At 60.9% G+C, this 115,343-nt stretch carries 99 protein-coding genes and 4 pseudogenes; 61 read left to right on the top strand and 42 right to left on the bottom strand.

The window, feature by feature from the left end; all coding sequences use genetic code 11:
* Positions 1–288: 288 nt before the first annotated feature.
* The 4 genes from HQ843_RS19755 to HQ843_RS19740 all read right to left on the bottom strand — a co-directional run bounded on the left by HQ843_RS19755 (position 289) and on the right by HQ843_RS19740 (position 4,929).
* Positions 289–753 carry a MaoC family dehydratase gene (locus HQ843_RS19755; RefSeq protein ID WP_180901570.1) on the bottom strand — a complete coding sequence of 155 codons (465 nt, stop codon included), beginning with the start codon at positions 751–753 and terminating at the stop codon, positions 289–291.
* A 32-nt stretch (positions 754–785) separates the two neighbouring features.
* The gene (locus HQ843_RS19750; protein WP_180901571.1) at positions 786–2,714 is read right to left on the bottom strand and encodes a TRAP transporter large permease; all 1,929 of its coding nucleotides are present in this window, start codon (positions 2,712–2,714) and stop codon (positions 786–788) included.
* Positions 2,715–2,796: 82 nt separating this feature from the next.
* Complete coding sequence (locus tag HQ843_RS19745) at positions 2,797–3,816, bottom strand: TRAP transporter substrate-binding protein (RefSeq protein ID WP_180903284.1); 1,020 nt, start codon at positions 3,814–3,816, stop codon at positions 2,797–2,799.
* Positions 3,817–3,981: 165 nt separating this feature from the next.
* The gene (locus tag HQ843_RS19740; RefSeq protein ID WP_180901574.1) at positions 3,982–4,929 is read right to left on the bottom strand and encodes a LysR family transcriptional regulator; all 948 of its coding nucleotides are present in this window, start codon (positions 4,927–4,929) and stop codon (positions 3,982–3,984) included.
* 157 nt (positions 4,930–5,086) lie between these two features.
* Between HQ843_RS19740 and HQ843_RS19735 the strand changes: the two genes are divergently transcribed.
* Positions 5,087–6,208, top strand: a complete 1,122-nt coding sequence (locus HQ843_RS19735) for an amidohydrolase family protein (RefSeq protein WP_180901575.1) — start codon at positions 5,087–5,089, stop codon at positions 6,206–6,208.
* A 16-nt stretch (positions 6,209–6,224) separates the two neighbouring features.
* A complete protein-coding gene (locus HQ843_RS19730; protein WP_180901576.1) occupies positions 6,225–7,484 on the top strand; it encodes a CaiB/BaiF CoA transferase family protein in 1,260 nt (419 codons plus the stop codon).
* Between the two features lie 183 nt (positions 7,485–7,667).
* On the opposite strand, the gene HQ843_RS19725 is transcribed toward HQ843_RS19730, so the two are convergent.
* Entirely contained in the window at positions 7,668–9,254 is a 1,587-nt protein-coding gene (locus tag HQ843_RS19725) for a carboxylesterase/lipase family protein (protein WP_180901577.1), read from the bottom strand.
* Between the two features lie 383 nt (positions 9,255–9,637).
* On the opposite strand from HQ843_RS19725, the gene HQ843_RS19720 reads away from it, so the two are divergent.
* From HQ843_RS19720 to istB, 5 genes are read left to right on the top strand one after another with little or no spacing between them, the layout of a single operon-like run.
* Positions 9,638–10,624, top strand: a complete 987-nt coding sequence (locus HQ843_RS19720) for an ABC transporter substrate-binding protein (RefSeq protein ID WP_180901578.1) — start codon at positions 9,638–9,640, stop codon at positions 10,622–10,624.
* A gap of 9 nt (positions 10,625–10,633) precedes the next feature.
* Positions 10,634–11,161 carry a periplasmic substrate-binding domain-containing protein gene (locus HQ843_RS19715; protein WP_180901579.1) on the top strand — a complete coding sequence of 176 codons (528 nt, stop codon included), beginning with the start codon at positions 10,634–10,636 and terminating at the stop codon, positions 11,159–11,161.
* Positions 11,162–11,185: 24 nt separating this feature from the next.
* Positions 11,186–12,127 (top strand): ABC transporter permease, encoded by a 942-nt coding sequence (locus tag HQ843_RS19710; RefSeq protein ID WP_256432924.1) that lies wholly within the window; start codon positions 11,186–11,188, stop codon positions 12,125–12,127.
* A gap of 58 nt (positions 12,128–12,185) precedes the next feature.
* Positions 12,186–13,682, top strand: coding sequence for an IS21 family transposase (gene istA, locus HQ843_RS19705; protein ID WP_180899035.1), 1,497 nt, complete (start codon positions 12,186–12,188; stop codon positions 13,680–13,682).
* Positions 13,679–14,437 (top strand): IS21-like element helper ATPase IstB, encoded by a 759-nt coding sequence (gene istB / locus HQ843_RS19700; RefSeq protein WP_180899036.1) that lies wholly within the window; start codon positions 13,679–13,681, stop codon positions 14,435–14,437. Before istA ends, istB begins: the two co-directional genes overlap by 4 nt.
* Positions 14,438–14,787: 350 nt before the next feature.
* Here istB and HQ843_RS19695 read toward each other — a convergent pair whose 3' ends face one another.
* On the bottom strand, positions 14,788–15,699 hold the full coding sequence (locus HQ843_RS19695; protein ID WP_180901581.1) for a LysR family transcriptional regulator: 912 nt from the start codon (positions 15,697–15,699) through the stop codon (positions 14,788–14,790).
* A 195-nt stretch (positions 15,700–15,894) separates the two neighbouring features.
* Between HQ843_RS19695 and HQ843_RS19690 the strand changes: the two genes are divergently transcribed.
* Positions 15,895–16,896 carry an asparaginase gene (locus HQ843_RS19690; RefSeq protein ID WP_210275314.1) on the top strand — a complete coding sequence of 334 codons (1,002 nt, stop codon included), beginning with the start codon at positions 15,895–15,897 and terminating at the stop codon, positions 16,894–16,896.
* A gap of 175 nt (positions 16,897–17,071) precedes the next feature.
* On the opposite strand, the gene maiA is transcribed toward HQ843_RS19690, so the two are convergent.
* The 7 genes from maiA to HQ843_RS19655 form a co-directional block, all read right to left on the bottom strand.
* Positions 17,072–17,692 carry a maleylacetoacetate isomerase gene (maiA, locus tag HQ843_RS19685; RefSeq protein WP_180901583.1) on the bottom strand — a complete coding sequence of 207 codons (621 nt, stop codon included), beginning with the start codon at positions 17,690–17,692 and terminating at the stop codon, positions 17,072–17,074.
* A gap of 30 nt (positions 17,693–17,722) precedes the next feature.
* Positions 17,723–19,126 (bottom strand): FAD-binding oxidoreductase, encoded by a 1,404-nt coding sequence (locus tag HQ843_RS19680; RefSeq protein ID WP_246710168.1) that lies wholly within the window; start codon positions 19,124–19,126, stop codon positions 17,723–17,725.
* Between the two features lie 106 nt (positions 19,127–19,232).
* Positions 19,233–19,760, bottom strand: a complete 528-nt coding sequence (locus HQ843_RS19675) for a MarR family winged helix-turn-helix transcriptional regulator (RefSeq protein ID WP_180901585.1) — start codon at positions 19,758–19,760, stop codon at positions 19,233–19,235.
* 99 nt (positions 19,761–19,859) lie between these two features.
* Positions 19,860–20,210: a RidA family protein gene (locus tag HQ843_RS19670; RefSeq protein ID WP_246710167.1), complete on the bottom strand. Its 351-nt coding sequence runs from the start codon at positions 20,208–20,210 to the stop codon at positions 19,860–19,862.
* Between the two features lie 20 nt (positions 20,211–20,230).
* Positions 20,231–21,529 (bottom strand): alpha-hydroxy acid oxidase, encoded by a 1,299-nt coding sequence (locus HQ843_RS19665; protein WP_180901586.1) that lies wholly within the window; start codon positions 21,527–21,529, stop codon positions 20,231–20,233.
* Positions 21,530–21,568: 39 nt separating this feature from the next.
* Positions 21,569–22,666 (bottom strand): 4-hydroxyphenylpyruvate dioxygenase, encoded by a 1,098-nt coding sequence (hppD, locus tag HQ843_RS19660; protein ID WP_180901587.1) that lies wholly within the window; start codon positions 22,664–22,666, stop codon positions 21,569–21,571.
* A 70-nt stretch (positions 22,667–22,736) separates the two neighbouring features.
* Positions 22,737–23,600 (bottom strand): M14 family metallopeptidase, encoded by an 864-nt coding sequence (locus tag HQ843_RS19655; RefSeq protein ID WP_180901588.1) that lies wholly within the window; start codon positions 23,598–23,600, stop codon positions 22,737–22,739.
* Between the two features lie 110 nt (positions 23,601–23,710).
* On the opposite strand from HQ843_RS19655, the gene HQ843_RS19650 reads away from it, so the two are divergent.
* The 6 genes from HQ843_RS19650 (at position 23,711) to HQ843_RS19625 (ending at position 30,662) form a co-directional block, all read left to right on the top strand.
* Positions 23,711–24,724, top strand: a complete 1,014-nt coding sequence (locus HQ843_RS19650; RefSeq protein WP_180901589.1) for a TRAP transporter substrate-binding protein — start codon at positions 23,711–23,713, stop codon at positions 24,722–24,724.
* A 64-nt stretch (positions 24,725–24,788) separates the two neighbouring features.
* Positions 24,789–25,295 (top strand): TRAP transporter small permease, encoded by a 507-nt coding sequence (locus HQ843_RS19645; protein ID WP_180901590.1) that lies wholly within the window; start codon positions 24,789–24,791, stop codon positions 25,293–25,295.
* Entirely contained in the window at positions 25,292–26,584 is a 1,293-nt protein-coding gene (locus tag HQ843_RS19640; RefSeq protein WP_180901591.1) for a TRAP transporter large permease, read from the top strand. Before HQ843_RS19645 ends, HQ843_RS19640 begins: the two co-directional genes overlap by 4 nt.
* A 139-nt stretch (positions 26,585–26,723) precedes the next feature.
* Positions 26,724–28,046, top strand: a complete 1,323-nt coding sequence (gene hmgA / locus HQ843_RS19635; protein WP_210275349.1) for a homogentisate 1,2-dioxygenase — start codon at positions 26,724–26,726, stop codon at positions 28,044–28,046.
* Between the two features lie 82 nt (positions 28,047–28,128).
* On the top strand, positions 28,129–29,403 hold the full coding sequence (fahA, locus tag HQ843_RS19630; protein WP_180901593.1) for a fumarylacetoacetase: 1,275 nt from the start codon (positions 28,129–28,131) through the stop codon (positions 29,401–29,403).
* A gap of 74 nt (positions 29,404–29,477) precedes the next feature.
* On the top strand, positions 29,478–30,662 hold the full coding sequence (locus tag HQ843_RS19625) for a thiolase domain-containing protein (protein ID WP_180901594.1): 1,185 nt from the start codon (positions 29,478–29,480) through the stop codon (positions 30,660–30,662).
* A 197-nt stretch (positions 30,663–30,859) separates the two neighbouring features.
* On the opposite strand, the pseudogene HQ843_RS19620 reads toward HQ843_RS19625, so the two are convergent.
* The 3 genes and pseudogenes from HQ843_RS19620 to HQ843_RS19610 all read right to left on the bottom strand — a co-directional run.
* Positions 30,860–31,147, bottom strand: a pseudogene (locus HQ843_RS19620) (integrase core domain-containing protein); the annotation flags it as partial.
* Between the two features lie 106 nt (positions 31,148–31,253).
* Positions 31,254–31,895, bottom strand: coding sequence for a DsrE family protein (locus HQ843_RS30090; protein ID WP_180901595.1), 642 nt, complete (start codon positions 31,893–31,895; stop codon positions 31,254–31,256).
* Between the two features lie 27 nt (positions 31,896–31,922).
* Positions 31,923–32,288 (bottom strand): SHOCT domain-containing protein, encoded by a 366-nt coding sequence (locus tag HQ843_RS19610; RefSeq protein WP_180901596.1) that lies wholly within the window; start codon positions 32,286–32,288, stop codon positions 31,923–31,925.
* A gap of 204 nt (positions 32,289–32,492) precedes the next feature.
* Between HQ843_RS19610 and HQ843_RS19605 the strand changes: the two genes are divergently transcribed.
* Positions 32,493–33,110 (top strand): ArsR/SmtB family transcription factor, encoded by a 618-nt coding sequence (locus tag HQ843_RS19605; protein WP_180901597.1) that lies wholly within the window; start codon positions 32,493–32,495, stop codon positions 33,108–33,110.
* Between the two features lie 35 nt (positions 33,111–33,145).
* On the opposite strand, the gene HQ843_RS19600 is transcribed toward HQ843_RS19605, so the two are convergent.
* Positions 33,146–33,727, bottom strand: coding sequence for a Crp/Fnr family transcriptional regulator (locus HQ843_RS19600; protein WP_180901598.1), 582 nt, complete (start codon positions 33,725–33,727; stop codon positions 33,146–33,148).
* A 56-nt stretch (positions 33,728–33,783) separates the two neighbouring features.
* Between HQ843_RS19600 and HQ843_RS19595 the strand changes: the two genes are divergently transcribed.
* The 3 genes from HQ843_RS19595 (at position 33,784) to HQ843_RS19585 (ending at position 36,091) form a co-directional block, all read left to right on the top strand.
* Positions 33,784–34,365 carry a hypothetical protein gene (locus HQ843_RS19595; protein ID WP_180901599.1) on the top strand — a complete coding sequence of 194 codons (582 nt, stop codon included), beginning with the start codon at positions 33,784–33,786 and terminating at the stop codon, positions 34,363–34,365.
* Between the two features lie 100 nt (positions 34,366–34,465).
* The gene (locus HQ843_RS19590; RefSeq protein ID WP_246710166.1) at positions 34,466–35,437 is read left to right on the top strand and encodes a multicopper oxidase family protein; all 972 of its coding nucleotides are present in this window, start codon (positions 34,466–34,468) and stop codon (positions 35,435–35,437) included.
* A 105-nt stretch (positions 35,438–35,542) separates the two neighbouring features.
* The gene (locus HQ843_RS19585) at positions 35,543–36,091 is read left to right on the top strand and encodes a cytochrome b (protein WP_246710165.1); all 549 of its coding nucleotides are present in this window, start codon (positions 35,543–35,545) and stop codon (positions 36,089–36,091) included.
* A gap of 28 nt (positions 36,092–36,119) precedes the next feature.
* Here HQ843_RS19585 and HQ843_RS19580 read toward each other — a convergent pair.
* A pseudogene (locus tag HQ843_RS19580) lies at positions 36,120–36,314 on the bottom strand (YnfA family protein); the annotation flags it as partial.
* A 32-nt stretch (positions 36,315–36,346) separates the two neighbouring features.
* On the opposite strand from HQ843_RS19580, the pseudogene HQ843_RS29530 reads away from it, so the two are divergent.
* The 4 genes and pseudogenes from HQ843_RS29530 to HQ843_RS19565 all read left to right on the top strand — a co-directional run bounded on the left by HQ843_RS29530 (position 36,347) and on the right by HQ843_RS19565 (position 39,025).
* Positions 36,347–36,575: pseudogene (locus HQ843_RS29530) on the top strand (GDCCVxC domain-containing (seleno)protein).
* 298 nt (positions 36,576–36,873) lie between these two features.
* Positions 36,874–37,149, top strand: coding sequence for a metal-sensing transcriptional repressor (locus HQ843_RS19575; RefSeq protein WP_180901600.1), 276 nt, complete (start codon positions 36,874–36,876; stop codon positions 37,147–37,149).
* A 5-nt stretch (positions 37,150–37,154) separates the two neighbouring features.
* Positions 37,155–38,474, top strand: a complete 1,320-nt coding sequence (locus HQ843_RS19570) for an MFS transporter (RefSeq protein ID WP_180901601.1) — start codon at positions 37,155–37,157, stop codon at positions 38,472–38,474.
* A gap of 18 nt (positions 38,475–38,492) precedes the next feature.
* Positions 38,493–39,025 (top strand): annotated as a pseudogene (locus HQ843_RS19565) (ABC transporter permease).
* Between the two features lie 29 nt (positions 39,026–39,054).
* Here the strand turns inward: HQ843_RS19565 and HQ843_RS19560 are convergent.
* From HQ843_RS19560 to HQ843_RS19550, 3 genes are read right to left on the bottom strand one after another with little or no spacing between them, the layout of a single operon-like run.
* Positions 39,055–39,192, bottom strand: coding sequence for a hypothetical protein (locus HQ843_RS19560; protein WP_180901602.1), 138 nt, complete (start codon positions 39,190–39,192; stop codon positions 39,055–39,057).
* A gap of 9 nt (positions 39,193–39,201) precedes the next feature.
* The gene (locus tag HQ843_RS19555) at positions 39,202–41,613 is read right to left on the bottom strand and encodes an ABC transporter permease (protein WP_180901603.1); all 2,412 of its coding nucleotides are present in this window, start codon (positions 41,611–41,613) and stop codon (positions 39,202–39,204) included.
* Entirely contained in the window at positions 41,610–42,335 is a 726-nt protein-coding gene (locus HQ843_RS19550) for an ABC transporter ATP-binding protein (protein ID WP_180901604.1), read from the bottom strand. Before HQ843_RS19550 ends, HQ843_RS19555 begins: the two co-directional genes overlap by 4 nt.
* 160 nt (positions 42,336–42,495) lie before the next feature.
* Between HQ843_RS19550 and HQ843_RS19545 the strand changes: the two genes are divergently transcribed.
* Positions 42,496–43,053, top strand: a complete 558-nt coding sequence (locus tag HQ843_RS19545) for a TetR/AcrR family transcriptional regulator (protein WP_180901605.1) — start codon at positions 42,496–42,498, stop codon at positions 43,051–43,053.
* Between the two features lie 253 nt (positions 43,054–43,306).
* Here the strand turns inward: HQ843_RS19545 and HQ843_RS19540 are convergent, their stop codons facing one another.
* Entirely contained in the window at positions 43,307–43,867 is a 561-nt protein-coding gene (locus HQ843_RS19540; RefSeq protein WP_210275315.1) for a hypothetical protein, read from the bottom strand.
* Between the two features lie 131 nt (positions 43,868–43,998).
* Here HQ843_RS19540 and dusA point away from each other — a divergent pair, with 131 nt between their 5' ends.
* Positions 43,999–45,006, top strand: a complete 1,008-nt coding sequence (dusA, locus tag HQ843_RS19535) for a tRNA dihydrouridine(20/20a) synthase DusA (protein WP_256432921.1) — start codon at positions 43,999–44,001, stop codon at positions 45,004–45,006.
* Positions 45,007–45,319: 313 nt separating this feature from the next.
* Here dusA and alaS read toward each other — a convergent pair whose 3' ends face one another.
* The 3 genes from alaS to HQ843_RS19520 all read right to left on the bottom strand — a co-directional run bounded on the left by alaS (position 45,320) and on the right by HQ843_RS19520 (position 51,056).
* Positions 45,320–47,974, bottom strand: coding sequence for an alanine--tRNA ligase (gene alaS, locus HQ843_RS19530; protein WP_180901606.1), 2,655 nt, complete (start codon positions 47,972–47,974; stop codon positions 45,320–45,322).
* A gap of 136 nt (positions 47,975–48,110) precedes the next feature.
* Positions 48,111–49,208, bottom strand: a complete 1,098-nt coding sequence (gene recA, locus HQ843_RS19525) for a recombinase RecA (RefSeq protein WP_180901607.1) — start codon at positions 49,206–49,208, stop codon at positions 48,111–48,113.
* A gap of 198 nt (positions 49,209–49,406) precedes the next feature.
* Positions 49,407–51,056 carry a SulP family inorganic anion transporter gene (locus HQ843_RS19520; RefSeq protein ID WP_180901608.1) on the bottom strand — a complete coding sequence of 550 codons (1,650 nt, stop codon included), beginning with the start codon at positions 51,054–51,056 and terminating at the stop codon, positions 49,407–49,409.
* Positions 51,057–51,179: 123 nt separating this feature from the next.
* Between HQ843_RS19520 and HQ843_RS19515 the strand changes: the two genes are divergently transcribed.
* On the top strand, positions 51,180–52,034 hold the full coding sequence (locus HQ843_RS19515; RefSeq protein WP_180901609.1) for an AraC family transcriptional regulator: 855 nt from the start codon (positions 51,180–51,182) through the stop codon (positions 52,032–52,034).
* A 6-nt stretch (positions 52,035–52,040) separates the two neighbouring features.
* Here HQ843_RS19515 and HQ843_RS19510 read toward each other — a convergent pair whose 3' ends face one another.
* Positions 52,041–52,895, bottom strand: a complete 855-nt coding sequence (locus HQ843_RS19510; RefSeq protein WP_180901610.1) for a MurR/RpiR family transcriptional regulator — start codon at positions 52,893–52,895, stop codon at positions 52,041–52,043.
* A gap of 234 nt (positions 52,896–53,129) precedes the next feature.
* On the opposite strand from HQ843_RS19510, the gene murQ reads away from it, so the two are divergent.
* The 7 genes from murQ to HQ843_RS19475 are packed head-to-tail and all read left to right on the top strand — an operon-like array spanning position 53,130 to position 61,314.
* Entirely contained in the window at positions 53,130–54,062 is a 933-nt protein-coding gene (murQ, locus tag HQ843_RS19505) for an N-acetylmuramic acid 6-phosphate etherase (protein ID WP_180901611.1), read from the top strand.
* A 53-nt stretch (positions 54,063–54,115) separates the two neighbouring features.
* The gene (locus HQ843_RS19500) at positions 54,116–55,627 is read left to right on the top strand and encodes an ABC transporter substrate-binding protein (protein ID WP_180901612.1); all 1,512 of its coding nucleotides are present in this window, start codon (positions 54,116–54,118) and stop codon (positions 55,625–55,627) included.
* A 24-nt stretch (positions 55,628–55,651) separates the two neighbouring features.
* Positions 55,652–56,611, top strand: a complete 960-nt coding sequence (locus HQ843_RS19495; protein WP_180901613.1) for an ABC transporter permease — start codon at positions 55,652–55,654, stop codon at positions 56,609–56,611.
* Positions 56,611–57,450, top strand: a complete 840-nt coding sequence (locus HQ843_RS19490) for an ABC transporter permease (RefSeq protein WP_180901614.1) — start codon at positions 56,611–56,613, stop codon at positions 57,448–57,450. The genes HQ843_RS19495 and HQ843_RS19490 overlap by 1 nt, the downstream gene beginning before the upstream one ends.
* On the top strand, positions 57,447–59,183 hold the full coding sequence (locus tag HQ843_RS19485) for an ABC transporter ATP-binding protein (protein ID WP_180901615.1): 1,737 nt from the start codon (positions 57,447–57,449) through the stop codon (positions 59,181–59,183). The genes HQ843_RS19490 and HQ843_RS19485 overlap by 4 nt, the downstream gene beginning before the upstream one ends.
* Positions 59,183–60,187 carry a serine hydrolase domain-containing protein gene (locus tag HQ843_RS19480; protein ID WP_180901616.1) on the top strand — a complete coding sequence of 335 codons (1,005 nt, stop codon included), beginning with the start codon at positions 59,183–59,185 and terminating at the stop codon, positions 60,185–60,187. The genes HQ843_RS19485 and HQ843_RS19480 overlap by 1 nt, the downstream gene beginning before the upstream one ends.
* Entirely contained in the window at positions 60,187–61,314 is a 1,128-nt protein-coding gene (locus HQ843_RS19475; RefSeq protein ID WP_180901617.1) for an anhydro-N-acetylmuramic acid kinase, read from the top strand. The genes HQ843_RS19480 and HQ843_RS19475 overlap by 1 nt, the downstream gene beginning before the upstream one ends.
* An 87-nt stretch (positions 61,315–61,401) precedes the next feature.
* On the opposite strand, the gene HQ843_RS19470 is transcribed toward HQ843_RS19475, so the two are convergent.
* Together HQ843_RS19470 and HQ843_RS19465 are read right to left on the bottom strand one after the other, a co-directional pair.
* Positions 61,402–62,007: an alpha/beta hydrolase gene (locus HQ843_RS19470; RefSeq protein ID WP_180901618.1), complete on the bottom strand. Its 606-nt coding sequence runs from the start codon at positions 62,005–62,007 to the stop codon at positions 61,402–61,404.
* A 92-nt stretch (positions 62,008–62,099) separates the two neighbouring features.
* A complete protein-coding gene (locus HQ843_RS19465) occupies positions 62,100–63,032 on the bottom strand; it encodes a ring-cleaving dioxygenase (RefSeq protein WP_180901619.1) in 933 nt (310 codons plus the stop codon).
* Between the two features lie 130 nt (positions 63,033–63,162).
* Between HQ843_RS19465 and HQ843_RS19460 the strand changes: the two genes are divergently transcribed.
* The 3 genes from HQ843_RS19460 to HQ843_RS19450 all read left to right on the top strand — a co-directional run bounded on the left by HQ843_RS19460 (position 63,163) and on the right by HQ843_RS19450 (position 67,349).
* Positions 63,163–64,056 carry a LysR family transcriptional regulator gene (locus HQ843_RS19460; RefSeq protein ID WP_180901620.1) on the top strand — a complete coding sequence of 298 codons (894 nt, stop codon included), beginning with the start codon at positions 63,163–63,165 and terminating at the stop codon, positions 64,054–64,056.
* A 119-nt stretch (positions 64,057–64,175) separates the two neighbouring features.
* Entirely contained in the window at positions 64,176–65,057 is an 882-nt protein-coding gene (locus HQ843_RS19455) for a DMT family transporter (RefSeq protein ID WP_180901621.1), read from the top strand.
* Between the two features lie 96 nt (positions 65,058–65,153).
* On the top strand, positions 65,154–67,349 hold the full coding sequence (locus HQ843_RS19450) for an esterase-like activity of phytase family protein (RefSeq protein WP_180901622.1): 2,196 nt from the start codon (positions 65,154–65,156) through the stop codon (positions 67,347–67,349).
* A 294-nt stretch (positions 67,350–67,643) separates the two neighbouring features.
* Here the strand turns inward: HQ843_RS19450 and HQ843_RS19445 are convergent, their stop codons facing one another.
* Complete coding sequence (locus tag HQ843_RS19445; RefSeq protein WP_180901623.1) at positions 67,644–68,630, bottom strand: aldo/keto reductase; 987 nt, start codon at positions 68,628–68,630, stop codon at positions 67,644–67,646.
* A gap of 130 nt (positions 68,631–68,760) precedes the next feature.
* Here HQ843_RS19445 and HQ843_RS19440 point away from each other — a divergent pair, with 130 nt between their 5' ends.
* Positions 68,761–69,993 carry a metallophosphoesterase family protein gene (locus HQ843_RS19440; protein ID WP_180901624.1) on the top strand — a complete coding sequence of 411 codons (1,233 nt, stop codon included), beginning with the start codon at positions 68,761–68,763 and terminating at the stop codon, positions 69,991–69,993.
* Positions 69,994–69,996: 3 nt separating this feature from the next.
* Positions 69,997–73,431: an ATP-binding protein gene (locus HQ843_RS19435; RefSeq protein WP_180901625.1), complete on the top strand. Its 3,435-nt coding sequence runs from the start codon at positions 69,997–69,999 to the stop codon at positions 73,429–73,431.
* A gap of 2 nt (positions 73,432–73,433) precedes the next feature.
* Here HQ843_RS19435 and HQ843_RS19430 read toward each other — a convergent pair whose 3' ends face one another.
* The 4 genes from HQ843_RS19430 to HQ843_RS19415 form a co-directional block, all read right to left on the bottom strand.
* Positions 73,434–73,946 (bottom strand): MgtC/SapB family protein, encoded by a 513-nt coding sequence (locus tag HQ843_RS19430; RefSeq protein WP_180901626.1) that lies wholly within the window; start codon positions 73,944–73,946, stop codon positions 73,434–73,436.
* A gap of 2 nt (positions 73,947–73,948) precedes the next feature.
* On the bottom strand, positions 73,949–74,374 hold the full coding sequence (locus tag HQ843_RS19425) for an HIT family protein (RefSeq protein ID WP_180903282.1): 426 nt from the start codon (positions 74,372–74,374) through the stop codon (positions 73,949–73,951).
* A 3-nt stretch (positions 74,375–74,377) separates the two neighbouring features.
* Positions 74,378–75,577 carry a GNAT family N-acetyltransferase gene (locus tag HQ843_RS19420; RefSeq protein ID WP_180901627.1) on the bottom strand — a complete coding sequence of 400 codons (1,200 nt, stop codon included), beginning with the start codon at positions 75,575–75,577 and terminating at the stop codon, positions 74,378–74,380.
* Positions 75,578–75,732: 155 nt separating this feature from the next.
* Complete coding sequence (locus HQ843_RS19415) at positions 75,733–76,461, bottom strand: glycerophosphodiester phosphodiesterase family protein (protein WP_180901628.1); 729 nt, start codon at positions 76,459–76,461, stop codon at positions 75,733–75,735.
* Positions 76,462–76,644: 183 nt separating this feature from the next.
* Between HQ843_RS19415 and HQ843_RS19410 the strand changes: the two genes are divergently transcribed.
* The 14 genes from HQ843_RS19410 (at position 76,645) to lpxB (ending at position 90,989) form a co-directional block, all read left to right on the top strand.
* Positions 76,645–77,457, top strand: a complete 813-nt coding sequence (locus HQ843_RS19410) for an EipB family protein (RefSeq protein WP_180901629.1) — start codon at positions 76,645–76,647, stop codon at positions 77,455–77,457.
* A gap of 224 nt (positions 77,458–77,681) precedes the next feature.
* Complete coding sequence (gene rpsB / locus HQ843_RS19405; RefSeq protein ID WP_180901630.1) at positions 77,682–78,491, top strand: 30S ribosomal protein S2; 810 nt, start codon at positions 77,682–77,684, stop codon at positions 78,489–78,491.
* 253 nt (positions 78,492–78,744) lie between these two features.
* Positions 78,745–79,671 (top strand): translation elongation factor Ts, encoded by a 927-nt coding sequence (gene tsf, locus HQ843_RS19400; RefSeq protein WP_180901631.1) that lies wholly within the window; start codon positions 78,745–78,747, stop codon positions 79,669–79,671.
* A 119-nt stretch (positions 79,672–79,790) separates the two neighbouring features.
* Complete coding sequence (gene pyrH, locus HQ843_RS19395; protein ID WP_180901632.1) at positions 79,791–80,510, top strand: UMP kinase; 720 nt, start codon at positions 79,791–79,793, stop codon at positions 80,508–80,510.
* Between the two features lie 42 nt (positions 80,511–80,552).
* Complete coding sequence (frr, locus tag HQ843_RS19390) at positions 80,553–81,113, top strand: ribosome recycling factor (protein ID WP_180901633.1); 561 nt, start codon at positions 80,553–80,555, stop codon at positions 81,111–81,113.
* A 34-nt stretch (positions 81,114–81,147) separates the two neighbouring features.
* On the top strand, positions 81,148–81,894 hold the full coding sequence (locus HQ843_RS19385; protein WP_180901634.1) for an isoprenyl transferase: 747 nt from the start codon (positions 81,148–81,150) through the stop codon (positions 81,892–81,894).
* Positions 81,894–82,769, top strand: a complete 876-nt coding sequence (locus tag HQ843_RS19380) for a phosphatidate cytidylyltransferase (RefSeq protein WP_180901635.1) — start codon at positions 81,894–81,896, stop codon at positions 82,767–82,769. Before HQ843_RS19385 ends, HQ843_RS19380 begins: the two co-directional genes overlap by 1 nt.
* Positions 82,770–82,801: 32 nt before the next feature.
* On the top strand, positions 82,802–83,896 hold the full coding sequence (gene rseP / locus HQ843_RS19375) for an RIP metalloprotease RseP (protein WP_180903520.1): 1,095 nt from the start codon (positions 82,802–82,804) through the stop codon (positions 83,894–83,896).
* Positions 83,897–84,222: 326 nt separating this feature from the next.
* Complete coding sequence (gene bamA / locus HQ843_RS19370; protein WP_180901636.1) at positions 84,223–86,562, top strand: outer membrane protein assembly factor BamA; 2,340 nt, start codon at positions 84,223–84,225, stop codon at positions 86,560–86,562.
* A 45-nt stretch (positions 86,563–86,607) separates the two neighbouring features.
* Positions 86,608–87,660 carry a UDP-3-O-(3-hydroxymyristoyl)glucosamine N-acyltransferase gene (gene lpxD / locus HQ843_RS19365; protein WP_180901637.1) on the top strand — a complete coding sequence of 351 codons (1,053 nt, stop codon included), beginning with the start codon at positions 86,608–86,610 and terminating at the stop codon, positions 87,658–87,660.
* A 25-nt stretch (positions 87,661–87,685) separates the two neighbouring features.
* Positions 87,686–88,120: a 3-hydroxyacyl-ACP dehydratase FabZ gene (gene fabZ / locus HQ843_RS19360; protein WP_180902118.1), complete on the top strand. Its 435-nt coding sequence runs from the start codon at positions 87,686–87,688 to the stop codon at positions 88,118–88,120.
* Positions 88,117–88,947: an acyl-ACP--UDP-N-acetylglucosamine O-acyltransferase gene (gene lpxA / locus HQ843_RS19355; protein ID WP_180901638.1), complete on the top strand. Its 831-nt coding sequence runs from the start codon at positions 88,117–88,119 to the stop codon at positions 88,945–88,947. The genes fabZ and lpxA overlap by 4 nt, the downstream gene beginning before the upstream one ends.
* Positions 88,944–89,813: an LpxI family protein gene (locus HQ843_RS19350; RefSeq protein WP_180901639.1), complete on the top strand. Its 870-nt coding sequence runs from the start codon at positions 88,944–88,946 to the stop codon at positions 89,811–89,813. Before lpxA ends, HQ843_RS19350 begins: the two co-directional genes overlap by 4 nt.
* Before the next feature lie 12 nt (positions 89,814–89,825).
* Complete coding sequence (gene lpxB, locus HQ843_RS19345) at positions 89,826–90,989, top strand: lipid-A-disaccharide synthase (RefSeq protein ID WP_180901640.1); 1,164 nt, start codon at positions 89,826–89,828, stop codon at positions 90,987–90,989.
* A gap of 99 nt (positions 90,990–91,088) precedes the next feature.
* On the opposite strand, the gene gltA is transcribed toward lpxB, so the two are convergent.
* A complete protein-coding gene (gene gltA / locus HQ843_RS19340) occupies positions 91,089–92,375 on the bottom strand; it encodes a citrate synthase (RefSeq protein WP_180903280.1) in 1,287 nt (428 codons plus the stop codon).
* Positions 92,376–92,616: 241 nt separating this feature from the next.
* Here gltA and HQ843_RS19335 point away from each other — a divergent pair, with 241 nt between their 5' ends.
* The gene (locus tag HQ843_RS19335; protein WP_180903279.1) at positions 92,617–95,241 is read left to right on the top strand and encodes a ComEC/Rec2 family competence protein; all 2,625 of its coding nucleotides are present in this window, start codon (positions 92,617–92,619) and stop codon (positions 95,239–95,241) included.
* Here the strand turns inward: HQ843_RS19335 and lexA are convergent.
* Entirely contained in the window at positions 95,195–95,902 is a 708-nt protein-coding gene (gene lexA, locus HQ843_RS19330) for a transcriptional repressor LexA (RefSeq protein ID WP_180901642.1), read from the bottom strand. The two genes, HQ843_RS19335 and lexA, sit on opposite strands and share 47 nt — an antisense overlap.
* A 380-nt stretch (positions 95,903–96,282) precedes the next feature.
* Here lexA and HQ843_RS19325 point away from each other — a divergent pair, with 380 nt between their 5' ends.
* The 3 genes from HQ843_RS19325 to HQ843_RS19315 all read left to right on the top strand — a co-directional run bounded on the left by HQ843_RS19325 (position 96,283) and on the right by HQ843_RS19315 (position 99,288).
* Entirely contained in the window at positions 96,283–97,320 is a 1,038-nt protein-coding gene (locus HQ843_RS19325; protein WP_180901643.1) for a TRAP transporter substrate-binding protein, read from the top strand.
* Positions 97,321–97,482: 162 nt separating this feature from the next.
* Positions 97,483–97,998, top strand: coding sequence for a TRAP transporter small permease (locus tag HQ843_RS19320; protein WP_180901644.1), 516 nt, complete (start codon positions 97,483–97,485; stop codon positions 97,996–97,998).
* 3 nt (positions 97,999–98,001) lie between these two features.
* On the top strand, positions 98,002–99,288 hold the full coding sequence (locus HQ843_RS19315) for a TRAP transporter large permease (RefSeq protein WP_180901645.1): 1,287 nt from the start codon (positions 98,002–98,004) through the stop codon (positions 99,286–99,288).
* 89 nt (positions 99,289–99,377) lie between these two features.
* Here HQ843_RS19315 and HQ843_RS19310 read toward each other — a convergent pair whose 3' ends face one another.
* The 3 genes from HQ843_RS19310 to HQ843_RS19300 are packed head-to-tail and all read right to left on the bottom strand — an operon-like array spanning position 99,378 to position 103,020.
* Positions 99,378–101,435 (bottom strand): 3-hydroxyacyl-CoA dehydrogenase NAD-binding domain-containing protein, encoded by a 2,058-nt coding sequence (locus HQ843_RS19310; RefSeq protein ID WP_180901646.1) that lies wholly within the window; start codon positions 101,433–101,435, stop codon positions 99,378–99,380.
* A gap of 14 nt (positions 101,436–101,449) precedes the next feature.
* Complete coding sequence (locus HQ843_RS19305; protein WP_180901647.1) at positions 101,450–102,601, bottom strand: acetyl-CoA acetyltransferase; 1,152 nt, start codon at positions 102,599–102,601, stop codon at positions 101,450–101,452.
* A complete protein-coding gene (locus HQ843_RS19300) occupies positions 102,598–103,020 on the bottom strand; it encodes a Zn-ribbon domain-containing OB-fold protein (RefSeq protein ID WP_180901648.1) in 423 nt (140 codons plus the stop codon). The genes HQ843_RS19305 and HQ843_RS19300 overlap by 4 nt, the downstream gene beginning before the upstream one ends.
* 225 nt (positions 103,021–103,245) lie before the next feature.
* On the opposite strand from HQ843_RS19300, the gene HQ843_RS19295 reads away from it, so the two are divergent.
* The 4 genes from HQ843_RS19295 to HQ843_RS19280 all read left to right on the top strand — a co-directional run bounded on the left by HQ843_RS19295 (position 103,246) and on the right by HQ843_RS19280 (position 108,598).
* Complete coding sequence (locus tag HQ843_RS19295) at positions 103,246–104,037, top strand: IclR family transcriptional regulator (RefSeq protein WP_180901649.1); 792 nt, start codon at positions 103,246–103,248, stop codon at positions 104,035–104,037.
* Between the two features lie 118 nt (positions 104,038–104,155).
* Positions 104,156–106,345 carry an acetate--CoA ligase family protein gene (locus HQ843_RS19290; RefSeq protein ID WP_180901650.1) on the top strand — a complete coding sequence of 730 codons (2,190 nt, stop codon included), beginning with the start codon at positions 104,156–104,158 and terminating at the stop codon, positions 106,343–106,345.
* Complete coding sequence (locus tag HQ843_RS19285; protein ID WP_180901651.1) at positions 106,342–107,499, top strand: acyl-CoA dehydrogenase family protein; 1,158 nt, start codon at positions 106,342–106,344, stop codon at positions 107,497–107,499. Before HQ843_RS19290 ends, HQ843_RS19285 begins: the two co-directional genes overlap by 4 nt.
* 13 nt (positions 107,500–107,512) lie before the next feature.
* Positions 107,513–108,598, top strand: coding sequence for an acyl-CoA dehydrogenase family protein (locus HQ843_RS19280; RefSeq protein ID WP_180901652.1), 1,086 nt, complete (start codon positions 107,513–107,515; stop codon positions 108,596–108,598).
* Between the two features lie 79 nt (positions 108,599–108,677).
* On the opposite strand, the gene HQ843_RS19275 is transcribed toward HQ843_RS19280, so the two are convergent.
* Genes HQ843_RS19275 through HQ843_RS19265 form a run of 3 tightly spaced genes read right to left on the bottom strand, consistent with a single transcriptional unit; the run spans position 108,678 to position 111,407 of the window.
* Positions 108,678–109,439, bottom strand: coding sequence for an SDR family NAD(P)-dependent oxidoreductase (locus HQ843_RS19275; protein ID WP_180901653.1), 762 nt, complete (start codon positions 109,437–109,439; stop codon positions 108,678–108,680).
* Positions 109,436–110,386, bottom strand: a complete 951-nt coding sequence (locus HQ843_RS19270) for a 3-hydroxyacyl-CoA dehydrogenase family protein (RefSeq protein ID WP_246710163.1) — start codon at positions 110,384–110,386, stop codon at positions 109,436–109,438. Before HQ843_RS19270 ends, HQ843_RS19275 begins: the two co-directional genes overlap by 4 nt.
* 40 nt (positions 110,387–110,426) lie before the next feature.
* A complete protein-coding gene (locus HQ843_RS19265) occupies positions 110,427–111,407 on the bottom strand; it encodes a LacI family DNA-binding transcriptional regulator (RefSeq protein WP_180901654.1) in 981 nt (326 codons plus the stop codon).
* A 224-nt stretch (positions 111,408–111,631) separates the two neighbouring features.
* Here HQ843_RS19265 and HQ843_RS19260 point away from each other — a divergent pair, with 224 nt between their 5' ends.
* Complete coding sequence (locus HQ843_RS19260) at positions 111,632–113,329, top strand: thiamine pyrophosphate-binding protein (protein WP_210275316.1); 1,698 nt, start codon at positions 111,632–111,634, stop codon at positions 113,327–113,329.
* A 151-nt stretch (positions 113,330–113,480) separates the two neighbouring features.
* Complete coding sequence (locus tag HQ843_RS19255; protein WP_180901655.1) at positions 113,481–114,287, top strand: IclR family transcriptional regulator; 807 nt, start codon at positions 113,481–113,483, stop codon at positions 114,285–114,287.
* A gap of 187 nt (positions 114,288–114,474) precedes the next feature.
* Here HQ843_RS19255 and HQ843_RS19250 read toward each other — a convergent pair whose 3' ends face one another.
* The gene (locus tag HQ843_RS19250; RefSeq protein WP_180901656.1) at positions 114,475–115,317 is read right to left on the bottom strand and encodes an alpha/beta fold hydrolase; all 843 of its coding nucleotides are present in this window, start codon (positions 115,315–115,317) and stop codon (positions 114,475–114,477) included.
* Between the last annotated feature and the right edge of the window lie 26 nt (positions 115,318–115,343).

Below are 115,343 nucleotides of genomic sequence, written 5' to 3'. Positions count from 1 at the left end.
GGTTACGGGGAAACTTTTTCCGGGACCCATGGCCACTCGGCATATTTGTCGCCGGTCTGGCGGATATGCGAATAGCGCCAGTTTCTTGCAATCGCAGGTCTGACTTTCACTACGGACTGTCTTGCCGTCTTGCTTTATGCGGATTTGCGCAGTGATGGATTGGACGTAAAAGAAATTAAATCAGCTATTTACGGGGCGGCGCTTGCAGAATGTGTGCACCAAGAGAACAAACGGCATCCAGTCTTCGAATTCTTTCTTTTGCTTTAGATGCATTTGCAGGTTTGTGAGCTAGGCGCGCGCCAACAAAATCATCCACTCGGCGACAAGAGCCGGTTTTTCGTGGTTTTCGATTTCAACAGAAACTTGCAACGTCAATTTCCACTGGTCGGATGTTCGTTGCTTACATGACGCGACCCAGAACCTGCCACGTATGCGCGCACCTGCCGGCACTGGAGACAAAAAGCGAATTGAATTGAAGCCGTAGTTCAAAGACATGCTCGAACCGCCAATTTCCCCGACAGCTTCGTTGAGCATGACAGACAACATCGACATCGTAAGAAAACCATGTGCGATTGTGCCGCCCAGAGGCGTTGCATCTGCACGGGCCGGGTCGATGTGAATGAATTGGTGGTCTTCCGTCGTATCGGCGAAATCGGATATCCGCTGTTGATCCATCGTGTGCCAGTCGGACAAGCCGATTTCCTCGCTCACAAGGCTGGTCAAATGCGATAACGTTATAGGCGGCTTGATCATAGAGAGCGCTCGTTAAGATGAATTCCAAAGGCCTACATCAGGGATGGCAGAAAAAGCGCGATCTGGGGAAACAGAACGATTAGCGCTGCAAGCATCATGTACGCGAGCCAGAAGGGCAGCACGCCTCTGAAGATATCGTACATGGGGACATCTTTGGCGATCGCCGAGATCGCAAACACGTTCACTCCGATCGGCGGCGTCACAACACCCAGTTCAACCATGATCACCACGAGCACGCCGAACCAAACCGGATCAAATCCGGCACTCATTGCGATCGGGAAAAACAAGGGTACCGTCAACACTAGCGCGGGAAGAGCGTTCATGAACATGCCGATGACGAGGTAAAATATGACGATAGCAGCAACGATCTGATACTTGCCGAGGTTCAAGTCCACTACGAGGCCAGCAAGCTGCTGAGTCAGGCCGCTAATGGCTATGAACCGACTGAACACGGTCGCGAACATGAAAATGATTATGATACCAGAGGTAAGCCGAAGCGTTTGTGTGATCGAGTGCCAAAAGGCGTCTACCGTGAGACGCCGCATAAACAGAGCAATCATGATTGCTCCGGTGACGCCCAGGCCCGCTGCTTCGTTTGGTGTTACAAGGCCGGAATAAATGCCACCAAGCACCATCAGCATGAGAAGGATGATAGGCCAAGTGCTTCTGCTGGCCTCGAAACGTTCCTTCCATGTACTGACTTCGCCCCGGGGCGCCAGAGAAGGATTGAGCATGGCGCGCACAGTTATGAGCGATATCAGTATAACGGTAAAAAGTATGCCGGGCAGCAGCCCGGCGATGAAAAGCTTGCCGATGGAAACTTCTGTAACCATGCCGTAAACGATGAAGGCCAGGCTTGGTGGGATCATCACGCCGATGGTCGCGGCGCAGGCAATCGAGGCCGTGGCCAGCTTCATGTCGTACCCGTAGGATTTCATCTGCGGCAGTGCGATGGATCCCATGCTGTAGACACCTGAAAGCGTATCGCCCACGATCGAGGAGAGACCCGCGCAAGCGACTGTGCTGGCCGAAGCCAAGCCACCGGGCATATGCCCGATCCAGCGATAAGCGGCCTTGTAGAGTTCTTGTGCAAACCCGGATGCGACGACGATCAATCCCATCCAGGTGAAAAGCGGCACAACGCTCCAGGTTTGGTCACTGACCACGCTGATCGCGGTTGTGCGCAAAGTGGTCAGGCTCGCAGTCGGCATAATAAGCAGGCTTATCCCCATCAAGGAGGTGACGGCCATCGACGCGGCCACGTGCACACCCAGAAAAATCAGCACGAAACACAGGATGATACAAAAGATGGCCAGCACATCACGGGAGAGCCAATTTTGCAGGAATTCCGGCCTAAAACATGCGTATGTGATGAACGCAACCAGGGCGGTCCAGATTGCAAGCACGACTAAAGCCCGGCCATCCCGCATCTCGAAAACACGACCGACGGATTCCGAAAGATTGGACAGCAGCGCCACGCCCATTAAAAGAACAAAGAGGCCGCCGACTGCAACGAATGGCCACGTGGGGATTTCGTGCACGCCCGTGACAATGCCATTGTCTTGAAGATAATCCGCTTGGAACAACATCTGCAGGGCAGTGACGGAAATGATCATGAGGGACAGCATCAGCCCGCCGGCCAGTGTGGGGTGCCGCACCCATTCCGGCATGATGCGCAATATGAGATCTACCTGAATGTGGCTGCGCTCGATTTCGACCACAGCCACGGCGCATAGCGTGGCAAGGATGGTCATCAGACCGGTGATTTCAAGGCCGCCGGGCACGACGATTGAAAACAAATTCCGCATGACGACATCGGTCGCGGTGATGGCCGCCATGAAAATCATGGCGGTGGCGCCGATATAAATCGACACTCTGCCGGGCCAGGTAACCGCCGCCCGCAAAACGTCTGCCAACCGGAATAGGGTCAGCGCTACCGGGTTAGCTACAGAGTCTACCATCGCCGGCATTCATCTCCATGATAGATAAGGTGAGCTGCGCCAGCCGTGTTCGCTGGCGCCATCCTGGTGGGATACGCTCGATTTAGTTCTGATCGTAGAGCTTCATAAGCCAGGCGGCTTCGTCGAGAATTTTCTGTCCGGGCAGACCGGCCGCATCAGCTTTGGCGACCCATTCAGCCCAGTGGGGCTGCATCTGCGCGGTCAGAGACGCTTGGTCTTCCGAACTGAGGGAGATGATCTTCTCAGCCGGAATGCTGGAGGTGGCCGCAGCCGCACTGTTGGTGGTGTTGTAGAAAAAATACATCGGTGTCACATCGGCGAGATGCGCTTTTTCTTCGTCCGATAGTTTATCGTATGTATCCTTGTTCATCACGGTCGAGTAGGTGCCGGGGTTGAGATTCAGTAACGTGTGATATTCCGTCACTTCGTTGAGCTTGAAGTTGTTGACCCAGCCCCATGCTGCTAGCACACCGTCGATCGCCCCGCGTTGCATCGCAAGATAGGCGTCGGAACCAACCATAACTGTTGCGCTAGCACCCAATTCTTCGAGCACTTTGACGCCTGCCGCATCCTGAGCGCCGAAAACCTTGCCTTTGATGGCTGACAGCTCGCGAATTGGTTCTTTTGTGTGCAAGTGCGCGCCCATAGCCACAAAGGTGGCGAGTTCGACGACGTTGTCCTCGGGTTTGAATAAATTAGTCATTTCCGGAAATTCGTCGCGAAGTCGCCAGTAAACGGTCGTTGCAATGGTCTGGTTGGGCGAAAGGCCTGGCAGTCCAAACAACTCCATCGGCACAAATTTACCCTGAAGCACCGGGTGCCACACGAAACCTAGATCGAGCACGCCTGATCCAGTGGCCTGAAGCCAATCACCAAATGGGGTTACCGAGTTAGGGGGAAAGAACCGCACTTCGGCGCGATTGTGGGTGATCTCTTCGATCTGCTTTGCGAACCGCCGGTCCATATCATTCCAAGGCGTACCGTCTGGTGACGCAAACTGCATTTTAAGTTCGATTTCTGCGGCGACCGTCGAAATTGGAGCCTGAAGCCCGACAATAGCCGCCAATGCCAACGCACAGGCGGTGCTTTTTCTAAATTTCATTTTAATTCCTCCCGTCGTCCTCCAACGACATTACGAGAGCCTTGAGCTCCCCTGCTATTTGGCGCGTCGTAGGTTTCCAAGGTCACGCTTGTGCGCGTCCCTAAAAAACGCCTCCATGGCACAGGACATTAATCGCAGTTGACTACCCCCACATACTTATTTCTTCTAAACTAATCCATTACCGGCACTTAAAGCTGGATCGACTATGCGGCGCCATTCCTCCTCGCTTTTTTTCAGTTCCTGCAAGAAGTAACTGTAAAGTTTTTGCGCGGGACGTGACAAAGGTTGGCTGGCTAGATGAATTAAGGACACCTCAACGTGCAACACTGGAAAGGTTATGGGGTTTACGATCAATCTGCTATTGCCGATTTCCTGAAGACCGATCCAATAAGGCAGGACTGACGACCAATCAGTCTGGCTCAGGAATTCAAGCCCCGCTGACAAACTGGATATTGATATCGTCCGATCCGTGGCGATTTCGCCATGCCGAACCGCCTCCTCGATCTTCGGTCGGAGGCTGTGCATTGCCGAGGGCAGAAACATATTGAGGGGGGGCACGTCATCAAGACGCATCGGCTTCATTTGCGTGAAACCGCGTCGCGCTCCGGATATCAGAGCGATCGGAAATTTTCCGATCATCGTGTCGGTGAGGCCGATTTGGCGGGATATATACTGCCCTACGTAAAAGTCGAGATCGCCGTTCGAGGCTGCCGCCACCAGAGTATCGGCGGAGCCGCTGGCGATATTGACATCAACACGTGGAAATTCGCGCGTGAAGCGGACTAATGCCTGAGGCAGTACGGATTTTGCAAGGCCAGGTACAAAACCCGCTGAAACAGATCCGCTGAGCCCGGCATCGAAGTCCTCCATCTCGATTTCCGCTTCCGAGACCGCCTTGAGTATAGCAAGACAACGATTATAGAACCGGCGCCCGGCCGCCGTCGGAGTCACACCTCTACGCGTGCGTTCGAGCAGAGTGACCTTCAATCGTCCTTCGAGCGTGCTCATCTGTTGACTGACGCCCGACGCGGTACAATTCAGTCTAATTGCGGCGGCGCTCATCGAGCCATTTTCGCATGCCGCGACAAAGTATCGTATTTGCCTCAAATCCATTGGCTTCCCTCAGGTTTCAGTATTTCAAAAGGCTAACCTAATGAAATTTAACTACCGATTACAGCTGTATCAACATAATGTTCACCTTCAGGGAGGGGGTGCGTGAAAGTACCCATCCGGTCGCTGAGCATCCAGCAGTACGGGAGGAAACATCTGCATGACGCCGCAGCAGCGAGAGCGATGGGTCGGATTAATGGGCGCACGTACCGGGTGGTGGGAGCTTTGCGCCGAAGCCGCGCTCGAGCCGGATTGGGAAATTGTCGATCCCCATTTCCATTTCTGGATTGAACATGAAGTGGCAGACCCAGCCGATCCGACGCGGAAATTACGCACGAGCCGATATTTGGCCGATGAGTTTTTGCGCGATGTGCAGAGTGGACACAGATTGACAGACTTCGTTTATATCGAGTGTGGCTCAGGATACCAAACCGATGGGCCCGATCACTTGCGGCCGGTCGGAGAAATCAACTTCGCGCTTGAACTCGCAAAATCGCTGGGTGACGGTTCAGACAGACCGCGTCTCGGCGCAATCTCGGCCCATGCTGATCTGGCTCACGCGGAGTTGGATGCCATCTTGGATCTCTATGTCGATACCGGGGGAGGTCTCGTCAGGTCAATTCGCCATAGCGCTGCGCGGCTCGAAAACCCGGCTGCGCGTCTTCTGGCGGGCGCAGCAAGGCCTGGAATCTACGCTGACCCTGCATTTCGGCGCGGTGTCGCGCGCCTTGGTGAGCGCGGCCTGGCATTCGAAGCATTCCAGTTCCACCTTCAGCTCCATGAATTGGTTGCACTCGTCAGAGAGACGCCAGGAACCACATTTATCGTGAACCATCTGGGCACTCCAATAGGCTATGGCCGCGGTCAGGAAGCGGATGAAGCGGTCTTCGACGAATGGGCGCGCGGCATAGATGCGCTCGCAGGGTTCAACAATATAATCATGAAGCTCGGCGGTATGGCGTCTCCGGTCACCGAGTACGATGCCGCCTCGCGACCACGCCCGCCCTCGTCAGAGGAGTTTGTTCGTGAGCGAGGACGCTATTTTCTATATGCCGTGCATGCGTTGGGTGCGGAACGTTGCATGTTCGAAAGCAATTTTCCGGTCGACAGTGTGTCCCTGAGTTTCACGACATTGTGGAACGCGTACAAAATCATGGCCGGCTACTATTCCGCCCGGGAACGGCAATCATTGCTGAGCGAAACGGCCCGCCGAATTTATCAGCTCGACGCAGCCCAGGCATCGTATTTGCCGCGTCCGTCCTTTTCAGCTGCAGGCCACTAAACAGAGAAGCTTTTTCATGGATATGAAGACCACTTCCAGCTCATTGCCTGAGAGTAAAAATTTATCTCGACCATTTGAGGGAATCCGGATTATCGATACCTCTCACGTCTTGGCGGGCCCGTTTTGTAGCTATCAGCTTGCCTTGCTCGGCGCCGACGTGATCAGAATTGAGCCCCCGACTGGTGGCGACGTTTCACGCAAAATGGGCCCCAACAAGGAATTCAACGATGCGGAATTGGGTCTGGCTTTCATTTCTCAGAATGCCAACAAGCGATCGTTGGCGGTGGATCTAAAAACCGAAGAAGGCAAGCAGATACTTTGGAAACTGATCGACACAGCGGACGTGTTTGTCGAAAATTACCGGCCCGGCGCCATGGACCGGCTTGGATTTTCCGCCGATGCGGTCAAGGCCCGCAAACCCGATATCATTTATGCTTCGATGACCGGGTTCGGCCAAGAAGGCGAACTTTCAAATCGTCCTGCTTATGACCATGTCGTTCAAGCGTTTTCCGGTATGATGGCGGCTAACAAAACATTGACCGGTGAGCCTCATCGCGTCGGTTTCGCCATCATCGATTACGTCACCGGATTATTTGCGGCATTTTCCATTGCCACAGCACTTTTTCACCGGCAGCGTACGGGGCAGGGACAGCGCATCGACGTTGCAATGCTTGACGCAGCGCTGATCATAATGGGGCAACTTTTGACAGAGGTCGCGATCACCGGAGATCTCAATAGGCCCGGCGGTACAAGGGCGTTCAGCGGCAGTCCGATTTCCGGCATATTCGAAACCAGCGATGGCTTGCTGGCAACAACAGCGAACACCCAAAAACAAGCAGTCGCCATGCTGAAATCCCTTGGCCTGGATGAATTGGCCGCGGACCCCCGTTTGTCAAATTGGGGAGACTACCCGGAAATGGGCGATGAATTCGCTCCATTACTCAAAGACGCTTTCGCAACGCACCCGGCGGAGCATTGGGAGCGCATTTTGTCGGATGCGAGTGTTCCGGCGGGCCGTGTGCGAACATTGCCAGAAATTCTTCATCATCCGCACCTGCAATCCCGAGAGGTTGTCTGGCCAACCCCACCAATCGATGGCTTGAGCAAACAGGTGACTGTTCCCGGCGTTGGATTTAAAATGGCGAGCGGTGGGCCGAAGATCGACCGCGCGCCTCCCAAGCGTGGCGAACACACAGTTGAAATCCTGCAATCTATGGGATTTGCCCGCCGGGAGATCGAAGCCCTGATTTCGGACGGCATCGTTAAGTCTTCATGACCTTATTGCATCGTGCTCTCGCACTTCTGATCGCGCGCCGCAGCACGCGATTTCGGCGATTTGGTCTGTCATGGGTGGATATAACCGTTAACGTTTTGATGGACTCAAAGCGAACGCTCTAAGCTCCCACTCAATCGCGCTTCTGTTCCCTGGATCAAGCCCGGGGAGAAAAGCCGCTTCCGCTTACTCTGGAAGGGCTCTAGGAGCGGCGATTCCAAAATTCCAGTTCCAGGCAACGTTGCCGGATGCACGCCGCCGACTAACGTCGTCGTCAAGGAGCTCGAACATACCCGGCAGCAGATGCTTTCGCGCAATCGGCCGCTCTGCGAAATGCATGTAGATTCGGTCGGAGCCATAGGGCTGCCATGCAGCGTTGCCAGAGGATACAGGCTGTCCATCGGCAGCAAAACTTGTCCAGTAATCCATTAGACCTGTGCTCATCGCATCGCTTTGCGGCGTCGCAGTCATCACCGGCCATTTAGGGGGTGTTCTGTCGGATGTTCCGAACAGTAACGGCAATTCGCTGCCGTGAAAAACGTCCAGTCCGGCGGCGCGTGCCCCCGCATAGCTGTGGTCGTAGAAGTACATGTAAGCTGGAAGGCCCAGTGCAGTCTGGCTGCGCACGATCTTTTCCGTCGGCCAGCCATAAACCGCATCGCGCGCGACCTCGCGCAGTGCCTCTTTGATATCTCCTGACGGGTAAACGGCGAGATAGCGTTCGGCCAATGAGCGGTTGGCAGCGTGCATTTTCTCTTCATATGCGTGCGCCGTATCCGGCACTTCCGGAATCATAAAGGGAAAGATCGACGCCTCGTCGCGATTGAAACCTGCCATCAAGGGCACGGCCGCCTGTTCACCGCGTTCAAAGATTTCAACGAGTTGTCGCGGCAGGACATGACCATCAACTGTGCCGAGGCAGGTATAGTTTTCGTCGCGCGCAGCGAGAGCAACTGATGCCGCGTCCATTACGCGCAGTTCGTCAATATTTTTGGCGCCGAGCCTTGCGCAGAATTCCTCACCCATATCCTCAGCTGATTTCGTTCCGAAGCGGTCCTCGTTGAGATGGGGGGTTGAGAGCATGTAGCCACTTTGAACGATCGCTTTGTCGAACAAGCCTCGCGCCAAAGGAGACGCGAGCAGATACATCACACTTAACGCGCCCGCCGATTCACCCATGACCGTGATGTTCGCCGGATCACCCCCAAACGAGGAAATATTACGCTTGATCCAACGCAATGCCTCCATCTGATCAAGGAGTCCGTAGTTACCTGAAACGCCGCTTTCCGACTCCGCGCTCAATTGTGGATGAGCAAGAAAGCCCAGAATACCCAGTCGATAATTGATCGAAACCACGACAATCCCGCGCCCTGCCAACTTCTCGCCATCGTAGATTTTTTCTGAGCTCGATCCCCACACAAGACTGCCGCCATGTATCCACACAATCACTGGAGCATTTGATGCGTTTTTCGGTGCCCAAATGTTCAAGGAAAGACAGTCTTCGCACTCCCCCGGCAGCTCGCTGGCAAAAATGCTCCTTGGCCAGCGTGGCGGCTGCACCGAGGCCGGCCCGAATTGGGTTGCATCGCGAACACCTGTCCAACCCCGCACGGGAGATGGTGGACGCCAGCGCGCATTCTTTGTCGGCGGCAGCGCATAGGGAATGCCTTTGAAGATCGCGATGTCTCCTGCGGCATTCCCGCACAACGATCCGCTAGGACAGTCGGCAACAACCTTATCATTCTCATTTTGAAAATTAAAATTTTGGGTCATTCAACTGAATTCTCGACATTTTGTGCGTTTGCCAAAATTCACTGGTGAGCATGAATACGCCTAAACTTGTCCGCCCGCCTATACTTGCCTTAGCACGCCAGAGCTAAAACTGGTTATTACGTTGGCTAACAGGAACGTTTACAAAACATAAAGTGCACTAACAAGACCGTTTAGATATGCTCGCCACGAGGAGGTCTCAATTGGCCCGACTAACGCTGGCTGGCATAAGATACGAAACATGTTTTCGGCGGCAATGTTGGACTGACGTTTGTGGGTTCAATCGGTGTTGAGATGTTGGAGACATCGCGGCCGACAGATTTTTGCATATGTGGATTTGAATTCTGTGTCGGGTTGTTGCCGGCGATATTGCAGGGAGGACTGTAATGACAAATTTGATGTCAAAATTTCTTTTGCCAGCCGCAGTAGCACTGGCCCTCGGCGTAGGGGCAGTGCCCACCAACGCAGAGCCTTCGGGAGTTTTGAAATTTTCCGATCAGGTGAAACTGATCACCTATGACCCGCATAGCCACAGCGGCGGCGGAATACCTTATCTGCGGCCTGTCTACGAAACGCTGTTTGAAGTAACTGCAGAAGATAAGGTCGTGCCTTTTCTGGCCTCAAGCTACGAAGTTGATGGTCTCGATGTAACAATTAAATTGCGTAACGACGTAATGTTCAGCGACGGCGACCCCTTTAACGCTGAAGCAGTTGTCGCCAACATCAATGACACCAAGCAAAAAGGCATCAATCCTGCGGTCAAGCCGATTGCCGAAGCGACCGCAGCTGACGAGTTCACCGTCAAATTGACCTTGAGCAGCCCAGCGCCGTCGCTTCTTCGTGACTTGGCCGGCACGGGCGGCATGATGATCAGCCCAAAGGCACTTCAGGACCCAGCAATCGACCGCAATCCGGTTGGAACCGGTCCCTACGTCTACAATGTCGCCGAGTCACGTGAGGGCGAAGTGCGCGTGTATACGCCGAACCCGAAATATTATGATCAGAATGAAATTGGACTTGAACGCTTAGAAGTCTGGGAAATTCCGGATAACACCGCGCGGTTGAATGCTCTCAAGACCGGTCAGATTGACCTCGGTCTCTGGCTTGCAAATCCCCAATCGGCGATCATCGACAAAACGCCCGGTTTGAAGCTGATCAAGAACAAGTCCGGTCTAACCTATCATGTCACCATTTCGGACCGGGACGGCACAGTTATCCCCGCTTTCGCCGACAAGCGAGTTCGGCAGGCGATGAACTTCGCCATGGATAGGGAAGGTTTCTCGCAGGCGATCGATTTCGGCCTATCGGTTCCGGCATACCAGCCCTTCCCTGAAGGAAGCTGGGCCTACAATCCCAACCTGGGTGCCCCTTAGGAGTACAACGTGGGAAAAGCCAACGAACTGATGCAGGAAGCTGGTTATGAGAACGGTTTTGAGTTCGACATGCCCAGCATTCCCGTCTACCAGCCACGCTTGGAGGCGATTGCCGGGTTCCTCCGCGAGATCAATATCAAGATGAACATCGTTCCGGTCGAACCGGGCACATTGGCCCGCCGCAGTCAGACTACCGATTTCCCGGCAACCAACTTGTCCTGGGTAAGTGCAAGAGATCCGTTGTTTCTGATGTCGTTCTATGTGAACGAGGACGGTCTGTTTAATCCGTTCAAGGTAAAGCCGACCGACGAGCAATTGGCCATCGGCAAGGCAGGCACTGAATCGACGGATTTCGATGCGCGCGCTCAGCACTATTGGGAACTCGTGGAGAATATGAGCGAGGATTCATACATGATGTATATCACGTTTGCGCCTTTGCTTTTCGGGGTCAGTGACGCCATCGCCAACAACGAGACGGTTGTTTTCCGGCCGAACGAAGATTCTCCTTACCTGCGCGGACTTCGTGTCGACAACTGATCATTAATAGGGCAGGGCGGACACGTGAGCAGGTTAATTATTCAGAGACTTTTGGCACTTCTGCCTCTGATGTTTCTGGTGTCCGTCCTGTCTTTTTCCTTTACCTCGATGCTTCCCAGTGACCCCGTAGACTTGATACTCGGTGAAGAGGGGTCGATGGAACAGCGCGAGCAGATGCGCGAGCAACTTGGTCTGAACGATTTTGTCGTGACCCGCTATGTAAACTGGCTCGGCTCCGCACTCCAAGGTGATCTGGGCACATCGTTTTTCAACAGTGTGAAAGTCAGTGAAGCGGTCACACAGAGACTTCCTGTGACCTTGTCCCTCACTATTGTATCGGCGCTGATTTCGATCATCGTCGGGATTCCTGCGGGCATTGCCGCGGCGCTCAATCCGGGTTCTCTTATCGACCGCTTGGCAACTGTAGGCGCTACACTCGGTCAAGCGATTCCCAATTTCTGGTTCGGTATTCTGCTCGCCGCGGGATTCGCCGTTACGCTGCGATGGTTTCCAGCCACGGGCTTCACACCGATAAACGTGTCTCCATGGGAATGGCTACGCTCGATTACCCTTCCAGCAGTCGCCCTCGGCCTCAGCACCAGCGCAGCGCTGGCGCGTCAGGTCCGCTCGGCAATGGTCGGTGTCCTGCAAATGGACTATGTGCGGGCGGCGCGTGCGCAAGGTCTTTCTTCGCGCCGGGTCATCATCCGGCACGCTCTCAAAAATGCGCTCATTCCTGTGGTCTCGGTCTTGTCTTTCCAGATAACGATCTTGCTTGGCGGGGCGCTTATCATTGAGCAGGTCTTTGCCATCAATGGTCTGGGGTCACTCGCTATCACTGCTGTGCGCCAGCAGGATATTCCAATGATTCAAGGTATCGTCCTGGTCATGGTCGGCTTTGTTGAGAACGGCGGTGCAAAAGTCGGCCACGGAAGCGGCGGAATAATTCGTCCGCGGGCGGAGTAAAATCCGGCCACCTATTTTCCTTCTGCAATGAGCGCAGGAGGGACAGAGGATCTACACCGTGGAACTTTATCTGAAGGTTCGTCTGGCCGTCTCGGAAGGGATGAGCCGACGTCAGGCAGCCAAGCACTTCAACATATCCCGCGACAGCGTAGCGAAGATGTTGTCGTATTCGACGCCTCCTGGCTATCAGCGACAATCACCGGTCCGGCGGCCGAAGCTGGACGCGTTCGTTTCAACGATCGACCACTGGTTGGACGAAGACAGACACGTACCGCGCAAACAGCGCCATACAGCCAAGCGTGTGTTTGACCGGCTTCGTGATGAGTGCGGGTTCACCGGCGGCTATACGATTATCAAGGGCTATATCCGGGAGCGGGAACAGCGCCGTCAGGAAGTCTTCGTGCCGCTTTCTCATCCGCCCGGCCATGCGCAGGCCGATTTCGGTGAGGCGACGGTCGTGATCGGAGGTGTCGAGCAGAAAGCCCATTTCTTCGTACTCGATCTTCCGCATAGCGACGGTTGCTATGTGCGGGCTTATCCGGCGGCGGTAGCCGAGGCTTGGGTCGATGGCCACGTCCATGCGTTCGCCTTCTTCGGGGCCGTGCCTCCATCAATCGTCTATGACAATGACCGCTGCCTTGTGGCGAAGATCCTGCCTGATGGCACGCGCAAGCGGGCAACACTGTTCAGCGGGTTCCTGTCCCATTATCTGATCCGGGATCGCTATGGCCGCCCCGGAAAGGGTAATGACAAGGGGAATGTCGAGGGCCTCGTGGGCTATGCGCGGCGTAACTTCATGGTCCCCATCCCGCAGTTTCCAACGTGGGATGCGTTCAATGCCTTTCTGGAAGAACAGTGCCGCAAGCGCCAGCGCGACAGGCTGCGTGGTGAGAGCGAGATGATCGGTGAACGGCTGCAGCGTGATCTGGCTGCCATGCAGTCCTTGCCAGCCTCCCCATTTGACGCCTGCGATCAGGCCAGCGCCAGGGTCACGGCACAGTCTCTCGTTCGCTACAAGACGAACGACTATTCCGTACCCGTCGCCTACGGTCACCAGGACGTCTGGGTCCGAGGCTATGTCGACAAGGTGGTGATTGGTTGCCGCGGCGAGATCATCGCCCGCCATCCCAGGAGCTTTGATCGGGAGGATGTCATCTTCGACCCTGTGCATTACCTGCCGCTGATCGAGCAGAAGATCAATGCGCTGGATCAGGCAGCCCCTTTGCAGGGCTGGGATCTGCCGGAGGAGTTCGCGACACTGTGCCGTCTGATGGAAGGCCGCATGGCAAAGCATGGCCGGCGAGAATACGTGCAGGTTCTTCGACTGCTGGAAAGCTTCGATATGGCTGACCTGCATGCGGCGATCAAGCAAGCCATTCATCTCGGTGCGATCGGCTTCGACGCCGTCAAACATCTGATTCTTTGCCGGGTGGAGCGCCGGCCGCCGCGACTTGATCTGTCGATCTATCCCTACCTGCCGAGAGCAACCGTGGAGACGACATCGGCGAAGGCGTATATGGGCCTCCTGTCATCGGGGAAGGGAGAAGCGGCATGAGCACCGAAGCACCCGAGATCCTGCTTGCCCACGACCTCAAGAGCCTGAAGCTGCCGACCTTCCAGCGGGAGTATCAGAAACTGGCCCGGCTTTGCGCCACCGAGGGCGTTGATCATATCGGATACCTCACCCGGCTTGCCGAGCGGGAAATGATCGAACGGGATCGCCGCAAGGTCGAGCGCCGTATCAAGGCAGCCAAATTCCCGGTTGTCAAAAGCCTCGACAGTTTCGATTTTACCGCCATACCGAAGCTCAACAAGATGCAGGTGCTGGAACTGGCCCGCTGCGAATGGATCGAGCGTCGCGAGAACGTCATCGCTCTCGGCCCCAGCGGAACCGGGAAGACGCACATAGCGCTCGCCCTTGGCCTGGCCGCCTGCCAGAAGGGCCTGTCCGTTGGCTTCACCACAGCAGCTGCCATGGTCAGCGAGATGATGGAGGCCCGTGACGAGCGGCGTCTCCTACGTTTCCAGAAGCAGATGGCAGGATACAAGCTGCTGATCATCGACGAACTTGGCTTCGTGCCGTTGTCAAAGACCGGCGCGGAGCTGCTGTTCGAGTTGATCTCGCAACGCTATGAGCGGGGCGCCACCCTGATCACCAGCAATCTGCCCTTTGACGAATGGACAGAAATCCTGGGATCCGAGCGACTGACTGGCGCTCTGCTCGACCGCGTCACCCACCACGTCAACATTCTCGAAATGAATGGCGACAGCTATCGTCTCGCCCAAAGCCGCGCCAGAAAGGCTGGCTGAAACCCTTCAGAAAATCGCTACGCCGGTATGAGACCCCCGCTCGGGCTACGCCCTCCCGCGGGTCTCATACCGGCGTCCAAAGTGGCCGACTTTTGCTCCGCCCCGTGGCCGGTTTTTACGCCGCCGTTGACAGGGAAAGCCCAAACTTGAGCCTATGGCTGTAGAAAACTGGTCGGTGCCACACGTAAACACAGGATGGGACGATTAGACATTCGTTTGCGGCGCCGGGCGGAGGGCAAATCTCACTCTGAACACTCTCTCGCCACATCAGGATGCGTCACTGAACTGCCGGTTGCCACGCAGCTGGCACCGGCCCAGTTGCCAGCCATAATCCAACAAGCTCTAGACCGTCAGTACTTTTTGTTGGGCGTTCGAATGAGTCCTTTCGCTTCCAGGGTCTTGGCTTCTGACCTGAGTACGGCAATCAGTTCTTCGCTTGCGCGACTGAGAGGGCGTCCTCTCGATGTGGCGATCCACCTCGTGACACTGTAATCCGTTACTTCCGAAACATGGAGGTCCTTGGCGACATCCAAGGCTAGTGCACACGAAGGCAATATGGCACACCCATGGCCGTTTTGGACCAATTTGAGAACCGGATAAAGACTATCGATCTGAACAGGGGGTTCCATCGCGCCGTGTCCCGAAATCGACGCCTCTAATAATTTTGATCTTTTGCCCTGTGAAGAGGTAATCAAAGGGAGTCGAGTTGCTTCATCGAGTGTCAGTCTCTTGCGTATGTCTTGAGTTCCACCGGGTGCCAGCAAGAGTATTTGTTCATGGAAGAGCAATTCCAATTTCCAGTGGTCACTGCTTGGCGGTTCGGTAACCACTGCAATTTCTGAATCACCCTGGCTCACCCGGTTCAATGCATCCGGTGACAAGCCCTCCGATAACCGAAGTTGTACGTTTGGATAATTCTTCAGGAAGTGAATGGCCAAGGGCTCGAATAAGATTGTAGCCAAGCTGGATGGCGCCACCAGACTGGCGATACCGCGCAATTCCCCGTGGTGTGTTTGCAGGTCCTGGCGGACAGTAGATACGTCATCGAGTATGCGGCGAGCGCGCTCAAACAAAATTTTGCCCGCCTCAGTCAGGGCGATTCCTCTCGGAAGCCGGGTAAACAGTTCACCACCCACATCGTGCTCAAGTAACTTGATGTGTCGACTGAGCGCAGATTGAGCGATGTTTATTCGTTGCGCGGCTGCGCTAAAGCTTCCAGCTTCGGCTACGGCAAAAAAATAGCGCAATTCCTTCAGATCCACTACTTTCACCTATCGCAAAATGGTATGGTTATCTTCTTGTTTCAGCGCTTGTAGCATGGCAACTCTACCCATTATATGCAAGATGATTGCGGCTTTCGCGAATGGACTTTGTTGGAAGCGCAGACGAGGTCAGCGCTCCGTGGTAACACCCCTACCAGCGGTATTTGCTACTTTTGGCGGTTGAGGAGATACTTTTTGAAGCGGGTCGTAATTTTTGGTTTGGGCGGCACCATTGCGTCTACGGCGACCTCTTCAATCGGGGTTGTACCCCAGCTCGATGTGACAGAGATCATTGACGCAGTTCCAAGTATCGAAACTTTAGCAAAAATTGAGTGTGTTTCTTTTCGCAACTTACCTGGCGCTCACCTGTGCGTGGAAGACCTCTTTCAGCTGGCAACCGATATAGAACAGGCGCATTGCGATGGCGCAGACGGGGTTGTCGTTGTCCAGGGCACAGATACTATTGAGGAAACCGCATACGTACTGGATTTGTTGGTTGGCACAGCGGGTGCTGTTGTGGTCACCGGAGCGATGCGAAATCCGACGTTGCCGAGTGCAGACGGCCCCGCAAACTTGTTAGCGGCGGTGACGGTTGCGTCGACGGAGACTTTTGGAAATGTGGGCACTGTCGTCGTCCTGAATGACAGCGTTCATGCGGCGGCTTGGGTACGCAAAGCGCATACCGGATCTCCATCTGCATTTGCTTCGCCTATGACCGGACCAATGGGATGGATATCGGAAAAAGCGGCCTATAAGGCGTGGTCGCCGACACGTCCTGGTAATATCGCGACTGCACACCTCAACGAAAAGGCGGCGAAAGTCGCATTGCTGAACACTTGGCTGGGAGACGATGGCGGCCTGGTTAGGGCCGTCGTTGATCTTGGATTTGATGGAGTTGTTATTGCCGGGTTGGGTGGTGGCCACACCAACGTTGCAGTTGCTAGTGCGCTCGAAGAAATTGCAAAGAGCGTGCCGGTTGTCATCGTCTCAAGGGTGGGTGCGGGAGAGACTCTGAGAAACACCTATGGCTTCTTAGGGTCGGAAATGGACTTGGCATCTCGTGGTCTGGTGTCTGCGGCATCGTTGGATGGCGTGAAAGCCCGCCTCTTGCTCACTTTGCTTTTGTCCCGTAGAGACAGCGACACTGGCGCCGCCCTGAAGGATTTTCAAAGATTTTCGCAGGGGTACAGGATTTAGCGCTCCGTCGTGAACCTTCACCTCAGCAAGAAAGGTTGAGGCGAGATGTCCAATCCGTTGCTTTAACATCCGATCCGTTAAAGGTCATCATAATCGGTTGATGTTTCGACTGTGCATAGGCCCGCGATCAAGTTCGACTTTCGGAATTCCACATGTTGGCCGAAACGAGTCGGCATCAGGTTTTTCGTACGTCGTCAGGGTGCGCAGCGGAAAAGGCGGGTATGGAAGAAAGATGCGCCTCCACACGGCGAATCTTCGGCATAGCGTCCAGTGGCACGCCCCACCGGTGGGCATTGTAAAGCTGAGGCATCAGGCAAATATCTGCGAGGCTGACTTTGGTGCCGTGGCAGTAATCGCCATCGTCGAGCATTGCTTCAAATGCGGCAAGACCGGGTCCGATGAAGCTTTGCATCCAGCTTTCCATGGTGATCCCGCCGTCGGATTGCGACACGGCATGGCGGGCGGGACCCAGATTGCAGACAGGATGGATGTCCATGGCAATTGCATAGGCAAGGGTACGAATGCGGGCGCGCGCTGATGCACTGGATGATAACAGGTTGAGGCCGCGCGTTTCATCGAGATACTCGATAATTGCAAGTGATTGGGTGAAAACATTCCCGTCTATTTCAATCGCAGGTACCAGGCCTTGCGGATTGCGGGCGAGGTAAGCCGAGCCCTTCTGCTCATCGTCGACCAGATTTATCGATACGGTTTTCCATTCGAGGTTAGCCAATCCCAAGGAGATCCGCACACGATAGCTGGCTGAAGATCTCCAATAGTCATAAAGAGTGATCATCTTTAACCCTTCTTTGTTGAAGCGTCGCTGCTACAAGATGGAAACCACATAGTCGTGCGGGATGATCTTGCCGGGGTTCAGCAAGCCCTTTGGATCGAGTGCTGTCTTGAGCGCGGCCATCGCGCTCAAGGCTGGCCCGTGCTCGAGGGGCATATACTTCATCTTGCCAAGCCCGACACCATGTTCGCCAGTGCATGTGCCGCCCATGGCGATGGCGCGCTCAACCAGTCTTGCGCTGACGGTTTCCGCGCGGGCCATTTCGTCCGCATCCTCGGGGTCCAGCAACAATAAAGCGTGGAAATTTCCGTCTCCCACGTGCCCGCAGATGGGCGCAAGAATTCCCTCCTTCTCAAGGTCTTCCGCCGTCTCCTGAATACATCGTGCCAATTGCGAGATTGGTACACACACATCTGTTGGCCACGCATGTGCTCCCGGACGCAAGGCGGTTGCGGCAAAATATGCATCGTGACGCGCCGTCCAAAGCCGGTTTCGCTCCTCAGCCTGTTCAGCCGCCGTAAATTCGGTTCCGCCACAGTCCTTGCACACAGACCCGGCGATTTCAGATTGTTCGGCGATATGGGCGGGTGAGCCGTGGAACTCGAAAAAGAGGCAGGGTTGAAGCGGGTGCGAGAGGTGCGAATAGGCATTGCTGGCTTGCATCTGCACAGTATCCATCAGTTCCATCCGCGCAACTGAAAGCCCCAATTGTTTGATGCCTATGGCGGCGTCCACGGCCTGAACCAGCGAGGGAAATGGGCAGACGGCGACGCTCACCGCTTCGGGAATGCCGTAGAGTTTTACGGTCAGCTCGGTGATGACACCCAAGGTTCCTTCGGAGCCAACGAACAATCCGGTCAGGTCGTAACCTGCAGCGGATTTTTGCGCGCGGCTTCCGGTCCTTATGATGGTTCCGTTCGCAAGTACGACTTCTAGTGCCAGCACGTTGTCCCGCATCGTTCCATAGCGCACCGCGTTGGTGCCGGAAGCCCTGGTCGCCGCCATGCCACCGATCGAGGCATCCGCGCCTGGATCGATTGGGAAAAAGAGACCCGTGTCGCGCAAGGCCTGATTGAGCGCTTTTCGGGTTACGCCCGGCTCCACAACCGCAAGCATATCCTGCGGCCTGATTTCGACGAGATTGTTCATGCGTGACAGGTCTATGCAAACGCCACCTTGCGCCGCGGCGACCTGATCCTCGACCGAGGTTCCGGCACCAAATGCTATGATCGGCACATTGTGCCGATGGCACGCTTCCGTAATTCGCGAGACCTCGTTCGCCGTATCGGCAAAGGCGACGGCATCCGGCTCCATGCCACGTCGGTCTGAAACACCATGGCCATGATGCTCTCGAACTGCCGCCGAAGTGCTAAGCCTCTCGCCGAGAAGTTTGGAGAGTTCGACGACACACTTATCGAGATTAGACGGGCGCCTCATATTCTCCTCCATTGAAAATCACAAGTGGTCCGTCATTGGCAGCGAATGGTCCTGTGGTGATGACGGTGCCGTCGATGTGCGATGCCGTGACACAAGTATCCGCGCGTCACTTCTTGGGATTGTCTTCGTCCTGTTCTTTGAAAACCTCCTTGGCGACCGCGACGACCTTGCTCGTCAGATTACGCAACGTCTCGACCTCGGCGGCGCTCAACTCGGCGAGAAGCCGCCGCTCGATCTCAATCGCGTAAGGCGCGATCGTCGCATAAACTTCTGCGCCGCGCTGGCTCAGGCGCAACACCACCTTACGTCGGTCATGCGAATCGGTGCGTCGGCTGATCATCCCGATCTTGTGCAGCTGATTGATGGCACGCGTCACCTGTACCTGGTCCATGGCGGTGTGTGCGGCGACCTCTTTTGCGGAGAGCGGCGAGTGAATGGCGAGGTTCGCCATGACGCGCCATCCGGTCACCGATAGCCCAAACCGGCTATTGTAGAGTTCTTCGAGATAAAGCGAGGTCTGATTGGAAATGTATGAGAATTGATAAGGAATCCAGTCATCGAGATTAAGGATGACGGAACCTCCATGAAACACTTTTTCGGCGGGCTTTGCAGGGGAATTCTTGTCTTGCTTCACGATATTTCCAATTGTGGTCAATTAATCTTGCGTATCCATCCATATCCGGTCATCCGTCTATACACCATCCACGTGTGGTTGTGAGCATGCGATGCGCATCTACACTGCCGCCGTGACCTGGATTTCGAGCTTGAGACCGGGCATAACAAGTCGCGCACCGACAGTCGCTCTTGCAGGGGGACGGACGTCTTTCAGCCAGCCCTGCCAAAGTGTATTGAATTCAGTGAATTCGTCGAGGTCGACAAGCCATATTGAAACGTTCAGGAGTTTCGAGCGATCTGTTCCCGCTTGCTTGAGCAGATCGTCGATGCGCGCGAAAATCGCCTGTGCCTGGTCTGCGAACGGGGCGCCGCGGGCCTCCATCGCGACCTGGCCGGACAGATACGCAACGCCATTATGAATGGTGACGTCCGACATCAGAGGGTTTTCACCGATATGGGTGATGCTCACGCAAAGTACGCCTTTAAAAACTAGTCTGCCTTCAGTGGCGCGGGCGGCAACCGGGACATATCCATCAAGTGGTCGCGCGTAAGATCCGAGACCCGCGGGACGCCGAGGAGCACAAGCGCCCGTTCCACTTCCGTCTTCAACAGGTGAATGACGTGATCGACGCCCGGTCGACCGGCGGCGCCTACACCATAAAGTGTGTTGCGACCCATCAGTACGGCATTCGCTCCCAAGGCTCTGGCTTTGAGAATATCGGCGCCGCGCCGGAAGCCCCCGTCGCAGAAAATGGTCGGTGAAGGTCCGACGGCATCGCGCACCCTTTCAACAACATGCAGGGAGGACACTGCACCATCCAGCTGTCGCCCTCCGTGGTTTGACAATATGAAGCCATCAGCTCCGATCTTCACTGCCGTCCCAGCGTCTTCGGCACTCAGAACACCCTTGATGACGACCGGTCCATCCCAGAGTTCGACGAATTCCTCTACCTCGCGCCATGTCACCGAGGGGTCGAGTTGCTCGCTCATGAACACGACAAGCCCCTGCGCGTTTTGAGCAGCCTTTGCGGCCGCCTCCACCATGTTTTCAGGCTTGGGCGCGCCGTTGGCCAGCAGCCGCCCGATCCAACCAGGCCGTCTCAGTATGTCGAGTGCGCTACGCATGGTGGGACGCAAGGGCAAGGTGAAATCGTTTTTTGGATCTCGTTCGCGATTGCCCCCGGTTGCGCAATCCACGGTGATGACCAAAACTTTGTAACCGGCCTGCTTGGCGCGGCTGACAAGCTCTCGGGCAAGGCCTCTGTCCTTAAAGATGTAGAGCTGGAACCAAAGTCCCGCACCGGCATTTTCAGCGACTTCTTCAAGACGCACGCTCGAGACGGTGCTGAGGCAGAACGGAATATTGGCGGCTTTGGCGCCTTGAGCGATTAAAGTCTCAGCCTTGGGCCAGGCAAGACCAGCAAGCCCTGTAGGTCCGATGCCGAATGGCGCATCATACGTGTCGCCGAACAGTTCCACCGACATGTCGATGCGGCTGACATCCACACCCACCCTGTGTACGAAGCCCCAGTTGTCGAACTGAGAGCGGTTACGTCGGCGCGAAATTTCCTGTTCGGCGGCACCATCTATAAAGTCGAAGATCGCCCGTGGCATGGCCTTTTTGGCGCGCGCGCGCATCTTCAGCACGTTTTGCACCTTGGCAAGGCGGGGCAGGGGAAGTGCAGTTGAATTGCCAACCCGCTCCACAGGGACGCTTTGCACTTTATAGTCAAGCGAAATGGCGTCAGGGCGGAGTTCGACTTTTTCCGTCACGATGAGATACTCCATCAAAGAAATTCAAGAACCACTGTTTCAGAGCTCTGCCGACTAAGAAGCCTGTACGACCCCCCGCTTGATCTGGTCGCGCTCGATCGCTTCAAACAGCGCCTTGGCATTGTTGTTGCCAAACCCTTCATTGCCGCGCCGCTCGATGAACTCGAAAAAGATCGGCCCGATCAGGTTTTTCGAGAACAGCTGGAGCAAGATGGTCCATTCGCCGCTTTCATCACGATCTCCATCGATCAGGATTCCGTTGGATTTGAGCCGTGCAACATCTTGGCCATGGCCCGGCATGCGGCCCTCGATATCGCCATAATAGGTGTCGGGAATTTCCATCAGCGGAATACCGTTGTCAGAAATCTGTTCGATGCTTTCGTTCAGATTATTGCTGAGAAAAGCGAGATGCTGCACGCCTTCGCCTTTGTACGCGTCGATGTATTCCTGGATTTGCGACTTTTCGTCAGTTGGCTCATTCACCGGAATACAGATTCGGTTGCACGGACTTTTCATTGCGCGTGTTCTCAGACCCGTGCTCTGACCTTTGGTGTCGAGATAAAAAACTTCCCGGAAGTTGAAGGCATTCCGGTAAAAGGCGGCCCAGCGCTCCATATTGCCGGCCATCACATTGTGGGTGAGGTGATCGATGAGTTTGAAGCCGGCGCCCTCGACCTGTTTCAAGTTATCGCCTGAGAGCGGCACAAATTCTTCGGCTTTGATGCGCTCCTCGGTGTCGCGCGTCATTAAATACAAAAGGCTGTGGCCGATTCCGTCCATGGCCGGCGCTCCGATGGTCAACACGCCGCGATCGCCGTCGTAATAGACGATGCCGTTATCGGCCGCCGCGGCGCAGGACACCTTTTCGTCGGCAATCCGGAAGGAAATGGCCGAAATGCAGGGGCCGTGCAGCTTGGCGAAGTTCACGCCATAGGTCTCAGCGTCGTCATTGAGCAATACGTCCATCTCGCCCTGTCGCCACAGTTGAACCGAATGGCGGCGGTGATTGGCGATGTGCTCGAATCCGCATTTTTCCAGTAGGGTCGCGATCGGCTTGATATCCACTGCACTGAACTCGATAAAGGGAATGCCGTCGGTGCCCAACGGATTATCATACACTTTTTTCGGGTCTTTCTCGACTGGAATGCCCATAAGAATTCCTCCTGCTTTAGGGTTGGGTAATTTCGTGCTTACCTTGGTGGAAAGCACAGAATCGGTTCTGTTATCTGGTGTTACCGGTGATCGGGCGCACCAATGTGAGTGCCTCATCGCCGCGATGAATTGCAGGCCGGGTCAACAGCACGCAGCAATCTTCTTCGGCAACGAGTGGCCGGTGTCCGTCCCAGCCATACGTTTCGCCTGCATTCAAAGCGTCGAAACCATGCATGGTCCGGGCAAGTTTCAAAGGGCCCTCCTTCAACTCGATTTCACGGCTCATCTCGTAAAAGCTGACCGGGTCGTCGCCACCTTCCGCACGTACATCCGACGAATCGACCATACCGTGAACTGACAGGAAACGATGAAAGATGGCCCGCGCGATATCGGGTGCCTGCACCGCCTGATGCTGGCCGCATTCGACAACGACAATCGGTTTTTCGATCGGCAATAATTCGGTTTCGAACAACGCCACCCCGCGGTTTTTTGGCGGTGGCGCAACCACCACGCGCGGAACTACTGCGCCAAGTTTCATGGCAAGGCTCGCCGATTGTTGACGCGTTTGTGAGATAAAAAGAAACGGCGTATTCTGATCTGGCATGGAATGAATATCAAGAATAGCGTCCGCCTCCTGCAAATAGGGCAGAACGGTCTCGATACGTCGCGCCTCACCGGATCCTCCTTTAAGGGGCTTGGCCGACCAAATCCGGTTCATGTCAGTGCCAAGGTGCCGCAAGGGCCCGCGGGCTGCATCATGCGCCGCGCGGTTCATCACGATAATCCGCACGCTGCCGCAATTGAGGGCAAAGTCGCCTGCCTGCGCGGCTTCAAGCGCGGCCAGCCCACATGTCTCGTCGCCATGCATGAGAATTGTGCAGACCAGACGCGGGCCGGGATACGGAGAACCCAACTCGAAGATGTCTTGTTGCATATGACCTTCTCCCTATTGCAAAATACATTCAATAAGAAAAAATTTCATATTGCAAGTTTTTTTGTGTATGATAGGAATTGTGTGCATTAAGTTCATTCGGGAGGATAAAGATGAAAACCATTTTCACTGGCGCACTCGCTTGTGCCGCTTTGACCTTGGTCGTAATGCCGGCTCAGGCGCAGACCGTTTTGAAGTTCAATAATTTTCTGCCACCCCAGCACGGGCAGGTCGTAGACGTGTTCGAGCCATGGGCGAAAAATGTTGAAGAAGCGTCGGAAGGCCGCGTCAAAGTCGAGTTTCTGCCCTCCACAGTTGCCGCTCCGCCGCGCATGTTCGACGTTGTCGAAAGCGGCGCGGTGGACGTAGCTTGGGGCGTGCCCGCCTATACGCCGGGCCGTTTTACTCTGACAAAGGCACTTGATCTGCCATTCCTGGGTGATAATGCCGAGGCGTTGTCGCTGGCCTATTGGACGGTGCACGAGGAAATGTTCAACGCGGCCGACGAATTTAGCGGCGTGAAGGTGTTGGCCGTCTATACCACCGGCCCGGGCACCATCTACACGACCGGTGAGCCGCCGCAGTCGCTCGACGGTTTTGCAGGCAAGAAGTATCGCGCCGGAGGCAAAGCCCCACAGGAAATTGCTGAGGCATTCGGTGGTGCCGGTGTAACCTCGCCCTCGAGCGAAGCCTATGAAATGCTCTCGCGCAAAGTAGTCGACGGCGCGTTCTGGACGCACGAAGCCTATGAGTCCTACAAGCTTGGCGACGTCGTTGACGGGCAGTTCTCGGTGCCAGCCGGCCTTTATAACTCTGCCGTCTACATCATCATGAACCAAGAGAAATGGGATAGCCTGTCCCAAGAAGACAAGGATGCAGTCTGGTCTGTATCGGGTGAAGCGCTTGCGCGTCTTGGCGGTCAGGCTTGGGACGCGGCCGATGTAAGTGCCATCAAGCTGATGGAAGCTGATGGAGTAAAGCGTTTTACAGCTGACGGTGTCTTCCTCGATGAGATCCACGAACGCCTGCGGCCACTTGAAGAATCTTGGATTGCCGAAGCCGAGGCGAAAGGCGTCGATGGTCGGGCCGCACTTGATCGCATCCGCGAATTGTCGGGCGCCAAGTAACTGGCTCCATAGCAGCTTCGTGATTTCTGCGACGAAGTCGCTATGGAAAGCTTGGATATGACGAATGACTGATCAGAAAAACGCGGAACACGCGATAGCTCCACGTCCTTGGCCGATCCATTTTGCGGAACGCGTCTTTGGCGCAATCGCCATCGGCACTGTCACGGGCATCTGCTTCATCATGTGCTGGGACGTGCTGTTCCGGTACATATTGGTCCGGCCATTGGGCTGGAGCGGTGAGGTGATTCAATTCCTCATGTCCATTTTGTTCTTTGCAGCGTTACCACTCGCCACGCTCCGAGGCGATCATATCATCGTCGATGTCCTTTCTGAGCGGTTCACGGGCGTATTCAAGCAGTTTTGTCTGTTCCTCGCGGGCCTGCTTTTGACAGGCTATCTCCTGGCCATGGCTTGGTATTGCGTTGGGTTCGCACGCAAGCTCATGTCTTACGGCGACCGGACCGACCACCTGGGCTGGCCGTTGCATCTGGCCGCGTGGGCAGCGGCGATCGCTTTTGTCGCCGCTGCCATTGGCGGCATCATGCATAGCCGGAAAGATTCACGCCAATGATGATCGCAGTAATTTCATTTGCAGCCATTTTTGCGCTGCTTGCATTGGGGGTCCGCCTTGGTGTTGCGCTCGGTGCTGTTGGGTTCATTGGCCTTATTACGATCATTGGACCCAGCGCAGCCGGCTCGATGCTCGCGCAGACGGCTTTTGACACGGCCAATAGCTACACCCTCGCTGTGTTGCCGCTATTCCTGTTCATGGCCAATTTGATCGCGCGGGCGGGGATCGCATCGGCGCTTTACGATGCGTCAAATGCAGTGCTCGGACGTGTGCGTGGCGGTCTCGCAATGGCGACCGTTGCCGGCTGCGCCGGGTTCGGTACGGTCTGCGGTTCGAGCCTGGCGACGGCGGCAACCATGGGTTCGGTCGCCATGCCTGAAATGAAGCGCTTCGGTTATGATAGCGGCTTGGCAGCCGGCTCGGTGGCGGCAGGTGGCACTCTGGGCATACTAATTCCGCCCAGCATCGTGCTTGTGATCTACGGCACGATCACCGAGCAGAGCATTGGCGACTTGTTTCTCGCGGGTTTTTTGCCCGGCATACTTGGCGCAGTCCTCTATGTTATCGCCATCATGATCGCGGTGCGGCTCTATCCGCAGTTGGCTCCCTCGACCGAGGGCATGGACCTGCCTTCGCCTCTGTCTGCATTGCTCGGGGTTTGGCCGGTCATCGTTTTGTTCGGCGTGGTCATAGGTGGGATATATTTCGGTATATTCAGCGCCACCGAGGCGGCGGGAATAGGTGCGGCTGGCGCATTGTTACTCGGTGTCCTGCGCGGCAAGCTCTCCTTGGATGAGATTTTGAAAGCCGCCCTCGATGCCGCCATCATGACAGCCGTTTTGCTGTTCGTTTTGATCGGTGCGCTGCTGTTCTCCAATGTCATGATCTTTTCCGGCTTCTCGGCCATGCTGTCTGGCCTGGTGCAGTCCATCGGGGTGACGCCGATCCTGATCATTATTGCGATCGTAGCCGTGTATCTCGTGCTCGGCTGTATGTTTGACAGTCTGGCGATGATGCTCCTCACCGTGCCGTTGTTTGCACCGCTCGTGGCCGACCTGGGGTATGATCTGGTGTGGTTCGGAATCGTCGTGGTGGTCGCCATCGAATTCGGCATGGTCTCACCGCCCATCGGCATGAACCTGTTTATCATCCGTAGTCTTAATCCAGACATCGCGCTGCCGACGATCTATCGCGGCATCATTCCCTTTTTGCTGGCCGATTTCGTCCGCCTGGCGCTTCTTATTTCGATACCGGCGATTTCGCTCTTCCTGCCTTACACGATGAAATGATCATGACGTCCAAAAAACAAGGCCAACAGGCTGAGCCGATATGTTGCGCATGCAGCACAGCAACACTTTCACATCAATTCAGGAGGCACTCATGAACGTAGGCGTGGATGCAAAAGCGCCGGTGCAGGCCAACCCCACAATGCAGGGCTACGCGCCGGCCAAGGGCTATATGCCTGGATTCGGAAACGACTTTGAGACCGAGGCACTGCCGGGTGCTTTGCCGCAGGGCATGAACAGCCCGCAAAAATGCAATTACGGGCTATATGCCGAGCAACTGACGGGCACGGCATTCACCGCGCCGCGCGGCAAGAATGAGCGCACCTGGTGCTATCGTATTCGCCCATCGGTCAAGCACACGCATCGCTTCACAAAAATCAACATGCCGCATTGGAAATCGGCGCCGCATGTCGACCCGGATGTGGTGTCACTCGGCCAATATCGCTGGGATCCCGTGCCGCATACCGAGGAAGAACTGACCTTTATCACCGGCATGCGGACAATGACCACGGCTGGAGATGTGAACACCCAGATCGGTATGGCGAGCCATATCTACCTGGCGAATAAATCTATGGAGGACGACTACTTCTATTCAGCCGACAGCGAACTTCTTATCGTCCCGCAGCAGGGCGAGCTGCGTTTTTACACCGAACTGGGCATTATCGACTTGGCGCCCAAGGAGATCGTGATCATTCCGCGAGGTCTTGTCTATCGCGTAGAGGTTGTCGAGGGTCCGGCACGCGGCTTTGTGTGTGAGAACTACGGCCAGAAATTCGATCTACCAGGTCGCGGGCCGATTGGCGCCAATTGCCTCGCCAATTCGCGCGACTTCAAAACACCGGTCGCCCGGTTCGAGGACAGGGATGCCGAAAGCCGCATGACGATCAAATGGTGTGGGTCGTTTCATCAGACTACAATCGACCACTCGCCGCTCGATGTGGTGGCCTGGCATGGCAATTACGCACCGTGCAAATATGATCTCCGATCATTCAGTCCGGTTGGCGCGATCCTGTTCGACCACCCGGATCCCTCCATCTTTTGTGTGCTCACAGCCCCATCGGGCATCGAGGGGACGGCCAATATCGACTTCCTGCTCATCCGGGAGCGCTGGCTCGTTTCCGAGAACACGTTCCGTCCCGCCTGGTATCACAAGAACATCATGTCGGAGTTGTGCGGAAATATTCTCGGTGTCTATGACGCCAAGCCGCAAGGCTTCCTGCCGGGCGGCATGTCGTTGCACAACATGATGCTGCCGCACGGCCCCGACCGGGAAGCCTTCGAAAAAGGCAGTAACGAGAAGATGGAGCCGGTCTATCTCGACGATACGATGACTTTCATGTTCGAAACGCGGTTCCCTCAGCACCTGACCCAGTTCGCTGCGCAGGACGCACCTTTGCAGGACGATTACATCGATTGCTGGTCGTCGCTGGAAAAGAAGTTCGACGGCACGCCCCAGCCGAAATAGGCGGCAGTCGTTCGCCGGTCCATCGCCAGTTGTGATGGCGATGGACCTCTGACGTAAAATTGAATCTGAGACGGATGATCTAATGCCTTTGCTCAAATCCTGGGTCGAAAGCGCTAACGCGCCCAATGGCCAGTTCCCGCTGAACAATCTGCCTTACGGCGTCTTTTCGACTTCAGGTGACGCGCGCCGCTGCGGAGTAGCGATCGGCGATCAGATTCTGGACGTGACTGCGCTCGAACAAGATGCGCATTTGTCTATTAGCGATGATCCGGTGTTTGTTGCGTCGTCTTGGAATGCGTTCATGGCGCTCGGGCCCGAGGTCTGGCGCTCATTCAGAGCGCGTTTGCAGGCCATGCTCGGGACAGAGGCGTCGCAGGCCGACAGGGAAGCTTGTTCCGGCGCGCTTGTGCCTCAAGCCGATGCCACCATGCATCTGCCAGTCGAAACCCGTGGCTATGCCGACTTCTACGGGTGCAGGAACCACGCCTTCAACGTAGGCACCATGTTCCGGGGGCCCGATAACGCGCTTCCGCCAAACTATCTGCATCTGCCCATTGCCTATAGTGGAAGGGCCTCGTCGATTGTGATTTCGGGCACTGAGATCCGCAGGCCATGGGGCCAACTGAAAGCACCTGAGGAAGACGCGCCGCGCTTCGCGCCGTGCGAAAGGTTCGACTTCGAACTCGAGCTCGGTGTCATAGTCGGACAGCCCTCAGAATTTGGCAGGCCCGTTTCTGTGGCGAAAGCCGATGAGATGATTTTTGGATACGTTCTTTTGAACGACTGGTCGGCTCGCGATATTCAGACTTGGGAATACCAGCCCCTTGGTCCATTTCAGGCCAAGGCCACGGCCAACACCATAAGTCCGTGGATCGTGACCGGTTTGGCGCTCGAGCCGCTCCGCGTGTCCACGCCGGAACGTGAAAAGCCGCTTCTGCCACATCTACAAGAGCCGGGGCCTATGCTTTACGACATTGACCTTGAAGTGCTGCTCCTGCCGGACGGAGCGGATCATCCAACAACGATCACGCAGTCGAACTACAGTGAGATGTATTACTCCGCTCCACAAAACCTGGCGCATCACACTACGTCCGGTTGTCCCATTGAGGTGGGAGATATGCTTGGGTCAGGAACCATCTCCGGTACCACCAGAAAGAGCAGAGGCTCCCTGCTGGAATTGTCGTGGGGCGGTACGGAACCAGTTGAAATCGACGGCGGTATCACGCGATCATTTATCGAGGACAACGACACCATCATTATGCGCGGCTCTGCGCGGGGTGATGGCTATCTGGTTGGTTTTGGGCAATGCACCGGCAAAGTGCTAGCTGCATATGCGGATCCTTACTCTCGAGATTGAATTTCAAGTTTCGACGCGAAGAACAAGGGCGACTACGCACCGAACAATCTACGCCAACGTTGAAGAGAAAGCTGATGAGCCAGTATATTCGAACCGGTGTTTCAATCGTTGGCGCAGGCCATACAAAATTCGGCAAGGTCGATGACACCTTGGAACAGCTGATTGCTGCCGCGGCCACCGAGGCTGTCGAGGACAGCGGCATCGCTCCGGACGAAATCGACGCGGTGTTTCTGGGGCATTTCAATTCTGCACTTGTACCCGACGGCTTTGCCTCATCCCTGATATTTCAGGCCTATCCGGAGTTGCGATTCAAGCCTGCGACACGATGCGAGAACGCGTGTGCCTCCGGCGCTGCGGCGATTTATGCAGGCATAAATGCCATCCGCGCCGGAAACGCGCGAACCGTGCTGGTGGTTGGCGCCGAGAAGATGACGCACAGATCGACCCCGGATGTGACAGCGTCGCTCGCGGGTGCCGGCTACCAAAATAGCGCATTTGAATCCGGATTGAGCTTTCCTCAAATATTCGCGGTTGCTGCGGAAGCCTATCGCGAGCGGTTCGGCGACCCTCTCGAAACGATGGCGAAGATTGCAGCGAAAAACCATGAAAACGCCATGGGTAATCCGCTCGCCCACATGCACAAGGCGTTGGATTTCGACGCGTGCAACAGCATTTCGAATTCGAACCCTGTCATCGCTCCGCCGTTGCGACTGACCGATTGCTCTCCCATAACTGACGGTGCTGCTGCTTTAATCTTGACGGCTGAAGAAAATTCGCGCGCCTTTGAACGCGCAGCACACATCCGCGCGGCGATTCACATAAATGACTTTTTGCCAATGGCCTCACGAGATTTTCCCTCATTCGACGGACCTGCCATGGCTATAGCGTCTGCGCTCGACACCGCCGGGATTGGAACCAACGATCTCGATTTTGCGGAGGTCCATGACTGCTTCACCATCGCCGAACTGCTCATATACGAAGCCATGGGTCTTGCACCCAAGGGAAGGGGGGGTGATGCCTTGGCGGACGGTACAGTCTACCGCGATGGCAGATTACCGGTAAACCTTTCCGGTGGCCTGAAGGCAAAGGGGCACCCTGTCGGAGCGACCGGAGTGTCGATGCATGCATTGTCCTACCGTCAGGTTACCAACCAGGCCGGGGGCATCCAGAAGACGGGAGCGCGTCTGGGATTGGTCTTCAACATGGGCGGCGCGGTTGTGGCAAATTATGCCACCGTCATTGAGGCCGCCGGGGCTTAGATTTTCCATGAGCATCACCTACTGACGATGCACCTCTCTACTTGTATGCCGTGCTAGTCGCTTTGCGGTTTAGTCACGCACGTTACGCTGGTGACCTGAGCCCCATGTTTCCTCCAGTCTATTGGAGAATCCGTGGGTTTGATTGAAGCGCTCCCCGTTTTAGGACCACCCGGCTGGGTTTTTTCCGGGATTATTGCTCAGGCCGTCGGGGCGACGCCGTAGCAGTTTATCAGTGATATCGGCGGCTTGTTGCCGATGGCACTGTGTGGTCGAACGGTATTGTAGTCTCTACGCCAAGCTTCCAGTTCTTCGCGGGCGTCGTCAAGGCTCATGAACCAATGCGCATTCAGGCCTTCGCTGCGGAAGCTGCCGTTGAATGACTCGATATAGGCGTTATCCGTTGGCTTGCCGGGCCTTGAGACTTCAAGAATGACGTCATTGGCGTAGGCCCACAGATCGAGGTCACGGGAGATGAACTCGCTCCCGTAACACCTTCGGAATATTGCTTTGATTACGGCTTTGACCTCCTGCGGCGGCCCTACATGGCGAAGCAAGTGGTCATAGCCGAGCCTCAGTGTCTGATTCAAAAGTTCATGAGACATAGCAGTAGGTTGCGAGGCGACGGATGATGATCCGGATGCTGGCGATGTAGGCCCAGGCCGAAGAGCTTTGGATGGATTTCTCCCAGTCCTTGGCAAGGCGCCGGCATCGTCCGAGCCAGGCGAAGGTGCGCTCGACGACCCAGCGGCGTGGCAGGACTTCGAACCCTCTGGCCGTGTCGGAGCGTTTGATGATCTCGATTGTCCACGCGCCGTTCCCTTCCAGGGCAGCCAGAAGCTTTTGCCCGGCATAGCCACCATCGGCAAAAACATGATGCAGCCGGGGAAACCGATAGCGGATGGCTTTGAGGCGCGTCGCTTCCCCGAGCTCGTCCATGGTACTGCGCCTCGCGCCGTCCAAGACATCGTCGTCGGTCATGCCGCGCGTATCCATGCAGGTGCCGCAGAGCAACACGGCGCCTTTCGCGAGCACGCGTTTTAGCATGCGTTTCATGTTGCAATAGCCTTCCAGCGTCTTCTGACCTTTGCGTGCGGCAATGACGGCGTCAGCCATCAAGAAGACGGTGATCTCCGCATCCGGATCCTTCTTCAGCAGCGGGTGAGCGAGGCGAAGGCCGTTGTAGCAGCGCTCGGTGCCGTAGGGCGGGTCGTTGAGGATGAACAGCGTCTTCATGCGCGTTGTCTCCAGCATGGATGAGGGTCATACGCCGAGGATGCGGCGACGCTCCTCGAACTCCTCCTTGTCGATCTCGCCTCGAGCGAAGCGCTCCTTAAGGATATCGTGCGGTGATTGCGTTGTTGAAGGCTGATGCGGCGCGGCGGCGTGCCAGGGTCCGCCGAGCCAGCGCACGAGGAGAACCGCGATTGCGATCACCAAGGCGAGCACGAGAATCATGAAGATCGGCCCGAAGACCATTCCGTACCAGCCCCCACCCCATCCCATCATACCCGGTCCCCAACCATAGCGATCCAAATCGGGCGATGTCTGTTGCGCCCACGCGGTAGCTGGCAGAAGGGCGATCACGGCACCGGTGGCCGCTGCGGTTGATATCCGAATTCTTGTCATGTTCCTGCTCCTTTGGGTTGTACCGTCCGCTGCATGCGTACGGTCAAATGTTCGCGTCGTTTTGTTCCCTGCTGCCGATCTCGACTGGCCTGCCGTCGCAGTTCCATTGCTCCATGCCGCCACGCAGAAAGCTGGCATCGCGCCTCCCCACGCGCAAGTAGGTCGGCAGCGACCGCCGAGCGCTTGTCGGTCTCGCAGACCAGAATGACAGACCGGTCCCGAGATGCCCTGATCTCGGTCAAACGATCAGGTATCTCATCGAGCGGCAGGTTGAGTGCCGAGGCGATAGCCGAGCGCGTCGGCTTGTCGATCGCCAATGCCTCGCAGCATTTGCAGCAGTTGAGACGGGCGGGACTGGTCACATCACGCCGGGACGGCAAGTTGGTGCTCTACCGGCTAGCTGACGATGGTGTGCTCGGGCTGATGACGGCGCTTTCCGGCATTGCGGAACGCAATCTCGCCGAAGTCGACCGCATCCGACGGAGCTATTTCGATGATCGCGACAACATGGAGCCGGTCTCGCGCGAAGAGCTTCTGCAAAGAACGCGCGACGATCTAGTCACGGTGCTCGACGTTCGGCCCTCGGACGAATTTGCGGTCGGACATGTCCCCGGCGCCGTCAACATTCCGCTAAATGAACTAGAGACGCGGCTCGCTGAACTCGACCCCGATCACGAGATTGTCGCCTATTGCCGTGGTCCATGGTGCGTGCTGTCATTCGAGGCCGTTGCTGCGCTCAGGGCGCGCGGGTTCAAGGTACGGCGCCTTGAGGACGGTCTGCCGGAATGGCGGGCGGCGGGCCTGCCGGTCGAGCACCTCTGATGGCATGACCGGACCGGCCAAGCCTAGGCCGCCGACTAATATTTGAATTCCTCAGCGCGGGCATTTGTCGGAGAATGGGTGCGCCTTCGCCGTTGGCCGATCTCCCGGTAGAGGGCTTCCGGGCTGACTCCGATTTCCTGAGCCAATCGGAGCCAGTTTCCCTTTGGTGGCAGGTTCCGGTTCCATGTCACCCAGGCATCGAGGCGCTGGGAGACGGTTTTCAACGACAGTATTTCGCTGCGCAAGCGGGCCTGCTGGACTTGCCGGGCCAGCCGTGCCGTCCAGGCGTTGTGCAGGGCTGGATTGTTTTCGAGCTGCGCACGGAAATCCGATCTTGCAATCACCATTATTCGGCTTTGGACGGCCGCAACGGCGTCGCAGTGATAGCAGTCCGAAAACAGGGAAGCCTCGGCGAGAATTTCGTTCTCGTGCGCGCGCTGCAGGATCACCGGATTGCCGTTCTCCTGGTAGCGCAGAAGACGGATTTCGCCCTGCGTAACCAGAAACATCCAGCGGACCTGATCGTCGCGGTGAAACAAATACTCGCCAGCGGTCAGTTGGCGGCTCTGACCAGTGCTGAAAAGATCAGTTAGTTGTTCAAACATGATATCTATCATGTCTGAATGATGCGGTGCATGGCAAGGTCGGCCCATTGGAAAAGCGGAGTGTGCACATGAAGAACCTTGTCCTCGCGGCCGTCCTGGCGACGGTGCCCGCAGCGGCGACAGCCCAGAAAACCGAGATGATTCATCAGCCGGAAATGGCGCACGGGCCTCAAGAGGAATCCGTGGGGGCCGAAATCGCAACCATGCCGACAGAGCCGGGGCAGGGCGCCTTTGCCGCGATTCAGGAGATCGCCGGCATGCTGGCCGCTGACGAAACTACCGACTGGTCGAAGGTCGATCTCGAAGCGTTGCGGCAGCACCTGATCGACATGGACAATGTCACACTCCGCGCCAGGGTGACCTCCGCCCCCGCTGACGGCGGCATGATCTTCAGGATTAGCGGCGACGGTGAGGTCCGCGATTCCATCGTGCGCATGGTGACTGCGCACACGGCGACAATGAACGGTGTCGGCGGTTTCACCTACGAAGCCGAGGAGAGTACCAATGGCGCAACCCTGATTGCCAGGGCTGAGAACCCCGCCGACGTCGAGAAACTGAGCGGTTTGGGATTCATTGGAGTGATGACGCTTGGCGCGCACCATCAGGAACACCATATTGCTATTGCCCGTGGCGGTGGTCCACACAACTGAAGGCACCCGGCCAAGCGGGTTCTGACTACCCAGGCGATGGTCGTGCGATGCGTCAGAATGACTATCGACCGGGCGCGGTATATTCAGATATCCTGATCAAGTGGTGCTGTTCCTGCACGATTTCTCGTTCAAGTCACCCGAGGAGGTGCTGGCCGAAGTCACCGGCGGCATGCGCATGAACCATGGCGCGGCCCCTGCACAGGCAATGCCGGGCATGGGGGGCATGACAGGCATGATGGGAATCGGGGCCATGGCGACGGACCTCAACGATTTTGAGTTTGACGCCTATCTCGCCAATGACCGGACGCTCGACGATCCCGAAATCGTCCGCGTCGATAAAGGGGGACGCGTCCTTCTACGCGCGGTGAATGCGTCTTCCATGACCGTGTTGTGGGTCGATCTTGGTGCCACGCGTGGCAATCTCGTTGCGGTGGATGGCGGGCCCTGCCAGCCCTATTCAGCAACCCGTTTCGGCTTCGCACCGGGGCAATGGCTGGATATAGAGATCGATCTTCCATCCGACGGCACAGCCCTCCCTATTCTCGCACTGCGGGAAGGTACACGTGAAAGGACCGGGCTGATCCTTGCCCCGTCATCGGCCTCAATCTCCCGGGTCGCTGATCTGTCGGAGGCCGAGCGCCCGGCTTTTTCCAGAGATATGACTCAGGAAGCCTCCCTCAGTGCCGTTGCTCCATTGGCCCCCCGGCTGACCGACCGTAGGCACACGGTGATGCTCGGCGGCGCGATGATGCCCTATCTCTGGACGATCAACGGAGAGAACCGGGGAAACCACACGCCGATTCCGGCGCGGTCGGGCGAGCGGGTCGAGGTGACGCTCTACAACATGTCGATGATGGCCCACCCCATGCATCTGCACGGACATGCCTTCCAGGTGGTCGGGATCGGCATGCAGCGTATCGCCGGGGCCCTGCGCGACACGGTCCACGTGCCGCCGATGAACATGGTCACGATTGCGTTCGACGCGGGCGAGGCGGCTTCCTGGATGTTCCATTGCCACCATATGGGGCACCTTCAGACCGGCATGATGACCGAACTGGCCGTTTCAGTCTAAATTGCTCGCGAATGACAGAGCATTTGTTGGCACCCGTCATCGAATCGTATTTCGATGACGGGCGCTTGGAACGATTGAGAAGCCGGTGGCACCATTTGCTTCGCGATGAAACTCGACATTGATTGTCACGATGGAGCGAGCGACAGAATTGCCATGACATCAGCCCCCAAAGGCGACCGGGACACCACCTTATATTCCCGATTGCAGGTTGCGTTGCACTGGGTTGTCGTCCTGCTGGTCATAGAACAGTGGTACACCTCGCAGGCAATTGTGCGGACGCACAATCCGTTTCTGCGGCCGTCCGACACGGATCTCGTTTTGCACGCGATGCACAATTATGCGGGTGTGTTGCTCGGCACGCTCATGGCGGGGCGGATCGGCCTCAGATGGGTCCAGCGGCCTCAAATCCAGACGGACTCCCCGGACTGGCAGAAACGGCTTTCGCACGCGGTTCACTGGGGGCTCTACGTTTCTCTATTTGGGCAGGCTGTTACAGGCTTCACTGCTGCCTACCTCTGGCCATCGGCTGGACGGGTGCACATTCTGTTGTGGAACGTTACGCTCATTCTGGTAAGCCTTCACATCGTGGCCGCCGCCTATCACGCGGTCCGGCGCGACGGTGTTGTCAGCCGAATGATTGCGTGGCGCAGATAGAGCGAACGGTAGACGCGGTTCGCCCTTCTCACACCGATCTCGGTCCCCAGAAAATGATTGCGGCGCCGACCAGACAGACCGCAGCGCCTGTCGCGTCCCAGCGGTCGGGTCGTTGCGGTTCGACCATCCAAAGCCATAAGAGCGACGCTGCAATATAGATGCCGCCATAGGCAGCGTAGGCGCGGCCCGCGAAATCGCTGTCGATGCGTGTCAGGAGCCAAGCGGATATCCGGCAAAGCGAATTTTGTGACGATCATGACCGATGCCATCAAGACGATGTCGACTCTGACCTGTCCGGTTTGCGGGCACAGTGCGACGGAGACAATGCCGACGGACGCCTGTCGGTATTTCTATGAATGCGGGAGTTGCGGAAGCACGATCAAGCCCCGGAGCCGGAGACTGTTGCGTGTTCTGCTCCTACGGCGACGTTCCCTGTCCGCCGGTCCAAAGCGCGGAGAACGGTATGGGTGGTTGCGCCAATTGAACCTGATAGCCGCGGTCTGCAAAAGCGAGTCCCGTTGTGTTTTGTTTGCCGGCCATCCCGGCTTGAACGGTCGTGCGCCAGCGACCTAGTGGTTCGATTCCAACATTTGGTTCCCCTCGCTGCGACCTCATCAGCAAATGTTGGAATCATGGGAGCCACTAGCAAGTATATGTTTTCTAGTGGAATTTTAGAATTTGACATTTGGTGTACGAGGTCGCTGAAACGGGACTCAAATGTCAAATTCATTCCACTAGCATGGCCTTTGACTCTATCCCCCTGGGGAGGATAGAGTCAAAGCATGAAAGAAGCACTCCATTCCACTCATCCAGCCATCATCAAACGCCTCAAGCGTGCCGGCGGTCACCTGCAAAGCGTCATCGGCATGATTGAGGACGGCCGACCCTGTCTCGATCTCGCGCAGCAACTGCATGCGGTCGAAAAGGCGATTGCAGAAGCCAAGAAGACGCTGATCCGGGATCATCTCGACCATTGCCTGGGCGAGGCAGCGGAGAGTTTGCCGGAGGCGCAAAAACAGTCGATCGCCGAGTTCAAGGCGATCGCGAAGTACCTGTAGCGCCGATGCTCGATATCCTCTCGAACCGCACCTATCGGCATCTCTTCAGCGCACAAGTCATCGCCCTGATGGGTACGGGACTGGCAACGGTCGCCCTCGGGCTATTGGCTTTCGATCTGGCCGGAGCTGACGCCGGGACGGTCCTGGGCACCGCGCTTGCCATCAAGATGATCGCCTATGTCGGCGTGGCGCCGGTCGCGGCGGCCTTTGCCGAACGGCTTCCCCGGCGGGCCATGCTGGTCAGCCTCGACCTTGTGCGGGCTGGTATTGCAGTCCTGCTGCCATTCGTTTCCGAAGTCTGGCAGATCTACGTGCTGATCTTCCTGCTGCAATCGGCATCGGCGGGCTTCACCCCGACCTTCCAGGCAACGATCCCCGATGTCCTGCCCGATGAGAAGGACTATACGCGTGCCCTGTCCCTGTCGCGGCTGGCCTATGATCTCGAGAGCCTGGTGAGTCCGATGCTTGCTGCGCTCCTGCTCACGCTGGTGAGCTTCCACACCTTGTTTGCCGGCACGGTTATCGGATTCCTTGCATCTGCCGCGCTCGTTGTGTCGGTCCTTCTGCCCAGCCCGAAGCCAATCACGCCGCGCCCGATCTACGAGCGCACCACGCGCGGGGTGCGCATCTATCTCGCTACTCCGCGTCTTCGCGGCCTGCTGGCGATCAACATGGCTGTGGCTTCAGCCGGCGCGATGGTCATCGTCAACACGGTGGTCATCGTGCAGGGCGCGTTCGGGCTGTCGCAGCAATCGACGGCACTGGCGCTGACGGCTTTCGGCGGCGGGTCGATGCTTGCTGCGCTTACCCTGCCGCGTCTTCTCGAATCCGTCTCGGATCGTGCGGCGATGCTAACCGGTGTCGCGCTCATGATCGCCGGGCTCGTTGCGGGAACCATGTTGTCCGGTATCGCCATGCTTCTGCCGGTTTGGTTCGTGATCGGGATCGGCTATTCCACCGCGCAAACGCCATCGGGCCGGTTGCTGCGGCGCTCGGCGCATCCCGAGGATCGGCCCGCCTTGTTCGCCGCGCAGTTTGCCCTGTCGCATGCCTGCTGGCTCATTACCTACCCACTGGCGGGTTGGCTGGGCGCCGCGATCGGATTGAACCCGACATTCGTTGTTCTTGCGGTCATCGCTGCCACAGCTCTGGCTGCGGCCTTGTTTCTCTGGCCAGCGGGCGACCAGGAGACCATCACGCACAGGCATCCCGGGTTGCCAGACAGTGACCCGCACTGGAAGGAGGGCACACCTACCGGCGGGCATCGCCACGCCCACGCCTTCATCATCGACGATCTGCATCCGCAGTGGCCGCGCGAGCCATAAGCAGAGTGTAGGATCGTCTTGCTGCAATGGCTCATCGATATTCAACGCGACATCTATCTCACGTTTGCCGATCATATTAGGGCGTTCGCGGCTGCGGGAAGCTGGACGGCGCTCGCCACCTTCCTGCCGATGGGCATCGCGTTCGGCGCGGTCCACGCCATGACGCTCGACCACAGCAAATCCATCCTGGCGACCTATCTGGCCGGATCGTCATCGGGCATGGGCCGCAGCCTGGCGATGTCCCTAACTCTGTCTTTCGTTCATGTCGGCACGGTGGGCAGCCGCGCGCCGTTCATACGCACGAGGGCGGAGAAGGCGCGGCGGTCGGCATCAGAAGAGGCGTACCGCAAGCGGGGATCGCCTTTGCCGTCACGATGATGATCGGCGTGGCGGTGACACTCTCGGCGGTAGCCATCATCACAGTGTTTTTCCGCGTTGGACTTGTCAGGCTGCTTGCGGCGCGCCCGAGACCGATCGAAGGCGCGGCCAAAATCCTGGAAGCAGTTGCGGGATTGGTCCTCGTGGCGATTGCGTTCAACGAGATTCTTTGACGTTGCGCCACGCGAGACAAAGACATAGCTCAGCGATGTATCGATCTGATCCACGCACCCACATCGCTGTTGACGGTGAAATGCAGCGTGGCCATGGCGACGATGATTAATCCAACCGCGGTGGCTATCTTCAGCCAGGTGTTGAGGGGGTTGCGCTTTGTGGTCATGTCGGCCTCCTATTGCTGGACCAGGGTTTCTCTCACGCTGAGGCGCGAGGCGTTGAAGGCGGGGGGCAGGCCGGCCAGAAGGGCGCCGATGAGCGACACGGCGATCCACTGGCCGATGCCGGCGTAGTCGGGTGTGAAGGGCAGGGCCATGCCGAAGGTCACGCGCCCCACAATGATGTTGAGCGCGGTGCTGAGCGGGATGCTGGCAAGTATCGCGATCGGCAGGCTGATCGACGCGATCACCAGCGACTCGGTCAAGAGATTGGTGATGATCTGCCGTCTCTGGCCGCCAATGGCCCGGATGATGCCGAATTCGCGCGTGCGTTCGATCACCGAAATCCCCTGCGCCGCCGTCAGCCCGAGGAAACCCACCGCCGCCATCAGCACACCGAGCGCGAGCAGCAAGACGATAAGAATGTTGACATGTCCGGAAACCGCCGCATCCATCAGATCGCCGGTGATCACCAGTGATATTCCACCATCGGCACCCTCGATTTGCTGTCCGACGCGATCCACGACGGCTTCGACCTCGGCGGGGGAAAGTGGTGTGGTCACGACGCGTAGCGCGTTTGTGTCGCTTTCGCCGGTCATTGCCGCGACATCGGTGTCTGCCGCGAATACCAATGCAGGCGTCATATATTGACGGATGACCGCGGCGAGCGGCAATTCAAAACGCATACCGTCGAGCGACAGGCTCACCGTCTCGCCGATCGAGGGCCTGCCGAGCAACGACCATGCCCCCTGATTGACCACCATTTGACCGTCAAGACGCTCCACCGGCAGGGCACCCTCCAGAACTTGATATTGCGCCAGGTTATGTGTGCCGGGTAAGGTGTAAAGGGTCATCGACCCATGGCCGCCGTCCGGATAGGTGCGCACCAGCGCGACTCCATCCGGGCGCATTGGCGCGGCCTCGGCGCGCCGCATGGGTTGGGCGGTTACCACTTGCACATCGCTGGCGGCGATTGCGTTCAGCAGGCTGCGGTCGAGCGGGCGGGTCAGCCGGAATTCGGCATCATAGCCACGTTCGGCGGCGGCGATGTCGACCGAAGCCTGATAGGAGTTCGAAACCGTACGCGCGGTCATGTACATAGCGCCGGCGAGGGCAAGAAGCGTCACGATCATCATGGTCCTGCCCCGTCGCCGGAAGGCGCCGCGCAAAGCCAGCAATGTCTGCCCGCTTGAACCGAAAAGGCGCGCGACGAACCTGCTCAAGCTGCCACTGGCACCGGAACCCCGCCCGATCCCGAGATCGGACAAGGCCGCGACCACTGTCGTTCCGGTCGCCCGAAATATCGGCCTCAACGCAAAAAGCACCGGTATAAGCAAGCCGGTGACCAGCCATGCGGCGAACAGGGCCGGTGGCGTAGAATTATCCACGATGTCGAAATTGAGAAGGTCCGCGATAATGCCGGCCAGTCCACGGCCTAGCGCAATGCCGATCGGCAGGGCGACAATCAACGTTGCTGCACCGATGATCGCAATGCCCGTGATATAGAGTGTGCTGATCTGCGCGGTGCGCGCGCCGATGGTTTTCATGATCGCGATCTGCCGGATCTGCTGCGCCATCAGGCCCTCGACTGTGACCGACACCAGGACCGCGCTCAGCAGGAAGGCCAGAACGCCGAAGGCGAGGAATAGCCCCAGAATGCCGCGCATCTGCCCTTCATGCGGATGTAAACCGGCATTGGGGGACTGGACCAGATGGACGTTGATCCCCTCCGCCTTCAGTGCGATGGCGATTCCGGCCAGCGTCTGGTCCACAACAGTTTGGTCGAATGGATCATCGGCGACCAGTACCTTGATCATTTCGAGGGCGGGCCTGCCGCCCAGCGCGACGAAGGTCTGCTGACTGAGATAGGCGTAGACCGTCTGCTCCTGCTCGGAGGGGGCAAGGGAGGGATCGAACACCGTGCCGACGATGGGAACAGGCATAAATCCGCTTCCGGGGATCTCGATGGAAAGATTTTCACCGAGACCGATGCCGGCCAGATCGAGCGCCCTGCGCTCCAGATGGACCGCATTGGCCGGCGGTGACGCCATTTGATTTTCGACCCTCAGAGTATTGAGGCTCTGTGCCAGCGGATCGGGCGAGATGAACAGAAGCGCGCGGCCCGTCCTTCCATCGGCATAGCGGACGCGGGTCTCGACGATGGAGAGCGGTTCAGCGGCGGCGACATTGTCCATGCCGCGCACCCGCGCGACAAGGGCCTGGTCGACCTCTCCGATATCGAGAATGCCGGATGCCGGATTGGTGCCGAGATAATTGGCGCTGATCTCGCGGGTGAGGATTGCATAGGCGTTGGTGATCGCGATCGTCGTCAGAAGACCGATTGCCATTGCCGCGACCACCAGCGCCAGGCGGCCCTTGATCGAGCCGAAATCGGCGATGAGCTTTCGCCAGCGGGGTGGGATCGTCATGCGACTTCTCCCAGTTCGGATGTGATCGCGCCGTCGGCAAGTTCGATGGTCCGGGTGAAATAGCTGGTCAAATCGCGCTCATGGGTCACCATGACCACTGCCTTGCCGGCCTCGCGCTGGGCGGCGAAAAGCTCCATCACCTCGTGCGTGGTGGCGCTGTCGAGATTGCCGGTCGGCTCGTCGGCGACAATGATGCCCGGTTCGTTGGCGAGGGCGCGGGCAATGGCGGCGCGCTGCTGCTGGCCGCCCGACATGTCGAGCGGCAATTTGCCAGCCTGTTCGGCGATGCCCAGCCGTTCGAGGATTGCCATCGCCCGCTCGCGGCGCTCGCCGCGCGGAAATGCATTGCAATAATCCATGGGCAGCATGGTGTTTTCCAGCACCGTGAGCGAGGGCAGGAGCTGGAAAAACTGGAAGACGACGCCGATCTCCAGACCGCGCCAGCGCGCCAGGCCCTCCTGGCCAAGCCCGGTGATTTCCGTGCCCCCATTGGCGCTCGACCAGATTTGGCCGCTGCTCACCATGTCCAAGCCCGTCAGGAGGTTGACCAGGGTCGACTTGCCGCTGCCCGATTTGCCGACAATGGCCAGGAAGTCGCCGGCGTGAATATCGAGCGAGATGTCGTTGAGCGCCAGAAACGGACCGGAACCGGTCTCGAACGCTTTCGATACATGCCGCGCCGACAGGCGGGGGCCTTCCTGCGTGTTGCGCGAAACTTGCATTGGCGTCTCCAACTCCAGTGGCCTGATTTTCGGACATTTGTCCATTATTGATACATTGTCTATAATAAGGTAGACGCGTGCTGATCAATGCATGCACGGAGGCAGCCGGCAGGAATTGCTGGACGGTCGGAGGCCATTCCGTCCATTTGGAGACGTTTTCATGGATCGTCGTGTCAGAAGGACGCGGAGCAGGCTGGTCGAAGCCATGGTGCATTGCGCCGCAAACGGCGATTGGGACGCCGTCAGCATCCAGCAGATCTGCGACGCGGCGGACGTGGCGCGATCCACCTTCTACCTGCATTTCCAGAACAAGGCGGAACTGCTGGACTACGCTTTTGCCTCTCTCGGCGAGGAGATGCGAAACACACCGGCAAGCCGTTCGCTCGATGTAGACGGCGCGCTGGGGGTCCTGCCGGTTCTGTTCTCGTTCATGGTCGAAAAGGACCATGGGTTCCTGTTCAGTCGCAGCCGACCATCGGTTGCCACATTGCTGATCGGCTGGCGCCTGAAGGCGGTAATCACCGAAATGATCGCCGGAGAAATTGCGGAATCGGACCGGTTCCGCGCCACGCCGGCCCCTGTCATCGAATTCATCACGGCCGGCGTCTTCGCCGCCATCGACAACTGGTATCAGCGCAACGAAAAGCCATCTGTCAGTGGCGTCATCGCCGGGCTCGATGCAATGATTTTGCGACTTCTGGTACGAACAAACGGCTGAACCGCAACAAAGGAGAGGCCACCGTGTTCAGCCACAAGTCTGCCGAACGCATTAGGTTACTTCCGTCGTCCGAATGTGCGGCTTTCCAGGTGATTGTCTTAAGAGCTCCGCAACCCGTGCCGGTCATCGAAGGTACATGCGACGTGATGCTGCTCCTCTTCACTAGAAGGCCTTGATCGCTGTGGGATTCAGCAAGGCTGGCAAAGGGGCAAACTATCTAACGTTTCCGAGCGCTTCGCTCAGTTCCAGCCGGTCATTTGACACAGTTCCTTCTTGGTAGCCTGGCGGCGCTTGTCGAGATCGTCTGCCAGATCCTGTAGATGCCCATGCGACGGGCGACCACAATCGCGTCTCGCATCTCGCGGTCATCCAATCTGTAGTCCCACATCGGCCGTGCGATCGCGAAGATGGCGGCGAGGTGGCTGGCGTAGTTGTCGACCGTCTGAGGCTGACTGGTCAGCGATTGCAGGAACTCGATGATATCCTTCGACTTGATGGTGGAGCAGGGCATGTCGGCGACGGGATAGTTCTTGATCGCTCTGAGAACCTGAGCTTCCGTCCGGCCAATCTCCTTCAAGGACTCTTCGGTGTACTGGTCGATGGCTTTTGCCAGCGGCGGGTCAGCCGCCTTGTATTCGGCGATCACGCCTGGTTTCGCGAGCTCGCGCTCGCGCTTCTTGACCCACGACGTGGCGGTCGGCCGCCTGTCAAATGTTTCTGTCTCGTGATAGGTGAAACCATCACGCATGACCCGCACCCGCGCCAGATAGGAAACGCTGCCGTCCTTGCGCTTGCGCGCGGTTATGGTGCCCATGGCCAAATCCTCGTTTGGTACACGCGATTTCATTTGGTAAATTGTACCAAATCAGGGGTCAAAATTGACGAATCTGGCACATGAACGAAGGAAACGGGACAAGAGTAATTGAGAGCAGTGGAACGTAAGCAGTGAAAAAAGAAAAGAAATCGCGGATTGGCGTAGCTCGGCGCTTTGCGGTTGCACCTATGATCGACTGGACGGATCGGCATTGTCGTTTTTTTCACCGACAGTTGATGATGCGGGGGCAGGTCTATACGGAAATGATCGTGGCCGATGCGGTGCTCCATGGCGATCGCGACAGGCTGCTGGGCTTTGCGCAGTGTGAGCATCCCGTGGTGCTGCAGCTTGGCGGATCCGATCCGCAAAAACTCTCGGAGGCGGCATCGATCGGCGAGGCTTTCGGTTATGACGAGATCAACCTCAATGTCGGCTGCCCATCGGACCGCGTCCAGTCAGGCACGTTCGGCGCCTGCCTGATGCGCACGCCCGAAATCGTGGAACAGGCGGTTTCGGCGATGAAAGCGGCGGTCTCGGTTCCGGTAACGGTCAAATGCCGGATCGGCGTCGACGACCAGGATCCCCATACGGTTCTGCCGGATTTTATCGACCGGATGGTCGGGGCAGGCGCCGACGCTGTCTGGATCCATGCCCGCAAGGCATGGCTGAAGGGACTGAGCCCCAAGGAAAACCGCTCGATCCCGCCGCTCGACTATCCACTCGTTTACGCCATGAAGGAGCGCCACCCCGATTTTTTCATCGGCATCAATGGCGGCATTCTCACCATGGATGCGGCCGAGGCGCATCTTGAAAAACTCGATGGCGTGATGATCGGGCGGGCGGCCTATCAGACGCCGACGCTTCTGGCAGAGGTCGATCATCGGCTGTTCGGCGCGCCGCGCCGGCCCCTGGACTGGCAGGCGCTGCGCGACGCGATGATGGCCTATGCGGATCGCGAACTGGCCGCGGGCACGCGCCTCTCCCAGATAACGCGCCATATGATTGGCCTCTTCAACGGCTATGCCGGCGCGCGACGTTTTCGCCAGATACTGTCGACCGAGGCGACCGGACCGGAAGCGGGGCCGGAGGTGATCGCGCGGGCCTTCGACGCTGTTGCGCTGGATGAAAAAGCCGCCTGATCCAGCCGCTCAGTTTACTGACGAACCAGTTCTTCTTCACTGCGTCATCCTCCGGCTTGACCGGAGGATCCAGGGCCATACGATGCGCGCTTGCGAAAGAGTCTCGGCGCTCAAGCACTTGAGCGGACTGGATGCTCGGATCAAGTCCGAGTTGATGACACCTGTGGGAGGGCCGGCGGCGAAACGAACCTCCGTGTATGCGGGTTTGTCAGCAGTCCGAGGGCGTCACCAAGTCGCTTTTCACCCCGGCGACCGACCGGAAACAGATGCGTACTCCGGCAACGCTATGGTTTGAACAGCCCGTTCCCAGATGTCAGCCGGCAAGAGCCGCCCGCACGGCGTCGATCGTCGCTTGTGCGTTTGCGCCATCCGGGCCGCCGGCCTGGGCCATGTCGGGGCGACCGCCGCCGCCCTGGCCGCCGATGGCCGCAGAAGCCGCGCGCACCAGGTCGACCGCGGAAAACCTGTCGGTCAGGTCAGCCGTCAGCGACACCACAATGCTTGCCTTGCCGTCTTCAGCCACGGCAATGAAGACGACCGCTGTATGGTCCCTGTCGGTCTTGGCGGTGTCGGCCATGCCCTTGAGGTCTTTGGCTGCCACGCCCTGAAGCACCTTGGCGATCAGGCTGATGTCGCCGATCTTCTCGGCTTCGTCTGCCGATCCCGTGCCGCCGAGCGCGAGCTGCTTGCGCGCCTCCGTCAATTCGCGTTCCAGCCGGCGGCGTTCGTCCAGCAGCGCCTCGACACGGTTTGCGACGTCGTCCGGCTGTACCTTGAGGCTTGCCGCCAGGGCCTTCAGCTTTTCATCCTGATGGGTGAGATAGCGTCGGGCATCGATCCCGGTCAGCGCCTCGATGCGCCGCACGCCGGCGGCGACGGCGCTTTCGCCGACAATCCGGATCAGGCCGATATCACCGGTGGAGCGCACATGGGTGCCGCCGCACAGTTCCAGCGAATAGGTCTTGCCCGCCTTTTCGCCGGAGGTTGCGGTTCCCATCGAAACAACGCGGACCTCATCGCCGTATTTCTCGCCGAACAGCGCCATGGCGCCTTCCGCGATCGCATCGTCGACGCTCATCAGCCGGGTCGAGACCGGTGCGTTCTGCAACACGATCTCGTTCGCCATGTCCTCGACTTCGGAAAGTTCGGCGGCGCTCAGCGGTTTCGGGTGCGAAATGTCAAATCGCAGCCGCTCGGGCGCCACCAGCGAGCCCTTCTGGGCAACATGGTTGCCGAGCTTTTCGCGCAGCGCCTCGTGGATGAGGTGGGTGGCCGAGTGGTTGGCGCGAAGCCGCGACCGGCGGGCGTGATCTACCGCCAGCGAAACCGGCTCGCCGCGAACGATCTCGCCCCTCTCGACGGTGGCGTAGTGCGCGAACAGGCCGCGCCCCTTCTTCTGCGTGTCGCTAACGCGCAATGTCGCCTTGTCGGTCCGGATCGTGCCGGTGTCGCCCATCTGGCCGCCAGACTCCCCGTAAAACGGCGTCTGGTTGACGATCACGGCAACGCTGTCGCCCTCCCGCGCGGTCTCCACCGAAGCGCCGTCCCTGACGAGCGCCAGGGCTATACCCTCGGCCTTTTCGGTGTCGTAACCGAGAAACTCGGTCGCCTCATGCTTCTCGCCGAGTTCGAACCAGATCGTCTCGGTCGCCTTGTCGCCGGAGCCCGTCCAGTGGGCGCGGGCTTCGGCGCGCTGGCGGTGCATGGCATCCTGAAAGCCGGTGAGGTCGACATGAATGCCGCGCGCGCGCAGCGCATCCTGGGTCAGATCGAGCGGGAAGCCATAGGTATCATAGAGCTTGAAGGCGGTTTCGCCATCGAGGCGGTCACCTTTGCTGAGGTCGCGGCTGGCCTCGTCAAGCAGCGTCAGGCCGCGGTCGAGGGTCTTGCGGAACCGGGATTCCTCCAGCTTCAGCGTTTCGGAAATCAGCGCCTCGGCGCGCTGCAGCTCGGGATAGGCGCGCCCCATTTCGCCGACCAGCACCGGAAGCAGCTTGTAGATGACCGGGTCGCGGGCGCCGAGCAGCTCGGCATGGCGCATGGCGCGGCGCATGATCCGGCGCAGCACATATCCGCGGCCTTCATTCGAGGGCAGGACACCGTCGGCGATCAGGAAGGCGGAAGAGCGCAGATGATCGGCGATGACGCGGTGGCTCGCCCGGTGCTCGCCCTCGGCCTTCACGCCGGTCAGGTCCACGGAAGCGGCGATCAGGTTGCGAAACAGGTCGATATCGTAATTGTCGTGCTTGCCCTGCAACACGGCCGCGACCCGTTCCAGGCCCATGCCGGTGTCGATCGAGGGGCGCGGCAGGTTTTCGCGGCGGTCGGCGGAAATCTGCTCATACTGCATGAACACCAGGTTCCAGATCTCGATGAACCGGTCGCCATCCTCTTCCGGCGAGCCGGGCGGGCCGCCCCAGATATGATCGCCATGGTCGAAGAAGATTTCGGAGCAGGGGCCGCAGGGGCCGGTATCGCCCATCGACCAGAAATTGTCGGAGGTCGCGATCCGGATGATGCGGTCGTCGGGAAGGCCGGCGATCTTCTTCCAGAGATCAAAGGCCTCATCGTCCTCATGGTAGACGGTGACGAGCAGCTTGTCCTTGGGAAGCGCGAATTCCTGCGTGATCAGGTTCCAGGCGAGCGAGATCGCGCGCTCCTTGAAATAATCGCCGAAGGAGAAATTGCCCATCATCTCGAAGAAGGTGTGGTGGCGCGCGGTATAGCCGACATTGTCGAGGTCGTTATGCTTGCCGCCGGCCCGCACGCATTTCTGCGCGGTCGTCGCCGTGGAGTAGGGCCGCGATTCAAGCCCGGTAAAGACGTTTTTGAACGGCACCATCCCGGCATTGGTGAACATCAGGGTCGGGTCGTTATGCGGCACCAGCGGACTGGACGCGACAACCTCATGTCCGTTCTGCCTGAAGTAGTCGAGAAAGGTCGACCGGATTTCATTAACGCCATTCATGCTGCGCCACGTCCCTCTAAATTCTGGTGTGTCCGTTTCCCGGCTTTTAACGACAGCTGAAGATACTGTCCAGACAAGACAAAACAGCGGCCCCAGAAAGCCGCTGTTTAATCGAAGTCATGAAATACAACGAAACCTATTCGTCGTTTGTGCCGGTGGCATCGCCGCCATTATCCTCGGCATTTTCGTCGGCATCGAGCAGGCCTTCGGAAAGCAGGCCGGCATTCTGGCGCAAAGCAAGCTCGATTTCATCGGCTATTGCAGGGTTTTCCTTCAGGAAAGTCTTCGCGTTTTCACGCCCCTGGCCGAGGCGCTCGCTGTTATAGGAAAACCAGGAGCCGGACTTCTCTACGATGCCGGCCTTGACGCCGAGATCGACCAGTTCGCCGGTCTTGGACACGCCCTCGCCATACATGATGTCGAACTCGACCTGCTTGAAGGGCGGGGCCATCTTGTTCTTCACCACCTTCACGCGGGTCTGGTTGCCGACAACCTCGTCGCGATCCTTGACCGCGCCGATGCGGCGGATGTCGAGGCGGACGGAAGCGTAGAATTTCAGCGCGTTGCCGCCCGTCGTGGTTTCGGGCGAACCGAACATCACGCCGATCTTCATGCGGATCTGGTTGATGAAGACCACCATGCAGTTGGAACGCGAGATCGAGCCGGTGAGCTTGCGCAATGCCTGGCTCATCAGCCGCGCCTGCAGGCCGGGAAGACTGTCGCCCATCTCGCCCTCGATTTCGGCGCGCGGGGTGAGCGCGGCGACCGAGTCGATCACGATCACGTCGAGCGCGCCCGAGCGCACCAGCGTATCGGCGATTTCAAGCCCCTGCTCGCCGGTATCCGGCTGGGATATCAGCAGGTCATGCAGATCGACGCCGAGCTTGCGCGCATAGACCGGATCGAGCGCGTGCTCGGCATCGATAAAGCCGCAAATGCCGCCGCTCTTCTGCGCCTCGGCAATTACCTGCAGGGCCAGCGTGGTCTTGCCGGAGCTTTCCGGGCCGTAAATCTCGATGATGCGTCCCTTGGGCAGTCCACCGATGCCAAGCGCGATATCAAGGCCGAGCGAGCCGGTTGACACCGTTTCGATCTCGACGACGCTATCATTGGCGCCGAGCTTCATGATCGAGCCCTTGCCGAACGAGCGCTCGATCTGTGAAAGTGCCGCTTCCAGCGCCTTGCTCTTGTTCACCGATTTTTCCTCGACGAGTCGTAGTGAATTCTGTGCCATGGACCTTATCCCTTGTTGCCGCCGCCGCCTAGACGATTTGAAAACTTACATATTCGTACCCTATTTGTTCCGGTTCCGCAAGCCCCTCTCAAGGCATTGTAATGTATAGAGAAATTACAGTATGTTCTGGTTATGTATTTCCTGTTGGAACACTGCGTCCGCCCCTTCAAGGGAAGGCCGGTTTCACCGCGGGCGTCCTCAGGCCGAGGCTTCGCGCTTCGAGGCGTCGATTCGCCCGGCAGCCTCATCAAGATCCGCGCAATAGGTCACGCGCGGTTCCGCAATATCGTGGCTTTCGAGGATCGCTCGGACATTCGGCGCGGCGCCGGCCAGCAAGATCCGTACCTTGCGGTGTTCCGCCTTGCTGATCGTTCCCTCCAGCACATTGGCGGCCGAGGAATCGAGATAGGGCACGTCCGACAGGTCCAGCACGAAATTGCGCGCGCCGCCGGCAACGCGGTCGAGCACCGAGCCGACGGTGGCGGCCGCGCCGAAGAAGAACGCGCCGGAAATGCGGTAGACCACGGTATCGGGGTCGGTATTGGCGATCGGGTCTTCGGCCGTGGCGTTATAGTCGGAATAGGGGCTGACCGCGACATTCTTGCCCATGCGGTCGATGAAAAGCACCGCGCCGAGCGCGAATCCTGCGACAATGCCTTCGGTCAGATCACGGAAGACCACGAGGAGCAGCGTCACCAGCAGGATCACGGCATCGCCGCGCGAGGTGCGTAGCAGCGTTCTGATCGCCGCCTTTTCCACCATCGTCCAGGCCACAACCGCAAGCACGCCGGCAAGGGTTGCCAGCGGGATGAAGCTGGCAAGCGGTGCTGCGACAATCATGAACAGCAGCAGGAACAGCGCGTGCAGCATGCCGGAAAACGGGCTGGTCGCCCCGGCGCGCACATTGGTTGCGGTGCGGGCGATGGTGCCGGTCACGCAGATGCCGCCGAACAGGCCGGAGGCGATATTGGCCACGCCCTGGCCGACCAGTTCCATGTTGGAGCGATGCCTGCGGCCCGTCATGCCGTCGGCGACGACGGCTGAAAGCAGGGATTCGATCGAGCCCAGCAGCGCGAAGGCGAAGGCATCGGGAAGCACGGCGATGACCTTCTGGAGCGACAGGGCGGGCAGGGCCGGGGCCTGCAACCCTCGCGGCAGTCCGCCGAACTGGCTACCGATGGTTTCCACCGGCAGGTTGAGGGCGAAGGCCGCGAGACTCGCCACGGCAACCGCGATCAGCATGCCCGGCCAGCCCGGACGGAAGCGTTTTACAGCCACAATAATGGCGACAGTCAGCACCGCGATGGCAAGGGCCGCGATGTTGGTGGTCCCGACATATTGCGCCAGATAGGCGACCTTCTCGGCGAGGGGGCCGGGTTCCTTTCCGGGCAGATCGAGGCCGAAGATCGCGGAAAGCTGGCTGGCGAAGATGATGATGGCAATACCGGCGGTGAAGCCGACCGTCACCGGATAGGGTATGAAGCGGATATAGGCGCCGAGCTTCAGATAGCCGGCCGCGATCATGATCAGGCCGGAGAGAATGACGGCGATGATCAGCCCGTCAACGCCGTTGCGTTCGACCGAGGCTGCGACCAGCACGATGAACGCCCCCGCCGGGCCGCCGATCTGGTGGCGGCTGCCGCCAAGCAGCGAGACGAAGAACCCGCCGATGATCGCCGCGTAAAGCCCCCGATCTGGCGAAACGCCGCATGCGATCGCGATCGCCATCGACAGCGGCAGCGCCACGATGGCGACGGTCAATCCGGCGATGGCATCGCTTCTCAACCGGGAAAAGGAATAACCTTCGCGCAGAACGCTGACGGTCTTGGGAACGAGACGGGTTGGCATGATCATTTCACCTGAGGGCCACGGAAGGGCACACGGATAATTGCACCCGAGGAGCGATTCCGCAAGATTTGTCAATGCGGGCTGTGTTTAGAAGGAAACGTCAAACGGGCGCGAACGGTTGTGATGAAAAATACGGAGGTTTTCGGGACCTATCAGCAAAGGCTGGAGCGGGTCAGCAATTACATCAGCGCCCATCTGGACGATGAGCTCGACTATGCAAAACTCGCCGAGATCGCCTGCCTTTCGCCGTGGCACTGGCACCGGATCTACCGGGCGGTGTATGGCGAAACCATCCACGCCACGGTGAAGCGGTTGCGCCTTCACCGGGCCGCCGGCGAACTCGTCAACGGCGCGGCAGGCATAGAGAGCATTGCCAGCCGCGCCGGCTATTCGAGCGTCGCATCTTTCACACGAAGTTTCAAATCCGCTTACGGAATGGCGCCGGCGAGATATCGCAGCAGCGGGCGTCACGTTATTTTCGATAACCATGTCACCGAGGAGAATGATGCGATGTATGACGTCGAACTCAGGAAAGAGAATGCCAGAACCGTGGCCGGCGTGCCGCACACCGGCTCCTACATGGAAGTCGATAAGGCCTTTGGAGAGGCTGTCGGAAAGATGGCGGCGGCGGGCCTGTTCCGGCCGGATATGCAGATGGTCGGAATCTATTATTCGGACCCCGGGCTTGTCGCGGAGGAGGCGTTGCAGTCCTTCGCCGGCTTTGTCGTGCCTGCCGGTTTCACGCCGCCAGCGGGGCTGGAGCTGCGTGAGATCGCCGGTGGTCGCTATGCCGTGTTGCGCCATATCGGACCTTATGCGGAGCTTCACAAGGCCTATGGCTGGTTTTATGGTAGCTACCTTCCGGCTAATGGATATGAGCCGGCGGACGCGCCGCCCGCGGAAGTCTATCTCAACAATCCGCGCGAAGTGGCGCCCCAGGACCTGCTGACGGAAATCTGCATACCCATTAAAGGATAGGCGGCGTCATTTCTCGCCAAGCTTCAGCGCCGTCACCGCCTCGCCGCTGTCGGCGATGTAGTCGCCGGCATCCTGCTGGCGCTGCAGCAGCAGGATGAAGATGAAATCGGTCAGCATCAGCTGGGCATCGCGCGCGGTGATCGCCGAGGAACGCACCTTTTCCTCATCGGCGATGGTATAGAGATTGAGGTCGGCCACCCGGGCGATCGCATTCTGTTTCGGCCCAGTCAGCGAGATCACCGTCGCGGCCCGGTCGCGGGCAAGCTCGGCGATGCGCACGGTCTCGATGCTTGCGCCGGAATAGGAGAGCGCGAACAGCACGTCGCCGGGTCTTGCGGCCGACACATTGGCCATCTGCACGTGGCTGTCGGAATCATGCAGCGCATAGCGGCCGAGCTTCTGCAGCTTGTAGCAGAAATCGCGCGCCACCAGCGAGGAGGCGCCAACGCCGGCCACGTGAATGCGCCGCGCGGCGTCGGTGAACTCCAGCGCCCGGGCAATCGCGCCCTCGTCATTGGCGGCGAGCGTCTGCTGCATGGCGTGCATCTTGCTGGCAAGCAGCTTCTGCGCGATCGTTGCGTGGCTGTCGCCAAGCTCGATCGTCGAATGCAGCGCGCCTGGCGTACGCCATTCACTCGCCTTGGCCTTGCTGACGGCGAATTTCATGTCCTGATAGCCGGAAAAGCCGAGTTTCTGGGCGAATTTCACCACGCTCGACTGGCTACGTCCGGTCTTTTCGGCAAGGCTTGCCGAAGACAGCCGCAACACCTCGTCGGGATGGGCGAGGATGAAATTGCCGATCTGCCGGTCGGCGGGCGCAAGGCTTTCAAGCTGGGCTTCGATGATCTTGAGGACGGACATTGCCTGCCTTTCCGATGGGGCGATTGTCGAAGAATAATAAATTCCCGATTTTTGGAATACAATGGAATTGTTGCGAATTGGTTTCGCTCGAACAGCGCCGGTGGCAATGGAATAAATTATTCTTGAATTTATTTGACAGGTGGAATTTCCAATTATAGCCTTGGATCAAATCCGAAGGTGCGGCCGATTGGAACAGAAGCATCGGCGCGCCGCGAAGGGCAGGGGAAGCGTCTCTTGAATTTGCTGAACGGCGAGCTCGACAAACTGGTGTCCGAAGGGCGCAATCCGAAGAGCCTCGAGCTCGATCTCATGACCACGCGCGAGATCATCGAGACCATCAATGCCGAGGACGAGGCGGTGGCGGGCGCGGTCGCCCGCGAAATCCCGTCGATCACGGCGGCGGTCGAACGCATCGTCGCGGCCTTCAATAGTGGCGGGCGGCTGATCTATATCGGCGCCGGCACCAGCGGTCGCCTCGGCGTGCTCGATGCCTCCGAATGCCCGCCGACATTTTCGGTGCCGCCCGGCATGGTGCTCGGCCTGATCGCCGGCGGCAATGCAGCACTCACCACCGCCGTCGAGGGCGCGGAGGATGACCCGGCTCTGGGCGCCGCCGATCTTGAGGCCGTCGAATTGAGCGAGCGGGATGTCGTCGTCGGCATCGCCGTCAGCGGCCGCACGCCCTATGTCATTGGCGCTCTGGAATATGCGCGCGGCAAGGGCGCGGGCACGGTCGCGCTTTCGTGTAATCCGGCTTCAGCGATTGCGACGATTGCCGATATCTCGATTGCCCCGGTTGTCGGCCCCGAGGTTCTGACCGGTTCCACCCGCATGAAATCCGGAACGGCGCAGAAGCTCGTGCTCAACATGCTGAGCACGGCCAGCATGATCCGCATCGGCAAGGTCTACCAGAACCTGATGGTCGACGTGACGGTCAGCAACGCCAAGCTTTACGCCCGCGCGGTGCGCATCGTCATGGATGCCTCCGGCGTCGGCGCGGACGAGGCGGCGGCGCTGCTGGAGAAAACCGGCAACGACGTCAAGCTCGCCATCCTGCTGGCGCTGACGGATATGGAATTGCAGCAAGGCCGCGATCTTCTGGTGAGATCCGGCGGCTATCTGCGCAAGGCGATCAACCAGAAGACGGCGCCAGGCCGCGAAGACTGAAGTCGCTCCGGCCCATCTGGCCGGCAACAATCATCATCTCGAGGGACATGATCATGGGAAGAGTTCAAATCAAGACGATTGCATCCGCGGTTGCCATTGCCGCAGCGCTCACGGCCATGCCGGCCGCGGCAGCGACATTGAAAATGGCGTGGTCGCAGGACGCGACCGGCCTTGATCCGCACAAACAGACCGCATTTGCGTCGATCCGCCTGCTCGAACTCATTTACGAGCCGCTGGCGCGCACCGATGCCGAACTGAACGTGGTGCCGGCCATCGCCGTCTCCTGGGAATTTTCCGAGGACGGCAAGACGCTGACCTTCAAGCTCGATCCGAATGCCAAATTCTCCAATGGCGACAAGGTGATGCCGGCGGATGTGAAGGCTTCGTTCGAGCGTATCCTTGACGAGGCCACCAGCGCCGCCGCCCGCTCCAATTTCCTGTCGATCGAAAGCATCGATACGCCCGATGACGAAACCGTCGTCTTCAACCTGTCGCAGCCGGACGTTCCGCTGCTGACGGCGATGTCGTCGATCAATGCGGCGATCGTTCCGGCGGCGGCGATTGAGGCCGATACGCTGGGCACTCAAACCACCGGTTCCGGTCCGTTCGTGCTGAAAAGCTGGGACCCGAATTCACGCGAGGTGCTGGAAGCCAACAGCAACTGGGCCGGCGGTACGCCCGGCGTTGATGGCATCGATATCTCGGTCCTTCCCGATGAGACCGCCATTCTTGCGTCGCTGCGGACCGGCCAGGTCGATTTCGCGCTGATCAACGATCCGCTGGTCGCAACATTGGTTCCGAGCAATCCGGGACTGACGCTCGATCGCGAGCCGGTGCTGTCCTATCACGTGCTCCAGCTCAATGCCGAAGAGGGCGCGATGGCCGAACTCAAGGTCCGTCAGGCGATCTCCTGCGCCATCGACCGGCAGGATGTGCTTGATGCGGCGCTTCTCGGCGAGGGCAAGGTAACCGGCCCGTTGACCATGCCGGCCTTCGCCACCGATCCCTCCGAACTGTTCTGCTATACGCAGGATCTCGACAAGGCCAGGGCGCTGATGAAGGAAGCAGGCTTTGCGGACGGTTTCTCGGCCAAGGTGATGGCGGCGACCGGCGAACCGCCTACGGCGGCTTCCGAGGCCCAGGTCATCCAGTCGCAACTCGCCGAGATCGGCATTGATCTCGATATCGAGATGATGGAGCTGAACGTCTATATCGACCGCTGGCTGAAGGGCGATTTCGATATGGCCGTGGCGCTGAACGGCGGCCGCACCGATCCCTACACCATGTATAACCGCTACTGGACAAAGGACGGCAACCTCAACCACGTCGCCCATTATATCGACGACGAACTTGATACGTTGATGAATGAAGGTCGCGTGGAAACGGATCCGGCCAAGCGCAAGGAAATATTCGCTGAATTCTCGAAGCACATCACCGAGGTTTCGCCCTGGGTCTGGCTTTACACCGGCTACAGCTACACCGCCAGCACCGACAAGGTGAGCGGCTTCGAAGCGACGCCGACCGGCTCGCTTTATGGGCTGTCCGCCGTTACCGTCGGCGAATAAGCAAAGGCGCGAGGACAACATTCCATGAACTATCTGACCCGAAGACTGGTGACCTTTCCTCTGGTCATGCTCGGGGTGTCGGTCCTCGTGTTCATCTCGATCAGGCTGGTTCCCGGCGATGCCATCACGGCGATGCTGGGGACCGAGGCCGGGCTTCTGACCCCCAATCAGCGGGCGGCGCTTGAAAGCTATTTCGGCATGGACCGGAGCTGGTTCTCCCAGTACTGGCACTGGCTCGGCGGCGCGCTCCACGGCGATCTCGGCATTTCCGTCACCTATGGCAAGCCGGTGCTGGACGTCATCCTCAGGGTGTTTCCGCTGACGCTCGAACTGGCATTGCTGTCGATGATCGTGGCGCTTGCCATCGGGTTGCCGGCGGGCATTTACGCTGCAACCCACGCTGAAAAACCGTCCGATCTGATCGTCCGCGTGGTCGCGATGATCGGCCAGTCGACGCCGAGTTTCGTGGTCGCGCTGCTGGCGATCTACGCGCTCTCGGTCTGGTTCGGCGTGCTGCCAGCCATGGGCACCTTCACGCCGCTTTTCGTTGATCCGTTGAAGAACCTCGCCCAGATGATCCTGCCCGCGCTGACGCTTGGCTTTGCCTTCGCCGCCGCCGTCACCCGGATATCGCGCTCCGCCATGCTCGATATTCTCTCCGACGACTATGTTCGCACCGCCCGCGCCAAGGGCGTGCCGCAGCGCAAGGTGATCTGGCACCATGCCCTGCCCAATGCGCTGATCCCGGTCGTGACCGTCTCCGGCGTCGAGTTCGGCTATCTGCTGGGCGGCGCGGTGATCGTTGAACAGGTGTTCGCGCTTCCGGGTCTCGGACGCACGGTGCTGGATGCCATTCTCCAGCGTGACTATGCGCTGGTGCAGGGCAGCGTATTGTTCATCGCGCTCAACTTCATGATCGTCAATCTGCTGGTCGATCTCGCCTATGCGGCGCTCGATCCGCGTATCCGGCTGGGGGCGCAGTGATGGCTCTCATACGTTCAATCTTCTCCCATCCAAGCGGCCGCATCGGCGGCGCGATCGTCGGGTTCTATATCGTGGTGGCGATCCTCGGCTTGATCGGCGCGACACCGCACGACCCGCTGATGCAATTCCGCATCGACCGGCTGCACGCGCCATCCGCCACCTACTGGATGGGCACCGATCTGCTCGGCCGCGATGTCGCAAGCCGGCTGATGATCGGCATCGCGCAATCCTTCATCGTCTCGTTTTCCTCCGTTGCGCTCGCCACAATCGCCGGCATCGTGCTCGGTCTGGCCGCCGCCTGGTTCGGCGGCAACTGGGATGGCGCGATCATGCGGCTGATGGACGTGCTGCTCGCCTTTCCGGCGATCCTGCTGGCGCTGCTGATCATCACCATTGTCGGCCCCGGAACCTGGACCAGCGTTGTGGCGATCGCCTTCGTCTACACGCCGATCTTCACCCGCGTGGTGCGTGGCCCGGCGCTGTCGCTGAAGACCCGTGAATTCGTCGACGCCGCCCGCACTTTCGGATCGTCGCGCACCTACATCCTGTCGCGGCATATGCTGCTCAATCTGGTCGCGCCGCTCACCGTGCAGGTGACGCTGGCGTTGGCCTGGGCGCTGCTGACGGAGGCGGGGCTGTCCTTTCTCGGCCTCGGCACCCAACCGCCGCAGGCCTCCCTCGGGCTGATGCTGAGTGAGGCCCGCAACCTGATGGAGATGGCGCCCTGGCTGCTGATCTTCCCGGCGCTCGCGATCATGCTCGGCATTCTCGGCTTCAACCTTCTGGGCGATGCGCTGCGCGACATTCTCGACCCACGCTCGCGGAGGGCCGAGGCATGAGCAGGCTTCTCTCTGTCTCCGATCTCCGCGTCGGCTTCGGTAAAAAACCGGAGAAGAACGAGGTCGTGCGCGGCGTCAGCTTCGATCTCGATGCCGGCGAGACGCTCGCCATTGTCGGCGAAAGCGGCTCGGGCAAATCCGTCACCTCGCTCTGCCTCAACCGTCTGGTCGATTTCGGCGGCGGCAAGATCACCGGCGGGCGGATCGATTATACGCTGTCAGACGGCAGCACGGTCGACCTCGCGACGCTTCCCGAGAACCGCCTGACCGGCATTCGCGGCCGCGAGATCGGGATGATCTTTCAGGAGCCGATGACCTCGCTGAACCCGGTCCACACCGTTGGCGAGCAGATCGCCGAAAGCTTCCGCCTGCATCACGGCCTCACTGGAAAGCAGGCGATGAATGCGGCGCGGGAAGCCCTTGAGCGGGTTCGCATTCCCGATGCCGAACGGCGGCTGAAATACCATCCGCACCAGCTTTCCGGCGGCATGCTGCAGCGGGTGATGATCGCGATCGCGCTGTCCTGCAATCCGCGCCTGCTGATCGCCGACGAGCCGACCACGGCGCTTGACGTCACGGTGCAGGCACAGATCCTGGCACTGCTCTCCGATCTGAAGCGCGAGAGCGAGATGGGCCTGATCTTCATCACCCATGATATCGGCCTTGTCGCTGGCATCGCCGACAAGGTGATGGTGATGCAGCAGGGCGAGGTGGTGGAGCAGGGCGAAACCGACACGGTTCTCGACAACCCGCAACATGCCTACACGCAGCACCTGCTGAAGGCCGTGCCGCATTTTGCCGAGGGCCGTGCCGTGCGCAGCGATTTTGCGCGCAAACCGGATGTCTCGCCGGCGCTGAAGGTTGAAAACCTGACGGTGCGTTTCCCGGTGACTTCCGGCCTGTTCAGAAAGCAGGCGGGCGCGGTTCACGCCGTCGATGGCATCGATTTCGACCTGATGCCGGGCGAGACGCTGGGCATTGTCGGCGAAAGCGGTTCCGGCAAGTCGACCACCGCGCGGGCGATCATGGGCCTCACCAAACCGACGCGGGGCTCGTTCTCGCTGGGCGATGGCGGCAACGTCGCCGCCCATGGCGATCCGATCCAGATGGTGTTCCAGAACCCCTATGCCTCGCTCAATCCGCGTCTTCGCGTCGACAGCATCCTCGCCGAACCGGTGATCGCCACCGGCGGCCGGCTGAACGCCGATACCCGCGCCCATATGGCCGCGCTGCTGAAGCGCGTCGGCCTGCCGGAAAACGCGCTGACGCGCTATCCGCACGAATTCTCCGGCGGCCAGCGCCAGCGGCTCTGCATCGCCCGGGCGCTGATGCTGAAGCCCTCCGTCGTGGTGCTGGACGAGGCTGTCTCCGCGCTCGATGTCTCGGTGCAGGCGATGGTGCTGGAGCTTCTGACCGAGCTTCAGCGCGACATGAACCTCTCCTACGTGTTCGTCACTCACGACATGGCCGTGGTCGAGCGTATCGCTCACCGCATCGCCGTGGTCTATGCCGGCCAGATCGTCGAGATCGGCGATGCGCGGGCGGTGCTTGCAGAGCCGCGGCATTCCTATACAAAGCGGCTGATTTCGGCGGTGCCGAGCATCGACCGCCGCCGCCAGGATTACCGCGTCGACACCACCGACGTGCCGTCGCTGGTGCGCCCGGCGGGCTATGAGCCGCCGGATGCCGACTGGGTATCCTATGGCGATGATCATCTGGCGAGGGCGGAATGATGAGCGAGATCAGGTTCGACAAGGCTTTTTCGGCGCTGGAGCGATCCGTTGCCGCCGGACGGATTCCGGGCGGCGTGCTGGGATGGATCGACCTTGAGGGCAGGCGTTTGACCCGGGGCGCGGGCAGGGCCGCCATCGTGCCGGAAGAGCGTCAGATGACGATCGATACATGGTTCGATCTCGCCTCGCTCACCAAGGTGATCTTCACCACGCCGCGCATTCTGGCGCTCGCCGAGGCCGGAGAAATCGACCTCGATGCGCCGCTGACCTCCGTCATTCCCGATTTTCGGCAATACGATCCGAACTGCTGGGAGCGGCAGGTGACCTTCCGCCAGTGCCTTGGGCACCAGACGCATTTCCCCGCGGTCGAGCCGATCTACACCTATGGCGGCGACCCCGACCGGTTGAGGGCCTTCGTGCTTCAGCGGGAGTGGAGACGGGTGGAAACGCCGGTCTATTCCGATATCAACTTCATCCTGCTCGGCATCGCGCTGGAACGGCTTTCGGGCGATACGATCCGCGATCTCAAGCCCGGGCCGGGCTTTGCGTTTTCCGCCGAGCCCGCGAAGACCGTCGCGACCGAGCGGTGCACATGGCGCGGCCGGGTGATTGCGGGCGAGGTTCACGACGAGAATTGCTACGCCCTTCAGGGCTCCGGCCATGCCGGGCTATTCGGGCAGGTCGATGCCGTTTTGGGTTTCGCCCGCGATCTCCTGAAGCGCGACAACCGGGATGACGCAGCCGTCAGGCTGATGCGGGAGCCCTTGTCCGAGCGCCGCACCCATGGCTGGGAACGGCCTTATGAGGGCTGGCATGGCGGCGCGCTCTGCTCGCAGGCGACCATCGGCCATACCGGCTTCACCGGCACCTCGCTGGTGGTCGATTTCGAGCGCGGCCACGCCTGGACATTGCTGACCAATCGCGTCCACCCCAGCCGCCATGTCGACAGCGGCATCATGGCACTGCGCCGCGCTGTCAGCGATTTCATAAACGGAGCGGAATGATGGCTGAGGAATTCAAACCGGTCTGGGCGGTCGGCCTGATGACGGGCACCGTGCTCGACGGCAATATCGATGTGGCGATGCTGAAAACCGACGGGGTAAGCGTCACCGAATTCGGGGCCTACACGCTGGCGCCCTATCCGCAATCGACCCGCGACCTGCTGGAGGAAACGCTCGCCATTGCCCGCAAATGGAATTTCGAGGGCCCCGAGCCGGAAACCTTCGCGGAAGCCGAAGAGGTCCTGACCCGCGCCCAGTCCGCAGCCGTCAGGGCGCTGGTGGAAGCGGAAGGGCTGACAATGGCCGATATCGGCGTTGTCGGCTTTCATGGCCAGTCCGTGCTGCACCGCGCGCCGACCAAGGACCGGATCGGCGATACCCGCCAGCTCGGCGACGGCGCTTTGATGCACGAACTGCTCGGCTGCGAGGTCGCCTATGATTTCCGCACCGCCGATGTTCGCGCGGGCGGGCAGGGCGCGCCGCTTTCTGCGGGCTATCATCAGGCCTTGCTGCGCGGTCTCGACATGACGGGCGAGACGGCGGTGCTCAATCTCGGCGGTGTCGCCAACGTCACGTCGTGGGATGGCGGCGACCGGCTGATCGCCTTCGATACCGGTCCCGCCAACGCCCCGCTCAACGATTTCATGAAGGAAAACGGCCTCGGCGACATGGATCGCGACGGCAGGCTGGCGCTCTCCGGAACGGTTGACGAGGATCGGCTCGCGCGACTGCTCGAACATCCCTATCTTTCAGCGCCTTATCCGAAGTCCCTCGACCGTTTCGACTTCACCGCCGCCATGGCCGAAGGTCTCGATCCCGCCACGGGCGCTGCAACGCTGACCGCGTTCACCGCCTCGGCCGTCGGCAAGGCGCTCGACCTTCTGCCGGTGCGTCCGAAACGCCTGATCGTCTGCGGCGGCGGGCGGCGCAACCCGGCGATCATGGCGATGCTCGACACCCGCGCCGGCGTCGAGGCCGTGCCCGCGGAAACGGTCGGCTGGCGCGGCGATGCGATCGAGGCCGAGTGTTTCGCGTTTCTGGCGGTACGCACGCTGCGCGGTCTCCCGATCAGCTTCCCGACCACCACCGGTGTTCCCGCGCCGATGACGGGCGGCAAGGTCGCGGGCTGAGGTTTTGCCGCCAGTGCTCAGCGGAGCTCTCCACCTGCCTCATCCAGACAAGCCCTGAGAATGACGCAGAGGAGGGGGAGAGGTCTGTCAGTTTTTCAGGAATTCGGCGACGGCGTCGATTTCCTGCGGGCGGATTTCGTGGCCGCCGCCGTGGAAGAGCGACCGGACCATAGCCTTCTGTGCTTCGAAATAGCCGATCAGGGCGCGGGTTCCGGCAGGTGGGCAGATCGGGTCGCGTTCACCGGCGGTTACCAGAATATCCTTGCCCGATAGCGCCGGATTATCCTCCGGCGTCCACGGGATCAGCGGATGCATGAGCACGGCACGGTCGAAGAGATCCGGTTGTCTGAACAGCACCGAGGCGAGAATGTTGGCGCCGTTGGAATAGCCGATGCCATAGACTGTGCGGCTGGGATCGGCTTTGCGGTGCGCCGCGATGAAGCGGCGCATCTTGTCGGTGCGGCGGGCAAGATCGTCCATGTCGTAAACACCTTCGCCGGTGCGGCGGAAGAAGCGCAAAGCGCCGAATTCCGAAACGTCGCCGCGCGGCGAGACGATGGCAGCGCCCGGCAGAATCTGCTCCACGAGCGGGACGAACTGGTGTTCATTGCCGCCTGTGCCGTGAAAGCTGAAGACGAGCGGTTCTCCGGCTGTGCCGGCGCGCGTGAAAGCCTGATAGGTATCATCGGTCATGGTCTGGGTCCTCTGGCGTCAGTCGGGTCCGGCCATGCCGGACCCGGAGAAAGGGAACCGGCGCCTGTAGTCGGAGAGGCGCCGGCTGACACTCAGTCGTCGATCGGCGTCAGGATTTCTTCGATCTTGGCGCGATGCTGCTCATATTGCGGCGGCAGTTTCAGCGCTTCGCCGAGATGGGCCGTGTCCTCGTCGGCGTCAAAGCCCGGCTCGTTGGTCGCGATCTCGAACAGCACGCCGCCGGGTGTGCGGAAATAGATCGCCCAGAAATAGTTCCGGTCGATCACCGGGGTCACCTGATAGCCGGTATCCATCAGCGCCTTGCGGACGTCGAGCTGGGCGGCGCGATCCTCCACCGCAAACGCGATGTGGTGGACGGAGCCTGCGCCCTGACGGGCAGCATTCGCCGACGGCAGGGTCTGGATGTCGATAAAATCGGCGCCGTTGCCATTGCCGATCGCGAAACGGGTCCAGTCATCCTTGCTGTCGACCTTTTGATAGCCCATGAAGCCGAGCAGTTCCGCCGTCGCGCCGCTGTCAGCAAGGCGCAGGCTCGCGCCATGGAAGCCGCGGATTGCTTCCGCCTCCGCGATATCGCCTTTCAACCAGCCCGCGCGGTCGTCATTGTCAACTTCGACCAGCGCGAAGGCATCCCGATCAGGGCCTGCAAAATGAAGACGCTTTTCGCCGAAGACTTCGGTTTCGGCGATATGCCCGACGCCCATCGCGCCGAGGCGTTCCTTCCAGAAGGCGAGCGCGCCCCTGGGGACCGCAAACAGTGTTTCGCCGACCTCGCCCGTGCCGGGCCTGCCGGCGGCGATATGCGGGAAGGGGAAATAGGTCAACACCGAGCCGGGCGTGCCGACCTCGTCGCCGTAATAGAGGTGGTAGACGTCCGGGGCGTCGAAGTTCACGGTTTTCTTGACGCGGCGAAGCCCGAGGGTTCCGGTGAAGAAGTCATTGTTGGCCTGTGCATCCGCCGCCATGGAGGTGATGTGATGCAAGCCCTTGATCTGCTGTAACATCATATTGTTCCTTGCCTTACGGGGCGTGCGTTTCGCGCCTCGTTTCTGGACATAAGATGGGGCATCAGAGATGAAACGATAAGTGTAATTAAATTGACGATATTATTGCATATGACGTAATAATAACCTCATGAAGGCTTTGAACGACATCCGTGTTTTCCTGAGCGTCGCCGAACTTGGCAGTTTTGCCGCGGCGTCACGCGCGCTTGCCATGACCGCGCCAAGCGTGACGCGAGCCGTTGGTGCGCTGGAGGAGCGGCTCGGCGTGCAGCTTTTCGTGCGCACCACGCGTCAGGTGTCGCTCACCTCGGCGGGCGCGATCTATGCGGCGCGGATGCGGCCGCTGTTGAAGGCGTTCGACGATGCCAGCGAGGAGGTGCGCGAGCGGGAGGCGGCCGTCAGCGGCCACATCAGGCTGAACGCGCCGCTGTCGCTCGGCCAGCAGATATTGCCGGATGTGCTCTCCGGTTTCCGCTCGCAACATCCAGCGATCAGCCTTTCGGTGACGCTTGACGACAGTTTCGTCGATATCGTCACCGCGCCATTCGATCTGGCCATCCGGATTTCCGGACCGCCCGAGGACAAATCGACGATCTGGCGCAAATTGTGTCCGATCCGGCGGGTGCTGGTGGCCTCGCCCGGATTTCTGGCCACCAACGGAACGCCGGAAACGCCTGACGATCTTTCCGCCTGCCTGGCCTTTGATGCGGAGGCGGCGACTGAAACCTGGGAGTTGACGAGCGCCGGGAAAAGACGGCGGGTGCGGGCAGGGACGACATTTGCCGGCAATAACGGCGAGCTTCTGGCACGACTTGCCGAAAACGGCGAGGGCGTCGCGCTGCTTCCGCACTTCATCGTCGAGGACGCGCTGGGAGAGGGGCGGCTGACGCAGGTGCTTTCCGGCTGGACGCCGCCGGAACTGTGGCTGACGCTCTATTATCCGCCCTATGACCGCCTGCCGGTCCGGGTTGCCCGGTTTTCGGATTTCTTCGAAGCCTATGTCACCCGTGTCCGGCCATTGTGAAGCGCCGTCACCTCTGCTTTCGGCCCGAACGTTGAACGCGCGAACCGGCTTGCCCGCGGGAGGCAAGTTCTTTACCTGTGGCATCAGTCTGTGCTCGTGCTGAAGGGGCTGTCGCACTTATGGGTAAGGTAATCTCCCGCTCGCCTGCTTTGACCGGCGCTTTCTGGATGGTGCTCGCCGGCGTGGTTTACGCGGCCGGCAATGTGTTGATCCAGCAGGTGACGATGAATATGGGGTTTGCGGCGTCATCGGTCGCGTTCTGGCAATATGGCATCGCGCTGGTGTTTGCGGTGCCCTATCTCTGGCGCACCGGGCTTTCGGTGATGAAAACCAGCTATCCATGGCAGCATGTCTTTCGGGTGGCGCTCTCCGCGCTCGGGGTGCAGGCCTGGGCTATCGGCCTTGCCTCGGTTCCGATCGGCCAGGCGATCGCGCTGGTCATGACCTCGCCGTTCTTCATCATCGTCGGGGCAAAACTGTTTCTGGGCGAGACGGTCGGGCCGTCACGCTGGATCGCGACGGCGGTGGGGTTCACCGGCGCGCTGCTGATCCTTCAGCCCTGGTCGGAAAGCTTCACCTGGGCGGCGCTGCTGCCGGTCGCCTCGGCGCTTCTGTGGGGCGGAACCTCGCTGATCACCAAGCGGCTGACGGCGCATGAGAAGCCCGAATCGATCACCGTCTGGCTGTTGATGCTGCTGACCCCGATAAACGCACTGGTCGCCGTTGGCGGCGGCTTTGCCGTGCCCATGGGCGATGCGATCTGGATCATGCTCGCGCTCGGCCTGCTGACGGCGCTTGCGCAATATTTCCTGACGCTCGCCTATTCGAGCGCGGACGCGGCCTATGTCCAGCCCTTCGACGACCTGAAACTGCCGCTCAACGTGCTCGGCGGCTGGCTGGTTTTCGGCTATGCGCCGGATACGCTGTTCTGGCTCGGCGGCGTGATGATCCTCACCGCCTCGCTTTCAATCATGCTGATCGAGCGCCGAAGGGAGCGGTAGCAGGGGGTTGTCACCATCCTGTCATCGCCGCGTAATCCTGCTGTCACACGTCTCGCGCAGAACCCTGCTGATAACTTGACCTTGGAGGGTTTATCTATGCGATTCCGTCTCACCGGTGCGGCTCTGAGCGCCGCACTGCTGGCTTCCGCCGCGTTCCCGGCCGCCGCCGAACCCGTCTTCAACCGTATCGCGGTGTTCAACGTCGCCGGCAACCTGCCCGCCGACATGGATCCGGTGACCGAAACCTCTGCGGAAATCATCGCCGCGAGCGAGGACGGCAACACGCTGATCTATTCCGACAGCCCGCTTGGCGCCCTCGGCTTTGTCGACATCACCGATCCGAAAGCGCCGGCTGCTCTCGGGATCCTCAAGCTTGACGGCGAGCCGACCTCGGTTGCCGTTTCAGGTTCCAAGGCGCTGGTCGGCGTCAACACCTCGGAAAGCTACACCGCGCCGTCGGGTTTCATCGGCGTTGTCGATATCGCCTCGCGCACGCTTGAAAGCCAGTGCGATCTCGGCGGCCAGCCCGATTCCGTCGCCGCCTCTCCGGATGGCTCGATCGTTGCCATCGCGATCGAAAACGAACGCGACGAAGACCTGAACGACGGCGAGATCCCGCAGATGCCGGCCGGCGATCTGGTGATCATTTCGCTGAATGACGGCGTTGCCGACTGCGCCACGATCAAGCATGTCGCCATGACCGGCTTTTCCGAAATGGTTGCCCCGACGGATCCCGAGCCGGAATTCATCGATATCAACGCCGACAACGAAATCGTGCTGACGCTGCAGGAAAACAACGGCATCGCCATCATCGACGGCAATACCGGCGAGGTGAAGAACCATTTCTCCGCCGGCTCCGTCGACATCAGCGGCATCGATACCGAAAAGGATGGCCGGCTTGATTTCACCGGTTCGCTTTCCGGCGTCGCCCGCGAGCCCGACACCGTCAAATGGCTCGACAATGATCGCTTCGCCATCGCCAATGAGGGCGACTACAAGGGCGGTTCGCGCGGCTTCTCGATCTTCTCCGATTCCGGCGAACTGCTTTACGAATCCGGCGCCTCGTTCGAGCGCGCCGTTGCCTCGATCGGCCATTTCCCGGACAAGCGCGCCGGCAAGAAGGGCGTCGAGCCCGAGGGCCTGATCAAGGGAACGTTCGGCGACACCGACTATCTGTTCGTGCTGTCCGAGCGCGCCTCCGTCGTCGGCGTTTACGACGACAGCACCGCCGATGCGCCCGAACTCGTGCAGCTTCTGCCGTCCGGTCTTTCGCCGGAAAGCGGCGTTGCCATTCCCGGCCGCAATCTGCTGGTCACCGCCAACGAGACCGATCTCGGACCCGATGGCGGCGTGCGGTCGCATGTGATGCTCTATGCCTACGAGGATGCGGAGGCCAATTATCCGCAGATCGTTTCCGATCTCACCCGCGATCCGCTGATCGGCTTCGGCGCGCTTTCGGGCCTTGCCGCAGATCCTTCTGACGCCGGCAAGCTCTATGCCGTCAATGACAGCTTCTATTCCGGTCAGCCGTCGATCTTCATCATCGATGCCGCGCGGAAGCCGGCGATGATCACCGATGTCATCCGCGTCACCCGCGACGGCGCTCCGGCTGAAAAGCTCGACCTCGAAGGCGTTGCGGTTGATGGCAAGGGCGGCTTCTGGCTCGCCTCGGAAGGCAATCCCGACAAGGAGGTGCCGCATGCGGTCTACCATGTCGACGGAACCGGCGCGATCACCGAGACCATCGACCTGCCGGAGGCCCTGCTTGCGGCCCAGACCCGCTTCGGCATGGAAGGCATCACCACGGTTGGCGAAGGCGATGACCTGACGTTGTGGATGGCGGTGCAGCGCGAATGGGGCGACGACGAAAAGGGCTTCGTCAAGCTTATCGCCTACAAGCCGGCTACTCAGGAATGGGGCGCGGTGGCCTATCCGCTGGAAACCGCTGAAAAGGGCTGGGTCGGTCTGTCCGAGATCACGGCCAACGGCGACAGCGTCTATATCGTCGAACGCGACAACCAGATCGGCGACGCGGCCGGCCTGAAGAAGCTCTACAAGGTCGCCCTTGCCGACATGAAGCCTGCGCCGATCGGCTCCACGCTGCCGGTTGTCGAAAAGCAGGAAGCGGCCGATCTTCTGCCGCTGATGAAATCCGCCTCCAACGGTTTCGTCGTCGACAAGATCGAGGGCTTCACCATCGCCGCCGACGGCACGGCCTATGCCGTGACCGACAATGACGGCGTCGACGATTCCTCCGGCGAGACGCTGTTCTTCACGGTCTCGCTGAACTGATCGTTACCGATTGCAAAATGAGAGAGGCCGGGCTTTGTCGCCCGGCCTTTCTGTTTGTTGACAAGCCCGAAAGCGTTACGCCGTCGCCTCCCACTCAGCCGTCACCCCGGACTTGATCCGGGGTCCAGGGCGTTGCGACGGGCGGATCATAGAGACAAGGCGCGTCGCAAAGGGCTACTATGCGGCCCTGGATGCCGGCTCAGGGCCGGCATGACGGACGAGCTTGGGGAGGGGCTTTGTCAGCAGTCCGGGCGTCGAGCCTCGGCCTTTCGGGCTCCGGTGCGTGCCGCGCCTCTACCAGCGCTGGTGCACATGGGGCGCGATGCGGGTGCGGTAGATTTCATCCATCGCCGCCATCACCTCGGCGCCGATGACCGGCAGGTCGGACGCGGCGGCATTGGCTTTCGCCTGGTCGGCATTGCGCGCTCCGGGGATGGCGACCGTCACGGCATCGTTCATCAGGATCCAGCGCAGCGCGAACGCGGCCATGGCGGCGCCGCGCGGCACATGCTTTCGGACTTCCTCGACGGCATCGAGCGCGATCTCGAAGGGCACGCCGGCAAAGGTTTCGCCGACATCGAAGGCATCGCCATTGCGGTTGAAATTGCGGTGGTCGGCGCTGTCGAAGACGGTGTCGCGGGTGATCTTGCCCGAAAGCAGCCCGCTTGCGAGCGGCACGCGCACGATCACGGCAATGTTCCTGCGCTTTGCCTCCGGGAAGAACAGCGCGGCCGGACGCTGGCGGAAGATGTTGTAGATGATCTGGACGCTGGCGACGCCCGGAAACTCGATCGCCTTCAGCGCCTCTTCGACCTTTTCGACGCTGACGCCGTAATTGGCGATCTTGCCCTTGGCCTTCAGCGCGTCGAGCGCCTCGAACACGTCCGGACGATAAAACGCTTCGGTCGGCGGGCAGTGGAGCTGTACGAGATCCAGCCGTTCCATCTTCAGGTTTTTCAGGCTGCGGTCGACGAAGCCTTCGAGGTTTTCCAGGTTGTAACCATCGGCGGTGTGCGGATCGAGCCGGCGTCCGGCCTTGGTGGCGACGAACGGCTTCTGGCCGCCGCGATTTGCAAGCACGTCGGCGATGATTTTCTCGGAGCGGCCATCGCCGTAAACATCGGCCGTATCGATGAAATTGATGCCCGAATCGAGTGCGGCGTGAAGGGCCGCGCGGCCGTCATCTTCGCTCACCGAACCCCAGCTTCCGCCGATCTGCCAGGCGCCGAAGCCGATATTCGAAACGGGCCGTCCGGTGCGGCCGAAATTGTGATAGTGCATGATATCCTCCGGTGGTGGCCCATCCCTTGGAAAATGCGGATGGGATAAAGCGCCGGACCGGCGCTTTGGGGTTGAAGTGTCGTTGCGAACTCTTTTACCCCTTTGAGGTGAGAAGACAAATGAGGGAACCTTGACCAGCTTCCGTTTCATCCATGCCGCCGACCTGCACCTTGGAAGTCCCCTTTCAGGGTTGGCGCTGAAGGACCGGCAGATTGCCGAGCGCTTTGCCGCCGCCGGCCGCGACGCCTTCACGGCGCTGATCGATTGCGCGATCGAGCAGGCTGTCGATTTCATGGTGATTGCCGGCGACGTCTATGACGGCGCATGGCGCGACAACAGCGTCGGCCTGTTCTTCAACCGCGAGATCGCCCGGCTTTCGCGCGCCGCGATCCCGGTCTATTTCCTGCGCGGCAACCATGATGCCGAAAGCATCGTCACCCGCACGATCGCGATGCCGGACGGCGTTCACGAATTTTCGACGCGGCATCCCGAGACGTTCATCATCGAGGGGCTGAAAGTGGCGCTGCACGGCCAGGGCTTCGCCGATCGCGTGGCCGGCGATAACCTGGCGCTTGCCTATCCGCCGGCGGTCGCCGGCCATTTCAACATCGGCGTGCTGCACACATCGCTTTCGGGGCGGCCGCCGCATGCCGTCTATGCGCCGTGCACCCCGGCAGATCTCGCCTCGCGCGGCTATGATTACTGGGCGCTCGGCCATGTCCATGCCTTCGAGGAGGTCTCCGCCGATCCGCTGACGCTCTATCCCGGCAATCTCCAGGGCCGCAATATCCGCGAGACCGGTGACAAGGGCGCTGTCCTTGTGACGGTCGAGGACGGCGCGCCCCGCTATCAGCGCATCATCCTCGACCGCGCCCGTTTCGAGGCCGTTTCCGTCACGATTGAGCCCGGCATGCGCGAAAGCGATATCCTGCAGGCGGTGGAGGCAGCACTTGCCGCACTTTCGGAGGCGGCGGATGCGCGGCCGGTGGCGTTGCGGCTCACGCTTGCCGGCGCCCATGGTAATGCCCACCGGATGATTGCCGCGCATGGCGAGTGGCACGACGACCTCCAGGCCGCCTGCCAGCGGGTTCACGCCGATCTGTGGCTGGAAAAACTGGTGCTCGCGCTGGCCGCGCCCGAAGCCTCTCCCCGCCTTGCCCGGGAAAATGATCTCGACATCGAGGCCATGATCGATGCTCTCGTCGGTGATGAGGCGATCCGGACCGAAATCGAGGGGCTGATCGACGAAATCGCGGTGAAGCTTCCCGGCGGCGTCAATGCAAAGGACGAGGCGTTCTCAACATCGCGCACGGATCTGCTGGCGGATGCCCGCGCCATTCTTGCCGCCCGGCTCGAGGGCTGAACGATGCGTTTCCTGTCGCTCGATCTCATCCGCTACGGCCACTTCACCGACCGCGCCATCGCCTTCCGCCCCGACGCCGGGCTCCATGTCGTCTACGGCCCGAACGAAGCCGGAAAATCCTCGGCGCTTGCAGCCTTTTCCGATCTGCTGTTCGGGTTTCCCGACCGCAATGTCGGCTATGATTTCATGCATCCCGCGCGCGATCTGCGCCTTGGGGCCACTTTGCGCGCGCGGGAGGGGGGCGAACTCGCTTTTCGTCGGCGCAAGGGCCGGAGCAACACATTGCTCGATGCATCCACCGAGGCCGCGCTCAACGACGATGCGCTATCCGTCTTTCTCGGCAGTCTCGACCGCGCCGTTTTCGAACGCGCCTTCGGCCTTGATTCGGCAAGGCTTAGGGCCGGCGCCGACGAGATGCTGGCCGATGGCGGCGAGATCGGCCAGATGCTGTTTTCCGCGGCTTCCGGGCTGACGGGGCTACGCTCGGCGAGCGAGGCGCTGGCAACGGAAGCCGATGGCATCTACGCCCCGCGCAAATCGCAGAACCGCAGTTTCTACCAGGCGCTCGACCGTTACGACGAAGCCCGAAAGGTCGAACGCGAGCGTCAGCTCAACGCCAGCGACTGGACCGCGCTGCTGAAGGAGGAGCGCGATATCGAACAGGCTTTCGCTGTGGTCGAGGACCGGCAATCGCAGCGGGCGCGGCGGATCGGCGAGCTTGAACGGTTGCAGCGGCTGCGCGGGCTGCTGGGCGAGATCGACGGGCATGGCGCGGCACTTGCGGAATTTTCCGATATCGACGCGATTGATGACAGTATCGGCGAGGAGCTCGGTGACCTCGAGACCCGCCGCGTCCGGCTGGTTGAACAGATAGAGGCCAAGGAGGCCAGACAGACGGACGGGCGGCGGGAGCTGGAGGCGCTTGTCGTCGACGACGCGCTTATGGCACGCCGTGCCGAAATCGGCCGGTTGCAGGCAGAGAGCGGGCTTTACGAACAGGCGATCGAGATCATGCCGCGCCGGCAGCATGAATTGCGCGATACCGAGGCGAAACTTCACGACGCTGCCGTCCAGCTCGGATTTTCTTCGATCGATGTTCTGGAAAAGACTTTTCCGAACAAGCTTTTGCGGTCTGAATTTGAAGCAGTTGTGGAGCAGATGAGAGAGCAGGGCCGGACCCGCCGTGCGGCGGAAAACGCTCTCTTGGAAAACCGCGAGACGCTGGCGCGGCTGGAACAGCAACATGGCGAGGGCCACCTGCGCGATCCCGCGCCGCTACGCAAAAGCTATGAGGCGTTGCGCGACGATCTTGCCGGCATAAGAGAGGCGGAAACGCTCGAAGCGGAGATCGCCGGCAAGGAACGCGTTCTCCATGAGCAGGCCGGCAGCCTGCGTCCGGCGGTGACCGACATTCTGTTCCTCCGGGGTGGCGATCTTCCCGCCGAGGCGGCGTTGAAAGCCGCGCGTGATGATATCGCCTCGGCGAAGTCGGCGCTTGCCGATTGCGACAATGGGCTTGCGAAGATCGACGAGGAATGCAGGCGTCTGGAAGCGTTGCTGACTGAGGATCGCGAGGCCGGGCCTGTCCCGACCCGTACGGCGATCGACGCGGCCCGGGCAGAGCGCGACCGGCTGTTCGAAACGCTTTCCGGGGATGGCAGGACCGACGCTTATGCCGATGCCGTCCGCGCGGCGGACCGTCTCGCCGACAATGCGCTTGACGACGCCGAGCGGGTGGCGCGCCATGCCGACAATCTCCGCCGGCTGGAACGGGAGACCGTACAGAGGCAGCAAGGCGCGGAAAAGCGAGAGGCCGCTCTCCTGGCTGTGGCGCAGGCGCAGGCGGATTATGAGGCGCTGTTTTCAGGGCTCGACATTGCGCCCGCTGCCCCTGAGGCGATGATCGAATGGTGCCGGCGGGCGGAGGCGCTGCTTGAGGCGCGGACAGCGCTGCTTTCGCTGAAAGACAGGAAGGTGGTTCTCGACCGGAACAACGAGGCGCTGCGCGCTGCGCTGGTCAAGCTCGCTGAAAATCTCGGCACGGATACGTCGCTGCCGCTCGGCGCGCTCGCCCGCGATGTCAACACGTCGCTCGACCGTCTCGGCGAACGCTGGGCGGAAGCGCGAGAACATGCCGGCGCATTGAAGGCGGCGCGGCAGGCGATCGAGAAGGGACAGGAGCAGCTTGCGCTGTTGCAAGCCGGGGAGAAGGCCGTGGCCGCGCGGTTTGCCGCAAGTCTCGCCGGTGTCGGCCTGCCGGGCGAAACCGGCCTTGCCGGCGCGGAGGCAGCACTTGCCCTCTGGGCCGACCTGCCATCGCTTCTGGCCACGCGCACGCGGCTGGCCCGGGAGGTCGAGGCCGATGGCAAGCGGATCACGGCGTTCGAAGGCGAGGCCCGGAAACTGGCGGAAGCCGTGGCGGCGGATATCGCGGGGGAACCGGCGACGCGTATCGTCAAGGTCCTTGCCGAGCGCGCCGCCGATCACGCCGAACGCGCAGTGAAGCGGGCGACGCTCAGGGAAAGCGCCGAGCGGCTTCGTCTTGAGCTTGAAGCCGATACGCTAGAACGGGCGAGGGTGGACAGCCGGATCGCGGCCATCGCTTCGACGCTGCCGGCAGGGGTCGTAATCGATGGCCTTTCGGCGCGGCTGCGGCAGCGGGCGCTTTTGCGGCAAGCTCTGGCGGAGGCACGGCATCGGTTTTCCGGGATCGGCGACGGGGCCTCGGTGGAGGATATCCGGGCGCTGGCCGAAACGCTGGACGAGATCGACTGCCGGCAGGAGCTCGAACATCTGAAGGCCGATGCCGAGGAGGACAAGGCGGAGATCGAGGCGTTGCGGGAACGGCGCACGGCACTGCGTCACCGCAAACAGGCGCTGGAAGCGGGCGAGGGCAGCGAGACCGCCGCCTTCGATCGCGTCTCGGCCGAGGCTGAAGCGCAGGCGCTTGCCCGTCAATGGGTGGTGCTGAAGCTTGCCGGGCGTCTGCTCGACAGCGCGCTGGAGCGCTATCGCGAGGGCCGGGCCGATCCCATTCTGGCGGCTGCAGGACGGCACTTCAAAACCCTGACCCGCGACAGTTTCGAGGGACTTTCGCAGGCTTATGGCGAGCATGATGCACTGGTGCTCTCAGCCGTGCGCGCCGGCGGCGGCGAGGTGCAGGTGGAAGGGCTGAGCGACGGTACGCGCGATCAGCTCTATCTCGCGCTCAGGCTTGCCTTTCTGGAGGATTACGCCAGCCGCAACGAACCGGCGCCGCTGATCGTCGACGATATCTTCCAGACGTTCGATGACGCCCGCGGTGCCGCCGGCCTCAATGCGCTTGCCGGCCTCGCAGGGCTGCAGACCATCCTCTTCACCCATGAGACGAGCATGGTGGATATCGCCCGAAGGGAACTGGGTGAGAGTGCCGATATCATCACACTGGAGCGAAGCTGACCTTATTCTTCAGTCTCTTCGTCCAAGCCCTTGCGTTTGCTTAGATTTGTCGCGAATTCCAGACGCCTGAGCAGGAAAAGAACGATAAGGCCGAGCAGGGAGGCGAATATGCCGAGGCTCCACAGGCCGAGACCGATCGTCAGCCCGATCGCGCCGGAAAACCAGAGACCGGCTCCGGTCGTCAGACCCTTCACCGTGCCTTTCTGCATGAATACGATGCCGGCGGCCAGAAAGGCGACGCCTTCGGTGATCGATTGGACGACGCGGGTGGGATCGACCCGCAGCACGTCACGGTCGCTGCGCATGATCTCCGGCACCTCGATGGCGACAAGCACGAACAGGGCGGCGGCCATGCTGACCAGAATATGGGTTCTTAGGCCTGCCGGGTGGCGGTGGATTTCGCGCTCGAAGCCGATCAGTCCGCCGAAAATCGCCGCGCCGATCAGCCGGACGAACATCACGATATGATCGGCGGAAAACGCGTTTTGAAACTCTTCGGCCAGATATTGCGTCATGGTCAGGCTTTCAGGGCTGCCAGGATTTTTTCCGCATTGGCCTTCAGCACGGCCGTGTCCTCCATGCCGTCGCCGTGGCGCTTCATTGGCATGTTCTCGTGGCGCGGGACCACGTGGAAATGGAGGTGATAGACGGTCTGGCCTGCGGCTTGCTCGTTGAACTGGCCGATATAGACCCCATCGGCATCGAAGGCCGCCTTCACCGCGCGGGCGAGTTTCTGCACAACCGGCATCGTCTTCGCCAGCACCGCGGGATCGGCGTCGAGCAGGTTGCGCGAGGGCGCGCGCGGGATCACCAGAACATGACCCGGCGCCTGCGGCATCACGTCCATGATCGCCACGGCGTGCTCATCCTCGTACACCCGGATCGAGGGGATTTCGCCGCGCAGCAGTTTGGCGAAGATATTGTCGTTGTCGTAATCGGCCATCCTTCATTCCTCCTCGGTGCGTTCGCCGCCGGGCCTTTTGTAGGGCCCGTGATCGGCGAGAATATCATTGAAACGGGCAACGTCCTCGCGCTCATGGTCGAGAAAATCGGCAACCGCGCGTCTGAGCCCTTCATGGGCGATATAGTGCGCGGAATGGGTGGTGACAGGGAGGTAGCCGCGCGCCAGCTTGTGTTCGCCCTGGGCGCCGGCTTCGACCCGCTTCAACCCATGGGCGATCGCATAGTCGATCGCCTGGTGATAGCAGACCTCGAAATGCAGGAAGCGATGGTCCTCGATGCAGCCCCAGTGGCGTCCGTAAAGCGCGTCCGAGCCGATGAAGTTGATCGCGCCGGCGATATAGCGTCCCTCACGCTTCGCCATCACCAGCAGCACGTCCTTGGCCATGCGCTCGCCGATCAGTGAATAGAATGCGCGGGTGAGATAGGGTCGCCCCCATTTGCGGCTGCCGGTGTCGATGTAGAAGGTGAAGAACTGGTCCCAGATTTCCTCGGTCAGGTCGGAACCGGTGAGCCAGTCGATCTCGATCCCGGCTTCGAGCGCGGTCCGGCGCTCCTTCTTCAGCGCCTTGCGCTTGCGCGAGGCGAGCGTGTCGAGGAAGGCGTCGTAGCTGTCGTAACCGGGATTGACGAAATGGAACTGCTGGTCGGTGCGGTGGAGATAGCCCGCCTGCTCGAATATGCCGATTTCGCCTTCGGGAATGAAGGTGACATGGGTGGAGGATATGCCGAGCCGGTCGTTGACGGCCTGAAGCCCCTCGGCCAGCACCTTGGCGACCGTCGCATGATCGTAGCCGTCACGGACGAGCAGATGCGGCGCGGTCGCGGGCGTGAACGGCAGCGAGGCCTGGAGCTTCGGGTAGTAGCGCCCGCCCGCCCGCTCGAATGCATCGGCCCAGCCGTGATCGAAGACATATTCGCCCTGGCTGTGGTTCTTCAGGTAGCAGGACACCGCGCCGATCAGGCGTCCATCCTCGGTTTCCAGCAGTAGATGATGGCCGAGCCAGCCGGTTTCGGCCGTGGCCGAGCCCGATTGCTCCAGCGCCGACAGGTAGGCGTGAGACAGAAACGGACTGTAGAACCCGCCGCCGTCAAGCGAGGGCGTGGTCGCGGCAAGGCTGTCCCATGCCCCGCGATCGATGTTCGCGAAGCTGTTTTCAATACGGATCTGCAGGTTTTCGCTCAAGAAATCTCTCGGAATGCGGTCTTGGAACTGGAGCATCGGGCGATCAGTTGGCATCGCCCGATGCTCCGGATTCTTTGTTTTGACGCGTCGGGCGAAAAACCGGTTTCCACTTTTTCGCCCGACGCTCTGTCTGTTTTGCCGTGGCTTCGCGGATGTCAGGCGTCTGACTGCGAACTGCTCTGGCGCGGATCGAAACCCTCGAATGTCATCTGGTCGGCGTTTTGAAATGTATGCCGGCGGGCCTCTTCGTTCCGCACCGTCCAGGTGATGACCGGCACGCCCTTTTCCCGAAGTCCGGCAACGAATTCATTGGGAAGATGATCGTAATAATAGGAGACGAAATCAAGGCCGATCGCGAAGGCTTTGCGATGGGCCGCCAGTGCTTCTTCGCTTCTGCCCTCGGCCGTGAGGCCGAGAGGCCGCGAGCTACCGGCATTTTTGAGAGCGGAGAGAAGGGCGACGTCGAAGCTCATCAGCGCGACCGCGCCGTCGTAGCCCGCAAGAGCGGCGAGCGTCGCTTCGGCAAAGGCCGCCGGATCTGCGGGGCTCGCCTTCAGTTCGATCACCAGCGGCACCTTGCCGCCGCAGGCATCGAGAAGATCCGCAAGCGCCGGGATCGTGGCCGTCGTTCCTCCAACGGCAATGGACCGGGCCTCGGCGGCCGTCAGGTGTTCGATTTCGCCGTTTCGCCCGCAAAGGCGCTCAAGGTCGTCGTCGTGAAACACCATCGGAACGCCATCGGCGGACATGTGGATATCGCATTCGATCGCGAAATCCGCATCAATCGCGCGCTGAAAGGCGGGCAGGGTGTTTTCCCAGATCGCGCGGTTCATGTCGTGATAGCCGCGATGGGCGATCGGGTGGGCTGTCAGCCATGCGAGCATCAGGCGTTTTCCGGGATAGCATCGATTTCGGCGGGCGCGGCGGCTTCCGGCGGCGTGATCGAGCGCGCCTCGAGCCCTTCGGCGATGGTGTCAGACATTTTCTGCTCCAGATGTGTTCGGATGAAGATTGGCAGAGCAGGGACTTTTCTATACCATCGGCATTCAAAACCAAGGGGAATATCGATGCGGACATTGGCAGTGACCGGAATTTTCTGCACCACGCTCGCGCTGACGGCGGAGGCAGGCATGCCGCCCGCCGCCAAGGTGACGCTCGAGCCCCACCGCGCGGTCTACGATCTGTCGCTGGCCTGGGCTTCCGGCCAGTCCGGCATCGAAGGCTTGCACGGCCGTTTCGTCTATTCCTTCACCGGCACGCCCTGCGAAGGCTACGTCACGGAAATGCGGATGGTGACGGATATCGCCCGCGAGCACGGGCCGATGGTGACCGACCAGATTTCCTCATCCTTCGAGGATCTGGAAAAGGGCGCCTTCAGTTTTTCCAGCAAGATGTTTTCCGATTTCAACCTGCAATCGGAAACCGCCGGCGAAGCCAATCGCACCGATAATCGCATGATTGCGCTGAAGCTTGGCGGGCAGAGTCCGTTGGATATCGGCAAGGCTGAATTCCCGACGGAATATCTTGCCCATGTCATCGACGCGGCGGTTGCCGGCAAGCGCGTCTACGAGGCGGCCTCCTTCGACGGGTCGGGCCAGGATGTGATGCGCGCGGTCACGCTGATCGGGGATCGGGAGAAGGGCGATGGCAACGGGCCCGACGGATGGCCGATCACCACCGCCTATTTTCCGATATCATCGCATGATGGTGACCAGATGCCTGATTATACCGTTTCCATGACGCTCGCGGAAAACGGCGTCAGCCGCGATCTGCTGATGGATTTTGGCAATTTCAAAATGGCCGGCCGCCTCGACAAGCTCGAAATGCTTGATCCCGCCGATTGCGAAGACCTACCGACGACGGCCGCCTCGCGCCGCTGAGCACCGAACAGGAGAGCCTCTGGCAATCCGGATCGCAGCTTGCCGGCTGGCGCTCTAAATCGCCGCGACACTTGCATTCCGTTCGAAAACAGGCTATCGCGCCCGCATTCCACACGCAGGCCATGGGGTGTTCCGGGAGAAATCCGGTGCGCTCCGCCGGTGCCGGACAGGGTTCTGTCCGTTCTCAGGTCTGCGGAGGTTCAACCGGAAAAAGGAGACAGGCAATGGCATTGCCCGACTTTACCATGCGCCAGCTGCTTGAGGCAGGCGTCCATTTTGGTCACCAGACCCACCGCTGGAACCCGAAGATGAAGCCCTACATCTTTGGTGACCGCAACAATATCCACATCATCGACCTCGCGCAGACCGTGCCGATGCTGCAGCGCGCCCTTCAGGTCGTGTCCGATACCGTTGCCCGCAACGGTCGCGTGCTGATGGTCGGCACCAAGCGTCAGGCTTCGGAAATCGTGGCCGACAGCGCCCAGCGTTCCGCGCAGTACTACGTCAATGCGCGCTGGCTCGGCGGCATGCTGACCAACTGGCGCACGATTTCGAACTCGATCCAGCGCCTGCGCAAGCTCGACGAAATCCTTGCCAATGAAGCGCAGGGCTTCACCAAGAAGGAGCGCCTGAACCTTGATCGCGAGCGTGAAAAGCTCAACCGCGCGCTTGGCGGTATCCGCGACATGGGCGGCGTCCCGGACCTGATCGTGATCATCGACACCAACAAGGAAAAGATCGCGATCGACGAAGCCAAGCGTCTTGGCATTCCGGTCGTGGCCATCGTCGATTCGAACTGCGATCCGGATGAAGTCGACTATCCGATCCCCGGCAATGACGATGCCTCGCGCGCGATCGCGCTTTATTGCGACCTGATCTCGCGCGCCGCCATCGACGGCATCGCCCGTCAGCAGGGCGCTTCGGGCATGGATCTGGGCGCTGCCGCCGAAGCACCGGTCGAGCCGGCGCTTGAAGAGGCACCTGCCGAGGAAGCGCCCGCCGAGGAAGCGGCTGCTGAAAAGCCCGCCGAATAAGGTGGTCGGCTTCAGGTATATGGCCTGAAGCGCCGGAAGACCTGAGCATGGCGGCGTTTTCGACGCCGCCATGGAATTTCGGGAATTGAGGGATGGCCTTCAAATCGGGCCGCCCGATGCATATTTTCATAGCGCCAGCCGAAAAACGGCCTGGCCGTCAGGGGATGAGCTTCATCACCCTGTCACAGACACGGGTACACTCCCGACCGGCGCGCCCGATGGCGCTGCCCAGCGAATGGACGAGAGGCAAGTTATGAGCACGATTACGGCTGCAATGGTGAAGGAACTGCGCGAAAAGAGCGGCGCGGGCATGATGGATTGCAAGAAGGCGCTCGCCGAAACCGGCGGCGACATGGAAGCCGCCATCGACTGGCTGCGCGCCAAGGGCATCTCCAAGGCTGACAAGAAATCCGGCCGCACGGCCGCCGAAGGCCTGATCGGCATTGCCGCCGGCAATGCGGAAGCGGTCGTCGTCGAGGTCAATTCCGAGACCGACTTCGTTGCCCGCAACGACGCCTTCCAGCAGCTCGTCTCCGGCATTGCCGAAGTGGCGCTTGCCACCGATGGTTCCGTCGAGGCCGTTGCCGCCGCCACTTATCCGAAGTCCGGCAAGTCCGTCGCCGACACCATCAAGGACGCGATCGGCACGATCGGCGAGAACATGACGCTGCGTCGTTCCGTCAAGCTTTCGGTCGGCTCCGGCGTTGTCGCGACCTACATGCACAATGCCGTCGGCGATGGTCTCGGCAAGCTCGGCGTTCTGGTCGCCCTCGAATCGGATGGCGACAAGGATGCGCTGAACGCGATCGGCCGTCAGGTCGCCATGCATATCGCGGCGACCAACCCGCTTGCCGTGCGTCCCGAGGAAGTCGATGCCGATGTCGCCGCTCGCGAGCGTTCGGTGTTCCTGGAGCAGGCCAAGGAATCCGGCAAGCCCGCCGCTATCGCCGAAAAGATGGTGGAAGGCCGCATGCGCAAGTTCTTCCAGGAAGTGGCGCTGCTGTCGCAGCAGTTCGTCATCAACCCCGACCTGACCGTCGAACAGGCGGTCAAGGAAGCGGAAAAGGATGCCGGCGCGCCGATCCGGGTTGCGGCAATTGCCCGCCTGGCGCTCGGCGAAGGCGTCGAGAAGGAAGAATCCGACTTCGCGGCGGAAGTTGCCGCAACGGCCAAGGGTTGAGCCTTTCCGGCCGACTGGATCATTTCAGGATAAGCCGTTGAAATGCCGGGGGCGCCGCGTGACATTGCGGCGCCCTTCGTGTATCGGGATGGCATTGCTTTACAAGGGAGTTTGCGGCGTTGACGAAACCGATTTTCAACCGCGTTTTGCTGAAGGTTTCCGGTGAGGCGCTGATGGGCGATCAGGGCTTCGGGATCGATGTCAATGTCGCTGATCGGATCGCTTCGGATATCGCGCAGGTTCGCGCCATGGGCGTTGAAATCGGCATCGTCGTCGGTGGCGGCAATATCTTCCGCGGCGTCGCCGTGGCCTCCAAGGGCGGCGAGCGTGTCACCGGCGATCACATGGGCATGCTTGGCACCGTGATCAACGCGCTGGCGCTCGCGACCTCGCTGCGCAAGATGCAGGTCGACACCGTGGTTCTGTCGGCGATCGCGATGCCGGAAATCTGTCAGTCGTTTTCCCAGCGCGCGACCCGCATGCATATGGAAGCGGGCAGGGTGGTGATCTTCGCCGGCGGTACCGGCAATCCGTTCTTCACCACCGATTCCGCCGCAGCGCTTCGCGCCGCCGAAATCGGCGCCGAGGCGATTTTCAAGGGTACCCAGGTTGATGGCATCTATTCAGCCGATCCGAAAAAGGACCCCGATGCCACCCGCTTCGACGCATTGACCCATCGCCAGGTGCTTGAACGCGGGCTGCAAGTGATGGATGTTGCCGCTGTGGCGGTAGCCCGCGAAAACAGCATACCGATTATCGTTTTTTCGATTCACGAGCGCGGCGGTTTCGGTCAGATCATGGCCGGCGGCGGCCGCAAGACAATCGTAACTGAAGAATGATCACGTGTTGCCTTTTCGGGCATGAGTGACAGGAGACAGATAATGAGCGACCCGACCGACCTGAATGACCTGAAGCGCCGCATGGACGGCGCGATCAACGCCTATATCGGTGATATTACCTCGCTTAGAACCGGGCGGGCATCCGCCAATATTCTTGATCCGGTGCAGGTCGACGCCTATGGTTCGAAGGTGCCGCTCAATCAGGTCGCCAACATCACCGTACCTGAAGCGCGCATGCTTTCGGTCAATATCTGGGACAAGTCGATGGTGAACGCCGTTGACCGCGCGATCCGCGAGTCGCATCTCGGCCTCAATCCGATCATGGACGGCCAGACGCTGAGGATACCGCTTCCGGAACTTAACGAGGAGCGCCGTCGTTCTTTGGTCAAGGTCGCCCATGAATATGCCGAAAAGGCGAGGGTGGCGATCCGTCATGTGCGCCGGGACGGCATGGACGGTTTGAAGAAGGCGGAAAAGGACGGCGATATCAGCCAGGACGACAGCCGCTCGCTTTCCGACGACGTGCAAAAATTGACCGATGAGTCAATTTCCAGAATTGACGACTTGCTCGCAGACAAAGAAAAAGAAATCATGCAGGTTTAAATACTATTATATTTTTAGAACACCGGGCGCGCTCATGAATAAAATCGTAGACCCAGCCATTCCTCGCCACGTCGCGATTATCATGGACGGCAACGGGCGCTGGGCTCTTGGTCGCGGGCTCGGTCGGATATTCGGTCACCGCAAGGGCGTCGAGGCGGTTCGCCGCACGGTCGATGCGGCCCGCGAAAGCGGCATCAGCTATCTGACGCTGTTTGCGTTTTCCTCCGAGAACTGGAAGCGCCCTCCCGACGAAGTCGATGGCATCATGGAACTCATTTCGAGCTTCATCCATCGCGAACTCGACAATTACCATCGCCAGAACATGCGTTTCCAGGTGATCGGTGAGCGCAGCGGATTGGGGCCCAAAGTGCTGAATGCGCTTGAGGTCGCGGAGGAGCGGACCCGCAACAATACCGGTCTTCACGTGATTGTCGCGGTCAATTATGGCGCGCGCGGCGAAATAGCCGGCGCCCTTCGCGCGCTTGCCCGGCAGGTGGCGGAAGGCAAGCTCGACCCGGCCGACATCGATGAAGCGGCGATCAGCGGCAATCTCGATACCGCCGGCCTTCCGGATCCTGATCTCGTCATCCGCACCAGCGGAGAACAACGCCTTTCCAACTTCCTGCTTTGGCAGATGGCCTATTCGGAGCTGGTTTTTCTGCCGTGCAACTGGCCGGACTTTAACCGGGAGCTGTTTTTTGAAGCGCTGTCGGAATATGCCCGGAGGAACCGACGTTTCGGCGCGCTTGCCGAGCCGCAGGTGGCGTTGACGGACACCTGATGACCCATGAATTGAAGCTGCGCATTATTTCGGGAGCCGTTCTCGCGGCGGTGGTTCTGCTGATCACCTGGGTCGGCGGCGGCAGTTTCAACCTGCTTGCGGTCATCATCGGGCTTCTAGTTTTCCACGAATGGCTGGCCATGAGCCGGGCGCGCGACGGGCAGGAGGCCGCCGGCCGCTGGAGCACGCCAGTGCTTGGCGGCTGGGCGGTCATGATCGCCGTTGCCATCCTCACATTGCTCGAGCTTTTCGGGCTCGCGCTCGCGCTTTCCTGCTTCAGCGCCGCGGCTTGCTGGATCTTCGCGCGACGGACCGCCATGCCGTTCTGGTTCGCGGGCGCGCTGATCTATGCCTGCGCCAGCATGATCGCGCTTGCGGTGCTGCGCAACGGCGGCGATGCAGGGCTCTTTGCCATCATGTTTCTGTTCGCCGTGGTCTGGAGCACGGATATCATGGCCTATTTCGTCGGCCGCACCTTCAAGGGGCCGAAGCTTGCGCCATCGATATCGCCGGGGAAGACCTGGTCGGGCGCGGTCGGCGGCGCAGGTTTCGGCGTGGCCGCAGCCCTCACACTGTGCTGGGCCTATGGCGGTTCGCCGACGATCGCGATCGGCATTCTCGCGCTTTTTCTCTCCGTTTGCAGCCAGGCTGGCGATCTGTTCGAATCGGCGTTGAAACGGCGTTGCGGGGTCAAGGATTCCAGCCACCTGATTCCCGGGCATGGCGGCGTGATGGATCGCGTTGACGGCCTCGTCGCCGCTGCATTTGCGATGTATGTTGTCGTCGTTCTCGTGGCGCTTGCCGGACATGATGGCTTTGCGGGCGATATGCTGATGAACTGGAGCGGCCTTGCCGTTCCGACCGATGGAGCCTGATCGTGGAGTTTGCGTTTACCAATGCCCCGGGGATGATCGTTGCCTTTATCGTGGCGATTTCCTTCCTCGTGTTTTTTCACGAACTCGGGCACTATCTGGTCGGGCGCTGGTGCGGCATCCGTATCCTGGCGTTTTCCCTCGGCTTCGGGCCGGAAATCGTCGGGCGCACCGATCGTCACGGAACGCGCTGGAAGCTGTGCGCGATTCCCCTTGGCGGCTATGTCCGGTTTTACGGCGATGACGATGTCGCAAGCCGTCCGGATTTCAAGGGCATGGAATCGCTGCCTGAAGAGGAGCGCGCCCGCACGCTGAATGGCGCGGCGCTGTGGAAGCGCGCCGCCACGGTGGCGGCGGGTCCAATCGCGAATTTCCTGCTGGCGATCGCGATCTTTGCCGTGATCTTCATGGTTTACGGCCGCGCGGTTTCCGATCCTGTTGTCGGCGAGGTGACGCCCGACAGCCCCGCCGCGGCAGCCGGCATCGAGCCGGGCGACGTGATGGCTGCGCTCGACGGCCAGCATATCGATACTTTCGATGCGGTGGTGCGCTATATCAGCGTGCGCCCGGGCGTGCCGGTGGTATTGACCGTCGAGCGGAACGGCGAGGCGGTCGATCTGACGGTGGTGCCGGAGCGGGTGGAGACCGAGGATCGATTCGGCAACGTGATGGAGCTCGGTCGTATCGGCGTCGTGGGGACGCGCGATTCGGGCAATTTCCGTGTCGAACGCTACGGTCCGGTCGCGGCCATCGGCCAGGGCGCGCTTCAGAGCTGGCATATTGCCGTCAGCACCTATGATTATATCGCCAATGTCTTCGCCGGACGGATGAAGGCAGACCAGATCGGCGGGCCGGTGCGGGTGGCGACGATGGCGGGCCAGATGGCCTCGCTCGGTATTGTCGCCTTTGCTAATTTTGCAGCAATTCTTTCGGTTTCGGTCGGCTTGTTCAATCTGTTGCCGGTTCCCATGCTGGATGGCGGTCATCTGATGTTTTACGCGATCGAGGCGGTCCGGGGACGTCCGCTGTCACAACGGGTGCAGGAATTCGCCTTCCGGATCGGTCTCTTTCTGGTGCTGGCGCTGATGGTGTTTGCGACCTGGAACGATACGATCGGGCGTATGAGCTAGGATGAATTTAACCCTTTGACACTGTTTGCTTAACGGCTCGCGGCCTCATATCTTGCCGCGATCGGGTTCTTGTGCGAATGTGGCCTTGCCTTTGGCGTCGGAGATGATAGGAAACGCTTGAGGGAGCATTTCCGTCGTCCTGTTGAGTGTACCGTAGCATTCGGTTTACCATAAACACAAAAGAACGTGGCGATTTGGCCACGCTTGGGGCGGAAGTTGCATCTGAAGGGCGGCTTTCTATTGCGTGGGGATGCGAAGTCTTTAGAACTAAGACCTCGTTGCCGAAAACCGCTTATACCGAGCGATTATAAAGGGTAGATAGTAGCATGGCCGGTTCAGGATTTTTGAACACAGTTTCAGGTGCGGCGCTTTCGTTTGCGGTCGCCGTTTCCGGGGGAGTGGTCGCCGCCGTTGCTGTGCCTGCAGGTGCATATGCCGCTGTTGTCAGCAACATCGCGGTCAACGGGGCCGGTCAGGCCGGCTCCGAGGCGATCAAGTCGAAGCTGTCGATCAAGCCCGGTCAAAGTTTCACCGATGCCGATATCAACCAGTCGATCCGCAATCTCTACAGTTCGGGCTATTTTTCCGACGTGAAGATTTCGGTTTCCGGTTCGACGCTGGTCGTGAACGTCACTGAAAACCAGCTCATCAACCAGGTCGTGTTCAACGGCAACCGCAAGGTTTCCGACAAGAAGCTTGAAGGCGTCGTGCAGCTCCATTCGCTCGGTCCGTATAACGAGGCTCAGGCGCAGCTTGATATCCAGCATATCAAGGATGCCTACGCCTCGATCGGCCGTTCCGATGTCGAGGTCACGATCCAGACGGCGACCGTTCAGGACAATCGCATCAATGTTGCCTTTGTCGTCGATGAAGGTGGCCGCACCAAGACCAGGAAGATCAATTTCGAAGGCAATAACACCTTCGGCGACTCGCGTCTGGCATCGGTCATCCTGACAAAGCGTTCGACGCCGCTGTCGTTCCTGACGCGCAAGGATATCTACAATCCGGACAAGCTGCGGCAGGACGAGCGGCTGCTGCGTGAATTCTACAACAATCACGGCTATCCGGACTATCGCCTGCTTTCGACCGATGTCACCTATGACGAGACCGACAATTCCTATTCGATCACCTTCAATATCTCGGAGGGCGATCGTTACAAGTTCGGCGATATCGGCGTCGAGACCACGGTCGATGGCGTCGATATCTCCAACCTGAAGGGCGATATCAAGACCAGGACCGGCAAGGTTTACGATGCCGACGACATTCAGAAGACGTCGGAATCGATTGCCGCTTCGGTCTCGTCTCAGGGTTACCCCTTCGCGCAGGTCAATCCGCGCGGCAATCGCAGCTTCACCGATGATACCTTCTCGGTGAATTACGAGATCGATCAGGGCATGAAGGCGTATATCGAGCGTATCGATATCGTCGGAAACACCCGCACCCGCGACTATGTCATCCGCCGCGAATTCGATCTGTCCGAAGGTGACGCCTATAACCGCGAGATGATCGCGCGCACCAAGCGTCGCCTTGAAGCGCTCGGCTATTTCAGCACGGTCGAGATCAAGACCCTGCCGGGCAGCGCGCCCGACCGCGTCGTTCTCGAGGTCGATGTGGTGGATGAGCCCACCGGTTCGTTCTCGATCGGCGCCGGTTACGACGCTGAAGGCGATTCGCTGGTTCTGGAACTTTCGGTCGAGGAACGCAACTTCCTCGGTCGCGGCCAGTATATCCGGGCGTCCGCCGGTCTCGGCAATGACGACTCGCAGATTTACAACTTCAGCTTCACCGAACCCTTCTTCCTGGGCTATCGTCTGGCCGCCGGTTTCGATATCTATCGCGCATCGTCTTCGACGCAGGAATACTACAATTATGCCGAGACCGCGGGCACTATCCGCCTGACCGCGCCTTTGACCGACAATCTCTATTCGACGGTGAGATATAGTTACCAGCAGTTCGAATATGACGGCCGTGGCGACTGGCAGAACCTGAACAATGTTTCGCAGGTTTATCAGGACCTGATCAATGGCAGCCCGTGGGTGGTGTCGTCGCTGCAGCAGTCCTTCAACTTCTCGTCCGTCGATAACCGGCAGATGCCGCGCGAGGGCGTTCTGGCTGCCCTGAACAACACGGTAGCCGGTCTTGGCGGCGATTCGCATTACTACAAGCTGGACGGCAAGGCCCGCTGGTATCAGATGATCTCCGATCAGGCCGATATCATCGGCTCGCTGACGGCGCGCGGCGGTTTCGTGACCCCGTTCGACGACAATCTGAACGTCTTCGACCAGTTCACGATCGGCGGCCAGCAGATTCGCGGCTTCAAGCAGAACGGTATCGGTCCGCGCACCGTGGGGACCAACGACGCACTCGGTTCACAGTACTACGCCACGCTTTCGGCAGAGACCAACTTCCCGTTGCCGGGTATGCCGGAGGATATCAATCTTCGCGGCGCGGCCTATGTTGACGCCGGGTCGGCCTGGGGTAACGCCGTGGAAGTCACCGGGACTCAGATCGAGGGCACCGATTTCTCGATCCGCGCCTCGGCGGGTATTGGTCTGATCTGGAATTCGCCCTTCGGCGATCTGCGGTTCGATTATGCGATTCCGTTCGCGAAGGAAGATTTCGACGAAACCCAACGTTTCCGTTTCGGTATTGCCAACACGTTCTGATAACTGTTTCCAGAACTCAAACTTCAACTGTTCTGGAGAACGGACATGGATCAGAACCAGTTTTTCGGCGCACGGCAGGCTATCCCCTTGGGTGAGCTTGCCGGCAGCATCGGTGCCATCCTGTCGCAGGCCACGGCGGGCGATCGCTTGGTGGAGTCGATCGCGCCGATCTCCCGTGCGGGCCCGAGCGACATTTGCTACATTCAATCCAAGAGCTCGGCCGATTATCTGAAGACCTGCCGCGCCGCCGCGATCATATGTCCTAAGGCATTGACGTCGCTTCTGCCGGATGGACTGACAGCGCTTGTCTCCGACAATCCGCAGCTTGCCTTCGCCCGCGCCTCGGCGCTGCTGTATCCTGCGGCAATGCGCCCGCAATCCCTTGTCGGGGAGGGCGAGATTTCGCCACAGGCTTCGGTGGACGGGACGGCCTTGCTCGAATCGGGCGTCGAAGTGTCGCCATTCGCGGTCATCGGCGCGCGCGCGCAGATTGGCGCGGGAACCCGGATCCTGAGCGGGGCGGTCATCGGGGCCGATGTCAGGATCGGACGGAACGCGACCATCGGTGCGCATGTCAGCATCACCAATGCGTTCATAGGCAACAATGTCATCATCCATACGGGTGTGCGGATCGGGCAGGATGGCTTTGGCTATGCGGCCGGCCCCACCGGCATGGTGAAGCTGCCGCAGGTTGGCCGGGTGATCATTCAGGACGATGTCGAGATCGGCGCCAACACCACGATCGACCGCGGAGCGATGGACGATACGGTGATCGGCGAGGGTACCAAGATCGATAATCTGGTTCAGATCGGCCACAATGTGCAGATCGGCCGTCACTGCGGCATCGTCAGCCAGGTCGGGATCGCGGGCAGCGTCAAGATCGGCGATGGCGTCATGATCGGCGGGCAGGCGGGCGTCAATGGCCATCTCGATATCGGCAATGGCGTGCGGATCGCGGCCCGCAGCGGCGTTCTCGCGTCGCTGCCGGCGGGCTCGAGCGTGGGGGGCATCCCGGCAAGACCATTGCGCGCCTATCTTCGGGAACTTGCAGAATTGAACAGTCGATCTGAACCGGGGCGAGATGAGGGGGGTGGCTGAGACCGTGACTGAGACTTTGGAGCAGATGGAACTTCTGGAGATCATGAAGTTCCTCCCGCATCGCTATCCTTTTCTTCTGGTCGACCGGATAGTCGAGATCAATGGCGACGACAGCGCGGTCGGCGTCAAGAATGTGACGGCGAACGAGCCGCATTTTGTCGGCCATTTTCCGACGATGCCGATCATGCCGGGCGTTCTTCTTGTCGAGGGCATGGCCCAGACAGCCGGTGCGATCTGCGCGCGCAAGGCCAACGAGGTCGACAATCTGGTGTATTTCATGACGATCGACAACGCCCGGTTTCGCAAACCTGTGGTGCCGGGCGATCAGGTGCGCTACAAGGTCAACAAGCATAAGCAGCGTCGTCGGGTCTGGAAATTTCACTGCGAGGCGCTTGTCGACGGTCAGCTCGTCGCCGAAGCCGATATCGGCGCCATGATGGTGCGCAAGGATGAAGAATGACCAGCATTGCCAGCTCCGCCCGGATCGACCCGAAAGCGGTCGTAGAGGATGGGGCCATCATCGGTGAGAATGCCATCATAGGACCGTTGTCCTATGTCGGGCCGAATGTCGTGCTCGGCGATGGCGTCGTGCTGATGCATCACGCCAGCGTCGAGGGCGCCACCCGGCTTGGCGCCGGCTGTCAGGTATTTCCGATGGCCGTGATCGGCGGAGCGCCGCAGAGCGTACGCCACGATGCCAGCGAAACCCGGCTCGAAGTCGGGAGCCATTGTATTTTCCGCGAAGGCGTCACGATCAACACCGGTTCGTCGCATGGCGGCGGCGTGACGGTCGTCGGCGACAATAACCTGTTTCTGGCCAATTCCCATGTCGGCCATGACTGCCGGATCGGCAATGACGTCATTTTATCGAACAATGTGATGATCGGCGGCCATGCCGTGGTGCATGACCGGGTAATCCTCAGCGGCGGCGCGGCGATCCACCAGTTTGTCCAGATCGGGCGGCAGGCCTTTGTCGGCGGGCTCGCCGGCGTGGTCAATGATGTCATCCCCTACGCCATGATTGTCGATAATCCGGCGATGATGGGCGGGCTCAATGTGGTTGGCATGCAGCGCGCCGGGATCGAACGGGATGAAATTCATCTTGTCCGCAAAGCCTACAAGGCTGTGTTCTCCTCCGGTCTCGTCCTTGAAAACGCCGCGGCGGCCCGGGCGGAATTCGGCGGCAGGAGCGAAGCTGTCGATGAGATGCTCCGCTTCATACTCGAACGCGATGCCGAGCGCTCGCTGACGACGCCGGGATCCAGGCGGCGCAAGGGCGCGGCGTGAATTCGGCGGCGGTTTCCGAAAAGGAACCGATCGCGATCATCGCGGGCAACGGCCTCTTGCCTTATTATGTGGCCCTGGCGGCACGGGAAGCGGGACACGCCCCCTTCATCGTCCAACTGCGCGGACAGGCCGGTAACGACTGGTCGGGTTTCGAGCATATCGAGGCCGATCTTGGCGGTTTCCGGCCGGTCGTGACGGCGCTGCGCAAACGCCGCATCGGCAAGATCGTCCTTTCCGGCGGGGTCAATGGTCGCCCCGAACTGCTGAGCCTGCGTCCCACGCTTTCGGTTCTCACATCGATCCCGTCGATCCTCGCGAAATTGCGCAGTGGCGGGGACGACAAGGTTTTGCGCATGGTGATCGGGCTTTTCGAAAAACACGGTTTCGAGGTGGTGGCGGCGCAATCGATCGCGGGCGAGTTGCTGGCGGAGGCCGGCGCGCTCGGCCGGCACGGGCCCGATCGCCAGGCCCATGACGATATCGCGGCGGCCGCCCGCGCCGCGCGGACGATCGGCGCCATGGATATCGGGCAGGGCGCCGTCAGCGTCGGCGGCCGCGTTGTGGCGCTGGAAGGCGCGGAAGGCACCGACCAGATGCTGCAACGGGTGGCGGCGCTGCGACAGTCCAGCCGCATCAGCGCCCGGCATCGCGGCGTTCTCGTGAAAGTGTGCAAGCCGCAGCAGGATCTGCGCGCCGATCTTCCCTCGATCGGCGCAAACACGGTGCGGCTGGCGGCGGCGGCGGGGCTTGCCGGGATTGCGGTGGAGGCCGGGCGATCGCTTGTGCTTGACCGCGAGGAGACGCTGAAGGCAGCCGATGCGGCCGGGCTGTTCGTCTATGGGCTGGAGCCTGACTGCCGATCATAACAGGAGCGGGATGTGCACAAGCCATTGAAAATCGGGATTGTCGCCGGCGAGGTTTCGGGCGACCTGCTCGGCGCTGATCTGATCGCGGCGTTGAGGACGTTGCACGGCGGGCCGGTGGAGCTGGTTGGCGTCGGCGGCGACGGCCTTGCCGGGCAGGGGCTGGCGTCGCTGTTCGATTACAGCGAATTGTCGATCATGGGGTTCACCCAGGTGATCGCCCGCCTGCCGCAATTGTTGCGTCGCATCCGCCAGACCGCCGACGCTCTGATTGCGGCCCGGCCCGATATCATCGTCATCATCGACAGCCCCGATTTCACCCATCGCGTGGCAAGGCGCGTGCGCGCGGCCGCGCCCGGCATTCCGATCGTCGATTATGTCTGCCCCAGCGTGTGGGCCTGGAAGGAATACCGCGCGCGCGACATGCTGGCCTATGTCGACCACGTGCTGGCCGTACTGCCGTTCGAGCCGGCGGCAATGGAGCGGCTCGGCGGGCCGCCGACCACTTATGTCGGGCATCGGCTGAGCGAGGAGCCGGGCGTGCTTGCGGCACGGCGACAGCCGCGGCTGGAGCGGGCGCAATCGTCTGCGACCATCATGCTGCTGCCCGGTTCGCGCAAATCCGAGATCAAAGCGCTGGCGCCGCTGTTTCGCGATGTCGCGGCGGAACTTGCCGCGCGAAACGACAAATGCCGTTTTATCCTGCCGACCGTGACGCGCCGGGAGCAGCAGGTGCGCGCGGAAATCGCCGACTGGCCGGTGAAGCCCGCGCTTTTCGTCGGCGACGAGGCCAAATGGGAGGCGTTCGCGATGGCCGATGCCGCCGTTGCCGCCTCGGGCACGGTGGTGCTGGAACTGGCGCTTTCCGGCATTCCCGCGGTGTCAGCCTACAAGGCGGATTTCATCGGCCGTTTCATGCTGAAGAAGATCACCATCTGGTCGGCATCGCTGCCGAACCTGATCGCCGATGCGCCGCTGGTGCCGGAATATTTCAACGATACGATCCGCGCCGGCGCGCTGGCGCGCTGGATGGAACTGCTGACCAGGGACAGTTTGCAGAGGCGCGGCATGATCGAGGGGTTCGAGCGGGTGATGGCGCTGATGCAGACCGAAATCCCCCCCGGAAAACACGCGGCGACCATCGTTCTCGATGTGCTGGCGGAGAAAGGCGCTTCGTAGTGATCCCGCCCTCGGGCAGGTCCGGTGAGACTCTCCCCCATATACCAACAAAAAAAGGCCGGTCGCTGGACCGGCCTTTTACGTCTGAACAAGCGACAATCAACGCTTGGAAATGTCCACGAAATCGCGTTCGGGGGCGCCGGTGTAGAGCTGGCGCGGGCGGCCGATGCGCTGTTCGGGATCCTCGATCATTTCCGCCCATTGCGCGATCCAGCCGACGGTGCGCGCCAGCGCGAACAGCACTGTGAACATGGTGGTGGGGAAGCCCAGCGCCTTCAGCGTGATGCCGGAATAGAAGTCGATATTCGGATAGAGCTTCTTTTCGATGAAGTACTCGTCCGTCAGCGCGATCCTTTCCAGTTCCATCGCGACATCGAGCAGCGGATCGTCCTTGATGCCGAGTTCGCGCAACACTTCATGGCAGGTCGTCTGCATGATCTTGGCGCGCGGATCGTAGTTCTTGTAGACGCGGTGACCGAAGCCCATCAGGCGGAAGGGATCGTCGCGATCCTTGGCGCGGTTGATGAATTCCGGGATGCGATCGACGGAACCGATTTCCTGCAGCATGTTGAGCGCCGCCTCGTTGGCGCCGCCATGTGCGGGACCCCAAAGGCAGGCGATGCCGGCCGCGATGCAGGCGAACGGGTTGGCGCCCGAGGAGCCGGCAAGCCGCACGGTCGAGGTCGAGGCGTTCTGCTCATGGTCGGCGTGCAGGATGAAGATGCGGTCGAGCGCGCGCGAAAGAATCGGGTTGACCTTGTATTCCTCACAGGGCGTGGCGAAGCACATATGCAGGAAATTGGCGGCATAGCCGAGGTCGTTGCGCGGATAAACGAAGGGCTCGCCGACGTGGTATTTGTAGGCCATGGCCGCGATGGTCGGGATCTTGGCGATCATGCGGATGCTGGCGATCTCGCGCTTGTAGGGATCCGAGATGTCGATCGAGTCGTGATAGAAGGCAGACATGGCTCCAACGGCGCCGCAGATGATGGCCATGGGATGGGCATCACGGCGGAAACCGGTAAAGAGCCTCGTGAGTTGATCGTGAATCATCGTGTGATGGGTCACACGGAAGTCGAAATCCTTTTTCTGCGTGGCCGTCGGCAGTTCGCCGAAAAGCAGCAGATAGCAGACTTCGAGGAAGTCGGCGTTTTCGGCGAGTTGATCGATCGGGTAGCCGCGATGCAGCAGGATGCCGTTGTCGCCGTCGATATAGGTGATCTTGGATTTGCACGATGCCGTCGAGGTGAAACCCGGATCGTAGGTGAACATGCCCGACTGCTTGTAGAGCGAACCGATGTCGAGGACTTTAGGCCCGAACGTGCCTTCTTCCACCGACAGCTCAAGTTCCTGGCCGTCGAGTTTTAGTTTTCCAGTTTCCGTCATCCTATCCTCCAAATTTCCGGCGCGGATGCGCTGTCGAAGCCAATCGGGATTTTAATCAGCTATAGGATTGGCAGGGTGTTGCCAAGCCGACGAAGCCGCGCGGCGGGTGATGAGTAATATCTGCGTTTAGCAAGTTTTTCGGGGTTTAGAAAAGGAAAATTTTGCTTATGCGGCCAGCGCTTGCATTGCAATCGATTAGCATTGGTCACAACATGTAAAAGTTGTGGGGCGGCGATTGCGGATGCGCGGGAGCGGGGCTGGCACGAGCGAGATCGACAAGGCGGAAGCCCGGCGCGCCGGCGCCGCCCGGCTTCCCGCGCTCTTCACGCGGCGGCGTTCGACAGGTCCCGGAGACGCGGATTTCGACCGGCGCAACGCCAGCCGGGCCGGGCTGTTCAACCTTGGCGCCTTGTGGCGCGAGGAGCAGGCTTTCGGCCGGGTCTTCCTCATGGTTCCGGTGGCTCTCGCGGCCGGGATATGCTGGTGGTTTTCGCTTTCCCAAAGCCCGGCATTGCCGGGCCTTGCGCTCTATTGCGGGCTTTCGGTGGTTGCGGCCGTCTTGCTGCGAAACGGAAAGGGCTTTCCGCGGCTTGCAAGCGCGGGTCTCGCGCTTTTCCTGTGCGGCGCCATGCTTGCCGCGACAGAGACCGGCCGACGCGCCACCGTGATGCTCGATTCGCCCGTGACGACACATATCGCCGGCATTGTCGAAAGCCGCGAGCCGACGGAAACCGGCTGGCGCTATGTGGTCAAGGTGACGGCAACGGATGACCCGGTCATTCACCGCCCGCCCGAGCGCGTGACGCTTGTCGCCCGCGGCAATTTGCCGCCGGTCCCGATTGGCCACAACATTCAGGGGCTCGGACGCCTGCTGCCGCCTTCCGCGCCGGTAATGCCCGGTCTGGTTGATTTCGGGTTCCTGTCCTATTTCGATGGGGTCGGCGCGGTGGGCTTCTTCTATGGTCCGCCGAAAGATATCGGGCGCCCGCCCGCGCCGGGCCCGGTCGCGGAGGCGGCATTGGCGATCGAGCGGATTCGAGACGGCATTGCAGGGCGCATCCGGACAGTGCTTGAGGGCGATACCGGCGCTTTCGCCAATGCGATCATCACCGGCGAGCGCCGGGCGCTGAGCGATGACATGCTCGATGCGCTGCGCAATGCCGGCCTTGCCCATATCATTGCCATTTCCGGCCTTCACATGGCGCTCGCCGCCGGCATTTTCTTTTCGAGCCTCAGGCTGCTGCTGGCCATGTCGCCGCGGGCGGCCGAGGCGGTTTCGACCAAAAAGATCGCCGCCGCCGCCGCGATCGCGGCGGCCCTTTTCTATCTGCTGATTTCCGGGATGCAGGTTTCCGCCGAACGCGCCTTCATCATGCTGGCGGTGATGCTTGCGGCGGCGATCTTCGACCGCCCGGCGATCAGCCTGCGCAATGTCGCGCTGGCGGCGCTGGTGATTCTGATCGTGACCCCCGCCGAGGTGGTGGGGCCGGGCATGCAGATGTCGTTTGCCGCAACGCTTGCGCTGATTGCAGGCTATGGCGCCTGGCAGCGAAGGCCTGCGGGCGGCCTTGCCTCGCGCCGGGGCGCGCTCCGCTGGCTGTGGATCGCCTTTTCCGGGATCGTGTTGACCGCATTGATCGGGGGGCTGTCGACGACGCCGTTTGCCATCCACCATTTCTCGCGCATTGCCGGCTACGGGCTTTTGGGCAACCTGCTTGCCATGCCGGTGGTGACCTTTATTGTCATGCCCGCCGGGCTGCTGTCATTGCTTGCCATGCCGCTCAATCTTCACGCCCCGTTTCTGGCGGTCATGGGCTGGGGGCTCGATTGGGTGATGCAGGCCGCGACATGGGTCGACGGCCTCGGCGGCGCGTTCACGACAGGCCGCGCTCCAGCGGGATTTCTGCTTCTTTTCCTGGTCGGATTCCTGCCGCTTGTGCTGTTGCGCACACGGTTGCGGCTGCTTGGCGTCATACCGATGGCGCTCTCCTTCGCGCTGATTTCCTGGCCGCGCGCCCCGTTGCCGCCCCAGATCCTGGTGGCGGCCGACGGCGACCTCGTTGCGATCGTCGCCGGCGAGGTCGCCGCGCTCAACACCAAACGGCCGCCATCCTTCGTGTTCGAGCAATGGGAAACCGCACTTGCGCTATCGCAAACGGCGCCACCTGTGGAGGAAAGCACGCTGGTGTTGCAAGAGGAGGATCGCTTCGCCCGGCTGGATGCGCCGGATATGGCCCAAGCCGCCGAAACGTTACTCAAAACGATCGCCGAGGCCGAACGGAGGCCCGGCATCTTCCGATGCGAGGACGATGCATGGTGCTATGCGGTCTTTACGGGGCTTCGAATCATGACGGTCGAACGACCGGCCTTCACCGGACTTGCCTGCGATAATGCCGATATCGTCGTCAGTCGATACCGTCCCGGCTTTCAGACCTGCCGCTCCGGCGCCTATCTCATCACCCCGGCAATGCGCCGGCAGCGCGGCGCGTTTCAATTCACGCTGTCGCCGGAGGTTGCGCGCGAACGCCCGGACAGCGGCACATCAGCGTCGCCTCAAAACACAGCCTGGCACGCGGACAATGAGCCTGCGGAAGCACGTCACCGAAGCGCTGCGGCCTCCGTGACAGTCGGCGATGCCACTGCGGGGACCGCACCCCAGGCTGTCTCCAGAAAGGCCCGCCAGCCCTCGTGCGGGCCGACAAGCGTTTCGCTCAAAACCTCGGTCACAGCGCTCGATCGCCCTTGGAACAGACACCGGCTCTACGACTGGCGTTCCGGAGAATATCTGCCGGTGATCACGGTTCCGGAGACGCTTACCTTCAGTGGTAGCGGCGGATCAGACCGACCAGCTTGCCCTGAACCTTGACCTGGCTTGCGGCGAAAATGCGGGTCTCGTAAGCCGGATTGGCCGCTTCCAGCGCGATCGATGCGCCCTTGCGGCGGAACCGCTTCAGGGTCGCTTCCTCGTCATTGACGAGCGCAACGACAATATCGCCGGGGGAGGCGGTGGAGATATTGCGGATGATTACGGTATCGCCGTCGAAGATCCCGGCGTCGATCATCGAATCACCCTGAACCTCAAGCGCGTAATGTTCTCCCGCGCCAAGCATTTCCGCCGGCACTGTGATCTGATGGGTGTTTTCCTGAATGGCCGAAATCGGCACGCCGGCAGCAATCCGCCCCATGACCGGTATGCCGGTCGAGCCGCTGTCATTGTTGCCGACCGGCGCCTTGGGCTCTTCCTGTTTCTTGCCGAGGGAGCCTTCGATCACGCTTGGCGAAAAACCCCGGCGCGGCGGCTGACCCATCGTGCTGTCCGGCATGCGCAGGATTTCTAGCGCCCGGGCGCGGTTGGGAAGCCGACGGATGAAACCGCGTTCCTCCAGTGCCGTGATCAACCGGTGAATGCCCGATTTCGACGCGAGGTCGAGCGCTTCCTTCATCTCATCGAAGGAGGGCGGAATGCCCGTCTCTTTCATCCGTTCATGAATGAAAAACAGCAATTCCTGTTGTTTGCGTGTCAGCATTTCCTGCCCCTGGTCCTTCGAAACAAATCCAGAACGAATATACATGTTCCTACTGTGTTCCGCAAGTGCAACCGGAGTGGGGCAAAAATAACGGGCTCGCGCGGAAATTCGCGCCTCCTGTCGCCACACAATGCGTCCGCTCGCATGCGTTTTGCCATGGCCCCCATTTAACGAAATTCTGCTCGTCGTTCTCCCGCATCGCCTGGGGCTTTCGATATTTCTGGTGCGTGGTTTGATTGCAAGGCTGTCGACAACATAAGATTTTTAAAATAGAGTTTCAAAAGTGACCTTTTGTCCCAGGTCGCGCATGGTGGCCAAGACGCCGGGAGGGCGAAGCGGGCCGCCGCCCATCAGGAGGAAACGGGACGGGGAGGAATTACATGAAGAAATTTGCAGCACTCGCGCTCGGTGCGGCGATGACGGTTAGTGCGACGGTCAGCGCTGCCAGCGCCGAGCCGATCGTCATCAAGATCGGCCACAGTTCCGAGGCGGACCTGCATCTGCCGGGCGCCGGGCGAACGGCTTGCGTTGTCGCGATGAAGGAGTATCTCGACGTCGCTTCCGAAGGCGAGCTTGCGCTTGACGTCTATCCGGACGGAGCGCTCGGCGGCGCCCGTGCGATGGTTGAATCGGCGCAAACCGGCGTGATCCAGATGGTCGGCGCCTATACGTCGATCCTTGTGCCGTTCGTGTCGGAAATGGCCGTCACGCAGATACCATATGTTTTCCCGGACAGTCTGACGGCCTGGCAGGTCATGGATGGTCCCTTCGGCGATGCGCTTGCCGAAACCGTCCTTGAAAAGACCGGACTTCGTGTTCTGGCCTGGCCGGAAGGCGCCGGTTTCCGCAATATCTACGCGGACAAGCCGATCCACAGCGTCGCCGACATGAAGGGCATGAAGATGCGCGTGCCGGAAAATCCGGGACTGCTGGCGATGTTCCGCGCCTGGGGCGCCAATACCGTTACGATCAGCTGGAACGAACTCTACACCGCCCTGCAGTCGGGCATGGCCGCAGGCCACGATACCGAGCTCTATTCGATGTATTCGTCAAAGCTCTATGAAGTGAACCCCTATGTCACCGTGACCCGGCACAGCTACAATCTGCACCCGGTTCTCATCAACGAGGAGTTCTTCCAGTCGCTGTCGCCTGAAAACCAGACTCTGATCCTGCGGGCAGGGGACCTCTGCAATCGCGTCGGAAATGCCCAGTCCCTCCTTTCCTCGCTGGTTATCCAGAGCGCGATGGAGAAGGAAGGCGCGGTCTTCTACTACCCGACCAAGGCAGAGCTCGCCGAATTCCGCGAACTTTCCCAGAAACCCTATGTCGACATGGTTCTGAGGCAGATGGGTCCCGACGGCCAGGAATGGGTCGATCGCATTCTCGCCGCCACCAAGGAAGCTGAAACCCAGCGCTAAGCCGCGGACGCGAACGGGGCGGGCATTCGAGAACGGCTCTGGCGGACGGCTGTCCGCCGAGCATTGCTTGCTCGCCCGCTTCGTCAAGCCGGACGCATGCGAACGCGCCGCGGGGCAGGGTTCGCATGCGCGCCGGACCGTGGTGGCAGGGAGATCGTCGGAATGAAAAAGCTGCTCGTTGGATATCAGGTCCTGATGGACGGACTGGAAAAGCTGTGCATGGCGATTGCCATCACGCTGGCCGGTCTGCTGTTTCTCAGTACCGCCTATGAAATCATCGTGAACCAGCTTGTGGGGAATTCTCCGGTCTGGTCGGAGGAAATCAGCAATCTGTTCTTTGCCTGGCTTACCTTTGTCGGCGCCGGGGTCATCGCGCGTCATGGCGGCCATATCGGGGTGGAGTTTGTCTACGAACTGGTCGGGCCGTTTCTGAAGACCGTGCTCAGGGTGATCTACATGCTGCTGGCCCTCGTGGTCGTCTTCGTCATGGTCTATTTCGGCTACAAGATGGCGCTGTTCGTCGGCAAGTACCAGAAGTCGCTCTATCTCGGCATCAGCCTCTATTACTATTACCTTTCGGTTCCCGTCGGCGGCGTGCTGCTGGGATTGTTCAGTGTCGCCGCGGCGCTTCCCGATCCGAGGAAGACGGCGGCCGACGCACAAAACGTCGGAGTGTGACCCTTGATCGCGATTATTTTTGGCAGTTTCGTGCCGATGCTTCTGCTCGGCGTTCCGATTGCGATGTGTCTCGTCCTCATGACGATCTTCGTCTATGTCGACATCGGCGACCCGCGTCTGTTCCTGCAAATTCCCCAACGCATGTTCACCAGCACGGAAAACATGCTTTTGCTGGCCATCCCGTTCTTCATCATGGCCGGCGAGATCATGAACCGCGCCGGGATCACCGACAGGCTGATGACGCTGTCGTCGTCGCTGGTGGGGTGGATCCGCGGCGGCCTGGCGCATACCAATATCGTCGCCAGCATGTTTTTCGCGGGCATCACCGGATCGGCGGTTTCCGATACCGTCGCTGTCGGCAGCATCATGGTCCCGGCGATGAAAAAGAACGGCTACGGCGAGGACTACAGCGCCGCGGTGACGGCAGCGAGCTCCGTTATCGGCCCGATCATCCCGCCCAGCATTCCGATGCTGATCTATGCGTCGGTGATGAACGTGTCGGTCGCGGGCCTGTTTCTCGCCGGCATGCTGCCGGGCGTGCTGATCGCCATCGCCCTGATGATCACAGCCTATTTCTTTGCCGTCCGCAGAGGCTATGGCGAAAGAACGCCCTTCGTTGGCGTCGTCGGTCTGCTCCTGGCCCTGTTCAGGGGGATGCCGGCGCTGCTGTTGCCGGTCATCATCATGGGCGGCATTCTCGGCGGCTTCTTCAGTCCGACGCAGGCTTCGGCGGTCGCGGTGATGTACGGCCTGGCGATCGGCTTCCTGTTTTACCGCCAGCTCAAGCTTTCCGATATCGTTCCGATCCTGTCCCACACGGTCAAGACGACCGCCATGATCATGTTTCTCATGGCCTGTGCGAAATCCTTCAGCTGGCTGGTGACCTATTTCAATCTCGTTGAACACGTCACCCTGGCCTTCGTCTCGATCACGGATGACAAGCTTGTCTTCCTGCTTCTGGTCAATGTCATATTTCTGATCATCGGCATGTTTCTGGACATGGGCTTCGCGATCATCGTGCTCGGTCCGCTTCTGGCGCCAATCGCCTATAATTACGGCGTCGACCCGATCCATTTCGGCCTGATCACCTGCACCAACCTGACCATCGGTCTGGCGACGCCGCCCTTCGGGCTGGTGCTGTTTGCGGCTTCCGGGGTCTCCAACGTCTCGCTGACGAAGATCAGTCGGGCCATCCTGCCTTTCATCGCGGCGGAAATCGTGGTGCTGTTGCTGATCACCTATGTGCCCGCGCTGACGATGTTCTTCCCGCGATTGTTCGGTTACGCCTGAACCGCCAACGCCGGACGCAAACGAAACAACGGCCGCCCGGGAGAGCGGCCGTTGTGCATTGAAGCATTGTTGTCGACTGAGCCGGGCTTTCAGGCTTTGACGGCGCGTGCGCGCTCGAGAAGATGCGCGGAAGGCTTCCAGTGCGGGCCGATCTCCTTGTGGTAGCGGACGATATCGGCCGCGACGCGGTCGAGCCCCGTCTCCTGGGCGAAGAACATCGGCCCGCCGCGCGTGCGTGGAAAGCCGTAGCCGTTGACGAAGATGACGTCGAGATCGCTGACGCGCTGGGCGATGCCTTCCTCGACGATCTGGTAGCCGGTATTGACCAGCTGCCAGAGGCAGCGATGCAGGATCTCCTCGTTCGGGATTTCGCGCCGGGTGATGCCTTTCTCGCGTGAAACGGAAAGGATCAGCGCCTCGACCTCGGGATCCGGCTCGCCGCGCCGCGCGCCTTCGCGATAGGCATACCAGCCGCGTCCGGTCTTCTGGCCGAGGCGTCCTGCTTCGGCCAGACGGTCGGCCGTGGTGAAGGGATAGGGCGTTTGCGGCCCGCGCGCCTTGCGGATGTGGTAGCCGATGTCGAGGCCGGCGAGATCCATGACGGAAAGCGGGCCCATGGCAAGGCCCCAATCGGTGAAGACGGCGTCGATCTGCCAGGGCAGGGCGCCTTCCTCGATCAGGATCTGGGCCTCGCGGTTGAAATTGATGAACATGCGGTTGCCGGCAAAGCCGTCGCACACGCCCACCAGGACGGCGATCTTGCCGAGCTTCCGGCCGAGGTCCATGGCGGTGGCGACAACGTCCGGCGCGGTCTTGTCGCCGCGAACGACCTCGAGCAGCTTCATGATGTGGGCGGGGCTGAAGAAGTGCATCCCGATCACATCCTGAGGCCTGCCGGTCGCGGCGGCGATTGTGTCGACATCCAGCGTCGAGGTGTTGGTGGCAAGGATCGCGCCCGGCTTGCAGACGGCGTCGAGGCGGGCGAAGACCGCGCGCTTGACGTCCATCGTCTCGAACACGGCCTCGACCACCACATCCGCATTTGCAAGGGCCGGGAGATCGACCGCGCCGGACATCAGCTTCAGCCGGGTCTCGACCGCCTCTGCCGAAAGCCTGCCCTTGTCGCGGGCCGCCTCATAGGTGGCGCGAACGCTCGCGAGCGCCTGGTTGAGGCGGGTTTCATCCTGCTCGACAAGCGTCACCAGAATGCCGGCATTGGCGAAGCACATGGCGATGCCGCGCCCCATCGTACCGGCGCCGATTACGCCGGCCGAGGCAATCGGCCGTCTGGCGGTGTCGGCGGGCAGGTCGGTGACCTTGCGGGCCTCGCGCTCGGCGAAGAACAGGTGGCGCGCCGCCCGCGCCTCCGGCGAGACATTGAGGGCGAGGAAGGTATCGCGCTCCCACACGAGCGCCTCGTCGATCGGCGTGGAATAGGCCTTGCGCACGGCCTCGAGCGCCTTTGCCGGGGCGGGCGCGCCACGGGCGCGCTTGAGATGTCCGGCTGCCACGGCATCGAGCTCGTCAGGCGATCCGGCCATCGCAAGATCGCGGATGCGCCGGCGCGGCAACCCATCGGCGACCGCCTTTTCCACGAGGGCGAGCGCTGCCGCCTCGTCATCGGCGATCGCCTCGACGACGCCCAGCGCCAGCGCTTGCCTCGCGGTGAAGGCGTCGCCGGTCAGAATCACCTCCAGCGCCTTCGGTCCGCCGATCAGGCGCGGCAGTTTCTGCGTGCCGCCCGCGCCGGGCATGTTGCCGAGCTTGATTTCCGGGAAGGCGAATTTCGCCGCGGGCAGGGCGTAGATATAGTCGCCGCCCAGTATCAGTTCGAAACCGCCGCCGAAGGCGATGCCGTTGACGATGGCAATGACCGGCTTTTCGCCCGCTTCGAACCGGGCGATCAGTTCGGTAAGATAAGGCTGCCGCCGGCCGGTGTCGAATTCGGTGATGTCGGCGCCGGCGGAAAAGAAACGGCCGGAGCCGGTGATCACCGTGGCGAGGATGGCCGGATCGGCTTCAAAGTCGCGGTGCGCCTCGGCAATGGCAACGCGCAGGCCGTGCCCGAGCGCATTCACGGGCGGGCGCTGCATGCGGATGATGCCGATCTGCCCGCGTGTTTCCCGTTCGATCAGAGGTTCTGTCATGTTCCGTCCCTTCCTCAAAGTGTGGCTTCTGTGCCCAGAACGGCTGTTGCCTGATGCGACAGCGTGATCCCGTTTCCATGGCAGAGCGCCGTTTCAGCGCCCGCCACCTGACGGTCTCCCGCCGCCCCGCGCAGCTGGCGCGTGGCCTCGATCAGCGTGAACACGCCGTACATGCCCGGATGGCAGAAGGACAGGCCGCCGCCATTGGTGTTGACCGGCAGAGATCCACCGGGGGCGATGCGTCCGCCGGAGACGAAGGCGCCGCCTTCGCCCTTACGGCAGAAACCGAGATCCTCCAGAAACAGGATCACGTTGATGGTGAAGGCGTCGTAGAGCTGGAGGACACCAATGTCGGACGGCGACAGTCCGGCCATGGCGAAGGCGCGCGCGCCGGAATCCTTCGCCGCCGTCACCGTCAGATCCGGCATTTCGGAAACCGCGCGGTTGTAGGAGGCCACGCCGCCGCCGAGGAAATAGGCGGGTTTGTGCCTGAGATCGCGGGCGCGGTCGGCGCGCGTCATCACCACGGCTCCGGCGCCGTCGGTCAGCAGGCAGCAGTCGCGCAGCGAAAGCGGCTCCATCACCATGCGCGAGGACAGGACGTCCTCAACGCAAAGCGGTCCGCGCTCGAAGGCATCGGGGTTCATCCGCGCCCAGCCGCGCGCGGCCACCGCCACCTCGGCAAGTTGTTCGCGGGTCGTGCCGTATTGCGCCATGTGCCGGGCCGCGGCCATGGCATAGGCGGTCATCGGATAGCGCGGCCCGTGGGGGATTTCGTAGGTTGGCTGTTCGAGCGCCGGCACCATGCGGCCGGAGCCGGAGCGGATGGTCGCGCCGTAGCAGATCAGCGCGACATCGCACAGACCCGCCTCAAGCGCCATGGTCGCCGACAGGGCGTGGGCGACGAAGCTGGAGCCGCCGGTATTGGTGCCGTCGATCCAGCGCGGCCTGAGCCCCAGATATTCGATGGTCGAGATTGCCGGGAAGGTGTGGCTCATATTGGCCGTGAACAGGCCATCGACATCGCTCAGTTTCAGCCCGGCGTCCTCGAGCGCCTCATGCACGGCGAGCGCCTGAATATCCATGGCGGTATAACCGGTGGCCTCGCCGAGACCGGCTGTTCCAACGCCGACGATCGCGGCCGCGCCTCTCAGGGAATGGCTCATGCCGCTGTTCCCTCTGACGGTTTCTCCTCTGCCGGATCGAACACGACCACATGCTTGCCGGCCTCGCCGGTGATCCTGGCGCTGACGCGCATTCCGATGGCGATCGCGTCCGGATCGGTGTCGGGAAGGCGGCTCATCATGCGCGGCCCCTCGTCGAGATCGACCAGCACAAGCGCATGGCGGGCGGGACGGTCGTCGCCGGGCTTCGGGCGGTTGTGGAGCACGGTGCGCGCATAGACTGTCCCGAGGCCCGAGGCCGGGCGCCACGCGAGGTTCAGCGAACCGCAATGGGGGCAGATGATGCGCGGCATGAAAATGGCGCTGTCGCAGTCCGCGCAGGTCTGCAGCCACAGCCGGCCATCGGCGACATGGGTCTGGAAGGCCCGGTCGGGACCTCCCTCCGGTAAAAGATCTGTCATGTTTTCCTCCCTCAGGAAACAGCCGGCGCCGGTGTTGCGCCACCTTTCATTCCGCAATCGATATTCGACATAGAATCTCACCATTGTCCGCATTGCAGACATTTATTTCGAAAAATGTTAACAAGCTTTGGCTGGCATGACAATATGGGCTCGTGGCTGGGGCGCTTGTCTGTTGGCGGCGACGGCCCTATCAAGGGGCACAGGGCAAGGTTGGAGACCAGGGCGATGAACGAAGCAGACATTTCGGGGGATCGGCAATTCGTCACCTCGCTGGCGCGCGGGCTTCAGGTGATTACGGCCTTCCGGCCCGAGGATCGCGCGCTCAGCAATCAGCAGCTTGCGGACCGTACCGGCCTGCCGCGCCCGACCGTGGCCCGTTTCACGCATACGCTGCGCAAGCTTGGCTATCTTGCCCACCATGCGCGTTCCGGCTGCCATAGCCTGACGCCGCGCGTCGCCGAGCTCAGCCAGACGGCTTTTGCCGGCGCCGGCCTTCTCGCGCTCGCCCGCCCGGCCATGGAGGCGCTTTCGGAGCTTGGGCCCGTTTCCGTGGCGCTCGGCGTGCCGAGCGGCAAGGGTATCCGCTATCTCGACATGGTCCGGCGGCCCGAGGCGATCGTGCTCAATCTGGAGGTTGGCGCACTGGTTCCGGTCATGCAGACAGCGATTGGCCGGGCCTGGCTTTCGAGCCTTTCGGAAGCGCGGCGGGCCGAGGCGCTCAAGGCCATTGCCGCGGCCGATCCGGCGCTTTGCGCGGCGCAGGCGCCGCAGCTCGAGCGCGAGGTGGAGCGATACCGGGAAAAAGGCTTTGCGGTGTCTTGCGGCGGCTGGTGGCCCGAACTCAACGCGGTCGCCACGACGATCCGCGCGGTCGATGACGGGGATCCGCTGCTGCTGTCCATTTCGGGTTTGTCCTCGGTGGTAACGCCCGAGCGGCTGGAGGCCGAATACGCCGTAGCGCTGATGAGTTCGGCCAGGATGCTGCAGAGCCAGATGCGCCGCCTCTATCCTGATTGATGGTGTGTGGGCGAATTTGAATACTTGTCCGCTATGCGATCCATGATTTTAAAAAATCTTGACCGCGTCTGAACTTTCCAGGATACTCCCGCCCAGGAGACAGAAAGGGAGGAACGGGATGTCGGCGAATGCTGCAACCGTCGTGTCCGCAGCGCCGGATACATCCGCGAATGCGGAAATTTTCGATCGGCTTTCGGGGCTGATGAACCCGAAAAGCGTCGCGGTGGTCGGCGCCAGCACCAGGACGGACGGGTGGAGCGGCATGGCCATTCCGGTGCTGCGCAGGCTTGGCTTCACCGGCAAGCTCTATCCGGTCAATCCGAAATATGACGAGTTGAACGATCTGCCTTGCTATCCCTCGGTCTCGGCGATCCCGGAGCCGGTCGATACGGTGCTGATCTTCGTGCCGCAGAAGGCGCTTCCGGACGTTCTGGAGGATTGCGGCAGGAAAGGCGTCTCCGGCGCGGTCATTCTTGCCTCCGGCTTTTCCGAGACTGGCGAGGAGGGCAGGGCGCTGGAAGAAAGGCTGCGCGAGATCGCCAATCGCCACGGCATCGCCATCTGCGGGCCGAACTGCCTCGGCCTCGCCAATCTGGCGAGCGGCTTCATGGGTTTGACGGCGGCGACCTTCCCGGATGACATGTCGGCCGGCCATACCGCGCTCGTCTCGCAGAGCGGCCAGCTTCTGATGGTGCTGCTTTCGCGCGCGCATGATCAGGGCGTGCACATGCGCTACCTCGTCTCCACCGGCAACGAACTGAATGTCGAGGCGGCCGACTATGCCGCTTTCGCGCTTGGCGATCCGGAGATTTCCTCGGTCTGCATGGCGCTTGAGGGCCTGCGCTCGCCGGAACGGTTCCTGGAACTGGCGGCGCGCGCCCGCGCGGCGGAAAAGCCGCTGATCGTGCTGAAGCTCGGGCGCAGCAAACGCGCGGCGCGCACCGCCCTTGCCCATACCGGCAAGATGGCAGGCGCCTTCCGCACCTATGAGGCGGTGTTCCGCCAGAACAACATCGTCTCCGTCGATGATCCGCTGGAACTGATCGACGTCGCGGCCCTGTTCGAAAAATGCCCGGCCCCGCGCGGCGAACGCATCTCGGTCGTCACATTTTCCGGCGGCTGGAGCGGGGTCATGGCCGACCAGTGCGAGGCGCTGGGCCTGCCGATGGCCGATTTCACGGAAAAGACGGTGGAGACGCTGAAGCCGCTGCTCGATTTCACGCCGCCGGTGAACCCGCTCGACCTTTCCGGCAATGTCAACAACCACCCCGAGCGATGGGGCGCCAGCCTCAATGCTGTGCTCGCCGACGACAATACCGACATCATGGTGGTGTTCATTCATCAGGTGCGTGAAAGCTGGCGCGGCCGGCTGATCGGCCCGGTGCTGGAGCTTGCGAAGACCGCGGACAAGCCGATCATCGTCGTCTACGACGGCGGCAAGATCGTCGAGGCGGGTTTCGAGGAACTGGCCCGGGATCGCAGCCTTCCGGTCTATCGCGGCAGCCAGCAGATGCTGAAAGCGCTGAAGCGGTTCCTGGACTATCACCGGCGCAAGGCCGAAACCGGCGCTGAAATCGCCGCGCCCGCGGCCCCCGCAGGCGCGCGCGCCGCCGTGGACGCGCTTCTCGCCGCCGGCGGGCGCAGTCTTTCTGAATATGACGCCAAAGAGGCGCTTCGCAGCTATGGCCTGCCGATGATCGGCGAGCGGCTGGTGCATTCGGCCGATGACGCCGTGGCCGCCGCCGCCGAGATCGGTTACCCGGTCGTGTTGAAGGGGCTGGCCGACGGCATGGAACACAAGACCGAAGCCGGCCTCGTGCATCTTCGCCTCGGCGATGATCGGGCCGTTCGCGACGCCTTCGATGATCTCGCCGCCAGGCTTTCCGGCCACACGCTGAACGGCCGGCCCGCGCCCTGCCTCATCCAGAAAATGGTCAAGGGCGGCGTCGAGGTCATTCTCGGCATGCAGAACGATCCCGATTTCGGCCCGATGATTCTCGTCGGCGTCGGCGGCGTGATGACCGAGCTTCTCGACGACGTGGCGCTCCGCCGGGCGCCGCTGAGCCGCAGGGATGTGGCCGGGATGATCGACGAGACGCGACTCGGCCGGCTTCTCGAAGGGTTCCGGGGCGCGCCCCGCGCCGATCGGGCCGCGCTGGAGGAGGCGATCCTGAAGCTCTCCGCCCTTGCCGTGGCCCATTCGGGTTCCATCGAGGGCATCGACATCAACCCGATGCTGGTCCTGCCCGAAGGCGAGGGCTGCGTCGCCGTCGACGCGCTTATCGTCAAGCCGGAGGCCCGCGCATGACCGATCTTCTGAATGCCCCGGAAGACATGGCCTTCCGCGAGGAAATCCGCGCCTTCGTCGCTGCCGAACTCGATCCGCGGACCCGCGCGAAGGTTTCGCGTGGCGCGCCGCTCGGCCGTGACGCGATCCTCGGCTGGCATCGCAGCCTTTATCGCAAGGGCTGGGCAGCACCCTCCTGGCCCGTCGAGCACGGCGGGCCGGTCTGGACGGCGCGCCAGCGCCTTGTGGCCGACGAGGAGCTTTTCCGTCTGCACACGCCGCCGCTGCCCGGTTTTGGCCTGAAGATGATCGGGCCGGTGCTGATCCGGTTCGGCAATGACGCGCAGCGCAGGCGCTTCCTGCCCGGCATCCTGTCCGGCGACGACTGGTGGTGCCAGGGGTTCAGCGAGCCGGGCGCGGGCTCGGACCTTGCCTCGCTGCGCACCCGCGCCGTGAAGACCGAGGGCGGCTGGCTGGTGTCCGGTTCCAAGACATGGACCACCTATGCCCAGTACGCCAACTGGATCTTCTGCCTGGTGCGCACCGACCCTGCGGTCAAGAAGCAGGAAGGCATCTCGATGATGCTCATCGACATGGCTTCTCCCGGCCTTTCCCGCCGGCCGATCCGGCTGATGGACGGGACCGAGGAAGTCAACGAGATCTTTCTCGACAACGTCTTCGTGCCCGACGATCTGGTCGTGGGCGAACTCAACAAGGGCTGGACCTACGCCAAGGCGCTTCTGGAGCACGAGCGGCTCGGCATCGGCGGTATCGGCCGCTCGAAGCATCTTCTGGAGCGCGTACGCGAGATGGCCGAAGCGGCGGGACTTGCCGGCGACCCGGAGATCGTCGCGCGGCTTGCCGGGTTCGAGATCGATATCATGGCGGTCGAGGCGACGACCTTGCGTCTTCTCGCCGCCGCCGAAGCCGGCAGGACGCTCGGCGCCGAAACCTCTCTCCTCAAGGTGCGCGGAACCGAGGTGCAGCAGGGGCTGACGGAACTGATGCTGGATATCGCCGGCCCTGCGGCGCTTCCCGACCGGGCAAGCGATCCGGCCGAAGACCCCTTCGCCAACGCCGCCTACCAGTTCCTCAACTGGCGCAAACTGTCGATCTATGGCGGCAGCAACGAGATCCAGCGCAGCATTCTGGCCAGCCAGGTTCTGGGACTTTGAAAGGGTGAGCAACATGATACGTTTCGAACCGCCCTCCGGGGAGGCGCTCCTGCTCAGGGACACCGCCGAGCGCTTCGTGGCCGACAATTACGCGCTTGAACAGCGCGCGGCCGCCCTTTCCGATGCGCCGGACCAACTGCCGCGACATTTCGCGGAAATGGCCGAACTCGGCTGGCTTGCAGCACCCGTTCCGGAGGACGCCGGCGGTCTTGGGCTTTCTCCGGTGCAGATCGTGCCGCTGATGGAGGCGCTGGGCGCGGGCCTCGTTCTCGAACCCGTGGGGCCCGTGGCGCTCGGCACGGCGGCGACGCTTGCGCGCGCGCTTCCCGAAAGCGTTGCGGAGGTGGCACTTGCGCCCATTCTTTCCGGCGCGCGCATCGAACTCATCGCCGATGGGGGAGAGGGGCGGCCGCTCGCGGCGCGCCGGGATGGCGAGACGATCGTTCTTTCGGGAACCGTTCCGGCCCTTGTGGGCGCTGCCGCGGCTGCCGCCTTCTGGGTTGTCGCGGAAATGGACGGCGACCGGCTTCTCCTGCGCGTTCCGGCAGGCGCGGCGCAGGTGACGCCGTGCCGGCTGGTCGACGGACAGGCGGCGGCGCGGGTCTGTTTCGACGGCGTCAGCCGCCCGGCCGCCGATATGATCGCTGATTGCGGCGCGGCGCTCGATTTTGGCGCGGATCTCGCCATGATCGGCGTGCTTGCCGAAAGCTGTGGCGTGATCGACGCGCTCTATCGGGCAACGCTCGACTATGTGAAGCTGCGCGAACAGTTCGGCCGCCCCATCGGCAAGTTCCAGGCGGTGCAGCACAGGATGGCCGACATGTTCATCGCGCGCGAGGAGGCGCGATCGATGGTGCTGCTGGCGGCCGAGGCGATGGAGAGCGCCGACGCCCTGTTTCGCGCGCGTCTTGTCTCTGCGGCGCGGGTGAAGATCGCCGATGCCGCGCGCGCCGTTTTGCGCGATGCGGTCCAGTTGCATGGCGGCATGGGCGTGACCGATGAGCTCAATGTCGGCCATCTGGTGAAGCGCCTTCTGGTGCTGAACCAGACCGGCGGCAACCGGGCGGCGCATCTGAAGAGGTTCGCCGAAGCGGCCTGATCGCGCCGGGACGGCGGATCGCATCGTATCGCTTTGAAATCTTGAGCGATGGGCGCCCCGCCGGGACGCCCGCATGCTTTCAGAGCGTCATGCCGCCGTCGACCACCAGAACATGGCCGGTGACCATGCTCGCCCCGGCGCAGAGATAAAGCACGGCCTCGGCGATATCCTCGGGCTCGGAGCGGCGCTTGAGCACCGCGAGATCGCGTGCCCATTGCTTGCGCTCCTCCGGCCAGTTGTCGGTCCATGGCGTTCGCGTCTGGCCCGGGGCGACGGCGTTGACGCGCACCTGCGGGGCAAGACCGCGCGCGAGGCTTCGGGTAAGACTGACAAGGGCCGACTTGCTGGCCGCATAGGCAATCGAACTGCCCTGCTGGCCGATGCCGGCGATCGAGGTCATGTTCACGATCGCACCCCGGCTTTGCTTCAGCGCATCGGCTGCGGCATGGGCGCAGCGGAACGCTCCGATCAGGTTGGTGTTGAGCAGGAGCTGCCAGAACTCCTCCGTCATCCTGTCGAGTTCGGACGGCTGGATCTTGTCCTGCGTGCCCGAGGTTCCGGCATTGTTGACCAGATAATCGAGCCCGCCCATCGCTTCGACGGCCCGTTGCGCCATGGCCTCGGCATTGCCGGGTATGGAGATGTTGCCGGGGGCGGCGATGACGTCCAGTCCGCGCGCCGCAAGCTCCGCCACGCGCGCGGGTCCGGCGGGGTCGTCTTCCAGATGGTTCAGCGCCACCTTCGCCCCCATCTCCGCCAGCATCGTCGTGGTTGCAAGCCCGATACCGGACGCGCCGCCGGTCACCAGCGCGCGCTTGCCCGAAAGATCAGCCGTGATCATTCATCCTCTCCCATCAGGTTCTGAAGCTCGGTTTTCAGCTGCAGCAGGCGCAGGTCGCGCCGGTGCAGCAATTCGTCGACGGGCGTGCCGTCATAGTCATAGAAGCCGGCGCCGGCGAAAACGCCGGTGCGGCCCGCCGCGATCAACCGGTCGAGAACCGGGCTTTCGCCGGTGTTTTCCGGCGGTTGGTAGGTGCGGCCGGCAAGTCCGTTGCGCACCATTTCGAGCCCGGTATAGTCCATCTTTCGCATGTGACCGAGCACGGCGAGGCGATGGACCAGTCCGTGGCGGATCGAAAAATCGATATCGGCGGCGCTCGCCCAGCCTTCGTCGATCATGCGCAGGCATTCGAGGTTCAGCGCCGCCTGCAGCCGGTTGGCGATGTAGCCGGGAACCAGCCGGTCGAACACCAGCGGCGCCTTGCCGAAGCCCTGATAGAGCTGGCGAAGCGTCTCGATCGTCTCCGGCGCGGTCGAGGGACCGGGCGCAAGGTCGACGAGGTCGACGATATAGGGCGGCGTGTACCAGTGGGCGATCGCCGCGCGCGACTGGCGCGCCTCCGGGACGAGCGGGAAGACGTCGAGATAGGACGTGTTCGAGGCGATGATCGCCGATGGCGGGGCGTGCCGGTCGATGTCAGTGAACACCGCGCGTTTGATTTCCGCCTTCTCGACGACGGCCTCGACCACGAGATCGACCCCGGAAACGGCCTCGGCCAATGTGTCGGCCGGAACGATGCGCCGGCCGGCGGCTTGCGCGTCTTCCGCCGTCACGGCGCCGGCCTCAACGAGCGTGGCAGAGGCGGCAGTGATCAGCGTCGGCGCGCGTTCGAGCACGGCCGGCGCCGCATCATGCAGGAAAACGCGGCAACCGCCCAGCGCATGAACCAGCGCCAGCGCGTGGCCCATGGTTCCCGCGCCGATCACGGCGACGGATGTAATGGTCATTGGGCTCCTCCTCCCGTTCAACGACAGTTTCGGTCTGTGTTCAGGCCGTGCTCCTCACGACGAGTTCGACGCCGAGATCCAGGTTTTCGCCGCCGGCCTCGGGATTGGCGAGACGTTCGAGAATGTGGCGCGCCACCGCCGCCCCGATCTTTTCGTGCGGCGGGCGGATGGTCGAAAGCGGCGGATTGGTGTGGGCGGCGATGTCGAGATCGCCATAGCCGAGAAGTGCGAGATCGGCTGGAATAGAAAGCCCCATCCGCGCGGCCTCGAACATCGCGCCGACCGCCAGCATATCGCCGGAAAAGGCGATCGCAGTCGTTTCGGGGCCTTGTTCCAGAACCGATTTCAGCGCCGCGCCGCCTTCGCCAAGGTCGCGGCTCACGACCGCCATCAGCCTGGCGTCGTGGCCGGTTTCCTGCCGGAATGCTTCCAGAAAGCCCTCGGCGCGGGCACGGGCGCGCGGGTCGGTGTCGAGCGTCGCACCGACATAGGCAACGTGTTCATGGCCGTTTTCGGCGAAATAGCGTCCGGCGAGACGCCCGGCCTCGCGATTGCTGAAGCCGATGCCGCTGTCGAGCGGGCGCTCGTCATAATCCCACATCTCGATCACCGGGCAGGGGGCCGATGACAGAAGCTTGACCGCGCCGCGCGTATGGTCGCGGCCGGTCACCACCAGGGCCGCCGGATTCCAGCCCGCAAAGGCGTTGATGATGCGCTCCTCGCGGGCGGCGTCATAGCCGTGTTGGCCGATCATCAGCTGATAGCCCTCGGCCTCGAGGATGGCCGACATGCGTTCGAGCGTCACGGCGAAAAAGGCGTTGGTGAGGCTCGGCACGATCACGCCTACCAGCGGGGTGCGCGTGCCGGCCAGGCTGCCGGCAATGGGGTTCGGCGCGTAACCGAGGCGCCGGGCGGCTTCCAGAACCTGGGCAAGACGCTTCTTCGAAACGGTGTCAGGCGATTTCAGCGCGCGCGAAACCGTGGCCGGCGACACGCCGGCGACGCGAGCGACCTCCTCCATTCTCACCCGCCGGCCTGCCGGCTGCAGCTCCTCTTTCCGCGCCACGTCTCGTGCTCTCTTATGTTTCTCCGTCCTCATCCTAGCGCTGGTTTTTTCGAATGCAAACGAATTCAAAAATTATTGAAATACTATTTCAAAAATGAAAATAGACATTGATTTTAGATCGGTAGTCGGGAATCCTTGCGATTTGAAAGCGCTTTCAAAAAATGGGAGGGAAGCAAATCATGACAGAGGAAAAAACGACTTCGATGAAGGGCGCGCGCTATCTCGCGGAAGCCTTCAAGGCGCTCGGCGTCAGCCACGTGTTCTTCATGGACGCAATCCTGCGGCCGACGCTGGTCGAGATGGAGGAACTCGGCATCACGCGCATATTGGCGCATTCGGAAAAATCGGCGGCCTACATGGCCGACGGTTATGCGCGGGTGAGCAACCGGGTGGGCGTGTGCATGGCGCAGTCGGTCGGCGCGGCAAATCTGGCGGCGGGGCTTCAGGACGCCTTCCTGCATCGCGCGCCGGTGGTGGCGCTGACCGGGCGCAAGGAACCGATGCTGCGCTATCGCAACGCCTATCAGGAAGTGGCGCACACGCCTTTCTTCTCATCGGTCACCAAGGCCAGCATGGATATCGCCGAGGCGCGGGAACTGCCGCATCTTCTGGCGCAGGCCTTCCGCATGGCGACCGACGGATCGCCCCGCCCGGTGCATCTGGACCTGAACGGGCTTGGCGGCGAGATCTTGGAAAAGGGCGATGTCCCGTCACCGACCTTTCCCGATGCCGCGCTTGGATGTTTGCCCGTTCATCGCCCCGTCGCGCCGAAACCGATGATCGAGGCCGCCGCGGCGCGGCTTTGCGTAGCCGAGCGTCCCGTCATGGTGGTCGGCGCCGGCGCGATCCAGGCCGGCGCGCATGCTGAAATCCTGGCCTTCGCGGAGCGCTGCGCCATTCCCGTCGCCACCTCGCTCGGCGGCCGCACCATCGTTCCCACGACCCACAAACTGCATATCGGCACGGTTGGAACCTATTCGGCTCCGACCGGCAATCAGCTCGTCTACGAGGCCGATCTCGTCATCTATATCGGTTGCCATGCCGGGGACCAGCCGACCAATAATTATACCGTGCCCCGACAGGGCGGCGCGATCATCCAGATCGATCTCGACGGGCAGGAGATCGGCCGCAACTATCCGGGCGTGACCGGCGTCTGGGGTTGCCCGCGCCAGGCGGTTGCCGATCTCGACGCGGCCGTGTCTCCAAAGGAAAGCTGGAAGACCTTCGCCACCCATGCGGCCCGTCGGATCGCGCTGTGGCGGGGCGAGATGGAGCCGCATCTCTCCTCTGACGCGACCCCCTTGAGGGTGGAACGGCTTTGCCGCGAAATTTCCGACGCGCTGCCGGAAAATGCCGTGCTGGTGGCCGATACCGGCTATTCCGGCATCTGGACGGCGACCATGCTGGACCTGCCGCACAAGGGCCAGAGTTATCTGCGGGCCGCGGGTTCGCTCGGCTGGGCCTTTCCCGCCGCGCTCGGCGCCCAGTGCGGCGCGCCCGACCGCCCGGTTGTGTGTTTCTCCGGCGACGGGGCGTTCTACTATCATCTGAGCGAGCTGGAGACCCAGAGCCGCTGGAACATACCGGTGGTGACTGTGATCAACAACAATTCCGGCTTCGGCCAGGGAACGCCGAAGGTCGCCTCCTTCTATGCCGGGCGAAGCGGTGGTTCCCCGGAAGAGATCAACCGGTTCGGCCCGACGGATTTCCGCGCCGTGGCGAAGGATTTCGGCGTTGACGGCTACCGGGTGGAGCGGCCGGAGGACCTCGGACCGGTGCTGAAGGCGGCGATCGCCGCGCGCCGGCCGGCGCTGATCGATGTCGTCACCGACATCCATCCCCGGGCGCCGGAAGCCTGGTCGCCGCCCTCGGCCTGAGGGCGCAAAACGGGCGGTATCGCGCGGCGGAGGAGGCCGCCGCGCGAGCCTTGCCTGTTCTTGCCCGGCTTGACGTTTGCATTTGGGTTTCCTTGTGGATATGTCTCACAGACAAAATGACTGTCCGATCGTCTCCCGAATGGAAACCGCCTTGGTCAGAAGAAAAGAAGCGCCGCCCCCTTCAAGCGGCAAAAAAGACTACAGGATCAACTCCGGCCTCGCACGCGGACTGGCCGTCCTGAAGGCGTTCGGTCCCGACAACCGGCCGATCGGCAACGCCGAGATCGCCGGGCGCGTCGGCCTGTCCAAGGCGACGGTCTCGCGGCTGACCTTCACGCTTACGGAATTGGGCTATCTCAACCATGACGAGGAGACCGGGCGTTATTCGCTGGGCCCCGCGGTGTTGACGCTCGGCTATGACGTGATGGCGCAGATGGAGATCCGCGACATCGCGCGGCCCTACATGCAGTCGCTTGCCGAATACGCCAATGCCAGCGTCTATCTCGGCACCCTTGACGGAAACGAGATCATCTATGTCGAGGCCTGCCGCACCAAGGCCTCGATGGCAATTCGCCTCGGGGTCGGTTCGCGCATTCCCATGGTTTCCACCGGCATGGGCCGCGCCTTTCTCGCTGCCCTGCCGGAAAAGGAACGGGAGGCGTGCCTGAGCGCTGCGGCAAAACAGTTCGGCGAGGGTTGGCCGGAGATGGAGGTCAAGACGCGTGCGGCGATCGCCTATGCCGAGCGCAACGGCTTCGCGCTGAGCAATGGCGACTGGATCGCCGAGGCGAATTCCGCCGGCGCGGTGATCCGAAGGCCGGATGGCTATCCCGTCTATTGCGTCAATGTCGGCGGCCTGCGCTCCCTTTTCACCACGGAGAGGCTGGAACAGGAACTCGCGCCGCGCCTGCTTGAGGTCACGCAGAAGATCGAGCATATCGCGCGGGGAATGCTTTAGCTGCTTAGCTCTCCGCGAAGATTGCGTCGCGCAGGATCGAACGCTTTGAGCAGGGCAGGTGCGCTGCGATGGCGGACCGTTCCTTGCGGCCCGGGAACAGTCCCCGACAGACAAATGCGGTGCTTGTGAAAAGCGAACCCGCATCAGGCCATCAGACGATCCCGGGATGCTCGTTGTCCTACTGGGGCTATTGCTTGACGATGCCGTCCGCCCAATCGGCGATGGCGTCCGCCGTTTCGACGGGTTTTGCGGCAGGCAAAGCGTGGCTGGCGCCGTCGATCACCATAACCGTGACGCGGTCGGCGCCCAACTCGTCGCGTACCTCGTTGCGCGATACCGCGGGGCGGAACGGGTCGGAGCCCGCCTGCAGGTCGAGGATCGGCGCGGCGCCGCCCGACCAGTAGCTGTCGCGCTCGGTCTGCTTGCGCGCGGCGCGCTGGCTCCGGGTGACGTCCTGATGCCAGCCCTCCAGCCACGGCTCGGCGGTTTCCTCGTCGGTGAAGAAGGCCAGCATCAGCCCCTGCATCTTCTGATCGCGGGTCGAATCCGGGTCGTTGATCATGGTGATCGCGTCCGACAGTTCCGGCGGCCAGGACTTTGCGCCGCCCGCCAGCAGAACGACGCCGCTGACCATGTCGGGGTGATCCGAGGCCACGGTCTTGGCGATCCATTGGCCATAGGCATGGCCTGCGACGATGGCTGGTCCGCCCTCCTGTTCGATCACGGCTGCGAAATCGTCGCCGAAATCGTGAAAGCTGACGTCATCCATCTTGCCCGTGCTCTGGCCGATGCCGCGCGGTTCGGGCAGCACGACCTTGTAGCCGCGTTCGGCCAGCCGGTCGGCCAGCGGCGCGAACTCGGACGATCCGCGCCCTGTCGAGGCGATCATCACCACCAGCGGCCCATCGCCTCTGACCGAGTATCCCACCTGATTATCGCCGTTCATTGCGGTTTTCTCTTGTGCCTCGGCGGCCATGACGGCTCCTGTCAGGGCAAGGCTCAGCCCCATCGCTGCGATTACTGTTTTCATGTTTTCTCCTCCCATGGTTCTTGTCG

This window comes from Martelella sp. NC20, from assembly GCF_013459645.1.
Taxonomy (GTDB): Bacteria; Pseudomonadota; Alphaproteobacteria; order Rhizobiales; family Rhizobiaceae; genus Martelella.
This window is presented reverse-complemented; position numbering and strand designations above follow the sequence as displayed.

Excerpts from the sequence above, each read along its gene's own strand:
- HQ843_RS19485 (WP_180901615.1), top strand. The coding sequence starts at position 57,447 with ATGAGCAGGCTTCTCTCTGTCTCCGATCTCCGCGTCGGCTTCGGTAAA.
- HQ843_RS19410 (WP_180901629.1), top strand. The coding sequence starts at position 76,645 with ATGCGGACATTGGCAGTGACCGGAATTTTCTGCACCACGCTCGCGCTG.
- HQ843_RS19640 (WP_180901591.1), top strand. The coding sequence starts at position 25,292 with ATGATGATCGCAGTAATTTCATTTGCAGCCATTTTTGCGCTGCTTGCA.
- HQ843_RS19490 (WP_180901614.1), top strand. The coding sequence starts at position 56,611 with ATGGCTCTCATACGTTCAATCTTCTCCCATCCAAGCGGCCGCATCGGC.
- HQ843_RS19545 (WP_180901605.1), top strand. The coding sequence starts at position 42,496 with ATGGATCGTCGTGTCAGAAGGACGCGGAGCAGGCTGGTCGAAGCCATG.
- gltA (WP_180903280.1), bottom strand. The coding sequence starts at position 92,375 with ATGACGGAAACTGGAAAACTAAAACTCGACGGCCAGGAACTTGAGCTG.
- HQ843_RS19645 (WP_180901590.1), top strand. The coding sequence starts at position 24,789 with ATGACTGATCAGAAAAACGCGGAACACGCGATAGCTCCACGTCCTTGG.
- HQ843_RS19455 (WP_180901621.1), top strand. The coding sequence starts at position 64,176 with ATGGGTAAGGTAATCTCCCGCTCGCCTGCTTTGACCGGCGCTTTCTGG.
- HQ843_RS19295 (WP_180901649.1), top strand. The coding sequence starts at position 103,246 with ATGAACGAAGCAGACATTTCGGGGGATCGGCAATTCGTCACCTCGCTG.
- HQ843_RS19745 (WP_180903284.1), bottom strand. The coding sequence starts at position 3,816 with ATGAAATTTAGAAAAAGCACCGCCTGTGCGTTGGCATTGGCGGCTATT.
- HQ843_RS19740 (WP_180901574.1), bottom strand. The coding sequence starts at position 4,929 with ATGGATTTGAGGCAAATACGATACTTTGTCGCGGCATGCGAAAATGGC.
- HQ843_RS19720 (WP_180901578.1), top strand. The coding sequence starts at position 9,638 with ATGACAAATTTGATGTCAAAATTTCTTTTGCCAGCCGCAGTAGCACTG.
- rseP (WP_180903520.1), top strand. The coding sequence starts at position 82,802 with ATGATCGTTGCCTTTATCGTGGCGATTTCCTTCCTCGTGTTTTTTCAC.
- HQ843_RS19730 (WP_180901576.1), top strand. The coding sequence starts at position 6,225 with ATGGATATGAAGACCACTTCCAGCTCATTGCCTGAGAGTAAAAATTTA.
- HQ843_RS19280 (WP_180901652.1), top strand. The coding sequence starts at position 107,513 with ATGATACGTTTCGAACCGCCCTCCGGGGAGGCGCTCCTGCTCAGGGAC.
- HQ843_RS30090 (WP_180901595.1), bottom strand. The coding sequence starts at position 31,895 with ATGAAGACGCTGTTCATCCTCAACGACCCGCCCTACGGCACCGAGCGC.
- HQ843_RS19310 (WP_180901646.1), bottom strand. The coding sequence starts at position 101,435 with ATGACAGAACCTCTGATCGAACGGGAAACACGCGGGCAGATCGGCATC.
- hmgA (WP_210275349.1), top strand. The coding sequence starts at position 26,724 with ATGCAGGGCTACGCGCCGGCCAAGGGCTATATGCCTGGATTCGGAAAC.
- HQ843_RS19435 (WP_180901625.1), top strand. The coding sequence starts at position 69,997 with ATGCGTTTCCTGTCGCTCGATCTCATCCGCTACGGCCACTTCACCGAC.
- fabZ (WP_180902118.1), top strand. The coding sequence starts at position 87,686 with ATGGAACTTCTGGAGATCATGAAGTTCCTCCCGCATCGCTATCCTTTT.
- HQ843_RS19625 (WP_180901594.1), top strand. The coding sequence starts at position 29,478 with ATGAGCCAGTATATTCGAACCGGTGTTTCAATCGTTGGCGCAGGCCAT.
- HQ843_RS19470 (WP_180901618.1), bottom strand. The coding sequence starts at position 62,007 with ATGACCGATGATACCTATCAGGCTTTCACGCGCGCCGGCACAGCCGGA.
- HQ843_RS19680 (WP_246710168.1), bottom strand. The coding sequence starts at position 19,126 with ATGAGGCGCCCGTCTAATCTCGATAAGTGTGTCGTCGAACTCTCCAAA.
- fahA (WP_180901593.1), top strand. The coding sequence starts at position 28,129 with ATGCCTTTGCTCAAATCCTGGGTCGAAAGCGCTAACGCGCCCAATGGC.
- HQ843_RS19575 (WP_180901600.1), top strand. The coding sequence starts at position 36,874 with ATGAAAGAAGCACTCCATTCCACTCATCCAGCCATCATCAAACGCCTC.
- HQ843_RS19510 (WP_180901610.1), bottom strand. The coding sequence starts at position 52,895 with ATGTCCGTCCTCAAGATCATCGAAGCCCAGCTTGAAAGCCTTGCGCCC.
- HQ843_RS19595 (WP_180901599.1), top strand. The coding sequence starts at position 33,784 with ATGAAGAACCTTGTCCTCGCGGCCGTCCTGGCGACGGTGCCCGCAGCG.
- HQ843_RS19265 (WP_180901654.1), bottom strand. The coding sequence starts at position 111,407 with ATGGAGGAGGTCGCTCGCGTCGCCGGCGTGTCGCCGGCCACGGTTTCG.
- HQ843_RS19650 (WP_180901589.1), top strand. The coding sequence starts at position 23,711 with ATGAAAACCATTTTCACTGGCGCACTCGCTTGTGCCGCTTTGACCTTG.
- HQ843_RS19385 (WP_180901634.1), top strand. The coding sequence starts at position 81,148 with ATGAATAAAATCGTAGACCCAGCCATTCCTCGCCACGTCGCGATTATC.
- HQ843_RS19540 (WP_210275315.1), bottom strand. The coding sequence starts at position 43,867 with ATGGGCACCATAACCGCGCGCAAGCGCAAGGACGGCAGCGTTTCCTAT.
- hppD (WP_180901587.1), bottom strand. The coding sequence starts at position 22,666 with ATGGGCATTCCAGTCGAGAAAGACCCGAAAAAAGTGTATGATAATCCG.
- HQ843_RS19430 (WP_180901626.1), bottom strand. The coding sequence starts at position 73,946 with ATGACGCAATATCTGGCCGAAGAGTTTCAAAACGCGTTTTCCGCCGAT.
- HQ843_RS19415 (WP_180901628.1), bottom strand. The coding sequence starts at position 76,461 with ATGCTCGCATGGCTGACAGCCCACCCGATCGCCCATCGCGGCTATCAC.
- HQ843_RS19585 (WP_246710165.1), top strand. The coding sequence starts at position 35,543 with ATGAAACTCGACATTGATTGTCACGATGGAGCGAGCGACAGAATTGCC.
- HQ843_RS19480 (WP_180901616.1), top strand. The coding sequence starts at position 59,183 with ATGAGCGAGATCAGGTTCGACAAGGCTTTTTCGGCGCTGGAGCGATCC.
- HQ843_RS19445 (WP_180901623.1), bottom strand. The coding sequence starts at position 68,630 with ATGCACTATCACAATTTCGGCCGCACCGGACGGCCCGTTTCGAATATC.
- HQ843_RS19600 (WP_180901598.1), bottom strand. The coding sequence starts at position 33,727 with ATGATAGATATCATGTTTGAACAACTAACTGATCTTTTCAGCACTGGT.
- HQ843_RS19555 (WP_180901603.1), bottom strand. The coding sequence starts at position 41,613 with ATGACGATCCCACCCCGCTGGCGAAAGCTCATCGCCGATTTCGGCTCG.
- HQ843_RS19425 (WP_180903282.1), bottom strand. The coding sequence starts at position 74,374 with ATGGCCGATTACGACAACGACAATATCTTCGCCAAACTGCTGCGCGGC.
- HQ843_RS19750 (WP_180901571.1), bottom strand. The coding sequence starts at position 2,714 with ATGGTAGACTCTGTAGCTAACCCGGTAGCGCTGACCCTATTCCGGTTG.
- HQ843_RS19655 (WP_180901588.1), bottom strand. The coding sequence starts at position 23,600 with ATGCAACAAGACATCTTCGAGTTGGGTTCTCCGTATCCCGGCCCGCGT.
- HQ843_RS19605 (WP_180901597.1), top strand. The coding sequence starts at position 32,493 with ATGACAGACCGGTCCCGAGATGCCCTGATCTCGGTCAAACGATCAGGT.
- rpsB (WP_180901630.1), top strand. The coding sequence starts at position 77,682 with ATGGCATTGCCCGACTTTACCATGCGCCAGCTGCTTGAGGCAGGCGTC.
- HQ843_RS19520 (WP_180901608.1), bottom strand. The coding sequence starts at position 51,056 with ATGCCAACCCGTCTCGTTCCCAAGACCGTCAGCGTTCTGCGCGAAGGT.
- HQ843_RS19665 (WP_180901586.1), bottom strand. The coding sequence starts at position 21,529 with ATGGAGTATCTCATCGTGACGGAAAAAGTCGAACTCCGCCCTGACGCC.
- HQ843_RS19465 (WP_180901619.1), bottom strand. The coding sequence starts at position 63,032 with ATGTTACAGCAGATCAAGGGCTTGCATCACATCACCTCCATGGCGGCG.
- HQ843_RS19260 (WP_210275316.1), top strand. The coding sequence starts at position 111,632 with ATGACAGAGGAAAAAACGACTTCGATGAAGGGCGCGCGCTATCTCGCG.
- HQ843_RS19270 (WP_246710163.1), bottom strand. The coding sequence starts at position 110,386 with ATGACCATTACATCCGTCGCCGTGATCGGCGCGGGAACCATGGGCCAC.
- HQ843_RS19495 (WP_180901613.1), top strand. The coding sequence starts at position 55,652 with ATGAACTATCTGACCCGAAGACTGGTGACCTTTCCTCTGGTCATGCTC.
- HQ843_RS19725 (WP_180901577.1), bottom strand. The coding sequence starts at position 9,254 with ATGACCCAAAATTTTAATTTTCAAAATGAGAATGATAAGGTTGTTGCC.
- istB (WP_180899036.1), top strand. The coding sequence starts at position 13,679 with ATGAGCACCGAAGCACCCGAGATCCTGCTTGCCCACGACCTCAAGAGC.
- HQ843_RS19735 (WP_180901575.1), top strand. The coding sequence starts at position 5,087 with ATGACGCCGCAGCAGCGAGAGCGATGGGTCGGATTAATGGGCGCACGT.
- HQ843_RS19290 (WP_180901650.1), top strand. The coding sequence starts at position 104,156 with ATGTCGGCGAATGCTGCAACCGTCGTGTCCGCAGCGCCGGATACATCC.
- HQ843_RS19610 (WP_180901596.1), bottom strand. The coding sequence starts at position 32,288 with ATGACAAGAATTCGGATATCAACCGCAGCGGCCACCGGTGCCGTGATC.
- HQ843_RS19475 (WP_180901617.1), top strand. The coding sequence starts at position 60,187 with ATGGCTGAGGAATTCAAACCGGTCTGGGCGGTCGGCCTGATGACGGGC.
- HQ843_RS19335 (WP_180903279.1), top strand. The coding sequence starts at position 92,617 with ATGCGCGGGAGCGGGGCTGGCACGAGCGAGATCGACAAGGCGGAAGCC.
- lpxA (WP_180901638.1), top strand. The coding sequence starts at position 88,117 with ATGACCAGCATTGCCAGCTCCGCCCGGATCGACCCGAAAGCGGTCGTA.
- bamA (WP_180901636.1), top strand. The coding sequence starts at position 84,223 with ATGGCCGGTTCAGGATTTTTGAACACAGTTTCAGGTGCGGCGCTTTCG.
- HQ843_RS19325 (WP_180901643.1), top strand. The coding sequence starts at position 96,283 with ATGAAGAAATTTGCAGCACTCGCGCTCGGTGCGGCGATGACGGTTAGT.
- frr (WP_180901633.1), top strand. The coding sequence starts at position 80,553 with ATGAGCGACCCGACCGACCTGAATGACCTGAAGCGCCGCATGGACGGC.
- lpxD (WP_180901637.1), top strand. The coding sequence starts at position 86,608 with ATGGATCAGAACCAGTTTTTCGGCGCACGGCAGGCTATCCCCTTGGGT.
- recA (WP_180901607.1), bottom strand. The coding sequence starts at position 49,208 with ATGGCACAGAATTCACTACGACTCGTCGAGGAAAAATCGGTGAACAAG.
- alaS (WP_180901606.1), bottom strand. The coding sequence starts at position 47,974 with ATGAATGGCGTTAATGAAATCCGGTCGACCTTTCTCGACTACTTCAGG.
- HQ843_RS19450 (WP_180901622.1), top strand. The coding sequence starts at position 65,154 with ATGCGATTCCGTCTCACCGGTGCGGCTCTGAGCGCCGCACTGCTGGCT.
- HQ843_RS19305 (WP_180901647.1), bottom strand. The coding sequence starts at position 102,601 with ATGAGCCATTCCCTGAGAGGCGCGGCCGCGATCGTCGGCGTTGGAACA.
- HQ843_RS19275 (WP_180901653.1), bottom strand. The coding sequence starts at position 109,439 with ATGATCACGGCTGATCTTTCGGGCAAGCGCGCGCTGGTGACCGGCGGC.
- maiA (WP_180901583.1), bottom strand. The coding sequence starts at position 17,692 with ATGATCACTCTTTATGACTATTGGAGATCTTCAGCCAGCTATCGTGTG.
- HQ843_RS19515 (WP_180901609.1), top strand. The coding sequence starts at position 51,180 with ATGAAAAATACGGAGGTTTTCGGGACCTATCAGCAAAGGCTGGAGCGG.
- lexA (WP_180901642.1), bottom strand. The coding sequence starts at position 95,902 with ATGCTGACACGCAAACAACAGGAATTGCTGTTTTTCATTCATGAACGG.
- HQ843_RS19500 (WP_180901612.1), top strand. The coding sequence starts at position 54,116 with ATGGGAAGAGTTCAAATCAAGACGATTGCATCCGCGGTTGCCATTGCC.
- HQ843_RS19570 (WP_180901601.1), top strand. The coding sequence starts at position 37,155 with ATGCTCGATATCCTCTCGAACCGCACCTATCGGCATCTCTTCAGCGCA.
- HQ843_RS19460 (WP_180901620.1), top strand. The coding sequence starts at position 63,163 with ATGAAGGCTTTGAACGACATCCGTGTTTTCCTGAGCGTCGCCGAACTT.
- HQ843_RS19250 (WP_180901656.1), bottom strand. The coding sequence starts at position 115,317 with ATGAAAACAGTAATCGCAGCGATGGGGCTGAGCCTTGCCCTGACAGGA.
- HQ843_RS19300 (WP_180901648.1), bottom strand. The coding sequence starts at position 103,020 with ATGACAGATCTTTTACCGGAGGGAGGTCCCGACCGGGCCTTCCAGACC.
- HQ843_RS19380 (WP_180901635.1), top strand. The coding sequence starts at position 81,894 with ATGACCCATGAATTGAAGCTGCGCATTATTTCGGGAGCCGTTCTCGCG.
- HQ843_RS19560 (WP_180901602.1), bottom strand. The coding sequence starts at position 39,192 with ATGACCACAAAGCGCAACCCCCTCAACACCTGGCTGAAGATAGCCACC.
- HQ843_RS19285 (WP_180901651.1), top strand. The coding sequence starts at position 106,342 with ATGACCGATCTTCTGAATGCCCCGGAAGACATGGCCTTCCGCGAGGAA.
- tsf (WP_180901631.1), top strand. The coding sequence starts at position 78,745 with ATGAGCACGATTACGGCTGCAATGGTGAAGGAACTGCGCGAAAAGAGC.
- HQ843_RS19550 (WP_180901604.1), bottom strand. The coding sequence starts at position 42,335 with ATGCAAGTTTCGCGCAACACGCAGGAAGGCCCCCGCCTGTCGGCGCGG.
- HQ843_RS19755 (WP_180901570.1), bottom strand. The coding sequence starts at position 753 with ATGATCAAGCCGCCTATAACGTTATCGCATTTGACCAGCCTTGTGAGC.
- HQ843_RS19320 (WP_180901644.1), top strand. The coding sequence starts at position 97,483 with ATGAAAAAGCTGCTCGTTGGATATCAGGTCCTGATGGACGGACTGGAA.